Annotated in this window: 109 protein-coding genes, 3 tRNA genes, 3 pseudogenes and 4 riboswitches (2 of these 119 running past the window's edge); of the genes and pseudogenes, 65 read left to right on the top strand and 50 right to left on the bottom strand. The window is 50.8% G+C overall.

Annotated elements, in window-relative coordinates; all coding sequences use genetic code 11:
- Positions 1-431, top strand: the final stretch of a protein-coding gene (locus AC286M_RS27890; RefSeq protein ID WP_488207492.1) for an S-layer homology domain-containing protein. It extends 838 nt beyond the left edge of the window; the window shows 431 of its 1,269 coding nt (coding positions 839-1,269); its start codon lies off the left edge, out of view; its stop codon occupies positions 429-431.
- Between the two features lie 119 nt (positions 432-550).
- On the opposite strand, the gene AC286M_RS27895 is transcribed toward AC286M_RS27890, so the two are convergent.
- Positions 551-1,177, bottom strand: coding sequence for a sugar transferase (locus AC286M_RS27895; protein ID WP_488207493.1), 627 nt, complete (start codon positions 1,175-1,177; stop codon positions 551-553).
- Positions 1,178-2,218: 1,041 nt separating this feature from the next.
- Positions 2,219-2,341, bottom strand: coding sequence for a hypothetical protein (locus AC286M_RS27900; protein WP_488207494.1), 123 nt, complete (start codon positions 2,339-2,341; stop codon positions 2,219-2,221).
- Here AC286M_RS27900 and glnA point away from each other — a divergent pair.
- From glnA to AC286M_RS27920, 4 genes are all read left to right on the top strand, one after another.
- On the top strand, positions 2,340-3,761 hold the full coding sequence (glnA, locus tag AC286M_RS27905) for a type I glutamate--ammonia ligase (protein WP_488207495.1): 1,422 nt from the start codon (positions 2,340-2,342) through the stop codon (positions 3,759-3,761). The two genes, AC286M_RS27900 and glnA, sit on opposite strands and share 2 nt — an antisense overlap.
- Positions 3,762-4,012: 251 nt before the next feature.
- Positions 4,013-4,086, top strand: a tRNA-Pro gene (locus AC286M_RS27910).
- A gap of 744 nt (positions 4,087-4,830) precedes the next feature.
- Positions 4,831-5,802 (top strand): MbnP family copper-binding protein, encoded by a 972-nt coding sequence (locus AC286M_RS27915; protein WP_488207496.1) that lies wholly within the window; start codon positions 4,831-4,833, stop codon positions 5,800-5,802.
- Entirely contained in the window at positions 5,799-6,959 is a 1,161-nt protein-coding gene (locus AC286M_RS27920) for an MbnH family di-heme enzyme (protein WP_488207497.1), read from the top strand. Before AC286M_RS27915 ends, AC286M_RS27920 begins: the two co-directional genes overlap by 4 nt.
- 44 nt (positions 6,960-7,003) lie before the next feature.
- On the opposite strand, the gene AC286M_RS27925 is transcribed toward AC286M_RS27920, so the two are convergent.
- Genes AC286M_RS27925 through AC286M_RS27945 form a run of 5 tightly spaced genes read right to left on the bottom strand, consistent with a single transcriptional unit; the run spans position 7,004 to position 12,212 of the window.
- Positions 7,004-8,791 carry an ABC transporter ATP-binding protein gene (locus AC286M_RS27925; RefSeq protein WP_488207498.1) on the bottom strand — a complete coding sequence of 596 codons (1,788 nt, stop codon included), beginning with the start codon at positions 8,789-8,791 and terminating at the stop codon, positions 7,004-7,006.
- A gap of 3 nt (positions 8,792-8,794) precedes the next feature.
- Positions 8,795-9,769, bottom strand: coding sequence for an iron-siderophore ABC transporter substrate-binding protein (locus AC286M_RS27930; protein ID WP_488207499.1), 975 nt, complete (start codon positions 9,767-9,769; stop codon positions 8,795-8,797).
- Between the two features lie 54 nt (positions 9,770-9,823).
- Positions 9,824-10,585, bottom strand: a complete 762-nt coding sequence (locus AC286M_RS27935; RefSeq protein WP_488208870.1) for a TonB-dependent siderophore receptor — start codon at positions 10,583-10,585, stop codon at positions 9,824-9,826.
- A 49-nt stretch (positions 10,586-10,634) separates the two neighbouring features.
- Complete coding sequence (locus tag AC286M_RS27940) at positions 10,635-11,210, bottom strand: Uma2 family endonuclease (RefSeq protein WP_488207500.1); 576 nt, start codon at positions 11,208-11,210, stop codon at positions 10,635-10,637.
- Positions 11,211-12,212: a helix-turn-helix transcriptional regulator gene (locus AC286M_RS27945; RefSeq protein WP_488207501.1), complete on the bottom strand. Its 1,002-nt coding sequence runs from the start codon at positions 12,210-12,212 to the stop codon at positions 11,211-11,213. It abuts the gene before it with no gap.
- Positions 12,213-12,554: 342 nt separating this feature from the next.
- Here AC286M_RS27945 and AC286M_RS27950 point away from each other — a divergent pair, with 342 nt between their 5' ends.
- The 6 genes from AC286M_RS27950 (at position 12,555) to AC286M_RS27975 (ending at position 19,698) form a co-directional block, all read left to right on the top strand.
- On the top strand, positions 12,555-13,766 hold the full coding sequence (locus AC286M_RS27950; protein ID WP_488207502.1) for an urease accessory protein UreH domain-containing protein: 1,212 nt from the start codon (positions 12,555-12,557) through the stop codon (positions 13,764-13,766).
- Positions 13,747-14,445, top strand: a complete 699-nt coding sequence (locus AC286M_RS27955; protein WP_488207503.1) for a hypothetical protein — start codon at positions 13,747-13,749, stop codon at positions 14,443-14,445. The genes AC286M_RS27950 and AC286M_RS27955 overlap by 20 nt, the downstream gene beginning before the upstream one ends.
- A 126-nt stretch (positions 14,446-14,571) precedes the next feature.
- Positions 14,572-14,785: riboswitch (cobalamin riboswitch) on the top strand.
- 590 nt (positions 14,786-15,375) lie between these two features.
- Positions 15,376-15,831: a hypothetical protein gene (locus AC286M_RS27960; protein ID WP_488207504.1), complete on the top strand. Its 456-nt coding sequence runs from the start codon at positions 15,376-15,378 to the stop codon at positions 15,829-15,831.
- Between the two features lie 230 nt (positions 15,832-16,061).
- Positions 16,062-16,889, top strand: a complete 828-nt coding sequence (locus tag AC286M_RS27965; RefSeq protein ID WP_488207505.1) for an acyl-CoA desaturase — start codon at positions 16,062-16,064, stop codon at positions 16,887-16,889.
- Between the two features lie 272 nt (positions 16,890-17,161).
- Positions 17,162-18,178, top strand: coding sequence for an IS110 family RNA-guided transposase (locus tag AC286M_RS27970; RefSeq protein WP_488203685.1), 1,017 nt, complete (start codon positions 17,162-17,164; stop codon positions 18,176-18,178).
- Between the two features lie 185 nt (positions 18,179-18,363).
- A complete protein-coding gene (locus tag AC286M_RS27975; protein ID WP_488207506.1) occupies positions 18,364-19,698 on the top strand; it encodes a class I SAM-dependent methyltransferase in 1,335 nt (444 codons plus the stop codon).
- A gap of 113 nt (positions 19,699-19,811) precedes the next feature.
- Here the strand turns inward: AC286M_RS27975 and AC286M_RS27980 are convergent, their stop codons facing one another.
- Both AC286M_RS27980 and AC286M_RS27985 read right to left on the bottom strand, forming a co-directional pair.
- Positions 19,812-20,546, bottom strand: a complete 735-nt coding sequence (locus AC286M_RS27980) for a rhomboid family intramembrane serine protease (RefSeq protein ID WP_488207507.1) — start codon at positions 20,544-20,546, stop codon at positions 19,812-19,814.
- A 348-nt stretch (positions 20,547-20,894) separates the two neighbouring features.
- Positions 20,895-21,533 carry a TraX family protein gene (locus tag AC286M_RS27985; protein WP_488207508.1) on the bottom strand — a complete coding sequence of 213 codons (639 nt, stop codon included), beginning with the start codon at positions 21,531-21,533 and terminating at the stop codon, positions 20,895-20,897.
- Positions 21,534-21,885: 352 nt separating this feature from the next.
- Here AC286M_RS27985 and AC286M_RS27990 point away from each other — a divergent pair, with 352 nt between their 5' ends.
- Complete coding sequence (locus AC286M_RS27990; RefSeq protein ID WP_488207509.1) at positions 21,886-22,941, top strand: glycosyltransferase family 4 protein; 1,056 nt, start codon at positions 21,886-21,888, stop codon at positions 22,939-22,941.
- A gap of 111 nt (positions 22,942-23,052) precedes the next feature.
- Here AC286M_RS27990 and AC286M_RS27995 read toward each other — a convergent pair whose 3' ends face one another.
- Positions 23,053-23,925 carry an SPFH domain-containing protein gene (locus AC286M_RS27995; RefSeq protein ID WP_488207510.1) on the bottom strand — a complete coding sequence of 291 codons (873 nt, stop codon included), beginning with the start codon at positions 23,923-23,925 and terminating at the stop codon, positions 23,053-23,055.
- Between the two features lie 193 nt (positions 23,926-24,118).
- Between AC286M_RS27995 and AC286M_RS28000 the strand changes: the two genes are divergently transcribed.
- Positions 24,119-25,294, top strand: coding sequence for a YdcF family protein (locus tag AC286M_RS28000; RefSeq protein ID WP_488207511.1), 1,176 nt, complete (start codon positions 24,119-24,121; stop codon positions 25,292-25,294).
- 137 nt (positions 25,295-25,431) lie between these two features.
- Here AC286M_RS28000 and AC286M_RS28005 read toward each other — a convergent pair whose 3' ends face one another.
- Entirely contained in the window at positions 25,432-25,896 is a 465-nt protein-coding gene (locus AC286M_RS28005) for a PPC domain-containing protein (protein WP_488207512.1), read from the bottom strand.
- A gap of 213 nt (positions 25,897-26,109) precedes the next feature.
- On the opposite strand from AC286M_RS28005, the gene crtD reads away from it, so the two are divergent.
- The 3 genes from crtD (at position 26,110) to AC286M_RS28020 (ending at position 28,688) form a co-directional block, all read left to right on the top strand.
- Positions 26,110-27,642, top strand: coding sequence for a C-3',4' desaturase CrtD (gene crtD, locus AC286M_RS28010; RefSeq protein WP_488207513.1), 1,533 nt, complete (start codon positions 26,110-26,112; stop codon positions 27,640-27,642).
- Positions 27,643-27,780: 138 nt separating this feature from the next.
- A complete protein-coding gene (locus AC286M_RS28015) occupies positions 27,781-28,248 on the top strand; it encodes a 2TM domain-containing protein (RefSeq protein ID WP_488207514.1) in 468 nt (155 codons plus the stop codon).
- Positions 28,249-28,352: 104 nt separating this feature from the next.
- Entirely contained in the window at positions 28,353-28,688 is a 336-nt protein-coding gene (locus AC286M_RS28020; protein ID WP_488207515.1) for a (2Fe-2S) ferredoxin domain-containing protein, read from the top strand.
- Between the two features lie 6 nt (positions 28,689-28,694).
- On the opposite strand, the gene AC286M_RS28025 is transcribed toward AC286M_RS28020, so the two are convergent.
- Both AC286M_RS28025 and AC286M_RS28030 read right to left on the bottom strand, forming a co-directional pair.
- A complete protein-coding gene (locus AC286M_RS28025) occupies positions 28,695-29,009 on the bottom strand; it encodes a DUF3288 family protein (RefSeq protein WP_488207516.1) in 315 nt (104 codons plus the stop codon).
- 164 nt (positions 29,010-29,173) lie between these two features.
- Positions 29,174-30,261, bottom strand: a protein-coding gene (locus tag AC286M_RS28030; protein ID WP_488202786.1) for an ISKra4 family transposase whose coding sequence is annotated in 2 segments (ribosomal slippage) — positions 29,174-30,090 and positions 30,090-30,261 — 1,089 coding nt in all. Because the reading frame shifts where the segments join, the coding sequence is not laid out codon by codon here.
- Positions 30,262-30,431: 170 nt separating this feature from the next.
- Here AC286M_RS28030 and AC286M_RS28035 point away from each other — a divergent pair.
- Both AC286M_RS28035 and AC286M_RS28040 read left to right on the top strand, forming a co-directional pair.
- Positions 30,432-30,504, top strand: a tRNA-Phe gene (locus tag AC286M_RS28035).
- A gap of 285 nt (positions 30,505-30,789) precedes the next feature.
- Complete coding sequence (locus AC286M_RS28040) at positions 30,790-32,937, top strand: carotenoid oxygenase family protein (RefSeq protein ID WP_488207517.1); 2,148 nt, start codon at positions 30,790-30,792, stop codon at positions 32,935-32,937.
- Positions 32,938-32,945: 8 nt separating this feature from the next.
- On the opposite strand, the gene AC286M_RS28045 is transcribed toward AC286M_RS28040, so the two are convergent.
- Together AC286M_RS28045 and AC286M_RS28050 are read right to left on the bottom strand one after the other, a co-directional pair.
- Complete coding sequence (locus AC286M_RS28045) at positions 32,946-34,094, bottom strand: AI-2E family transporter (RefSeq protein ID WP_488207518.1); 1,149 nt, start codon at positions 34,092-34,094, stop codon at positions 32,946-32,948.
- A gap of 38 nt (positions 34,095-34,132) precedes the next feature.
- Positions 34,133-34,303: a hypothetical protein gene (locus AC286M_RS28050; protein ID WP_488207519.1), complete on the bottom strand. Its 171-nt coding sequence runs from the start codon at positions 34,301-34,303 to the stop codon at positions 34,133-34,135.
- Between the two features lie 12 nt (positions 34,304-34,315).
- On the opposite strand from AC286M_RS28050, the gene AC286M_RS28055 reads away from it, so the two are divergent.
- On the top strand, positions 34,316-35,857 hold the full coding sequence (locus AC286M_RS28055) for a hypothetical protein (RefSeq protein ID WP_488207520.1): 1,542 nt from the start codon (positions 34,316-34,318) through the stop codon (positions 35,855-35,857).
- Between the two features lie 7 nt (positions 35,858-35,864).
- On the top strand, positions 35,865-36,338 hold the full coding sequence (locus tag AC286M_RS28060) for a hypothetical protein (protein ID WP_488208888.1): 474 nt from the start codon (positions 35,865-35,867) through the stop codon (positions 36,336-36,338).
- On the opposite strand, the pseudogene AC286M_RS28065 reads toward AC286M_RS28060, so the two are convergent.
- A pseudogene (locus AC286M_RS28065) lies at positions 36,219-37,436 on the bottom strand (IS256 family transposase). The gene AC286M_RS28060 and the pseudogene AC286M_RS28065 overlap by 120 nt on opposite strands.
- 102 nt (positions 37,437-37,538) lie before the next feature.
- Here AC286M_RS28065 and AC286M_RS28070 point away from each other — a divergent pair.
- Complete coding sequence (locus tag AC286M_RS28070) at positions 37,539-38,333, top strand: DUF3592 domain-containing protein (RefSeq protein WP_488207521.1); 795 nt, start codon at positions 37,539-37,541, stop codon at positions 38,331-38,333.
- A 61-nt stretch (positions 38,334-38,394) separates the two neighbouring features.
- Here the strand turns inward: AC286M_RS28070 and AC286M_RS28075 are convergent, their stop codons facing one another.
- The 4 genes from AC286M_RS28075 to AC286M_RS28090 all read right to left on the bottom strand — a co-directional run bounded on the left by AC286M_RS28075 (position 38,395) and on the right by AC286M_RS28090 (position 39,475).
- Complete coding sequence (locus tag AC286M_RS28075) at positions 38,395-38,739, bottom strand: DMT family protein (protein ID WP_488207522.1); 345 nt, start codon at positions 38,737-38,739, stop codon at positions 38,395-38,397.
- A 216-nt stretch (positions 38,740-38,955) separates the two neighbouring features.
- On the bottom strand, positions 38,956-39,108 hold the full coding sequence (locus tag AC286M_RS28080; protein WP_488207523.1) for a hypothetical protein: 153 nt from the start codon (positions 39,106-39,108) through the stop codon (positions 38,956-38,958).
- Positions 39,083-39,217: a hypothetical protein gene (locus AC286M_RS28085; protein WP_488207524.1), complete on the bottom strand. Its 135-nt coding sequence runs from the start codon at positions 39,215-39,217 to the stop codon at positions 39,083-39,085. The genes AC286M_RS28080 and AC286M_RS28085 overlap by 26 nt, the downstream gene beginning before the upstream one ends.
- Positions 39,218-39,262: 45 nt before the next feature.
- Positions 39,263-39,475: a hypothetical protein gene (locus AC286M_RS28090; RefSeq protein WP_488207525.1), complete on the bottom strand. Its 213-nt coding sequence runs from the start codon at positions 39,473-39,475 to the stop codon at positions 39,263-39,265.
- A 137-nt stretch (positions 39,476-39,612) separates the two neighbouring features.
- Here AC286M_RS28090 and AC286M_RS28095 point away from each other — a divergent pair, with 137 nt between their 5' ends.
- Positions 39,613-40,419, top strand: coding sequence for a TspO-related membrane protein (locus AC286M_RS28095; protein ID WP_488207526.1), 807 nt, complete (start codon positions 39,613-39,615; stop codon positions 40,417-40,419).
- Here the strand turns inward: AC286M_RS28095 and trmB are convergent.
- From trmB to AC286M_RS28115, 4 genes are all read right to left on the bottom strand, one after another.
- Positions 40,416-41,051, bottom strand: coding sequence for a tRNA (guanosine(46)-N7)-methyltransferase TrmB (gene trmB, locus AC286M_RS28100; RefSeq protein ID WP_488207527.1), 636 nt, complete (start codon positions 41,049-41,051; stop codon positions 40,416-40,418). The genes AC286M_RS28095 and trmB overlap by 4 nt on opposite strands.
- An 82-nt stretch (positions 41,052-41,133) precedes the next feature.
- Positions 41,134-41,589: an HNH endonuclease gene (locus tag AC286M_RS28105; protein ID WP_488207528.1), complete on the bottom strand. Its 456-nt coding sequence runs from the start codon at positions 41,587-41,589 to the stop codon at positions 41,134-41,136.
- Positions 41,590-41,593: 4 nt separating this feature from the next.
- Entirely contained in the window at positions 41,594-42,019 is a 426-nt protein-coding gene (locus AC286M_RS28110) for a hypothetical protein (RefSeq protein ID WP_488207529.1), read from the bottom strand.
- 12 nt (positions 42,020-42,031) lie between these two features.
- The gene (locus AC286M_RS28115; RefSeq protein ID WP_488207530.1) at positions 42,032-42,616 is read right to left on the bottom strand and encodes a hypothetical protein; all 585 of its coding nucleotides are present in this window, start codon (positions 42,614-42,616) and stop codon (positions 42,032-42,034) included.
- A 168-nt stretch (positions 42,617-42,784) separates the two neighbouring features.
- Here AC286M_RS28115 and cysS point away from each other — a divergent pair, with 168 nt between their 5' ends.
- Positions 42,785-44,272 (top strand): cysteine--tRNA ligase, encoded by a 1,488-nt coding sequence (gene cysS, locus AC286M_RS28120; RefSeq protein WP_488207531.1) that lies wholly within the window; start codon positions 42,785-42,787, stop codon positions 44,270-44,272.
- 50 nt (positions 44,273-44,322) lie between these two features.
- Here the strand turns inward: cysS and AC286M_RS28125 are convergent, their stop codons facing one another.
- Positions 44,323-45,303 carry an IS110 family RNA-guided transposase gene (locus tag AC286M_RS28125; RefSeq protein WP_488202946.1) on the bottom strand — a complete coding sequence of 327 codons (981 nt, stop codon included), beginning with the start codon at positions 45,301-45,303 and terminating at the stop codon, positions 44,323-44,325.
- A gap of 537 nt (positions 45,304-45,840) precedes the next feature.
- Here AC286M_RS28125 and AC286M_RS28130 point away from each other — a divergent pair.
- Positions 45,841-46,422, top strand: coding sequence for an ankyrin repeat domain-containing protein (locus tag AC286M_RS28130; protein ID WP_488207532.1), 582 nt, complete (start codon positions 45,841-45,843; stop codon positions 46,420-46,422).
- On the top strand, positions 46,412-47,149 hold the full coding sequence (locus tag AC286M_RS28135) for a Crp/Fnr family transcriptional regulator (RefSeq protein WP_488207533.1): 738 nt from the start codon (positions 46,412-46,414) through the stop codon (positions 47,147-47,149). The genes AC286M_RS28130 and AC286M_RS28135 overlap by 11 nt, the downstream gene beginning before the upstream one ends.
- Before the next feature lie 272 nt (positions 47,150-47,421).
- On the opposite strand, the gene AC286M_RS28140 is transcribed toward AC286M_RS28135, so the two are convergent.
- The 4 genes from AC286M_RS28140 to AC286M_RS28155 form a co-directional block, all read right to left on the bottom strand.
- Positions 47,422-47,940: a universal stress protein gene (locus AC286M_RS28140; RefSeq protein ID WP_488207534.1), complete on the bottom strand. Its 519-nt coding sequence runs from the start codon at positions 47,938-47,940 to the stop codon at positions 47,422-47,424.
- Between the two features lie 9 nt (positions 47,941-47,949).
- Positions 47,950-48,540 carry a universal stress protein gene (locus AC286M_RS28145; protein ID WP_488207535.1) on the bottom strand — a complete coding sequence of 197 codons (591 nt, stop codon included), beginning with the start codon at positions 48,538-48,540 and terminating at the stop codon, positions 47,950-47,952.
- A 91-nt stretch (positions 48,541-48,631) separates the two neighbouring features.
- A riboswitch (cyclic di-AMP (ydaO/yuaA leader) is annotated at positions 48,632-48,803 on the bottom strand.
- A 135-nt stretch (positions 48,804-48,938) separates the two neighbouring features.
- Positions 48,939-49,526: a transposase gene (locus tag AC286M_RS28150; RefSeq protein ID WP_488203438.1), complete on the bottom strand. Its 588-nt coding sequence runs from the start codon at positions 49,524-49,526 to the stop codon at positions 48,939-48,941.
- The gene (locus AC286M_RS28155; RefSeq protein ID WP_488203439.1) at positions 49,478-49,969 is read right to left on the bottom strand and encodes a helix-turn-helix domain-containing protein; all 492 of its coding nucleotides are present in this window, start codon (positions 49,967-49,969) and stop codon (positions 49,478-49,480) included. Before AC286M_RS28155 ends, AC286M_RS28150 begins: the two co-directional genes overlap by 49 nt.
- A 280-nt stretch (positions 49,970-50,249) precedes the next feature.
- A riboswitch (cyclic di-AMP (ydaO/yuaA leader) is annotated at positions 50,250-50,414 on the top strand.
- 118 nt (positions 50,415-50,532) lie between these two features.
- Between AC286M_RS28155 and ntrB the strand changes: the two genes are divergently transcribed.
- The 3 genes from ntrB to AC286M_RS28170 all read left to right on the top strand — a co-directional run bounded on the left by ntrB (position 50,533) and on the right by AC286M_RS28170 (position 53,785).
- On the top strand, positions 50,533-51,366 hold the full coding sequence (ntrB, locus tag AC286M_RS28160) for a nitrate ABC transporter permease (protein WP_488207536.1): 834 nt from the start codon (positions 50,533-50,535) through the stop codon (positions 51,364-51,366).
- A 14-nt stretch (positions 51,367-51,380) separates the two neighbouring features.
- Entirely contained in the window at positions 51,381-52,811 is a 1,431-nt protein-coding gene (locus AC286M_RS28165; RefSeq protein ID WP_488207537.1) for a CmpA/NrtA family ABC transporter substrate-binding protein, read from the top strand.
- Between the two features lie 149 nt (positions 52,812-52,960).
- Positions 52,961-53,785 carry an ABC transporter ATP-binding protein gene (locus AC286M_RS28170; RefSeq protein ID WP_488207538.1) on the top strand — a complete coding sequence of 275 codons (825 nt, stop codon included), beginning with the start codon at positions 52,961-52,963 and terminating at the stop codon, positions 53,783-53,785.
- Between the two features lie 22 nt (positions 53,786-53,807).
- On the opposite strand, the gene AC286M_RS28175 is transcribed toward AC286M_RS28170, so the two are convergent.
- Both AC286M_RS28175 and AC286M_RS28180 read right to left on the bottom strand, forming a co-directional pair.
- Positions 53,808-55,136: a YbaY family lipoprotein gene (locus AC286M_RS28175; RefSeq protein WP_488207539.1), complete on the bottom strand. Its 1,329-nt coding sequence runs from the start codon at positions 55,134-55,136 to the stop codon at positions 53,808-53,810.
- A gap of 176 nt (positions 55,137-55,312) precedes the next feature.
- On the bottom strand, positions 55,313-56,419 hold the full coding sequence (locus tag AC286M_RS28180; protein WP_488207540.1) for a sirohydrochlorin chelatase: 1,107 nt from the start codon (positions 56,417-56,419) through the stop codon (positions 55,313-55,315).
- A 44-nt stretch (positions 56,420-56,463) separates the two neighbouring features.
- A riboswitch (adenosylcobalamin-variant (AdoCbl-variant) riboswitch) is annotated at positions 56,464-56,537 on the bottom strand.
- 430 nt (positions 56,538-56,967) lie between these two features.
- On the opposite strand from AC286M_RS28180, the gene dps reads away from it, so the two are divergent.
- Entirely contained in the window at positions 56,968-57,501 is a 534-nt protein-coding gene (gene dps / locus AC286M_RS28185; RefSeq protein WP_488207541.1) for a DNA starvation/stationary phase protection protein Dps, read from the top strand.
- Between the two features lie 63 nt (positions 57,502-57,564).
- On the opposite strand, the gene grxC is transcribed toward dps, so the two are convergent.
- Both grxC and AC286M_RS28195 read right to left on the bottom strand, forming a co-directional pair.
- The gene (gene grxC, locus AC286M_RS28190) at positions 57,565-57,834 is read right to left on the bottom strand and encodes a glutaredoxin 3 (RefSeq protein ID WP_488207542.1); all 270 of its coding nucleotides are present in this window, start codon (positions 57,832-57,834) and stop codon (positions 57,565-57,567) included.
- Positions 57,835-57,943: 109 nt separating this feature from the next.
- The gene (locus tag AC286M_RS28195; protein ID WP_488207543.1) at positions 57,944-58,288 is read right to left on the bottom strand and encodes a hypothetical protein; all 345 of its coding nucleotides are present in this window, start codon (positions 58,286-58,288) and stop codon (positions 57,944-57,946) included.
- A 209-nt stretch (positions 58,289-58,497) separates the two neighbouring features.
- Between AC286M_RS28195 and AC286M_RS28200 the strand changes: the two genes are divergently transcribed.
- Positions 58,498-58,830: a hypothetical protein gene (locus tag AC286M_RS28200; RefSeq protein ID WP_488207544.1), complete on the top strand. Its 333-nt coding sequence runs from the start codon at positions 58,498-58,500 to the stop codon at positions 58,828-58,830.
- 23 nt (positions 58,831-58,853) lie between these two features.
- Positions 58,854-59,645 (top strand): YdcF family protein, encoded by a 792-nt coding sequence (locus AC286M_RS28205; RefSeq protein ID WP_488207545.1) that lies wholly within the window; start codon positions 58,854-58,856, stop codon positions 59,643-59,645.
- Here the strand turns inward: AC286M_RS28205 and AC286M_RS28210 are convergent.
- The gene (locus AC286M_RS28210; protein WP_488207546.1) at positions 59,584-60,684 is read right to left on the bottom strand and encodes a CHAD domain-containing protein; all 1,101 of its coding nucleotides are present in this window, start codon (positions 60,682-60,684) and stop codon (positions 59,584-59,586) included. The genes AC286M_RS28205 and AC286M_RS28210 overlap by 62 nt on opposite strands.
- A gap of 497 nt (positions 60,685-61,181) precedes the next feature.
- On the opposite strand from AC286M_RS28210, the gene AC286M_RS28215 reads away from it, so the two are divergent.
- From AC286M_RS28215 to AC286M_RS28245, 7 genes are all read left to right on the top strand, one after another.
- On the top strand, positions 61,182-61,814 hold the full coding sequence (locus AC286M_RS28215) for a hypothetical protein (RefSeq protein ID WP_488207547.1): 633 nt from the start codon (positions 61,182-61,184) through the stop codon (positions 61,812-61,814).
- A gap of 85 nt (positions 61,815-61,899) precedes the next feature.
- Positions 61,900-62,592, top strand: coding sequence for a hypothetical protein (locus tag AC286M_RS28220; RefSeq protein WP_488207548.1), 693 nt, complete (start codon positions 61,900-61,902; stop codon positions 62,590-62,592).
- A gap of 55 nt (positions 62,593-62,647) precedes the next feature.
- Positions 62,648-64,270, top strand: coding sequence for an ArnT family glycosyltransferase (locus AC286M_RS28225; RefSeq protein ID WP_488207549.1), 1,623 nt, complete (start codon positions 62,648-62,650; stop codon positions 64,268-64,270).
- Positions 64,271-64,548: 278 nt separating this feature from the next.
- On the top strand, positions 64,549-65,895 hold the full coding sequence (locus tag AC286M_RS28230) for an MlaD family protein (protein WP_488207550.1): 1,347 nt from the start codon (positions 64,549-64,551) through the stop codon (positions 65,893-65,895).
- Positions 65,896-66,227: 332 nt separating this feature from the next.
- Positions 66,228-67,964, top strand: a complete 1,737-nt coding sequence (locus AC286M_RS28235) for a diflavin flavoprotein (RefSeq protein ID WP_488207551.1) — start codon at positions 66,228-66,230, stop codon at positions 67,962-67,964.
- 155 nt (positions 67,965-68,119) lie between these two features.
- On the top strand, positions 68,120-69,880 hold the full coding sequence (locus tag AC286M_RS28240; protein ID WP_488207552.1) for a flavin reductase: 1,761 nt from the start codon (positions 68,120-68,122) through the stop codon (positions 69,878-69,880).
- 63 nt (positions 69,881-69,943) lie between these two features.
- Positions 69,944-70,177: a hypothetical protein gene (locus AC286M_RS28245; RefSeq protein ID WP_488207553.1), complete on the top strand. Its 234-nt coding sequence runs from the start codon at positions 69,944-69,946 to the stop codon at positions 70,175-70,177.
- Between the two features lie 160 nt (positions 70,178-70,337).
- Here the strand turns inward: AC286M_RS28245 and AC286M_RS28250 are convergent, their stop codons facing one another.
- The 4 genes and pseudogenes from AC286M_RS28250 to AC286M_RS28265 form a co-directional block, all read right to left on the bottom strand.
- Entirely contained in the window at positions 70,338-70,466 is a 129-nt protein-coding gene (locus AC286M_RS28250; protein ID WP_488207554.1) for a hypothetical protein, read from the bottom strand.
- Positions 70,467-70,528: 62 nt separating this feature from the next.
- Positions 70,529-70,636 (bottom strand): annotated as a pseudogene (locus AC286M_RS28255) (hypothetical protein); the annotation flags it as partial.
- Between the two features lie 12 nt (positions 70,637-70,648).
- Positions 70,649-70,777 (bottom strand): leucine-rich repeat domain-containing protein, encoded by a 129-nt coding sequence (locus AC286M_RS28260; protein ID WP_488207555.1) that lies wholly within the window; start codon positions 70,775-70,777, stop codon positions 70,649-70,651.
- Between the two features lies 1 nt (position 70,778).
- Positions 70,779-71,222 (bottom strand): leucine-rich repeat domain-containing protein, encoded by a 444-nt coding sequence (locus AC286M_RS28265; protein WP_488207556.1) that lies wholly within the window; start codon positions 71,220-71,222, stop codon positions 70,779-70,781.
- Between the two features lie 913 nt (positions 71,223-72,135).
- Here AC286M_RS28265 and AC286M_RS28270 point away from each other — a divergent pair.
- From AC286M_RS28270 to AC286M_RS28290, 5 genes and pseudogenes are all read left to right on the top strand, one after another.
- Positions 72,136-72,249, top strand: a pseudogene (locus AC286M_RS28270) (photosystem II q(b) protein); the annotation flags it as partial.
- 153 nt (positions 72,250-72,402) lie between these two features.
- Entirely contained in the window at positions 72,403-73,617 is a 1,215-nt protein-coding gene (locus AC286M_RS28275) for a sodium-dependent bicarbonate transport family permease (RefSeq protein ID WP_488207557.1), read from the top strand.
- 84 nt (positions 73,618-73,701) lie between these two features.
- On the top strand, positions 73,702-74,034 hold the full coding sequence (locus AC286M_RS28280) for a P-II family nitrogen regulator (RefSeq protein WP_488207558.1): 333 nt from the start codon (positions 73,702-73,704) through the stop codon (positions 74,032-74,034).
- Positions 74,035-74,551: 517 nt separating this feature from the next.
- Entirely contained in the window at positions 74,552-75,742 is a 1,191-nt protein-coding gene (locus tag AC286M_RS28285) for a sodium-dependent bicarbonate transport family permease (protein ID WP_488207559.1), read from the top strand.
- 90 nt (positions 75,743-75,832) lie between these two features.
- On the top strand, positions 75,833-76,165 hold the full coding sequence (locus AC286M_RS28290; RefSeq protein WP_488207560.1) for a P-II family nitrogen regulator: 333 nt from the start codon (positions 75,833-75,835) through the stop codon (positions 76,163-76,165).
- Positions 76,166-76,376: 211 nt separating this feature from the next.
- Here the strand turns inward: AC286M_RS28290 and AC286M_RS28295 are convergent, their stop codons facing one another.
- The 4 genes from AC286M_RS28295 to AC286M_RS28310 all read right to left on the bottom strand — a co-directional run bounded on the left by AC286M_RS28295 (position 76,377) and on the right by AC286M_RS28310 (position 80,050).
- The gene (locus AC286M_RS28295) at positions 76,377-77,624 is read right to left on the bottom strand and encodes an EAL domain-containing protein (RefSeq protein WP_488207561.1); all 1,248 of its coding nucleotides are present in this window, start codon (positions 77,622-77,624) and stop codon (positions 76,377-76,379) included.
- Positions 77,625-77,851: 227 nt separating this feature from the next.
- Positions 77,852-78,679, bottom strand: coding sequence for a cell division ATP-binding protein FtsE (ftsE, locus tag AC286M_RS28300; protein WP_488207562.1), 828 nt, complete (start codon positions 78,677-78,679; stop codon positions 77,852-77,854).
- 335 nt (positions 78,680-79,014) lie between these two features.
- A complete protein-coding gene (locus tag AC286M_RS28305; protein ID WP_488207563.1) occupies positions 79,015-79,554 on the bottom strand; it encodes a hypothetical protein in 540 nt (179 codons plus the stop codon).
- Between the two features lie 229 nt (positions 79,555-79,783).
- Positions 79,784-80,050 carry a hypothetical protein gene (locus tag AC286M_RS28310; RefSeq protein WP_488207564.1) on the bottom strand — a complete coding sequence of 89 codons (267 nt, stop codon included), beginning with the start codon at positions 80,048-80,050 and terminating at the stop codon, positions 79,784-79,786.
- Between the two features lie 450 nt (positions 80,051-80,500).
- On the opposite strand from AC286M_RS28310, the gene AC286M_RS28315 reads away from it, so the two are divergent.
- The 4 genes from AC286M_RS28315 (at position 80,501) to AC286M_RS28330 (ending at position 84,974) form a co-directional block, all read left to right on the top strand.
- Positions 80,501-81,157: a hypothetical protein gene (locus AC286M_RS28315; protein ID WP_488207565.1), complete on the top strand. Its 657-nt coding sequence runs from the start codon at positions 80,501-80,503 to the stop codon at positions 81,155-81,157.
- 12 nt (positions 81,158-81,169) lie between these two features.
- Positions 81,170-82,525, top strand: coding sequence for a bifunctional folylpolyglutamate synthase/dihydrofolate synthase (locus tag AC286M_RS28320; protein WP_488207566.1), 1,356 nt, complete (start codon positions 81,170-81,172; stop codon positions 82,523-82,525).
- Positions 82,526-82,821: 296 nt separating this feature from the next.
- On the top strand, positions 82,822-83,883 hold the full coding sequence (locus AC286M_RS28325; protein ID WP_488207567.1) for a Gfo/Idh/MocA family oxidoreductase: 1,062 nt from the start codon (positions 82,822-82,824) through the stop codon (positions 83,881-83,883).
- A 554-nt stretch (positions 83,884-84,437) separates the two neighbouring features.
- Positions 84,438-84,974 (top strand): GIY-YIG nuclease family protein, encoded by a 537-nt coding sequence (locus tag AC286M_RS28330; RefSeq protein WP_488207568.1) that lies wholly within the window; start codon positions 84,438-84,440, stop codon positions 84,972-84,974.
- A gap of 27 nt (positions 84,975-85,001) precedes the next feature.
- On the opposite strand, the gene AC286M_RS28335 is transcribed toward AC286M_RS28330, so the two are convergent.
- From AC286M_RS28335 to AC286M_RS28350, 4 genes are all read right to left on the bottom strand, one after another.
- Positions 85,002-85,072, bottom strand: a tRNA-Gly gene (locus AC286M_RS28335).
- Positions 85,073-85,239: 167 nt separating this feature from the next.
- A complete protein-coding gene (locus AC286M_RS28340) occupies positions 85,240-86,505 on the bottom strand; it encodes an energy transducer TonB (protein WP_488207569.1) in 1,266 nt (421 codons plus the stop codon).
- Between the two features lie 701 nt (positions 86,506-87,206).
- Entirely contained in the window at positions 87,207-88,574 is a 1,368-nt protein-coding gene (gene tnpC / locus AC286M_RS28345; protein WP_488202877.1) for an IS66 family transposase, read from the bottom strand.
- A 488-nt stretch (positions 88,575-89,062) separates the two neighbouring features.
- Positions 89,063-89,809 carry a DUF4114 domain-containing protein gene (locus AC286M_RS28350; protein ID WP_488207570.1) on the bottom strand — a complete coding sequence of 249 codons (747 nt, stop codon included), beginning with the start codon at positions 89,807-89,809 and terminating at the stop codon, positions 89,063-89,065.
- Positions 89,810-90,297: 488 nt separating this feature from the next.
- Between AC286M_RS28350 and scpB the strand changes: the two genes are divergently transcribed.
- From scpB to petN, 6 genes are all read left to right on the top strand, one after another.
- On the top strand, positions 90,298-90,969 hold the full coding sequence (gene scpB, locus AC286M_RS28355) for an SMC-Scp complex subunit ScpB (protein ID WP_488207571.1): 672 nt from the start codon (positions 90,298-90,300) through the stop codon (positions 90,967-90,969).
- A gap of 170 nt (positions 90,970-91,139) precedes the next feature.
- A complete protein-coding gene (locus tag AC286M_RS28360) occupies positions 91,140-91,490 on the top strand; it encodes a DUF760 domain-containing protein (protein WP_488207572.1) in 351 nt (116 codons plus the stop codon).
- A gap of 87 nt (positions 91,491-91,577) precedes the next feature.
- Positions 91,578-92,096, top strand: coding sequence for a hypothetical protein (locus AC286M_RS28365; protein WP_488207573.1), 519 nt, complete (start codon positions 91,578-91,580; stop codon positions 92,094-92,096).
- A gap of 81 nt (positions 92,097-92,177) precedes the next feature.
- A complete protein-coding gene (locus AC286M_RS28370; RefSeq protein WP_488207574.1) occupies positions 92,178-93,236 on the top strand; it encodes a 1-acyl-sn-glycerol-3-phosphate acyltransferase in 1,059 nt (352 codons plus the stop codon).
- Between the two features lie 277 nt (positions 93,237-93,513).
- On the top strand, positions 93,514-94,242 hold the full coding sequence (locus tag AC286M_RS28375) for a hypothetical protein (RefSeq protein ID WP_488207575.1): 729 nt from the start codon (positions 93,514-93,516) through the stop codon (positions 94,240-94,242).
- Positions 94,243-94,476: 234 nt separating this feature from the next.
- Positions 94,477-94,566: a cytochrome b6-f complex subunit PetN gene (gene petN / locus AC286M_RS28380; RefSeq protein ID WP_488207576.1), complete on the top strand. Its 90-nt coding sequence runs from the start codon at positions 94,477-94,479 to the stop codon at positions 94,564-94,566.
- 59 nt (positions 94,567-94,625) lie between these two features.
- On the opposite strand, the gene AC286M_RS28385 is transcribed toward petN, so the two are convergent.
- Positions 94,626-94,751 carry a hypothetical protein gene (locus AC286M_RS28385; RefSeq protein ID WP_488207577.1) on the bottom strand — a complete coding sequence of 42 codons (126 nt, stop codon included), beginning with the start codon at positions 94,749-94,751 and terminating at the stop codon, positions 94,626-94,628.
- A gap of 435 nt (positions 94,752-95,186) precedes the next feature.
- Between AC286M_RS28385 and AC286M_RS28390 the strand changes: the two genes are divergently transcribed.
- Positions 95,187-95,645 carry an MgtC/SapB family protein gene (locus tag AC286M_RS28390; protein WP_488207578.1) on the top strand — a complete coding sequence of 153 codons (459 nt, stop codon included), beginning with the start codon at positions 95,187-95,189 and terminating at the stop codon, positions 95,643-95,645.
- 75 nt (positions 95,646-95,720) lie between these two features.
- Here the strand turns inward: AC286M_RS28390 and AC286M_RS28395 are convergent, their stop codons facing one another.
- Together AC286M_RS28395 and AC286M_RS28400 are read right to left on the bottom strand one after the other, a co-directional pair.
- Positions 95,721-96,149, bottom strand: a complete 429-nt coding sequence (locus AC286M_RS28395; RefSeq protein ID WP_488207579.1) for a DUF6335 family protein — start codon at positions 96,147-96,149, stop codon at positions 95,721-95,723.
- Positions 96,150-96,241: 92 nt separating this feature from the next.
- Positions 96,242-98,512 (bottom strand): APC family permease, encoded by a 2,271-nt coding sequence (locus tag AC286M_RS28400; RefSeq protein WP_488207580.1) that lies wholly within the window; start codon positions 98,510-98,512, stop codon positions 96,242-96,244.
- Positions 98,513-99,035: 523 nt separating this feature from the next.
- Between AC286M_RS28400 and AC286M_RS28405 the strand changes: the two genes are divergently transcribed.
- From AC286M_RS28405 to AC286M_RS28435, 7 genes are all read left to right on the top strand, one after another.
- Positions 99,036-100,160, top strand: coding sequence for a glycosyltransferase family 4 protein (locus tag AC286M_RS28405; RefSeq protein ID WP_488207581.1), 1,125 nt, complete (start codon positions 99,036-99,038; stop codon positions 100,158-100,160).
- Between the two features lie 83 nt (positions 100,161-100,243).
- Complete coding sequence (gene wbaP / locus AC286M_RS28410; RefSeq protein ID WP_488207582.1) at positions 100,244-101,686, top strand: undecaprenyl-phosphate galactose phosphotransferase WbaP; 1,443 nt, start codon at positions 100,244-100,246, stop codon at positions 101,684-101,686.
- Between the two features lie 2 nt (positions 101,687-101,688).
- Positions 101,689-103,050, top strand: a complete 1,362-nt coding sequence (locus AC286M_RS28415) for an O-antigen ligase family protein (protein WP_488207583.1) — start codon at positions 101,689-101,691, stop codon at positions 103,048-103,050.
- 441 nt (positions 103,051-103,491) lie between these two features.
- On the top strand, positions 103,492-104,160 hold the full coding sequence (locus AC286M_RS28420) for a sigma-70 family RNA polymerase sigma factor (protein ID WP_488207584.1): 669 nt from the start codon (positions 103,492-103,494) through the stop codon (positions 104,158-104,160).
- Positions 104,161-104,540: 380 nt separating this feature from the next.
- On the top strand, positions 104,541-105,140 hold the full coding sequence (locus AC286M_RS28425; protein ID WP_488207585.1) for an anti-sigma factor family protein: 600 nt from the start codon (positions 104,541-104,543) through the stop codon (positions 105,138-105,140).
- A gap of 182 nt (positions 105,141-105,322) precedes the next feature.
- Entirely contained in the window at positions 105,323-105,691 is a 369-nt protein-coding gene (locus AC286M_RS28430; protein WP_488207586.1) for a hypothetical protein, read from the top strand.
- Between the two features lie 622 nt (positions 105,692-106,313).
- Positions 106,314-107,684, top strand: a complete 1,371-nt coding sequence (locus AC286M_RS28435) for a histidine kinase dimerization/phosphoacceptor domain -containing protein (RefSeq protein ID WP_488207587.1) — start codon at positions 106,314-106,316, stop codon at positions 107,682-107,684.
- Positions 107,685-107,689: 5 nt separating this feature from the next.
- On the opposite strand, the gene AC286M_RS28440 is transcribed toward AC286M_RS28435, so the two are convergent.
- Positions 107,690-108,535, bottom strand: coding sequence for a creatininase family protein (locus AC286M_RS28440; protein ID WP_488207588.1), 846 nt, complete (start codon positions 108,533-108,535; stop codon positions 107,690-107,692).
- A 495-nt stretch (positions 108,536-109,030) separates the two neighbouring features.
- Between AC286M_RS28440 and AC286M_RS28445 the strand changes: the two genes are divergently transcribed.
- The 4 genes from AC286M_RS28445 to AC286M_RS28460 form a co-directional block, all read left to right on the top strand.
- Positions 109,031-110,611: an ATP-binding protein gene (locus tag AC286M_RS28445; RefSeq protein WP_488207589.1), complete on the top strand. Its 1,581-nt coding sequence runs from the start codon at positions 109,031-109,033 to the stop codon at positions 110,609-110,611.
- Between the two features lie 120 nt (positions 110,612-110,731).
- Positions 110,732-112,579 carry a signal peptide peptidase SppA gene (gene sppA, locus AC286M_RS28450; RefSeq protein WP_488207590.1) on the top strand — a complete coding sequence of 616 codons (1,848 nt, stop codon included), beginning with the start codon at positions 110,732-110,734 and terminating at the stop codon, positions 112,577-112,579.
- Between the two features lie 74 nt (positions 112,580-112,653).
- Positions 112,654-114,273, top strand: coding sequence for a bifunctional pantoate--beta-alanine ligase/(d)CMP kinase (locus tag AC286M_RS28455; RefSeq protein ID WP_488207591.1), 1,620 nt, complete (start codon positions 112,654-112,656; stop codon positions 114,271-114,273).
- Between the two features lie 149 nt (positions 114,274-114,422).
- Positions 114,423-115,343 carry the 5' portion of a S1 RNA-binding domain-containing protein gene (locus tag AC286M_RS28460; RefSeq protein WP_488207592.1) on the top strand. Its footprint extends 60 nt past the window's final position, so the window shows 921 of its 981 coding nt (coding positions 1-921); it begins with the start codon at positions 114,423-114,425; its stop codon lies off the right edge, out of view.

The following is a 115,343-nucleotide window of genomic DNA, read 5'->3' on the forward strand; positions in this document are numbered from 1 at the left end:
CCGACCAAAACGGTGCGCTGCTGATTCCGGTCGGTAGCCAGGTGGAAGGTGAATTGCGAATTGTGGAAGAGAATGGCGAAGAAGGTACAAAATTCTATGCCGAAACGCTAAGAGTACCTAGCACGTCCACCAATCCCAGCTATACGGTTGATCTAGAAGCCGAGTCTGAGTTGATCACCGACACGGAAACGATCACAGAAGATACAGATGTCGGTACGGTAATTCGGGATGCTGCATTGGGTGCAGCAGCAGCGGCTGCGATCGCAGAAATTACTGGCGAAATCGACGTCGAGGAAGTTCTTGGTGGAGCGGGCATCGGTACGCTGATCGGCCTCTTCTTGGATCGAGATGAAGCTGAACTGCTCGTAGTTGATCCCGATCGGGATTTGAACTTGACCTTGACTGAGTCGTTGACCGTTCAACTCAACTAGATAACTGTTAGTTAGCTAACGGTCTGTCTGGTTCTAAGCGCGTAGCGCTATACATAGCGAAAGCGGGACAGTGTTAAACACTGTCCCGCTTTCGCTTAGGCTGGGATTAATACCGGCTTTTAACAAGCTCCTTTGCGAGCTAGAACCACCCAGACTGTTTTCCAAATGAGCTGTAAATCATACAACACTGACCAGCGCTGCTGGTAGGCCAAATCCATATCAACAATGTCTTCAAAGTCCAAAACTTGGGAACGACCATTTGCCTGCCATTCGCCGGTTATACCGGGTTTAACCTCTAGTCGCTGCCAGTGGCGAGGGGTATAGTGCCGAACTTCATCAACCGTGGGTGGGCGAGTCCCAACCAAGCTCATTGAACCGACTAGAACATTCCAAAACTGGGGAAATTCGTCCAAGCTGGTTTTGCGCAGGAATTTGCCGACTTGCGTCACGCGTGGATCATCATCGTTTTTGAAAATATGGCCACTGGCCTGATTTTGAATCAGATGCTTAATTTGTTCAGCATTAGTCACCATTGAGCGAAACTTCCAAATACGGAAAGTCTGCCCGCGATGTCCACAGCGGAACTGGCTATACAAAATTGGGCCAGGGCTATCTAACTTAATTGCGATCGCAATTGGCAACCATAAAATAGCCACAACGGCTAAACCGACAAGCGCACCGACGATATCGATGAAACGCTTCAGTCCGCTGTCAACGGCGGGATGGACAGCCTGGCACTGAAACAAGCGATGATTCTCAGGGGGAAAGGATGTACTGGTTGAAATCATCAAACTGCCACTGGAAGGATAAGGTTGACAAGTGAGAACAGAACGTTTGAATTGTTCTGTGATGCTCTACAGAGTTCTAAAGAGTCAATCAAACTGTGCGATCGCATTCAGGAAAATTGGCTAATTCCCATATGTCTCTACACAAAACATCGGCTGAAGATGAAAGAACCATCAAGCTGATAGGTATAGGATTGGCTATTTGATGGCATAAATCGCAATTTTGAGCAGGTTTAATACAACCTTTAAATTGCCTATTCCGCACAGATGTTTTGGCGGAATATGCTGATATGACGACTATTTAGAAGCCGATATCAATCAATTTCAACATCCGTAAAGTCGCTGAAACCAGCACTAAAGATGCTGAACTCAATTCATGATTCAACTGGAGTTTGCAACGTTATGTCCGTGGATTTGCGCGATCGCACCGTAGCGTGAGGTCACACAACTGGAACCACTGCCTTATTATTCAGCAAAAAAATAAGGATTTTGTTTAAATGCCCAATGAATGACCAAGTTGGGAAGTCAATCAGCTCACTAAGAACCTATCCAAATACCCCAATTTGGTCACGACTCACTAGGAGTTTGAGAGGGTTTCCGGATAGGCCATCAGTAAGTGCTGTAGAGTATCCATTCCCGATCGTGATCCGTTGGCAAAACCAGCTTTATTTTTTACTGAAAGACAGATGGTGCTTGACTTTCGCCAAAAATAATTCGAGCTTATTTAGCCAATTTTTTGCGGGGATGAGGCAATCAAGCAGAAATAAATAGACGGTTGGGCAATTGCTCAAAAAGGCCAAAAACCGCGCCTAGTCAGTCGAACATTGCACATCCCGCCTTAAACCTGGCCAGCTTTCCCGAAAAAAGTATCAACCGATACAAAATATCCGAATCCCTATCTTTAGGATGAGTCAGATGTGGCAGGGCTTCGGTACGGGTCCTGCCTAGCTCCGCAGGGTTTGCATAGCTAATGTTTTAACAGCAGATCGCCGTTAAGCAGTGCTAGCTATTAGGAGTTTGTTGCGATCGCAGTTGATGGCTCATATCCACACCCCTATGTGGTGTAGCAATCTGTCCCTGTCCCGGCACTACAGATAGCCTAGAAGTTGTTAAGGAGTAGTTCATGACCCAAACGCCTCAAGACGTCTTGAATCTGATTAAAGAGCAAGACATCAAGATGATCGATCTGAAGTTTATCGATTTGCCTGGAACATGGCAGCACCTGACGGTTTTCCACGATCAGATCGATGAAAGCAGCTTTACCGATGGAGTTCCATTCGATGGCTCCAGTATCCGTGGTTGGAAAGCCATCAACGAATCGGACATGGCGATGGTACCTGATCCCAACACAGCCTGGATCGATCCGTTCATGAAGGAACCGACCCTCAGCCTGATCTGTTCTATTCAAGAACCACGAACGGGTGAACCCTATGAGCGCTGCCCCCGTGTCATCGCCCAAAAGGCCGTTGACTATCTAAATGCATCAGGGATTGGTGATACCGCGTTTTTTGGCCCAGAAGCAGAATTCTTCGTTTTTGAAGATGTGCGGTTCGACCAAACCGAAAACAAAAGCTTCTACTATGTCGATACCGTAGAAGGCCGCTGGAACTCCGGGAAAGAAGAAGAAGGTGGCAACCTGGGCTATAAGCCTCGCTATAAGGAAGGCTATTTCCCCGTTTCCCCAACAGATACGTTGCAAGACATCCGCACCGAGATGCTGCTGACAATGGCAGAACTGGGCGTTCCCATTGAAAAGCACCACCATGAGGTAGCAACGGGTGGTCAGTGCGAACTCGGCTTCCGCTTCGGTCGGCTGATTGAAGCCGCCGACTGGCTGATGATCTACAAGTACGTCATCAAAAATGTCGGGAAGAAGTACGGTAAATCCGTCACCTTTATGCCCAAACCGCTGTTTAATGACAACGGTTCTGGCATGCACACTCACCAGTCCATCTGGAAGGATGGACAGCCCCTGTTTGCTGGTGATGGCTACGCTGGTCTCAGCAAGATGGCGCTCAACTACATTGGCGGTATCTTGAAGCACGCTCCAGCCCTGCTGGCGTTCACAAACCCCACAACCAACTCCTATAAGCGGCTGGTTCCAGGGTTTGAGGCTCCGGTGAACCTGGCTTATTCCCAAGGCAACCGTTCAGCTTCTGTACGGATTCCGCTCTCTGGCGATAATCCCAAGGCAAAGCGACTAGAGTTCCGCTGTCCCGATGCGACCTCCAATCCTTACCTAGCCTTTGCGGCCATGCTCTGTGCTGGTATTGATGGCATCAAGAACGAAATCGATCCAGGCGATCCGCTGGATGTAGACATCTACGATCTGAGCCCTGAGGAATTGGCCAAGATTCCATCTACTCCGGGTTCCCTCCTCGATGCTTTAAAGGCGTTAGAAGCGGATCATGAGTTCTTGATTGCTGGTGGCGTATTCAACGAAGACTTTATTTCCAACTGGATTGAATACAAGTTGGATAACGAAGTCAACCCCATGCGTCTGCGTCCTCATCCTTACGAGTTCGCACTCTACTACGATGTCTAATACTGAATCCGCTTATACGAACTAGACTTGATTTGGAATGAGAAGTCCGCATCACGGACTTCTCATTCCAAATCAGTATTGAAGTTTGTAGGCTGAATTTTGAATAACAGACAGCTTCTCGGTTAGCCGGATGAGGTCATAACCAGATCCAAAAAGGGCATTGGTTGTCGAGGCTGATAACCAGTGCCTTTTAATTTTGGCGGAAAACAGGTTCAGAAAATGAATAAACCTGTGCTAGCCTAGATAAGCAACGGGATGTAGCGCAGCTTGGTAGCGCACTTCGTTCGGGACGAAGGGGCCGCTGGTTCGAATCCAGTCATCCCGATTTTACTCAAGCCTGCTGTAAAAATACTTTGGCTCATGTTCAAAGAACGTGCAAACCCATCTTGAAATAGACAGGTTTAGGTATCGATTTCACATTGTCTGAACATGAGCCAATACTTTTTAGCTTACGCATTAACCTTTTGATGCTTCTTATGTTGGTAGTGGTATTCAGATAATGATTTTTAGGGCACCACACACACCTCAAAATCATTACCCTTTGAGGACTGCCAAAAATTCAACATGTAGAAGATAAAGTGCAATCGCAATGAGTCAAAAGATTCATAGACGGCGGTAAACAGTTCTAGGTAATTGACCATTGGCTAGACGGAGGGCTGCACAGGTTTCATAGCTCTCTACAGTCTGTACCTATCGATGGAACGCAATATGGCACTACGCGCTGTGAATGGCTTAAGACTTACGCACTTCTAGGTAATTGACCATTGGCTAGACGGAGGGCTGCACAGGTTTCATAGCTCTCTGCAGTCTGTACCTATCGATGGAACGCAATATGGCACTACGCGCTGTGAATGGCTTAAGACTTACGCACTTCACGGTTCAAAGCGCTGGTTTTAGATGATTGTGGGGGTGCTAGGCACCCCCACAATCATCCACGTGCTTCAGTCCTGTGACTTTGCCTGGGACGAAGTATGACGCACTGTCTTTTGACAAGTCTTGATGAATCGTTTAGATTGCGGTGTTGTGCTTGCTTGAACCCGTTTAAGCAGTTAAAACGGTTCTTTGACTTATGATCCATTCCAATCTGTTTACACCGACCGCATTAGCGTTCTCCGGCGTCGTGCTGCTTGCTCAACCGATCGGCCTTGAGCAATCGGTTAGTGCTGCTGACACTCAACCCGTAACCATTCGTTTTCAAGCTAAGGTTGGCGATCAACCATTTAGCTGCGGTCAAAGCTACACGCTCGGCACAACTGCAAGCAGCGTCACTCCACTGGACTTCCGTTTTTATGTATCTGACGTTGCGCTGGTTGATGCGGATGGGAATACCGTGCCGCTGACGTTGGAGCAAGATGGTCGATGGCAGTACGAATCGGTGGCGCTGCTCGACTTTGAAGACAAGTCTGGTGGATGTGCCAATGGCACCGTGGAAACGAACGATCGGATTGTTGGCACCGTTCCCGCTGGAGACTACACGGGGCTACAGTTCACGGTCGGTGTCCCGTTTGAGTTGAATCATGCGGATGCAACCCTAGCGGCTTCGCCACTCAACCTCACCTCGCTCTGGTGGAACTGGCAGTTGGGCTATAAGTTTGCCCGAATCGACCTCAGCAACCAGATCCAAACTGGCATGCTCCCTAACGCCTCTGCTAAGCACGAAGGCAGCCATCAATCGCCCGGTGACGGACACAGCCAAGAGCAGCACTCGCCGCATGGGGAAGAATCCAGCATGCAGGCATTCTTCATCCATCTGGGCAGCACTGGCTGCGAGAGTGCAGAGGGCACTCAACGTCCACTCAGTTGCAGCAATCCGAATCGATCAACGATCACTCTGACCGGATTTGATCCCAGTCAGAATGTGGTTGTGGCGGATTTAGCATCGCTGGTTGCAGATACAGATCTCAGTATGAACCAACCGAACACGGCTCCTGGCTGCATGTCTGAACCCAATGACAGCGATTGCAGCGGCATTATGGATGCGCTTGGGTTAGCCTTTAATGGCACAGCCGCTCAGCAGCAGACCTTCTTCAACGCGGAATGATGCGTCGTTTTTCAGCTTTTGCGATCGCATGTTTCGTTTCGTTTCTAATCTCGATCGGGTTCAGCTCTGTCTTAGCTGCATCACCGTCTGAGGTAGCCAGCTATCAGTGGAATCTGCCCGATTGGACGCCTAGACCCGTCGTGCCTGAGGACAATCCCATGAGTCAGGCAAAGGTTGAGCTGGGCAGGCATTTGTTCTACGAAAAGCGTCTCTCGGTGACCGGAAATTTTTCCTGCGGTTCCTGCCATCTACAATCACGGGCGTTCACTGATGGCAAGCCCGTTGGCGTGGGGGCAACAGGAGAATCACATCCCCGCAACTCTATGAGCCTGACCAATGTGGCCTACAGCTCCGTGCTGACGTGGGCCAATCCGCGGATGACTACGCTGGAGCAGCAGGGGTTAGTGCCCTTGTTTGGTGAGCATCCAGTCGAGCTGGGCATGGTGGGCCGAGAGACTGAAATCCTGACCATGCTGCGGGATGATCCTCACTATCGGCAGATGTTTGCCGCCGCCTTTGGCGAAGGCGATCAGAATATTAATGTGAATCACTTGATGAAAGCGATCGCATCGTTTGAGCGGGCGCTCGTTTCCTTTAATTCGCCCTACGATCGCTATCGCTATAGCGGTGAGGCAAACGCGATTTCCGAGTCTGCCAAACGTGGTGAAGACCTATTTCACAGCGAACGGTTGGAGTGTTTTCACTGTCATGGTGGCCTGAACTTTAGTGACTCCATTCAGCACGAACGACTGGCCTTTCAGGAAATTGCCTTTCACAACACCGGACTCTACAACATTGACGGCAAGGGAGCCTATCCACCCAACAACCCAGGGGTGTATGAAATTACCCATGATCCAGCCGATATGGGTCGCTTCAAAGCACCGACGCTGCGAAATATTGAGCTGACCGCTCCCTACATGCACGATGGCAGCGTGGCGACGCTAGAAGATGCGATCGCACATTATCAAGCCGGTGGCAGAACGATTGATTCCGGCCCCTATGCTGGCACGGGCAGCAGCAATCCGCTCAAGAGTCAGTTTATTGCTGGGTTTGAATTAACTGAGCAAGAGAAACAAGATTTGCTAGCTTTTCTGCGCAGCTTAACGGATGAAACGTTCATTCATAATCCAGCTTTTAGCGACCCATACGATGAGTGAGATCTATTAACGGCCTGAGCAAAGTCAGCCCATATCCCTATGCCCTATGAATCAGCCAGAATTGGAGCAAGTCCGGACTGCACTTGCCACAGGTTTGCATACGTACCCTGCATAGAGAGCAGTTTCTCATGGGTACCCTGCTCGACAATTTGTCCTTGCTCCATGACATAAATGCAGTCGGCTTGACGAATCGTAGAAAGACGATGCGCGATCGCGATCGTCGTCCGATTCTGGGTAATCTTGGCCAGAGATCTCTGAATCGCCGCTTCAGTCTCGTTATCCACCGCAGATGTGGCTTCATCGAGAATCAGAATTGGCGGGTCTTTGAGGATGGCGCGGGCAATGGCTAACCGCTGTCTCTGTCCACCAGAGAGTTTTTGCCCCCGCTCTCCCACAATCGTGTCGTATCCTTCCGGTAACTCTTCAATAAATGCATGGGCCTCTGCTAGCTTTGCCGCTTGAATAATCTGTTTACGAGTCGCGTCAAAGCTGCCGTAGCGAATGTTTTCAGCCACCGTGCCGTGGAACAAAAACACATCCTGACTTACCCAGCCGATACACCGCCGCAAATCCAATAAGTTGAGTTCTCGAATATCTATGCCGTCAATTAAGATTCGTCCGCTTTGCACATCGTAGAACCGCAGCAAGAGCTTGACGAGGGTGCTTTTTCCCGACCCAGTTGCACCCACAATGCCGATGGTATGACCCGATGGAACGGATAAAGAAAGATGTTTCAAAACGGGATGACGACCGCCATAGGCAAAGGTAATGTCATCAAACAGCACGTCGCCTTGAACGGCATTGAGCGTTAACGCGCCGTTACCATGAGGGATCGCAATGGGCGTGTCTAGCAACCCCATCACTCGCCGCACCGAGGCCATCGCCCGCTGGTACTCGTCGGTGATTTCGCTCAACTCCGTGAAGGGCCACAGCAGGTCTTGCACGATGAACACCATGAAGCCGTAGGTGCCCACCGTGAGATTGCCCTGAAGCACCTCTCGCCCGCCCAGATACAGGGTGACCACAAATCCCGATAGGATAAAGACCCGCAGCAAGGGCTGAAAGGCAACGCTGAGGGCGATCGCTCGTCTATTGCTGCGGCGATAGGCATTGCTTTCTTGATAAACGCGATCGCTCTCGTAGGCTTCGGCGGTGAAACTTTTAATAGTAGCCATACCGGAGAGGTTATTGGCGAGGCGATTGCTGATGAGTCCTGCCTGGTCGCGCACCCTATCATAACGAGGCCCTAAGCGAGACTGAAAGGCAAAGGCCCCCCACAAAATGAAGGGAATCGGCAGCATCGCTAACCAGGCAATGCCTGGAGCCAGCAGTACAAAGCTGATGCCAACGGCAGACACCCGCGTGAAAAAGCCGATTAAATACAGAGCACCAAAGTTGAGGAAGCGCTCAAGCTGATTGATGTCGTCGTTGAGAATCGACAGCAGCGTTCCGGTACTACGGTCTTCAAAGTAGGCAAGTTCGAGGTCTTGCAGGTGGTTGTAGGTATCAACGCGCAGTTCGTGCTGCAGCGTTTGGCCCAGGTTTTGCCAAAGTTTTTCAGCGGCATACTGACTGAGAGATTCTAAACCCCAGACGGTGATCGTCAAAATGGACAGCACCAGCAATTGAGTTAGCGGGTTTTGAATGCCCAATCGAGCAAGCAATGAAGCTTCTCGCTCAACGACAACATCGATAGCAACGCCAATTAGGTAGGGGGGTGCGAGGTCAAGCAGGGTACGCAGGATGGAGCAGACAACTGCTCCCCAAACTTGTGCCCGATAGGGTTTGGCATAGCGAAGTAGACGCTGAAGTGGATGAATCGAATGAATCACTTTTTAGAAGGTGTTAATAAGATATTTGGACACGTCATCAAGAACCTTTTGGGCAGCAAAAAAATTCAAGCCGCGCCATACCGAAAAATCAACTAAATATACCTGATCTTTCTCTGCAGCTTTGAGCTGCGACCAAAGGGGATCTCTTCGAAGTTCATCAATAATGGCGCGATCATCTTGTTGCAAAGATGCAAGAAAAATGACATCACTATCGACCTTTGGTAGAACTTCCTCAGAAATTGTTAGATCGAGATCGTCTGCTCCTTCAAACAGTGGATTCAAAATATCAAGGTCTTTCAAGATTTCACCTGCAAAGGATTTCTCACGGGCTATGACCAACTGCCCTGTAGCCACAAACATAAATGAGGCTTTAATACCCTGCTCTTGATTGAGCTGTTGTTTCAGTTCGCTGATTCGTTGGTGATAATCATACATTTTCTGGGTGAAAATATCTGACTTCTCCAGGATTCTGGCCAGCTCTTCTGTTTGTTGTTGCCAATCACCCATGATCTCTTCCCAAGGCAAAATCACGGTCGGGGCAATATTTGGCAAATATTGATAAACGGCTTCAAATGCTGAATGAGAAATGACGATGATCAAGTCAGGGCTGAGTGCTACAAGCTTTTCCAAATTAGGTTGCCCGGTTGGGCTACGAAGAATTTCGACCTCCCTTGATTGGGTCTCAAAGTAATCGAAATCATCTTCAATCTCAGTCGTGATCCAGGTTGCAATGGGTTCAATATCCAGCGCGAGAGCTGCCGCAAAACTATTAAAGTCTAATGTCACGATTCGCTGTGGGTTGAGAGGGATACAGGCTTCTCCTCTTGCATGTTCGACCACACGACAATCGGTTTCTATCTGCTGAGACTCTGAATCTGTAGAAATCTGAGGAACGCGCTGAGTACATGCTGAAATAAGCAAAAACACCAAGGTTCCTAACAAAACCAGAGACAGAATACGGCGCACAGAACGTTTCATAAACCAGACTGATCTCAAAGTTTTAGCGGCCAACATCAATTAATGGGAGAAACATCAAAATGTCCAAGAAATAGTTCCTTGTACTGTGAACGGCGCTCCAGGAGAAACTCGCAATTGACTAAAGGCGTTCTCAAAATAGTCTACATCGAAGATGTTTTTGAAATTGAGAGCGGCACGAAACCTGTCTCGTTCATAGAAGATTGCGGCATCTGTGGTTAAGTAGCTGGGAACCTCAAACGAATTGGCAGTATCTCCGGCGCGATCGCCTACATAAAAAAGACCCAAACCAAACCCTAAACCTTGTAAATTTCCTTGCTGAATTTCATAGGTTGTCCACAAGCTTGCAGCATGGGGCGCAGTTTGTAAAACTCGATTACCGACCGGAATTGAGTTGTCTTCGGTCACACGCGCATCATTGTAGGCATAGCTAGCAAACACATTCCATCCGGGCAAAATCTCTCCAGTCAAACTTAGCTCAACCCCTTGACTGTTTTGTTCTCCAGTTTGAATGGAAAAACCAGGATTGCCGGGATCACTGGTTAAAACATTCGATTGGGTAATGTCATACAGCGCTAACGTGGCTGAAAGATTGTTAGTGATATCGGCCTTCGCACCAATTTCAAATTGAGTACCCCGAGTCGGCTCAAAATCTTCGCCACTAAAGGAAGTGCCGATCGCAGGTTCGAATGAGCGGCCATAGCTAGCATAAAGTGAAATTGCGGGAATTGGCTCATAAACAATCCCTACTCGTGGGCTAAATGCATTTCCTTGCCAATTATTCTTAATTGCAATAGACAGTAGTGTAGAAAAGTTGATTCAGGTGCGTCTATCCAAAAAACGCCAGCAATGATCCAAAAAACGCCAATCAGTCAAACACAGGAGGCCACAGCTCAGATACCTGCACCTCCCATCCCGGTAACAAATCTGGCAGAGTCAACACATCCCCATCCTTCAGCCGTATCGGTTTCTCGTTGGGTCGATAGACTTCCAGCCAGTGCTGCTCGGGATGAATCAAAATACCGATCCGGGTTCCCTGCTCTAAAAATTGATCGATTTTAGCCTGTAGCTTCTTGACGCTATCGGTGGGTGACTTCACCTCCACCATCAAATCCGGTGCCAACTCCGCAAAACGGCGAGGGCTACGGCGCAATCGTTCTGCCTGCACAAACGATACATCTGGGGCACGGGTGTCGGAATTGGGTAAGTTAAACCCCGCCCCCGCCCCCGTTACCCGTCCCAGTTGGCGTGGTTTCGTCCAATTCGCCAGTTGTCGCCCAAACTCAGTCGCCACCTCATCAGACTCATAGCCAGATGGACTCATAACCACAATATCTCCATCGACCAGCTCAACCCGGTAGTCATCTCCAAGCTGGCGTTGCACCTTCTCCAAATCTTTAATCGTCAGCGTCATGGCGACCTCCTGAGACAGAGTCAGCGACATTCAGTCTGCTTTAATCATACGTTTTCCCGTCAAGCACTGACTGGGTGTGATACCAAACTGCTGCTTAAACGCGGCGGCAAAGTTTCCCAGATGCCCGTAGCCAACCAGATTAGCCACTTCGGCCACAGTATGGTTTCTTTGACGCAGTAGTTGTTCAGCCTGTTTCAGTCGTTGCTGCTTCAAATAGCCAATCGCCGTTGTATTAAACAGCACCTTGAAGCCCCGTTGAAGGGTGCGATCGCTCAACCCTACCCGCTGCGCCAGTTCCGGCAGCGAAGGCGGGTTTTCAAACTGCAGGGTCAAAATCTCTCTAGCATGGTGCAGGCGATCGATCGTCTCTGGCTTCAACCCAGGTAGGGATTGGATTGGATTGGGCTGACCAGCAATCAGATCCAGGTGTAGAGCTAGCAGTTCAAACACCTTGGCTTGCAGGTACAGCCGTTTCGCGACACCGCGATATGGAGCATTCCACATCTGTTGAGCCAGCGATCTCATCTGTGGGGTCACTGTGGGATATACGGCTGCTTTCCACTCTTCTCCTTTAAGCAGCAGGCTGAGAACATCAGCGCCGTACTGCGGATCAGCCTGCAAGAGTGCGTTTAGACAATCCGGCTCAATTTCAATATTGACATTGGTTAAACGCTCTCCACCGCGATACTTTTCCACATACCCCGGCGAGATACCGCTACCCGAAAAGTAGCTGCGACTTCCTCCCAGGTTGGGATGCACCGCGTCAAAATAGATAAATCCTGACAGAAAGATGCCAATCTGAATCGGATGTTCATGAGCGGGTGCTCTTACTGCCATATCCTGGTGATACTCGCAGTCACTGAAGTTCAGCCACAACCCAGGCAAAAGATCCATGCCGCGACTGTATCCCCGACCGATATGCTCCGGCACACCTGTCAGTATTTCAAAACCATCCAATGCTAAATGATCGGGGCAGGTTATGGAAGCTTGTTCATGCAGTTCATCCCAGTCTGCTTGGTTGAGAGTGAGCATTATTTAGCCAAGGGTGCCGATTATGTGGATTGAGCTAAGTGACAAAAATTTTCAGTAATTTTACCACAATCGAGCAGATGCCCAACCTGTTGCCACCGTTCACAAACCAGGAAATCTTGACTTGTGCGTCTTCAAGAACCGACTGATAATCTAACGGGTGTTGCAGAAACGTTAATGATTACGCTCAAGGCCCGTGCAGTCGAAACCCAAGAGGATTATATTCAAGCTTTGACATCCCGTCTTTTGACTCACACAGGCTTCTCACTGAAAATAAACAGTGGCTAGCTCTACCTTCGAAAGGAACAAAGCCATGTTAATTCTTGCAGATCGCAGTCAGCTCGAATGCTAGACCTTCTACTGATAACTGGACTGGGATTTTTAGGCAGTTTTGGTCACTGTTTGGGCATGTGTGGCCCTATTACTGTTGCTCTTTCCCTGTCTAACGCCTCTGAATCATCCAGCCGCTGGCATCAGCTTCGCTTTCATCTGCTGCTGAATCTGGGGCGGATTGTGAGTTACGCCCTGGTGGGAGCGGGCATTGGTGCGCTGGGATCGGTGTTGGTTGCGGGCGGACAAATAGCAGGCGTCGGTAGCCCATTGCGGCGGGGGATTGCGATCGCAGCTGGCTTGTTGCTGATCTGGTTCGGCCTAGCGCAAATTAGTCCTCAACGGATTCCCAAGGTGCCATTCCTCAATCCAATGGCTCAGTCGGGACTGCACGATCGGCTTAATCGAGCTATGCAGTCTCTCTCCCTCAACCCTCAATCCTGGACACCGCTGTTGCTGGGGCTAGCTTGGGGACTGATTCCCTGTGGCTTTTTGTATGCCGCGCAGCTGAAGGCTGCCGAAACGACTAGTCTGTGGATGGGTGGAGCAACGATGCTGGCTTTTGGGCTTGGCACTCTGCCGATGATGTTGGGGGTGGGGTTGTCTACATCATTGGTCAGTGCTGACCGACGCGGACAGCTCTTTCGGCTTGGTGGCTGGATTACAGTAATTATTGGCGTACTGACGGTTGTTCGCAGCGGTGACATGGTGGATTTCACGGGTCATGCCTCGCTAATTTGCCTCATGCTGGCTTTGATTGCCCGTCCAATCAGTCGTCTATGGCCGCCGCTGTTGCGATATCGGCGCATTTTGGGAGTTGGAGCAGTCCTGCTGGCTGTGGCTCATGTTGCTCACATGCTGGCGATGGGCTGGAATCTAGCAGCACTACCGTTTTTGCTGCCCTATCTACAGGTGGGGGGCTGGGCTGGCATCCTAGCCATCGGGCTGATGCTGCCGTTGGCACTGACGAGCTTTGACCAGGCTCAAATATGGCTGGCTCATCACTGGCGACAGTTACATCTGCTCAGCATACCCGCTTTTGGGCTAGCGGTACTGCACGCAATCCTGTTGGGATCGAGCTACCTAGGCGGTTTTGAGGCTGCCACCTCGAACTATTTGGCCACGATTGGATTGAGCGGCGTAGCGATCGCAACTTTACTGATCCGGTGGCGTTTCATTTGGTCGTTATTGTCATTAGGAAAGTTGTATGCACCTTCGAAACATTAACGTCATGGTCAGGGCGGGTGGCGGAGCCTTAGCCTGGGTAGCAATCCTGATGGGACAATCGGCTCAGGCGCACAAAACAGAGGTATCAGGGGACGTAGCTGGTACGTGGCACATCGAGCCTAATCACAGCCCCAAGGCTAGCGAACCGGCCCGAGTTTGGATAGCGCTGACCCAGCAGGGTGGGCAGATAATTCCTCTTGAGCAGTGCGATTGTCAGCTCACTATCTATCGGAATAACAGCTCAAGTGCCGACCCAGCCCCCGTGCTGAAACCTTCTCTAGAGGCGGTTTCGCCGGAAAACTATCAAAGTATTCCCGGTGCTGATGTGGTCTTTCCCCAGGTGGGCGAATATCGGATAGAACTGACGGGGAGTCCCCAAGCTGGAGCAACTTTTACACCGTTTGAGCTGAGCTACACCACGGTGGTTGCCGCTGGCAAAGCACCTCAAACGACCGCATCATCGGCGGAAACTTCTCCGACAGGCGATTCTCAGGCTGAAGCTCCTGCCGATGGCTCGTCAACTGCTACGCTTCAGGCTGATGCCCCTTCTGATCGCCCATTATCAAATTCCGCTGGTTTACCTAGCTCTGGCCGGCTAATCGGCGCGGGGATTGGAGTTGCGATCGCACTCATTATTGTCGCTGCTTTCTTCCTGCGGCATCACCAGGTTTCTAAATAAAACGATGGTGGGGTTGGCTATGAATTCAACAATTCAGGCGTCTAACCTATTCGCCGAGTTTCTATCGCAAAGCCGTCGAATCACTCAACTTTTAGTTTGTAGAGCGCTCTCTGCTATCAACTGTGCTATCGTTAGCAGAGTATCGGTTCTGGTGGAAATCAGCCATCAGACGAAAGGGGGAAAGTGCAGTGCAAATCTGCCGCTGTCCCGCAGCTGTAAGCCGATTTTAGATTGCCGATTTTAGATTTTAGATTTGAGCCATTAGTCTCCATTCCAAAGTCCAAAATCCAAAATCCAAAATTGCGTAAGTCAGAATGCCCGCCGATTTGTAAACCCGTTACATAACCATCTGCGAGGTACGGATGATGTCTGTTTTAAGTTTTTCACGTTTAATTCGCTTCAGATATTTGTTATTAAATCCCAGGTTGTAGCATCCTGGCTGATCAACTCATTTCAGTCAGTAGGCAGTCAAAATCAGATGACACCGTAAGGCGTGTTAAGCGTTGGCTCAGCCTGAGCTTGCTCATGGCCGTAACGCACTGTTTTGCAAAACTTTGATGAATTAAGCTGGTGCTTTGCTGAGTCATACCCAGCGGGCTATATGCAACCTGAAATCTTACAAAATTATAGTCATCTGTTTGGTTGACCGTAATGGCCAACGCTGCAAGTCTTTAATGAGTTTGATTGTGAATTAGGTAAATTCAACTCAACTGATATATCAGTTAGGGCTGTCAGATTATGCTGCTTTTTTGTGTTTTTCCAAAATTCAGGACGCTACAGTCATGACCATTCAAACGGCAACCTTGGGATATCTTCGAATTGATAAAAATTGCGAGGTCAAGAAAGCATTAGACGAAATGATTTGATACCAACTATCACTATTTTGGGAAAACATGGTGGCAGCGACATAGACATTACGGGAGGAGGCTAATGCGATCGCAAAATGAGGTCTGGCAGGGATGCTCTGGCTACTGGCAAAACCAGTTTATTCATCAAAACATATTGTCCATTGGCTATGCGGCTTGGCGCGGTTACTTGGAGGCGGGCAGAGGCATCGTCGTCTGCCAGGTGCTTGACCCAATCTCGTCTTTGATCAATTGGCAAATCGATAACGTGGCTTTCGATTTGGTGTTTGTGCCGCAGACGCAGGTCGCAGCCTATTTGTACAGACTGGAACTGGAAGCTGAGGTAGTTGCAGCATTGTCAACTGCGATCGCAACTTATGACCCTACTCAGGCCGTCATTGTCTTGGTCGCGGGCAACGGCACCATCGATATCAATCTACTGCAACAGCTCAAGCTGTCTCCGGCTGAGTGCTACGCTCAGGTACAGCACCGCTGGCCAGAGTTCCAGCCCAACCTGATGATCGAAAGGAGATCAACATGAGTGAACCACCCAATATGCTGACCTGGCAATTTATCTGAAAGATTTGCCGATTCCCCCTTGGCAGTGTTATAAGCAAATCTGCAAAGAATGGGCAGAATTTCAATCGGAAGCGACCCAACATCATCACGAAAACGTACAACAATAATGTCGTTGAAACAATTTGATTACCTTATGCAGTCCTATATGCAATTAGATACGCAACTAAACCAGGCGCAATTACGAGGAGCTGCATGATCGATACCAATCTCTCGCTTAATAATTCACCCCGTCCGCGCTGGACGGTGATTATTTTCACGCTGGCTCTTCATCTCGGTGTATTGCTCGCCATCTTTCCGGCTAACTTCAGTTGGGCTGCGGTGGGAGTTGCCCTGTTCCTATACTGGTTGACTATTGGATTAGGCATCTCCCTTGGCTTTCATCGGTTAGCGACCCACCGCAGCTTTAAGACTCCCAAGTGGCTGGAATACTTTTTGATCCTCTGTGGCACGCTCGCCTGTCAGGGCGGTGTCAAAGGCTGGGTTGGCTACCACCGGATGCACCATCTCTATGCCGACAGTGCAGGTGATCCTCATGATTCCACACAGGGATTGTGGTGGAGTCACATCAGCTGGCTGATGCACGATGTTCCCAGCCGGACGGAATTACGCCGCTTTACCAAGGACATCGCTGATGATCCGTTTTATCGGTTTTGCCATCAGCACTATATTGCTCTACAGGTCGGTTTAGCCGTTTTGCTTTATGCGCTGGGGGGAATGCCCTTTGTGGTCTGGGGTATCTTTGTGCGTTTATTCGTCGGCTTTCACAGTACCTGCTTTGTCAATAGTGCCTGCCATAAGTTCGGCTATCGCAATTCTGAGGTAGACGATCGCTCAACCAACTGCTGGTGGGTAGCGCTGCTGACCTTCGGCGAAGGATGGCACAACAATCACCATGCCGTCCAGTCCTCCGCCCAATTTGGCTGGCGCTGGTGGGAAGTCGATCTAGTGTGGCTGACGATTCAGGTTTTAGAACGGTTAAAGTTAGCCACAAACGTCAAAACTGCAAAGATTCCGGATTAAGGTAGGGGCGGGTTTTGCCGTCAAATTTATGACACGGTACAGATTGTTCTACTAAACCCGCCCCTTGTATGTGAGGGAAGATAAAAGACAAGGAAACCCCAGACGAAGTAGTGACTCTGGACCCGCCCCTGAGCGAATAGCTCGCGAGGTAGATTATAGTAGCCTGCGATGGAGTTTTCCTTGTCTCTTCCCTGCTTATCGACGAATCTGAACCCAGTATCAAGGGGACTGTCAGTAGAACAGCCACCCCGCATTGAACAAGGACAGTATCGTTGGATGGAGGGTTAACGGTTGAGGAACGAGTGATGAATCAGACTGGCTTGCCGATTCTCGGCATTGACGTGAGCAAAGCGAAATTGCATGTGGCCCTGCAAGTGGATGGTCAGCATCGGCCTAAACGCAAAGTGGTGACCAACAATCTAGCGGGCTACCAGCAGTTGAGTGAGTGGTTGGAGCGACAAGGAATTGAGCGGGTGCATGGTTGCCTGGAAGCGACCAACACCTATGGACAGGGAGTGGCGACCTACCTGTATGAGCAAGGCCATCAAGTGAGCATCATCAACCCCCTGTGCGTCAGTGGGTTTGCCCAGAGTGAATTGCAACGCAGCAAAACCGATGGAGCTGATGCCGCTCTGATTGCTCAGTTTGGCTGGCAAAAGCGTCCGGCCCCGTGGACACCACCGCCCGCTGAACTGGAGCAGTTGCAAGCGCTGAGTCGTCGCTTAGAAGACCTGCAGCAGATGATCACTCAGGAACGCAATCGGCTCGATACGGTGCATGAGGCGCTGCGCGAGGAGATTAAGTCTCATCTGCGCTTTCTCCATCAACAGGTCGATGCCCTAAAAAAGTCTATCCAGGAGCATCTTCAGCGCCACCCAGCGCTGGCCGCTGAGGTGAAACGCTTAGAGACCATTGTAGGCATTGGGGCTCTCTCTGCAGCCTGTATTCGAGCTGAAATTGGTTCGCTTGAGCGCTTTCGTTCTGCTCGGCAACTCGCTGCTTTCAGTGGCCTTACTCCTCAAGAGCATCAGTCTGGCACCTCCGTGTGTGGCAAGGTGCGCCTCTCTAAACTGGGCAATGCTCACTTGCGCCATCACCTCTATTTCCCCGCTTTAGTTGCGATTCGTCGCTCCACAGCGATCGCACACTGGCGCTCTGAGCTTCTCGCTCGCGGTAAAACCAAGATGCAAGTCGTCGGCGCGGTCATGCACAAACTGCTTCGCATCTGTTTTGCTGTTCTCAAGTCGGGCCAATCCTTTGACCCAGCTTTGCTGGGCCAACGTTCTTGACTTCAGCTAGACAAAACAGTATCTACAGTGAAAACCTTGTTCTGCCGTAGGATGGGTTAGCGTTAGCGTAACCCATCGAAACCCTTTCCAGTGTTAGGTTTCGCTTTGCTCGATGCCAACCTACATCAGAACTTTTATCAGTCAATCAGCGGCAAATTGAAGCTTGAAATTAGGATGGTGAAACCGTGGTGAGATTTGACAAATCCAACTCCAATCCGCAGACGCAGGTCGAGTCGCCCGCCAACGACGCACCAAGCCATCATGCTGAAGCCGTTTCCTGGCGCGATCGCAGTCACGATTTGCCCAGTGGAGAGCGTTATTTGTATGAGTTGTTTAGCCTGATTGAAACCGGGGATCTAACGGTTACAAATCCAGCCGGTCAGGTCTTTCACTTTGGTCAGGTGGGGTCTGATCGGCCACTTCACTTGATTATTCACAACCCTGCAACCTGCGATCGCATTTTGGCCTTTGGCACGCTGGGGTTTTGCGAAGCCTATATGGAAGGCTGGTGGGACGAAGCCAACGATAACTTAGTCGAACTGATTGGCCTGTTTCACCGCAGCAATGTCTATGCCAAAGCGCGGCAGCGGATGACGCTAGCACTTGGAGCTAAGGTAATCACCCAGCGTCTACGCACGGTGCCCCTCTTAATTCAAAACAGCCGCCGTAACGTCCAGCATCATTACGATGTGGGCAATGACTTTTACCAGCAGTTTCTTGACCCAACCATGACCTATTCCTGCGGTTATCGCCTTCAGGAAACCGATTCCCTTGAACAAATGCAGCGTCAGAAGTACGAGCTGATCTGCCGCAAGCTGGCCTTGCAGCCGGGCGAATCGCTCATTGACACTGGCTGTGGTTGGGGCGGCATGCTCATCCACGCGGCTGAACGCTACGGCATTTCTGGAACTGGTGTGACGTTGAGCGAACCACAGGCCGAGCTGGCGCGGCAGCGCATTGAGCAAAAAGGACTCAGCGATCGCATCAGCATCCGAGTGATGGACTACCGAGATGTTCAAGGACAGTTCGATAAGTTCGTCAGCATTGGCATGTTCGAACATGTCGGTAAAGGCAACTTCGCCACCTTTATGCAAAAGGCGTTTGATTTGCTGACTCCGCAGGGGATTGGCGTACTGCACACCATTGTCACCCAAAGTAACGAGCGCATCGGCGCTTGGGTCGATAAATACATTTTTCCCGGTGGTTACGCCCCTCAACTGCATGAGATTACCCAAGAGCTATGGTCAGCCAAACTGCCAGTGGCCCACTGCGAAAATTTGAAGCCCCACTATGCCGAGACGATGAAGCGATGGGCCGCCAACTTCACGGTGAATCGCTCCCACATTGCATCCCTCGATCCCCTCTACGACGAACGATTTCTTCGCATGTGGTATCTCTATCTCCAATCGTTTGAAGCGTCGTTTCGCTACGGCGGTTTACATGTCTATCAACTGCTGTTCTTCAAAGGCAAGCAGTGGCCACTGCCCATGCCGCTTGCCTTTGATCTGACTAGTAGCTGAATAGCGTAGAGATCTGATGCAGTAGTCACATCAGTAACGTTAATAAAGTAGCGCCGCAATTTTCACAACAATTGCGGCGCTACTTTGTATTAATCACCCTATCGAGCACGCATTTAGCGTCTTAGTCGGTCTCGATATCGATCTCGATTAGAGCTAGCGGAATCCTCACGAAATAGCCCTAGCAGCGGGCCGAGAGCAAGCCCGACTAAAAAACCGCCAGCATGTGCCCAGTAGGCGATACCGCCAGTTTCGATGTTTGTGGTGGTCTGTAGGCTAGCAAAGCCGTAAAGAAACTGCTGGAAAAACCAAAATCCCAGAAAAAATACGGCAGGGATGCGAAAGGTGGTGATGAAAATGCCAATTGGCACCAGCGTCAGGATGCGAGCGTTGGGAAAACGCAGAATGTAGGCTCCCAGAATACCTGCGATCGCACCGCTGGCTCCAACCGATGGAACGCTCGACTGCATCGCTACCCCCCATTGAGCTAAGGCGGCCAACGCTCCACAGATGAGGTAGAAAAACAGATAGGGCACATGTCCCAGCTTTTCTTCAATATTGTTGCCAAACACCCAGAGAAACAGCATGTTGCCGCCCAGATGCAGAAAACCGCCGTGCAGAAATTGAGAGGTGATCAGGGGGAGCGACTCAGCGCCAATTTGGGGCAAGCTACCGCTCTGCAAACTAGCCGTCAGCTGCTCCGGTACGACTGCAAACGCTTGCAGCAGCGCGTCTAGCTGTACTGGCGACAGCATCAGCTCATAAACAAAAACCAAGATATTGGCGGCAATCAGTCCATAGGTAATCCAGGGAGTAATTCTAATCGGGTTGTCGTCGTTAAGAGGAACCACGGCAGTTGTCCTAAGGGTGTCCATGATACGGGTTGTATAGCAGTAGTCACACGGGTTGGGATGTTGGGAAACTCTGAAAACGTCAAACGTTGAAACGCTGGATTTCGTAGGTTTCTCGACCAAAGTGGCGACAGCTATACATACCAGTTTGACTTATAGAATTATTAACTGCTTGTAATACTGAGTCATCAACCCTTAATCCTCAACCTGTTCGGCTGATAGAGCGATGTCCAAAGCTAGTTAATCGGTTATGGACTTTATTGGCAGTAAAGTTTTTGGGGTTGGAAATTGTTTTGTAGCGCGGCGGAGCCGCGCTACAAAACAATTTCCGATAAAGTCTTATGGAGATCATAAGTTAGTGATCCAGCGATACAGCAGCCATAACAACAGTAGATGCAGCGGGTAGAACAGGTAAAACCATCTCGCTTTGGGGCCACGCTGGTGATTGGCGGCGTATAGCAGGAGTGGAGCAAAGATGGCAGGAAACTGGAAGGCTGCCAGTCCTGGCGCGATTAGCAAATAGCCAAGGTGAAGTCCAATCCAGCCAGCCCACCAGATTGAACGAGGTTGAAAATAGCGAATCAGCGCAATGAGTCCTATGCCATATGCGCCATATTCTAAGTCGAGGAATTGTGCGATCGCAGCTCCTGCCATCCAAATCACAAGTTGCCACTTTGGCAAGAGCCTGACCAATCGCAAGCACAATAGCCCTAACAACAGCAGGAAGAGAATATTGCGCTGCGTCGATTCAAATAAGAGTTGATAGATGGGCTGTGAAACCAGACCGAGCAGCAAAAGCCGGAGGCCATACTGCTTAGCATTGTGAGTATGTTTTTCGCCATCCACCAGCAGCACGACGAACAGGGGAAAGCTGATCCGCCCAATAATGCGCAAAATAGCAATGCCGGGAAAGAAGACTGCGCCAATGTGATCAATCAGCATGGTGATCGCTGCCAACAGCTTGATTTCGTAGTTGTTCAGCGACATGGAGCGATTAACCTTGGATTGAACGTTTCTAGGTTAGCTAGAGGGTGGAGGGATTGCCCATTACCCGATTGGCTCAACCTGCAACCTGAGCATGGTTCGCAACTGGTGCTTAATCGTTGAATGATCGCGGTTTTCAGGTAATGAATTTTGGGGTGTGGGCACCGCTCATACAGCCCAGATTCACCGCTTTTTGGAGGACTACCGAATGATCAACCCGTTGAGGATACAAGAAATACTGTGATGAGTTGCTATAATCAGGCGTCGAACGGAATTAGAGCTTTCTAAATTTGACTCAGAATGAGAAAGCTGCTGGTTCGAATTCAAGCATCCCACTTAAATTAATCATTGCAGTATGCGGCTTCTGTTTGTTTCAACCCCCGTTGGCCCATTGGGATCAGGATTAGGCGGCGGAGTTGAGTTGACCCTGCGGGTGATTGGGCAGGATTTAATCCGGCGTGGCCATCAGGTTACAGTGGTTGCACCTGCTACCTCCGAACTTACAGGGATAGAGGTAATTGAAATTCCAGGGCAGTTTCAAACCGCCGCCCAAACTCAGACTCGTGATGTGCCAATCACGCTGCCGGGTAATGCCGTGCTAGCCAACATGTGGAGCTATGCGCAAACCGTGCAGCAGGACTATGATTTGCTGGTTAATTTCGCTTACGACTGGCTACCGTTTTATCTGACACCGTTTTTCGAAACTGCGATCGCGCATTTCATCAGTATGGGTTCGCTGTCTGAGGCGCTGGATCAAGTTGCCAATCAGGTTATTCAAGCTTTTCCAGGCACAATTGGCGTTTATACCCGCACTCAAGCCGAGACGTTTCCCTTTGCCGACCAGTGCCGCTGTTTAGGCAGTGGGATTGATTTGTCCCAGTACGAATTCAATGCCGCTCCTGAGTCAGCATTGGCTTGGCTAGGGCGGATTTCACCGGAAAAAGGGTTAGAAGATGCGGTGGCGGCGGCACAGGCAACTCAGATACCCCTAAAAATCATGGGGAAAGTTGAAGATCAAGCCTATTGGCGGCGCATTCAAGCGACCTATCCGTCTGCACCAATTGAATATCTAGGGTTTCTCAGCACCGACAAGCTGCAGGCGATTTTGCGTCAGTGTCGGGCGTTAGTTATGACGCCGCGCTGGGTTGAGGCGTTTGGGATTGTCGCCATTGAAGCCCTGGCCTGCGGTGTACCAGTGATTGCCTATCAGCGGGGAGGCCCAGCCGAAATTGTGCAGTCTGGTCAAACCGGCTGGCTGGTCGAACCGGATAGCGTTGATGGACTGATTGACGCGATTGGAGACATTGACCAGCTCAATCGTCACTACTGTCGGCAGCAGGCGGAACAGCTCTACTCGCTGGACGCATTTAGTCAGCGGTTTGAGCAGTGGTTCCAAGACATTCTCAGTTAACTTATAGTAGGTCGGCATAAATAAACGCATCTAAAAAACCGGGGGAGCGCCCCGGTTTTTTAGATATATGCAGCTACTTACCAGATTTGTAATTTATCAGCCCGAACGACATTAACCCGAACTGCCCCCATTGGCACCATTTGGATCAGAGGAACCGGATTGAGAACGATTGGCTCTGGGAGAACGGCGAGGAGACGGCCCGCCATTCTGATCGCCGTTTTCGTAGCCCAGCAAATCCGTAATCGCTTCGTCTAGCGAACCGGGATCCATAAACAAGATCTTGGTGTTTTCGCTCTCGCCCAGCTTTTGATTCGCTTCCACATAGCGTTGGGCAATGAGATAGCGCAAAATATCAGCGCTGCTGCTACCGTGGCTCTCAAACGCCTTAGAAAGCATCTGCATTGATTCCACAGTACCCTGAGCTTCTGCGATCGCAGCTCGCTTTTTAATCTCAGCCGCCTGCTGTTTTTCCATCGATTCCAACACAGCTTTAGAGGGTTCAATACGCTGCACTTCAACCCGAGTGACCTTCACGCCCCAAGGTGCCGTCACCTCATCCAGGTGATTCAGTAGCGCCTGGTTAATGGTGGCGCGGGATGAAAACGTATCTTCAAACGCCATTTGACCAATTTCCGATCGCAGCGTGGTGAGAACGAGATTACGAATCGCGGTTTCAATATCGTCAATTTCGTAATACATGCGCTCCAGATCGAGGATGCGCCAGAATACGACGGCATCGACCTGCAACGAAACGTTGTCGCGGGTGATCGCAGCTTGGGGATCGATGTCTAACACCTGCTCACGGGTTGTGTCTTCCAGCACGATGTTATCGAGGAAGGGCACGATGAAGTTGAGTCCTGGGCCTAACTTACGGTGATAGCGACCGAGACGCTCAACAAGAGCTTGGTTGCTTTGGTTGATAATCCGAACCGAGGCAACCATGTAGCCAATGATGACCAGCGCGAATACAGCAAGAGCATACATGGGTTGATAATCCAACTTGGATTGGGTTAAGTCGTTCTGTGCTTTGATTATGTCTTGCTTCTGGAAAAATGTGTGGTGTTGTCTGCTTTATCACAAATTCCGTCATGAAGTGATAGCGAAATGGATGGATTTGCTATAAAACAGTGTGGATGATCTGCATCAGCAGATTGAATAAACCTGCGAGAAAGACGCCATGCTACTGGTACTGTTGAGCCGAATTTTGCTCTGGGCACTCATCGGCTGGCTCATTTGGTACATTCTGGTCAAGTTTATTCCCAGAGCCTACCTGACCTGGTTTGGCGGTTTTGTCATCTTGGCTTTGCTGTTTTTTGTGTTTGTTGAACCCAATGATGATGATGCATCTGTAGCGTGGCAAATTCTATCGCTACCGTTACGCCCGCTGGGCTTAGTCATTATTTTGCTGCTGTATTCCATGCGGGACGGTTGGAAAAAGGTAAAAAACCAGCAAATCTGGTGGGCGACAGCTTTATTGATTGTATTCAGCATGCCGCTGATTAGTGCATTCTTAATTGGTAATCTAGAGCGGGCTGTTTTTGAATCGGCGCTGAAACAACATGCACTCTGTGCTGAGCTGTGTCCGGTTCAACTGGCTCCGGCACATGAAACGATTGATGCCATTGTGGTCTTCACCGAAGGGATTCAGCACATCGACACGTGGGTTGATCCCTTGGCGCAAATTTACCAGTCCAGCAACGGTCTATTGGTGATGTCGCAGGTTGCAAGTCTAGCCTATGCGGCTCAGCTCTATCAGGATCAGGTGGCGTTCCAAGGCCATCGTCCCCTGGTTTATGTCACTGGTGGGCCACCCATCGATCAGCGATTTCCCCAGACGATTGACGAGGCTGATCGCATCGTTGACTTTTTAGCTCGGCATGGGGTTGATCCGGTGCAGGTGCAGGTGGGGTCAACGGGTCTACAGGTGCGGGCATCTGTGCTGCGGGTGCGGGAGCTGCTCCGCTATCCCAAAGCGAATAATTGGCCTCGGGTAATTGCGATCGCACCTGCCCACATGATGCAGCGAGTGGGCCTAGCGTTCTATCGCAAAAATATTCGTGCGGTTGCGCGTCCGACTGAATATTACGAATTTGCTGTCCCGAATCCTAACGGCTTCTTACAAAAGCTAGCGACGTTTATTCCCAGTGCAGAAGCTCTAGCGGTTTCGACTCATGCCACTGATGAATATCTGGCGCTAATGTATTATTTTTTGCGCGACTGGATTCCGGGCTTCTACGTCACCTGGCAGGGCGTCGTCGAAGTGGATAAGCATCAGCTTGAGCATCTCAATCGTGACAATGGCTCCAACAATGACTGGTGGCCATTTGACAACTGTGATGACGGATCGTGCTAGTTCTTAACGGTTTACCCATAGTTCAGAGCCCAAGGTTAGCAGCGCTAGCCTTGGGCTCTGAAATTTAGATATTAAATCTTATTCTGCGACTTTATAACCAGCTTTGGTATCACCCTTTTAGCCAATCAGGCTTTCCCTTACTCAACTGGACGTAAACGCGTAACCTTCAGCGTAAACGGGCCAATGCCGTCACCGGCATAGGAACGTACACGCACAGTGTACTTGCCGCCTTGGGTAATGCGAGCAAACAAGAGTGAATTAGTTGTACCATCTGGCCCATCATCGTTTTCGCCCAATGTTGAACCATCGGGAGCAATCAGCGACACCAGCGTATCGAATTCATCTGACGTCAGGTCAATCGCGACCTGATCGCCTTCTGTCAGATCTAGCGTATAGTCGCGTGAATATCCGCCGAATCCGGTCGGAATATCGCTACTCGACAACACATCGTCAACGGGCTGGTTGGACTGGATAGGAATAGGAACATACATAGTGCTTTGGGCTTTGACGGTGGCTGCGTTAAAGCCGAGTGCTAACGTTGCCAGAGGCAAAACCGTTAATGGAGCAAATTTGGTAGCAAACTTGGAAACCAACTTCATCATAGATTTTGAGTTCAAGACACAGACTGTTGAGCAATTATGTTCCATTTTCCCCACGACCTGCGGGAAAGCCGGAGAAATCTCAACCGGACTTTATATCTTTCTGAGTGTTCCCATGCCCACACCCAGTTAAGCAACGGAATTGCAGGGAATTAGGCCGATTCTCTATGATAGAAGAGTTAAGAAATGTAAAACGCGAGTGAAACGCGATCGCACATGCCGACTCCTTCTCCGGTTTCAACTTCTGATCCATCCTTATCCTCGGGTAACCGCATTATTGTCGTGGGTGCCGGAATCGGTGGCCTCACCGCCGCTGCCCTCCTAGCCCATCGCGGCTATGACGTGACGGTATTCGATCAGGCAATTGTACCGGGCGGCTGTGCATCGACGTTTAAGCGGCGCGGTTTCACGTTTGATGTTGGTGCCACTCAGGTCGCAGGTTTAGAACCCGGCGGCATTCATCACCGCATCTTTAAAGAACTAGAGATTGACCCACCGGAGGCGCGACCTTGCGATCCGGCCTGTGCCGTCTACCTACCCGGAGAAACCGAACCGATTCGCGTCTGGCGTGACCCCGAGCAGTGGCGAGCCGAACGACAGCGGCAGTTTCCCGGCAGCGAACCCTTTTGGCAACTGATGGAGCGCCTATTTCGCTATAGCTGGCGCTTTCAGTCTCGCGATCCGGTTCTGCCGCCCCGCAGTCCCTGGGATCTGTGGCAACTGGTCAAAGCCGTGCGTCCTGACACGTTGCTAACACTGCCCTATACGTTGTCAACTGTGGGCCAAGTGCTGCGCGGCTGCGGGTTACAGAACGACCATCGCCTGAAAACCTTTTTGGATTTGCAATTAAAGCTCTATTCCCAAGTAGACGCCGACGAAACTGCTCTGCTCTATGCGGCAACGGCTTTGGGTGTATCTCAGGAACCCCAAGGCTTATTTCACCTAGAAGGCAGTATGCAGTCCCTCAGCACCGTCCTCGTCAAAGCGCTGAAACGAGATGGCGGTCGCCTCCACATGCGCCATTCAGTTGAACAGATCCACGTTGACCAAGACCAGGTACGAGGCGTCACCGTCCGCAATACTAAAACCGACGAAACCTGGATGGAACCTGCCGATCATGTGATTGCCAATGTCACCGTGCAAAGTTTAGTCAAGCTGTTGGGGGAAGCCGCTCCCTCCGGCTATCGGCAGCGGGTCGATAAGCTACCGCCCGCCTCCGGGGCCTTTGTCATCTATCTCGGCGTCGATCAGGCCGCCATTCCTACCGACTGCCCGCCCCATCTCCAGTTTTTGTACGATGCCGATGGCCCCATTGGCGAAAACAACTCCCTCTTTGTCTCCGTCAGCCAACCCGGCGACGGTCGCGCTCCCGCTGGTCAAGCCACCGTCATTGCCTCATCCTTTACCGATCCCGATCAATGGTGGAAATATGCCGATTATGAAGCGCTGAAGCAGGAATATGCTGAAGGTGCGATCGCAAAACTCAGCCAATATTTCCATCTAACCGACGAAACCATTCTTTACCAAGAAGCCGCCACACCCCGGACTTTCGCTAACTTCACTGCCCGCGATCGCGGCGAAGTCGGCGGCATCGGCCAGCGAGTCCCCACCTTTGGCCCTTTCGGCTTCGCTAATCGCACCCCCATCAACCGCCTCTGGCTGGTCGGCGACTGCACCCACCCCGGCGAAGGCACCGCAGGCGTCAGCTATTCGGCCCTCACCACTGTGCGGCAGATTGAAGCGTTGTAGTTTTGCGAACAGCAGCTGCCGCAATGCGGCAGTTGCTGTTCGCCTGGATTTTGGTGGGCAATCCACACCTCTAGAGAGTAGTTAGCCGCAGCAATTGTTTTCTATAACTAAAGGGTAGGTGGTTCCAGTTGATGCATCATGGCCGAGCTTTACCATTCCGACGACATCCAAGAAATCCTCTGTCGTGCGATCGCACGACAAGCTCAAACAGACGAGCTGACTGAGCGGCAAATGCTTGAAATTGCTGAGGAGTTGGGTATTTCCCCTGCCAATCTCCGACTGGCAGAGCAAGAATGGTTTACCCACAAAGGTGAACTGCAAGAGCGCCAAGTCTTTGATATACAGCAGCGGCGAGAATTCAAAAATCATGCCGTCAAATACGGCATCGTCAACGGATTTCTGCTCGCTATCGGCATCACCGCTTTCGACAATATCTCTGGGGCCTTATTCATTGCCCTCCTTTGGGGATTAGGCCTCTCTCTACACGCCTGGAAAGTCTACCACTCCGAAAGCCCCACCTATGAAGCCGCCTTCCAACGCTGGCGTCGCCGCCGCCAAATTACCCGCTCGGTCAACCGCGTCCTCAATCGCTGGCTCGGTGTATAGATTAAGGTTTGTGTCCCCAATATTCTCGTAATTTTGACGACGGCAAATGCGCCGCAGATCGTTAGGATAAGGTCACTCTTTGGTCGTCTCATCCCGGTTCGCCTGTGACTTCTAATCCAATTAAACCCCGCCGCTGCTGCGTCATGGTCTGTCAACATCGCTCCTGCCAGCGAAACGGATCGGCTGAAGTACTAGCTACGTTTCGCCAAGCCGATAAACCCAAGGGCGTGATGATTGCCGAAAGCGACTGTATGGGGCAGTGTGGTTCCGGGCCAACCGTGCGGGTAATGCCAGATGACGTGTGGTACTGCCGCGTCACCACAGCCGACGTGCCCCGCATCATCGAGCAGCATTTGAAGAACGGCAATCCCGTCAAGGAGCGATTGCATCCCCGCTTTCATACCGAACTCGATGCCTATTCCTTCAATTCCCCAAGCTAATTGACTCTATTCCTCTGCCATATCCGCCCAACTGCCCTCCCGTCGAGAAGCACTTCGCCCTTGGCAAACATACACAGGTGTCCCCGCATGAATCTGGCGGGTTTTCTCAAATAAAGCGTCTTCGGTCAAATTCCAGTTTTGCAGCACCGTATCCAGATCTTGCTGAATGTCTCGTGCTCCTGGAAAGCCCTGATAACGAATACGGAGCCGTGCAGCCTCCGCTAAATTCATATCGGTAGGCTGTCCATTCAGTAAAGTATTAACAATCTGGCGATCCTGATTCCAAAGGGGATGCTGCTGATCCAGGGTACTAACAGCCATAAGCTTATCCTATTTGCATCGCAATCATGCTATCCGAGATAGCGGAAGTATCGGCTAGCTTAGCGTAAAACCTGAAGAGTGAGGTTTCGGATTTTGGCAGTTTGGGCAGATATGAGATCGGCGTTGCTGTCTTGTAGAAAATCGCACAGGGAGTAGGTCACCTTCTACAGAGAAAAACATCTCTGAGGTGAGAGCCTGCCGTTGAGGTAAGCACAACGATGCGCTAAAACCTGCGGCACCCGCTCAGCGTTCCAGGCAGCGCCAGGGATCTTCGTGCGTTGGTTAATTTGCTTCACCCAGGACTCAACATCCCCCGAGCCAATCGGCCACCCTTCTTCTTGGTAGTAACGATAATTGGGGATGCGGTCACGATGCCGCTCTAGATAGCCACAGAAGCGACGTGCTGCTTCCGACTCGCTCACCTCAAACACATTCATAGCAGCGTCTACTTGTCCCTGCCAAAGAAAGCTGCGAGCGGTTTCGAGTGCTTCTGGAGTGGCTTGGACTTGATGCAAATTTTCCATCAGGTGAAACCAATCGAGGATTTCGTGACGTTGGTGGTCGTTGCCAATCTGGGCATAGATGCCCCAAACCCCATCATGACCATCGCCCAGGCAGTCCACTATCGGGGCTAAGGGGAGGTCATTTGCCCACTCAATCAGGTGTTCGTTGTCTTTGAACCAGGCCATGCCCTGATGCTGCTCACCCAAATTCAAGGCTTTATATTCGCGCCACTCAGCCGCTTCCCCCAGCGGCGTGCGCAAGCGAATCATGCCGCCATCCAGGCTCATTTGCTCAACCGGGACCTCACTCGTGGGCAGCTCGAAGTCATGGCGCGCCTCCAACCGCTGCTGCGTTTTCGCACTCACCCGTCGTCCCGTTTGCACCTCTACTTCAATCGCCGCTTGGGCATAAGAAACAATTGCGCTTTGGCGCAGACAGCACAGCTCTAAATAAGGGCTGACCTGTTGTCGGGGACGGACACCGAGTTGTTTGGCCTGTTCACTACTGAGGGATAACCGGCCCAGAATGCTCTCTAGTTGGCGGGGATATCCTTCGTCGGTGCCGGTAACGGTTTGGCAAAAAACTCCCCAATGACTGGCGTGACGTGTTCTTGCACTTGAGCGCGCACCGTTGATTCGATGGCTCCCAAATTTGCCATCGGCTGGTTTTGCTCACAGGCTTCCTGGTACAGTAGTTCCGCGATGCGTTGACTGCACTGTAAGAGTTCTTGGTGTTCCGCTGGCGTCATTAGAGCACCCTCAAAATATCGCTACAGTCTTACTCTAATTTTTCTCTCAAGAAAGTGACCTGCTCCCATCGCACATCTCCCCGCCTCACCAACTGCCTCAGATTTTTTTCAAAACATCTTGCATCCTTTCGTTAAGTTTGTTACTTTAATAAAGCGTTAATCAATCGTGCGCCGGGATAGCTCAGCCGGTAGAGCAGAGGACTGAAAATCCTCGTGTCGGCGGTTCAAGTCCGCCTCCTGGCATTCTGTACATTCGCATATTAAATGTCGCGATTCACAGATCAGTGTCGTTTTACGGCACTTTTTTGTTTTGTGCCTGACGGTAGTCTGTCTTTTCCAGAAGCTAAAGACAAGTCAAGGTAGAACCATAGTCATCTAACCTCTTGCGTATTCTAAATCGGTAGGCAATCCTATTCAGATAGTGATTTTTGTGGCAATAGCCGATACAGCAAAAAGTCATTATTTTTTGAGGATCGCCCATCAATCCATCAATATAGGATCTGTGTTGGTTCTGCTTCTGGATGAATTATGACCCAATCAATGTCTGCCAACTGGCCACCGTTTCCGCTTGCAATGATGCAGGCTCGTGATGCGGAACTGAGTGATCTGCAACTGAACGTGGTGGCAGGGGCGTTGCCTACCGATATAAGTGGTCACGCATTCATTGTTGCGCCCGTTGGCTCTGTCACGTCAAATGGATTGCCCAACCCTAGCGGTACCCATATTTGGAATGGCAACGGCTTGATTTACCGACTAGATTTTGACCAGCCTGGACAGGTCAATTTAACGACACGATTAGCGAAATCACCCTGCTACTATGCCGATGTCGCGACTCGCCCTGGTAGCCGCTTTGAGCATTACCAGTTTCAAGATCACGGCATGGCCAGGTTTTCGCCCAAGTTAGGGATGCGGGACGAGCTGAATACGGCGTTTGTGCCAATGCAGTTTGGGGGGAATCAATCAACGCGATTAGCGATCACATTTGATGGTGGACGTCCCTATGAGATTGATCCGGTTTCGTTAGCAGTTGTCACGCCAGTGGGGTCTAATCAGGAATGGCGACCAGGCGCTAAACTGGGCGTTCCGTTTGCTCCCGTGTTGAGTACGGCTCATCCAGCGTTTGATGGTGTAACGGGCCAGTTTTTTACGGTTAATTATGGTCGCTCGCTGACTAATTTTATTGAAACGATTCCCGCCATCTATGACCTAGACGTGCTGCCGCATGAGCTAGAGGAACTGCTGCGGCAAATTGCAGCGTTTTTCAACGATCAGTGGATTGTGCAGATATTGTTCAGTCCGTTGATGGCTTTGGGGCAATGGGTGATTGATGGTATACAAGCTGTTTTTGCACAGCTACTGGGGGTGGAGGACTTTGTCTATTTGATTCGCTGGGATGGAGAGGGCGATGTAGAACGTTGGCGACTGATATTACCGGATGGTTGTCCGGTGCGGATTGAGCAGACCATGCACCAAATCGCTGTCAGCCGCGATTATGTAGTGATTATGGATACCTGTCTCAAGTTTGGCTTGGAGCAGATCCTCAATAATCCGCTACCTGATAGTCTGCCGACCGAACGCCTGTTGCGATCGCTACTAACTCGGCCTCAATCGCCCAACACCAAACTGTACATTGTGCATCGCAATCAGCTCACGATGGGACAGCATCCCGCCAGGCAGGAGGCGGAAGTTAAGGTAGTTGCTTATCCGCTAGAGATACCGCTGGAAACGGCTCATTTTCTGGCGGATTATGATAATGCCAAGGGGCAGCTCACGCTGCACATGGCCCATGAATGCGCCACCGATGTATCAGAATGGGTGCGCCGCTACGATCAGTCGGCCTATGATCCGAGCCAGCCGCTCAATGCGGCCCTGGAAGGGATGATTGCCGTTGGGGCAATGGATGTCGGTCGCCTGGGACGGTACATCATCGATATGTCTCAGATCAAACCGCGTTTAATTGAATCCAAGGTGGTGCATGACGCTCGCCATCTGTGGGGGATGGGGCTGTATGCTAATCGCGATAGCCAACCGGATGGCCAACCTGTGCAGCAAATTCGTCATTTATTTTGGCAATCCTTTGGCTTTTGGCCAGAACTACTGTCGGAATTTATATTGGAGCGCTATCGCGACTATCCATACCGCATGGTTCCGGTTGAACAGGTGTTGGCAGCGTCTGAAACTACCATCGAGCGACCGTCATCCCTATTGCGGGTGGATACCGCCACGATGGAAATTGCGGATGTGTATGAGTTTCCGTTGCGATCGCAACCCAATGGCTCTATAGCCAATGGGTCTATGGCCAATGATTCCGTTTGGCATACCCATATTGTCAGTTCTCCCCAGTTTATTCCCCGCACGCCGCCCAATCCTGAATGCGATCCACAACTTGATGGCTATATCCTCTGTACGGTTGTGTCTCAAACGGCAAAGGAACTCTGGCTGTTTGACGCCGCAGCCCTCCATCAAGGCCCAATCTGCCGCCTCAGCCACCCCGACTTGGACTTTGGCTACACGATTCATACAGCTTGGTTACCCCAAATTCAGCCCCGTACGGCAGCGTACTGTATTTCTGTGCAAGCGGATTACGATCCGATGCTGAAAGGCCAGCCAGCCGATATTCGCCGCATTTTTGAACAGCATATCTATCCGCATTTTTCGTCTACGCGGCATGGCTGATTTTGGCGCTATACAGGAGTTGATTTGGGTGGATTGGCTGGAGTATTCATCCGCTTCGACAGCCCGTCCTCCAAGGATTTGGCCTGCTTTTCAGCCATGAGCTTAGGCTGAAGATAGAGATTATCTAATAGTACTGCCGCGCCTGCTACCCAAGGCGGGACAATTAGTGCGCCAATAATTCCCAGTACCTGGGTGCCGCCGAGTACGGCTAGAAGCTGGTAAAGCGGGTGAACACCAACTGATGAGCCGACCAGTAGTGGATCCAGGACGTAGGTTTCTAAATTCTGAATAATCACATAGAGCAGCAGCACCCAGAGAAATGTCCACCAGCTTTGGGATACGGCCACGATTAAGGCTGGAATCGCGCCTAACACAGGTCCCAAAAAGGGAATCAAGTTAGTAACACCTGCGATCGCACCTAAGCCCAGAGCAAAATCTGATAGCCCTAAAAAGCTCAGTGTGGTTGTGATAACAACACCCAGAATGCCCGAAACCAGTACTCGGCCACGAATATAGCTGCCAATTCGATAGCTCATTGGCGCAATCTGAGCGGCCAGCCGATCTTCCCAAGGCTGGGGGAGCAGGCGCACTAAATTACGGGTCAGCGTACGGCTATCGGCCAGCATGTAACCGGAAATAAACAGCGATAACACCAAGCTGACTACACCGCCGACGATGCCTGTGGTGACGCTGTAGGAGCGGGCCAAGAGCTGCTGACTGGAGCGAAAGGCCCAGCTGGTCAGCGCCTGCACGTCTAGGAATCGATCAAAAACCTGGTTGACCAGTTCGGGATTGGTATCGCTGAAGCCAATGGCCCACTCTTCGGCAGCGTTAAACAGTCGCCGCAAATAGACAGGCTGCTGCCGAATCAAGCGCTCAATTTGCTCGAAGACGGTCGGGCCAATCAGCAGAATCACCCCAATCAGGCCAGAGATCAGGGTAACGTACACTAGCACGACGGACAGCCAGCGCGGGATTCGCCAGCGCGCCGCCCAATCCACAATGGGGGCAATGGAGCAGGCTAAGACGACTGAAATCATCACGACCAAAATGAGGCTCCGGATCTGCCAAATTATAATCAGCACCGGAATGGCCGCAAAAATTAGCAGCAGTGATTGAAAAGATATGGAAATGCGCTGGTCAGAAGGACTACTCAATCCAAACACCTTAGAGCGAAACCTACTGGAAAGTCTAACTATTGTAAATCTGCGATCGCAACTTTCCAGCGGTCAATCAGTGCGACCATAATGACACTGCACCACATGCCGCTACAATAATTTTCTATCGTCACCACTAAATCGTTGCGACTCTTCATAGGGGGCGATGTGTAGAGGTACCAACCCAGCAGCAGCAACAGACCAGCCAAAGGAGGCTCACGGTGCGGCGCGATGTCTTCATTATGAATGATTCGGGTGGGTTCAGTGTGCTGGCGGCCTCGGCAGCCTCAGCCATTATCAATGAACGCTTGGAAGAGCTGGACTACGTGATGGCTCACCAAGTGCTTCTGCTGGAGCTGTACGGTGATGATTCGATACCCGTGCGTTTGGTCGTGAATGAACCGCTGCTGCCTGAAGAAGAAGCCCAGTGGCTAGCTCATGTATCCGGGCGCATTGAAACCCCCGATGGGCGGTTGCTGGTCATGGGTGGGTTTGATCCGGATGTGCTGGCCTGGTGGCAGGAGGATCACGCCCCAGATGAGGATGGAGACAGCGTGGCCGTGGTGCAAGCCTCCCCCGGTAGTTGGCGGGTGGATGTTTATGCCCACGTTGGCTCCATGAATGGTCGCCAGATTCTCAGTCGAGCCAGCGAGAAACCGGGCGCATTCTTTCGGCGCTGCTACCCGGAACGAGCCTTCCCCGTCTGGCTGGCCAAAATGCTGGAATACTCCGGAGAAGACGATCCAGGGCATGAAGATCTGTGGCACAACGTTGCGGCTAGCGTTCGAGAAGGTCGCCTCAGTCTTGATCTCAATGCGGCCAGCGCGATTGGCTTCTTGATTCACATCACGCCGTTTTCTGGAGCTGTCCCTGAATCGCCGCCAGAGGGGTGGTTTGACTATGATGCAGGGCAGCGAATGCCTGATCTGTTTCCGCTGGGGCTGACTGCAACCGTGCCAGATCCAGAGCTGGAATCGTTTCTAGATCGCATCCTGTCGCGGCCTCAACCTATCGTGGAACCGCCCGTTGCGACGGAGCTAATTGAGATTATCGAAACCTGGAGCGGAGACCTGTTACAGCCGCTAATTGGAGGCCAGCGGCAACTCGCACCGACGAGTGCATCTTATATCTACTGGATGACGGCACTCTGCGCGGATTCCCCCCCTCGCTTTGAGCTGTGGATAACAGCCGATGAGTCCTGGGCTCCACCCAAACCTTCACCAGAATGTGCCGTTGTTCACAAAGGTGTAAATCAAGGATCAGTGACCTGGGCACTCGGGCCACCTCCGAATACGGGCGGTTGGTTCACCTGGAATGCAGCCCAAATCGCTGCGTCCGGTTTAACCCATATCCCGGATGGTTCAATGCTAATTCTGGCCATGACACCAGACTTAGATGACGATGATGTTAATCCGGCTGTGGGGCGGGCGCTGTATAGCGGCCAGGTACAAGACGGCATCTGGCAAATCACCGAGGCATCGCCTGCCCTGAGTCTTGAAACGCTGAATGTAGCGCTGGCCTTTGTGGCGGAACTGATTGAGCATCAGCGCATTTTAGTTTGTGGAGCAGCAGAGAAACGGGTGCTGGATGCAACAGCAGCCATGTACTTAGACCAAAAAGATCGGCTGGTGTGGGATGGTGATGCAGTCAGTCTGGCAGAACCAGATCAGCGACTGCTGCTGCTCCTAGCGGAACCTGTGTTTCGAACCCGTTTTGCCGCTCAATGGCCCTGTGATCCAATCGATGCGGACGAGGAGTGGTGAGGCTGAGATGTCAAACGCAACCAGTGAGTTTTTGGGCGCGGACTACAGGTGGTACAACACTGTCGTCTCGCTAGAGGATGTGCAGGCGCTGCATGGTGGCGTCAGACTAGAAGTAAAAGGTAGCAGATGGGCAACGGTGACGCGAATTGAGCCAAAGCAGCGACAGCAGAAGTATTGGTTTTCACTCAACTCTGATGAAACCAATGAACTGAAACAACTGCTCATTGACCATGATTTTTTGACAATTCAGCCCGATGAGCGAGCTGGTCTGCCGGACGAAAGTCAACCCGTCATTACCCTAAAAAATGCGTCTGGACAAACCCACAGGGTATGTCAAATAGATTGTGTCAAAGGTAAAAACTCAAGTTGGAAAGCGATCGCTGAATTCAATCGCGAAGCGGTTGAGAGCGGGTTTCCAGTCGCGAATGGGCATGGTTCACTTTTTGGCAATATTTTGAATTGCCAAGTAGATAACTTTTAGGGCAGATTCATCGGTTGGAAAAGCTCGGTGGTTTTTAATCACCTTTCTAAGAGTCATATTCATCGATTCAATCGCATTGGTCGTATAGATTGCTTTACGAATCTCCGGTGAAAAAGCAAAGAAGGGAATAATCCGCTGCCAATGATGAAGCCAAGACCTGCTAATGGTTGGATATTGCTGGTCCCACTGCTCGGCAAACTCAACTAAGCGCTGCTCTGCTTCAGTCTCAGTGCTGGCCGTGTAAATCAGCTTGAGGTCTGCTGCAACCGCCTTACGGTCTTTGTAGGACACATAGCGGAGTGAATTTCGTACCATGTGAACAATGCACAACTGCACCTGGGTTTGAGCAAAGACCGCTTCAATGGCATCGGGAAAGCCAGTGAGGCCATCACAGCAAGCGATGAAGATGTCTTTGAGACCCCTATTTTGCAGCTCTGTGAGCACTTGAAGCCAAAATTTGGCAGACTCGTTCTGGGTCATCCACATCCCCAAGAGTTCTTTGGTGCCAGACAAGTTAACCCCAAGCGCCAAGTGAATCGCTTTGTTGATCACCCGCCCGTCTTGTCTGACTTTGACCACGATGGCATCAAAATAGACGATGGGATAAACCGGGTCGAGCGCGCGATTTTGCCAAATTTTACGCTCCGTTTCAACCGCATCCGTGACGTTCGAGATCAGCCCGGCTGAGACCTCAACGCCATACAGGTCTTGCAGTTGAGCCTGAATGTCACGGGTACTCATGCCCCTGGCATAGAGGGACAAGATCTTGTCATCAAAGCCCTCGAAGCGGGTCTGCCCCTTCTTGACGATGATGGGTTCAAACTCACTGTTGCGGTCACGGGGAACATTGATTTGAGCTTCTCCAAACTCCCCTTTGATGGTCTTCTTGCTGTGGCCGTTGCGGCGGTTACGAGTTGGCTTGACGTCGCTTTCAGGCTCCGCCTGTTGCTCGTCCAGATGGGTTTTCATTTCCGCATTCAAGCAGCGTTCCACCAAAGCCGCCGTGAGCTGCTTAAGAATCCCTCCATCCCCCAGCAGGTCTTCGGGATTCTGATAGCCTTTAAGCAATTCATCCAGGAGTTCAGGTCGAAAAGTCATAGTACGAGTCTCTTAGGTTCAATAGTTCATTAGATCTCATCTCTGACCTTTGACACAATCTAATTTACAATCCCAACCCACAGCGTTGCCAAATGGGCCGGAGTGAAAGATGAGCGCTTTGATGCCATTTATCAGGCACTGCAAGCTATTGCTCAACAAACGAAAGATCGCAAACCGCTGACGCCACCGGAACCCCGCTGGCTTGCGATCGCAAAAATAATGGGCAGTATTCTAGTTGCGATCGCAGTTATCATCCTGTCCCGTATGGCTGCGATTCAAACCCTGGCTCAGGCTGACATGCAGGATTTCAGATCTCTGATGGTACTCCTGCTATCACTAACGGCTCTCGTTCCGCTTCTGTGGGGAATTTCAGTCTTTTTCGAGTGGCTGGTCGTCCGGCAAAAGAGTTTCTTCTCTCGTCCTGTCTCATTGCTTTTAATCGGCATCGGTATGCTGTACGTCATGATCTGTTTCTTGGTCATTCCCTTTACCGTCGAGGCAGGTATGGCGCAGTGGGGTGAACCGACCACAGCCACAGTGCAAGACAAATTCACCAGTCTGAGCTATGAGTCCGAAAGCGGCATCGTGAACACGAACTATTACCTGCGCTATCGCTATCAAGCGCCAACGGGCAAAACGTATACGAAACGAGCCTCGGTTAAGGCCAGGTACTACGCCAGCATTCAAGAAGGCGACACCGTCACGGTCTATTACCTGCCGCGTTTTCCATCCTGGGCAACTCTAGAAGCCGCTCAATCGGCTACTAGCAGAACGACCTTCATCCTCACGGCGTTACTCACGCTAATTGGCTGGTTACTGGCACTAGATTTGATTAGTTATGTTGGACTACCACTTGTCCGCCGAATAGAAACCGGGTTTCTCAAGCAGGGTAGCTAATCGTAAACACCTAGCCCGAGAAATAGCCCAGGAAACTCGGTTTCTGAATCAGTCGCACAGCTCACGATGGGGCTTTTTCACTGAAAATCAGGTAGGCAGCTCCGGCCAGCAGCATGGCGGCCAAAAAGTAATTGCGCGTCAGCGGCACTTTCATATAGGACACGCTGAACCCCGCAAAGATCAGCATCGTAATAATTTCCTGCATCACCTTGAGCTGCGGCAAACTGAAAAACTCGGCCCCGAGCCGATTGGCTGGCACTTGAAAGCAATATTCAAAAAACGCAATCAACCAGCTCGATGCGATCGCAACTAGCAGCGGCGCACTGCTCATGTTTTTCAAATGCCCATACCAGGCAAACGTCATAAAGACATTAGAAATCGTCAGCAGGATAATGGGCTTCAACATGTATTTCGCCCTTTGGCAAATTGAGGGATCAATACCCCAGAATAATGCTTGAACAGCAGGTATTACATGCTGCCCAAGCACTAATATCAAATCTGTGTATAAGAAACCGATTTATTTTTTGTGAAACGTTTGCTCCGCAAACATTTCACAAAAAATAAATTATGGGTTTTCAACCCGACTTGATATAAAACTAGTTTTCGTCGATTGATTCAGCCGCTAATTGCCACCGAAATAGCTGGGAGGAACAGAATCGACAAAATCCGCTTCCGCTGGAGCCAAGCCAATCACGCCAAAGTGAGGTCGAATCGGTACCTGCACCCCTTCCAACACATCATAGTTCTGCTCAACCGTGCAGCGATGCGTCGTCATTGGCATGGTGGGTTAGGGTTTCCACAGTCATCACGTCACCGGAATTAATCACCAAGCGTGGCTCTAGGGACTGGCTGAAATACCCCCAGTGAACATTAGCGGCATTCACAGGTAAGTAATGCTTGGGGTTCAGCCGCCATCGTCGTACACTCGGTTACGTCGGCTGCGATCGCACGTCCGGCCAGCAAGCAGATTGTGCCAACCGATGAAACGGAAACTGAGATCGCGCATAGTCACCCATCTCGATGACTCCACTGAACCCCAAGACGATCAGATTGCCGCCTAAATTTTCGTGCCTACGGAATAGGAAATCAGTCAAAGGAGAACGATAAAATTCAGACGTAGGTAAAGTAATGAGTGAATTCAAAACTAAACACTCAAAACTAAACCTCAAAATGAAAAGGCTCCCTTTCTCCCACCCTCCCACTCTCTTACCCCCTCACTCATCTCTTCAAAAAGCTCTGAACATAAAGCCCACTCTCTATACTCATTCCTATTCAAACGATGACCTCTGATTCTTCTCATTCTTCGACTTCTGATCTATCCCCAGCTCTGCAATGGGGTACCCTAGCAGCCATTGTCGGCACCCTCATCGTCAATACCTGGTCGAACCTCGCCCCACCCCAAGGCCGAACGGTAGGAGACCTAGCCAACACCGTTTTTCGCGATGTGCTGATTATTCCCGCCAACTACGCCTTTGCCATTTGGGGACTCATCTACCTCGGACTAGTCGCCTACGGCATCTACCAGCTCCGCGTCACGCAGCGAGATCGACCGATTCTTCGAACGGTTGACTACAGCTTAATTGTGGCCTGCATTGCTCAAATTGCCTGGATTTTCCTCTTCCTTTACGAGCAGTTTTGGCTGTCGGTGATCGCCATGCTGGCAATCCTAGTGCCGCTGATTGTGGCTTACCTGCAAATTCGACCTAATCAGCGGCGCTTCACCCGCACCGAGAAATGGTGCGTCCAGCGACCCTTCAGCCTTTACTTGGGCTGGATTTCCGTCGCCACCATCGTCAATGTTGCGATCGCACTTTTTACTATCAACTGGAACGGCTGGGGACTCGCACCGGAAACCTGGACGATTATCATGATGGCAATTGCCACAGTTATTGGTGCGATCCTAGCCGTTCAATATCTCGACACCGTATTTACAGGCGTCATCATCTGGGCACTAATTGCCATCGCCGTTGCCCAAAGTGCAGCGACCGCAAGCGTCAGCATTACTGCCTATGTGCTGGCCGCCATATTATTAATCATCTGGGCTGTGGCTCTATTCCGCGATCGCAGTAAGCGACCGTCTCACTAGGCAACCTTTGTAAAAATGGCCCGATACACCGCATCTCCCCGCGACAGGGTCAAATCTTCCCGCTCCGTTGAAACACCCAGGGGATTGTCCGGCAACCAGTCCTCAGATGAGCGCTGAAATGCCGGATGCTCCGAAAAGCGATCGCACATTTCCTGCGCCACTTCCTCAACGTCGGACTGTAAGAACACAATGCCGTCAGGCACCAAATACTCCGCTAAATCCGCCACCAGTTCCGGCTGCACCACTCGCCGCTTCTGGTGGCGTTTCTTAAACCACGGATCAGGAAACTGAATCGACACCCGATCCACCCGCTGTGTCGGCCAAGTTTGAGCAATCTGACCCAGCGATACATTGGCATTACAAAACAGAAAATACAGGTTGGTCAGTCCCAGCGCCTGCCGAAAGTCATTGGCCTGATGCACCAGCGGCTCCCGAATTTCCAGCCCCAAAAAGTTCCAGTCCGGCTGCTGCTGAGCGATGTCCAGCAAAAACTGGCCCCGCGCACAGCCAATATCGACGTGCAGCGGACGATCCGGTTTCTCATACAAAACCGACCAATCCGGCAACTCAATCGGTCGCTGATAGGCGGCGCTCAGGGGATTAACATGCTGACGAACTCGAACAGGTGCCAAGGGGAAATCTGCCTCTTCTCAATAAACCGCAGTCCTTTATTGTGCCATTTTATTTACGATGCGGGTGGTGCGATCGCGCTTTCTATTTCTTAGATCTCAGTTCTTTAATTAAGTGAGTTGGCCGATAAAGGCAAATATCTCGATAGCGCTCAGGGTAGTTAACAAAAACATAATGCTCATACTCGTACCAGTGCATCTCGCCTTTTTCTCGATTGCAGGCCCGGCAGATTACCCACAGATTTCTGAAGTCTAGCGAAAGCCATGGATACTGAGAACGAGGCAGCTTATGATCAATTGTTCGACCACCCACATCGCTAAATCGTGCAGCGCAAATTGGACAGTTCCAGTCTGAATTATCTTTGGCCCAATCTTTGCTTTCCTGCGTCGTGCCACACTCCATATCGCCATTGACGTAGCGCCAATGGTCAAACTTGCGATAGTCCGCCAAGTCCTGGCGAGTGAGTCGGTTATATCGCTTGTTGCCAATCTTGTCCGCTAGCTTAAATAGGTCTTCTAGATCTTTGTCGGGTCGCGTCATAAGCTTACCGGCGGTTCTTCTTCCGCTGATTCTTGATGGGAGAACGGGCAGATTTACTGTAATCTACTATCTCAATTTCTGTTTCCGGAAACTGTTGATCGATTAAATCCGATATGGCGCTGACCTCAGTTTGCATTTGCTGATTAAAGGCGGCAATTTCTGCAGATGTTTGATACGTTTGACCAATCTGATCGGCTTTCAGAAATAGTTCTTCTAAACTCAAATCGTCGTCGTTCGATTGAGCAAATAGCTCATTGATTTTTTGGTAGAGCCGAATAACATTATCCCAGCCGACATTCTTAAAATCATGCGCTTTGAGCCAAGCCTGATCAGCCTTGGGCAGTTGATCGCGGCGAACTGAATTGGAACGCTGTACTTCACGATAGTTCATGCCGCTGAATGTACGGCGTTGGCGTTTTTGACTAGCCATAGCAGTTACTCTCTATCCTAGAGTCCAGCGGAAGAGCCGAATCAACGCTTTGCGAATTTCGCTGTCTTCATATTCCAGCAGCATTTTGGTGTCTCTCGCCAACCGCAAGCGAATTTGGTCAACAATATTTTTCAAGTCTTTGTTATCTTTCTTCAGCTTTTCGTTGGCATCAATCAGCTCATCATTTTGCGTCGTAAGATTTTGTACCCTGCCCGACAATGCTCGATTTTGCGTGGTTAACTGCTGAATTTGAGCTTCTAGTTGTTGCTGCTCTTGCGATAACTCACCACGACGGTTGCCCAGTGACGCATTGGTCTTTTCTAAAGCTGCGATCGCACTTTCCAATTTCTCATGTTCAACCTGTAGATCTTTCAGCTTTTGCTCGGCTCGACTGCGCTGTTGACCAAAGTTACGGTTATTGCGGCTCAGTTCTTCATTCTTGGCAATGAAGGATTCAACTAGCTTTTGGGCGCTCGGCTGATTCTGCAATAGCAGCAGCATGGCTTCGCAATCCTCTGTAGACAAGGATTGGCTGATGTTCTTGTTAATGCCATATTTTTCTTTCAGAATCGTTTGCAGATCCCTCTTCACTGGCATGCCTCTTCTCCTTCAGAAGCCGTCGATGCTTCGTCGATGTCTACTAATCTCTAAGTCTGCGACAGTCACTATCATCAGAATAGCGCTTGCCATTAGACTTAAAGCCACTATTGGGTATTCGCGCCAGATATGAGTAAAAATAGAACACGTTCTCCCTGACTGTGCATCATGGCTCTGACGATATACAACACGCTTACCCGTCGCGAAGAACCCTTTGAGACCCTGGAACCGGGCAAAGTGCAGATCTACTGCTGCGGCGTCACCGTGTACGACTATTCACACTTGGGTCATGCCCGCTGCTACATTGTGTGGGACACCGTGCGGCGCTATCTGATGTGGCGTGGCTATGACGTGCATTACGTGCAGAACTTCACCGATATCGACGACAAAATTCTCAATCGGGCACAGCAGGAAGGCTCCACCATGCAGGAGGTGGCGGAGCGCTACACCGCAGCTTATCTAGAAGATATGGCGCGACTCAACGTCCTCGAAGCGGACGAATATCCCCGCGCCACTCATACGCTCAATGGCATTCAGCGGCTCATTCACGAGCTAGAGCAAAAAGGCTATGCCTACGCTTCAGCCGGAGATGTTTACTATTCCGTGCGTAAGTTTGACCCTTACGGGAAGCTTTCAGGTCGCAAGCTGGATGACATGCAGGCCGGAGCCAGTGGTCGGGTGTCAGATGATCCAGATGCGCCCAAAAAACAAGACCCGTTTGACTTTGCCCTCTGGAAAGGCGCAAAACCCGGCGAGCCTTCCTGGGAATCGCCTTGGGGTGCGGGTCGTCCTGGTTGGCACATTGAATGCTCCGCCATGATCCGCGATCGCATCGGCGACACCGTAGACATTCACATGGGCGGCGGCGATTTAGTCTTTCCTCACCACGAAAACGAAATCGCTCAGTCAGAGGCGGCAACCGGGCATTCCCTCGCGACCTACTGGATGCACAACGGCATGGTCAACGTCGGCGGCGAAAAGATGTCCAAATCTTTGGGCAATTTCACCACGATTCGGGATTTACTGGATGCGCCCAATGGCCCTGATCCAATGGCCGTGCGCCTATTTGTCTTGCAAGGCAACTACCGCAAGCCAATTGACTTTACCGAAGAGTCAATGACCTCTGCCCAAAATAGTTGGGAAACGCTGCAAGACGGACTGCTGTTTGGCTATGAGTTTGGTGAAAAGCTGGGCTGGCCGGATGTGCAGGATACTGCCTTTGGTGATCCGGCAGCGATGCGAATTGACCGCGACAGCGACTATGTACAGCGGTTCCAATCTGCAATGGACAGCGACTTCAACACGCCGGGAGGCTTAGCCGTTCTGTTTGAACTGGCCAAAGAACTGCGTCGTCAAGGCAACGTGATTACCCACCAAGGCCAAGCCGATGGTGATCCGGATACGCTGCGGCAGCACTGGCAAACGTTAGTTTGTTTAGCAGAGGTACTTGGATTAAAGGCTGACCCCAATACGCGATCGCAATCTACATCCACCTCCGATCTGAGCGATGCCGATATTGACGCCCTGATTCAACAGCGCACGGAAGCACGCAAGGCGAAGAACTTTGCCGAAAGCGATCGCATTCGCGACGAACTACAAGCTCAGGGAATTACGCTGATTGATAAACCCGGTGGAGTGACGGAGTGGCATCGGTAGAGAGTGAGGCGAGAGCGATTATCTTAAAAGTCAAGTCGAAAGGAGGTCAATTACGTCATAGCAGCCTCCGGTGGTTGCCAGTGCGTGCCGTGCTTGAGCATGGCATTGAGGATCGTCAGCAGCTTGTGCATAGCGGCAATGCGGGCGACTTTGGCTAACTTGCCACGCTGTTGCAGCCGCTCATAAAAGGCTTTGATGACAGGGTTGTAACGAACTGCAACTAGAGTGGCCATGTAGAGCATCTGCCGAACGGGTTTGCGGCCACCAAAGATCGAGCGCTGCCCTCGCTTTTGCCCACTATCGCGATTGAGCGGAGCCACCCCAACGAGAGCGGCAATTTGACGGTGTGAGAGCGTTCCTAGCTCCGGCAGCAGAGCCAACAGGGTGTTGGCAACCACCTGACCGACACCTGGAACAGAGGTCAGTTGAGCCTGGTGCTGCTGCCACTGTTGGTTGTGTTCCACTTGCTCATCAATCGCTTGGTCAAGGTCGCTGATGCGGTCTTTGAGCCAGTCGATATGGGCTTGAACGTCTTCCTGAGCGGGACCTCGCAGTCCAGCTAAACGGTTGCGCTCCATGGTGAGCATCTCCACTAATTGGCGGCGACGGGTCACCGCATCCTGTAACTGTTGGTGAGCCTCACTGGCCAACGGTCGTAGCGGAGGCTGCATCGCTTCGCCAAACCAGGCGAGGATCGCCGCATCGATTCGGTCGGTCTTAGCCAGTTGATTGGCAGCTCTGGCAAAGTTGCGAGCTTGCTTGGCGTTGATCACCGCTAGTGCATAGCCCTGCTGCTGTGCTGCAAGCGCGATGTGTCGCTCATAGCCACCTGTGGCTTCAACGATGATGCGACCCACCTGCGACGGCTTGGCCAACCGACGGGTTAAATCCTCAATTCCCTCACTGCTGTTGCTCACTCGGAAGTTCTCTCCAGACGGTCTAACATAAACATCCAGCCACCGTTTACACACATCAATGCCGACCCACTGCTTGACGGCTGATGACCTTGAGTCGGTTGATTGCGCGCACATAGTACTCTCCTTGTAGCGAATTCTAGATGGACGATACACACAACTCAGCCTTGCGTCATTCGGGATCTCTTTGTCCCTGCCGATGATCCGAGTTTGGGGTATCAAGTTGAGAGGCGACCCTGGCTCTCGCACGATGTCTCGCATCTCAGGAGGGTCGGTCTACCTCTCTTCTCTCAACATACAAGGAGTGAGGAGTGAGGGGGTGTAAAGGGTTTTGAGGCTGTGTAGAGGGAGTGAGGGAGTTTGGGTATCAGGAGCAGGGGAGCAGGGGAGAAAAGGAGAGGGGGAGCAGGGGAGAAAGGGGAAATTGAATCAGTGTTGTTGAAACATGGAAGAGGGTTGCTGCGTCAACTGGGGTAACACTGATCTCTCGGTCGAGACTATGAGTAAAAAAGCTCCCTTGCCCCCCTGCTCCTGATACCCAAACTCTAATCGTGGCTACAGGTAAAGCTCCCTAGTCCCTACTCCCCTCCCCCTCAGATCGGTACATTAACAACAAACAGTACCCGTTCCCTACCCTCACCTGACCAAAATCTTATGACTGTCAAAAAATCCCTGTTGATTGCGATCGCACTAATTAGCTCCGTCACATTTCTGTCCGGTTGCGATCGCACATCCCAGTCCACAACCGAAAGCGCTGATGAGATACCTGTATCAGCGGCCAATAAATCATTGCCGGAGTCGGATAGTGGTTCCCGAGCTGCGAGTCCGGATCAAATGCTGCATGATGCGGTGATTGATAATGAACTGAAGCAGGTACAGAATTTAGTTGAGCAGAAAGGGGTTAATCCCAATCAGGTCTTTGATCCGGTTTTTAATGATAGTATGCTCGTCACTGCCATTACGCTGGGGCATCAAGAAATAGCGACATATCTAATGGGCAAGGCGGACGTTGCGACGCTCAATGAGGCGCTGGTGGTTACAGCCTGCTATGGGCTACCCGACTATACTCAACTCCTGATCACGGCTGGGGCAGATGTGAACTCAACGACGCAAGATGGAGCCACGGCCTTGAGTGAGGCGCAGGACGAAGAATGCCGCAGCTTAAACGCAGCATCTGATCCAGAGGTGAATCACGATGCGGTGGTAGATATGTTAAAAGAAGCGGGTGCAGGTTAGAGTACAGATTTTCATGAGCGTCAGCGATCGCATTCAAGCCGTCCAAGCATTCCTCCAGCAAACGCCGCTGTTTCAGGGAATTGAGCCTGAACAGTTGCTCTCTTTAGCCAATATCGCCATTCCCCAAACCTACGGCAAAGGCGACACGCTGTTTTGGCAAGGGGATGAAGGAACGGGTCTATTTGTCATCCAATCGGGACGGGTAAAAGTCTTTAAACTCGCCCCCAATGGCAAAGAGCAAATTTTGCACATCTTCAGCGAAAACGAATATTTTGCCGAAGTGCCCGCCCTTGATGGCGGCTGCTTTCCCGCTTCGGCTGCGGCACTGGAACCGACACAGGTGCTATTTTTACCCCGCGCCGCATTTTTGATGGTCTTGGAACAGCAGCCTAAACTTGCGATCGCACTGTTGAGCAACTTTGCCCGTCACCTGCGTCGCTTAGCCAGTTTAGTCGATACCCTTTCGTTTACCGAAGTGCCCCAGCGCTTAGCGCAGTATCTGCTTGATTTATGCGATCACACAGATGACGCCAACGGATTTTCAACTCCGGTAGACACCATTCAGCTTGATTTACCCAAAGGCCAACTGGCCGCCCTTCTGGGCACCATTCCCGAAACCCTGTCCCGCACGTTTTACAAACTCAGTCAGGCGGGCTTGATTGAAGTTGAAGGAACAACAGTTAAAGTGTGCGATCGCAAAGGACTCATGCAGCTAGCCAATCCGTAAGTGTGTCTTGCCCTCACCCTAAAGCCCTCTCCCGTAGGAGAAGGATTACCGATCCAGCTCCTCTTTTCCTGTGGAAAAAGGGGTTGGGGGATGAGGGCATCATACGCCTAACGCTAAGGAACATGAATTTAATAAGGTGAAATCTTTGGGGTAGGGACACGGCAATGCCGTGTCCCTACAGATGGAATGATTGACAGGCTATTTAATTCACGATCCTAAGCACATCCGCTGCTACACAACGAACAACTCACTACTCCGGGTCTAACGCCAAATCACTCCGTCGCCTCCCCGGGCGAATACTCAATCGGTGAACTGCCATCCCAAGGCACCACGATAGTCAAGCAGGGGGCATGTTTGACCACGTGGTTGCTAACGCTGCCCAGCATGAGCCGCTTTAAGCCTTTCTTGCCGCTATTGCCAACGACCATCACATCAGCGTTCCAGTCTTGTGCCACGCGACAAATCAATCGGCCTGGATCGTCAACTTCGCAGACAAAATCTGCCGCAACGCCCTGAGTCACAGCTCTATCGCGCAGGTCTTCCAGCCACGGCTGGGCCGCCTGAACCTGTTCTAGCTGATCCGCCTCATTTTCCTCCAGCACCTCAGAGCGCGATCGCAGTCCCGCTCCCGCATCCATCATCGACCCCAGGTTTTTGTAAATATCCAAGCTCAGGCAGTGCACTAGCTTCAGATGACTTTCGCCGGGTTGCACTAAGCTCAGGGCGTGGTTAAATACCACCTGATCCTGCTCCGGATCATTGAGAGCAACCAGAATTTTTTGAAATTTCATCATCCCCTCCTAATGCGGCAAGCCCAGCACAGAGCAGGGGGTTTGAGCGGCCAACTTCTTCACCAAAGCATGGTTCGAGGTGTAACAGCCCAATAGCAACACATCCGCCTCCATTTCCTCCGCAACGAGGCTGAGTTCCGTCGCCACATGCCCCACCCGCAAATGGGCATGCAGCGAACCGCGCCACTCACTAGCTAAACAGCGAGCCTGCCAAAGAATGCGATCGGCATTCGCAATCGTTTTCGGACGCGTTTGATCCACCACGTACACCACATGCACCACCACTGGATCAGGCTTGACCAGACGAGTCTGGTGCGCGATGCACAGCGCCAAATCAAGCGCTGCTTGGCTATGAGCGGAACCGCTGTAACCGACCACTAAGTTTGTGACTTTGGTTTTTGAAAAAAGCTGAATAGGCGCTTTGGGTGGCCTGGACAATAAAATCAGACTTTCATCCAAATTGCGACGACCTAAAGCCGTTTCTAACCGCATAATCATCGGTTTTAGCGAAGATTGGCCGTCGCCAGTTGACGGAATATTGGCTACAGAAATAACCTGCCCCTTTTGGGCAGGAGTATGAGCATGTGATTTAAGCTGCATGAGACCCTCCTAGAGCCTAGACATGAACAGCGAACGAGTCGTAAAAATACGACTTAGGACACTGAAACAGTCATGCAAAAATGCTGACGATTCAATCTCCTCCCAATGCCGACGAGGTTAGCTGACGGGCTAGGACTGAGAGATGTCCCTTTCTGATTACCCTCATTTGGGTATCAAGAAATCAGAAATACGCCCCTTCAATGGTTCCCCCGTTCTAACAGCAATGCACAAGGCCGTGCAGTTAGATTAGGCTGACTTGTTCGATATCTAAAGCTTAGATTTAAATAAATAAAAGTGTCAATATGTAATTTACGCTACATTAATTGCTATTTCAATCTGTAGTTTTGCATAATTAATTTGGCCTATTTTGAGTCAGCAAACACCTACATACAGCAATCTCAAACAGGACATGAACAGTAACCATACATGAAGGCTTTCTCAAAGATGAAGGTTTGCAGATGAGTCGCCAGATAAAAGAGGAGTTTGACCGAGCGAAAGGAGTGGCACAAGCGGGCAAATTTACGACTAAATCGCTTGGCCTGTAACCAAACATCTTCGACCGGATTTTGCTCGGGTGCATTAGGCGCAAGCTGAATGCAAGTGAGTTTCCAGTGCTGCTCTCGAGTACCATGATTCTGTTGACTCAGGTAGTTGCGAACCACCTTGGAACGGTGGTAGCTGGCTCCATCCCAGATGATGAAAAAGCGAGTGGACTCATCATACTGAGATTGAAGATACTTCAGAAAGGCCACGGTATTGTGCTGATTGCCTGCCTCATACTCATGAATAACAAAGCTCTTGCTCAAATAGTCCAAGGCTCCATAGTAGGTCTGCCGCTCTCGAATGGAGGCAATGGGGATGTCCACTCGCTGATTGCGCCGACTCCATCCATATCCACGGAGGTCTCCCCAGAGCAGATGGCACTCATCGAGAAACATCACTCGCACCTGCCCACTGGCGATCTCGGCTCGCCACTGAACCAGCAACTGTTGAATCTCGGCTTTTTTGCCTCGACTTTGGCCTCCTCTTGGCCCGGATGCACCGAGTGGGATTTCTTCCAGCTAAACCCTGCGTCTTTGAGCAGTTGGGTATAGCTTTGGGCTGAGCGATAGAGCACTCCATAGCGCTCTTCAATCTGCTCAACAAGCTCCTCTAGTGTCCACCAGTTTTTCTGCTGCAACCACTCAAAGATGTCCTGTTTCTGCTCGGCGCTTAAATAGCCTTGGGTGCCCCAGTAGTGGGATTTCAGTCCCTCGACTCCTCGCTCTTCATAGCGCTGGTGACTCGCACTAATAAATCCCAGAGAAACCTGTAGGATATCTCGGATCGCCCGATAGCTTTGACCTCTCTGGTGCAGTTGCACGGCCAAGGCGCGTTTCAGTTCTTGGGCAGAGGGATTACTTTGGATAAATTCTTCCAGGGAGGTCATGGCTGATTTACTTCGGTGAGGATAACTCTTTATTCTATTCTCCCTCGTTCATTACCTATTTGTGATTGCTGTAAATCTACCGTTTGATTGATGCAAATTTCAAAAATAAGCGGTTTCTAATTTTTTATGACATTGAGAAACGCTAAAAACGTTCAAACGTTCGAATGTTTAAACGTTAGTTCTCATACCTAATCTCATCCCAAGCAACACGGCAGGATCTTTGTTGACAGTTTTAGAAAAGTAGTGCTACAAATTTTGGAATACCGAGTAAGTCAGCCTAGTTTTCGCTGTGCTTATCTAATCCTATCGGATACAGCAGCAGCGAAAAGCGGGGGAACCAAGCTCTTAGGAGCACCGGGGCGTATTTTCAGCGTGACATTCTGAAAAAGGGCATCTCTCAGCCCTAGCCCGTCAGCTAACCTCGTCGGCATTGGGGGAAGACTGTGATACGGCAATCTGTCAGGCAAATCGCCGAACGATTTGGGCAGATCATGCCGATTAAACAGGATTCTTATTTGGACTCTCAGGTATAAAGTCCAATTCAAAATAAGGTGCAACCAATCATGATTTTGATGAGTTTGGCGATGAACGCCAACCGCTCTGTCATGCGGCTGTTTCGTGGCTTCTTAAAGCCGGAAATTCTGTTACCAACCGTTGGGTTTGTCGGCGTAATTGTTGTCTGGTGGATTATTGCGTTGTTCCGGCGCGAAATGATGCCCACTCCACCCGAAGCACTGGCGAAAAACCTAGATTTCATCTTGCACCCGTTCTATCATCGTGGCCCTGGCGATTTGGGCTTGGGCTGGTTACTGCTGGCTAGTTTACGCCGCGTTTGCATTGGCTTTTTGCTGGGCGCAATCGTCGCGATTCCGGTTGGAGTCTGGATTGGCTTATCTCACAATGCTTGGTTAGCTCTCAACCCAATTATTCAAGTATTCAAGCCCGTTTCCCCGCTCGTTTGGTTGCCCATTGCGCTGGCCATCTTCAACTCAGCGGAACCGTCGGCTATTTTCGTCATTTTTATCACCTCCCTCTGGTCAACCATTATCAATACCGCTGAAGGCGTCAGCAATGTGCCGAAAGACTATCTAGAAGTCGCCCAGGTGCTAGAAATGCCGCGCTGGAAGCAGCTTGTCAAGGTGATCTTGCCTGCTAGTTTGCCGTATATCTTTACTGGATTACGCATTAGTTTGGGCATTGCTTGGCTCGTCATTGTGGCCGTTGAAATGCTCACAGGCGGCATTGGCATTGGCTTTTTCGTCTGGGACGAATGGAACCGTTTAAACGTGAGTTCTGTATTTTTAGCGGTCTTTGTCATTGGCATTACTGGACTGATTCTGGACTATGCCCTTGCGAGTTTGCAGACCGCAGTTACTCACCGTCCATCCCGCTCTTAGGCTTGGAGGAAACCATGAATACGCTATGGACTCGGCGTTCCTTCCTGCAAGGAATGGGCGCAACGACGACTGCGATCGCATTTTCAGCCTGTGGTAAAACCCAAACTCGCAATCCAATCGGTCTACCCCAAGCCGCTCTAGCAATGGAGCCTGTAATCGATCCGGCGAGTTTAGAAAAACCCAATATCACCGTCGGTTTTGTTCCGGTTAACGACTGTGCCCCCTTTGCCGTTGCCTGGGAAAAAGGCTTCTTCCGCAAATACGGCCTCAACGTCACCCTCAGCCGCGAAGCCAGTTGGGGCAACTCCCGCGACGGCATCATCTTTGGCCGTTTGGATGCCTCACCTGTCGTTTCTGGAGCCGTCACCAATGCGCGTACCGGAGCCGAAGGAGCACGGCAGTTTCCCCTCTGCGCCGCTATGACGATCCACCGTCACGGCAATGCCCTCACCATGAATCGGCAACTCTGGGAGGGCGGCGTTAGACCCTGGCACACCTACGCCGGAGACCTAGAGGCATTTGGTCGCGACCTGCGCACCTACTGGGAAAGCACTCCTCTAGATAGCCGAGTGTGGGCTGTCGTCCTGAGTTCCTCCATTTATGAATACTTTGTCCGCTACCTAATCGCCGCTGTGGGTATCAACCCCATGAGCGACCTGCGGCTGATTATTACCCCGTCGCCCCAGATGGTGAGCAACACCCGCATTGGGGCGATGCAAGCCTACATGGTGGCAGAACCCTGGAACACCCGCGCCATCTCCGGCAACGAAGGCATTGGCTTTACCTTTGTACAGGGACGAGAAATTTGGCGCGGCCACCCCGATCGCCTGCTTGCAGTCCGCGAATCGTTCATCCAGGACTATCCCAAAACCTATCGGTCACTGGTTAAAGCCATGATCGAAGCCTGCCAGTACTGTAGCGATCCAGCCAACCGCGAAGAAGTCGCCACCATCATCTCACAACGCTCATTTACCGGAGCTGCCGTCAAATATACCCAACCCGGCATCGTCGGCAATTACAACTACGGCGGCTTTGACGGGAAATCTCGGATCAAAAACAGTCCAGACACAACCCTGTTTTTCGACATGCCGGATTCCGTCTCCACTGTGGCTAACGACCATTCTACATTCCTCTGGCAGTCCGAAAGCCTATGGCTGATGACCCAAGCGGCCCGCTGGGGACAAATTCCAGACCTGCCGAAAAATGCCGATCAGATTGCTCGTCAAGCCTGGAAAACAGACCTCTATCGCGAAATTGCAGCCGAAATGGACATTGCCTGTCCAGCAGAGGATTACAAAGTGGAACCAGGGGAAGCATTTATCGATGGCAAATCCTTTGATCCAAGCGATCCAGCGGGCTACCTCAAGAGTTTTGACATTCGCGCCAACGCACCCCAAACCTTTTTCCTGAGCCAAACGCAAGTAGTCCCAAAAATTATGAGCTGAGGACTCTGTCGAGACAGCCACGAGATTCCACGTTCAGACGTTTAAACGTTCCAACGTTCCAACGTCCCCCAATGTCCTAACCAACCTGCCTTACCGCAATACCACCCCGAAGCGAAACGACTTAACCCTTACACCTGGGAGAATTTGTCATGTCCTTTATGCGATCAGTCGCGCCAAACGGCGCTTACCCTAACCAAACCGCACCCTTTCTCGCCATTGAAAACGTAGTCAAGTCTTTTCGTAAGCCAGATGGCAGCCAGTTTGTTGTCCTGGACGGCATCAACCTGACTATTGGCGCACAGGAATATGTCTCTGTGATTGGGCACTCTGGCTGTGGCAAATCAACTCTGATGCGGATTGTGGCTGGCCTAGAAAAACCAACCGCTGGCGCAGCAATTCTGGAAGGTCGAACCATTCGTAAACCGGGCTCAGAGCGGATGATGGTATTTCAGGGCTATGCTCTCTTGCCCTGGCTGACGGTGCGAGAAAATATTCGCATGGCCGTCGATGAAGTGTTTAAGACCACCAGTCGAGCTGACAAAGTTTCAATTGTGAATGAGCATATTGAGATGGTGAAGCTCACCGCTGCTGCCGACAAACATCCCCATGAGCTATCAGGCGGCATGAAGCAGCGGGTGGGAGTCGCACGGGCTTTGGCGACTCGGCCCAAGATGCTGCTGCTAGATGAACCCTTTGGCGCACTGGATGCCTTGACTCGGCCCAAGCTTCAGCAAGACGTTCTGGAGATTTGGGGACAGCATCCCCAGGCCGTCATGATGATTACCCATGATGTAGACGAGGCTATCTTTATGTCCGATCGCGTGGTGATGATGACTAACGGCCCTGGCGCTAAAATCGGCCAGATACTCAATATTCCTCTGCCCCGTCCCCGTAATAGTCATGAGCTGCGCGAGTCTAGAGAGTACTACGAACTGCGCAATGAGGCATTGGACTTCTTAGAGCGGTATCAATAAAATCTCGCAATTTTAGGAATAGCTATCGATTCCCAGCACTCGTCACTGGCTCAACGATAATATCTACTTGATGGGGATTGCCGTTGGTAATCACTGGGTAGCTAGTGGTACTGGTAAACCGGAGCTGATCATCCACGTAGATGCTGGCCCGCACCGCATAGGTATGACGGGGACTAATCTCATCGGCATCATAGGAGAGGGAAAACGGAATCGGCACTTGGCGACCGTCAGATTCAATCGTTTCGCTGGCCAAGATAACAGCCTCTGCATCCTGCAAACTCACATCCTGAAGCTGAACCTCAATAATCGCAGTGGGAGGTAGCGCAATCCGCTGCCGATAGGCGACCGTGCCCGTGATGGTGGCTAAATCGCTGCTGGTCTGATCATCCGGCTGAACATCGCCATTAATCACCAAACTATCCTTGCCATACGCTGAATCAAATACCCGCACCGTTAGCTCGCCTTCGTATAGATAACTCGTTCCCTCCGGCGTTTCCTCCACCGTTACGGGCACACCGTTCAGGTCTAATCCCTGACTAGCCTTGTTATACAAGTCAATCTTAGTTTGTTCGTCTTCTTGATACACGCGAACGATGTAGTCATTCGTGTCTAGCTGAATCAGAATTTCACCCTCTACTTTGTCTGGAAACTCATCGGTTTCCGACCGATCCGGCAGCGGCCCCGGCAGCGTCATGGGTGCCAGCAAATCACCGCTTACCTGCACCAGCGCCGGCTGCACCTGATACACCTGCGTGACTTCTAACGTCGGACAGCAAAGCGGATCATCTGCATCCTGCGTCACTATATTCAGTGTGACCTGTCCGTCATCGATACCCACGGCATTGACTCGAATGCGATCGCCCAGAAATACCGTACCCAATGGCTGAGGATCAGTTGCAACATCCAGAACTGGCGCAAGATAAACAAACTGCCCCGAACCACCTGAATTCACTAATAAAAGTGCGATCGCATCATCCGCTGTTCCCTCCCCATCCAAATCACCGAAGTCAATCAGTCCGGCCTGATTAATTAAGCTAACTTGCCAGCGCTGCTCCCTATTTTCATAAAAGCCATCCGTCAAGGAAACAGCGCCATAGTAGGGAACCGTATACTCCAAGCCCTGCATCGTGCGGAGCAGATCGCACCATGCCTGCTTGTCAGGACTCCAGACTTCACGAGTCAGGCAGTTATACCAAGTTGGCTCGTCGTCTGGTGCAGCAATTTGAGTAGTTGGAGCTTTATCTGAGTTTTGATCTAGAGATTCATCGAGCGACGTTTGCGCCACTGCCAAATGGCTCAATCCTGACCAACCCAATCCAGCGCCGAGGGCTAACGCAACGATTGTTTTCATGTTCTTTCACTCTTCACCAACGTTTTAACTCTATCGCTGGTTGATGATGCTGAATATTGCAGTTACCGATTTAGCAACTAAATTTGACTCCTTCCACTTCAAGATCTGCAAAAGATCCCAAAATGAGCAGTGGCTGCCGCGATGCGGCAGCCACTGCTCGTTTGAGGTTGGTAAAGTTAGGGAACTTGCCAAACTCGGTCGTGATAATCGGCAGGTTTGGCATAGGGATCGACAGCTTCGTGGCTGTGATCATGCCCATGCCCGTGGCTGTGACCATGATTGTGGCCATGACTGTGATCATGATGTGAATGCCCATGATTATGGCCGTGAGAGTGGCCGTGATCATCGCCGGACTTGGCCGCTAATCGGAACTTGCACATTTCACAGTTCATTTGCACTTCGCCCATCTGCGTTTCCAGCTCACGGCGGCGCAGAATCGCTAGCAGTTGGGGATGGATATTCATCTCCGGCAGGCAAGATAGGTGTATATGGGGAAACTGAGCCTGCTGCTGCGCGGTGATATCAAAAATTTTCTTGACCAGCACGCCCGTAAACATGAAGTAAGGCAGCACTACAATCCGCTTAGGTCGATACAGCCGCGCCCGCTCAAAACCCTCCTCCAACCGGGGATGCGTAATCCCAATAAAGCAGGTTTCAACCGTGTGATAGCCGCTGCCTTCCCACACCATACGCGCTAGCTTGGCCACATCACCATTGGCATCCGGATCGCTCGAACCGCGTCCGACAAAGAGTAAAACCGTCTCGCTGCGCTCAATTCCATAGGGATTATGCTCCGGCGTATCCAGTAGCGCCAAGCGATCGCGCCATAGATCTAAAATTTCAGGCGTAATCCCAAAGTGGCGACCGTAGTGAAACGTGAGCTGGGGGTGACGCTGACGGGCGCGATCCAGCTCGTTTGTCACATCAAACTTATTGTGGCGCGCCGCAAATAGCAGAATCGGCAGCACTGAAAGCTCTGTATACCCCTGCTCTACGCACTGATCAACGCCGTCTTGAATCGACGGTTCTGTCAGCTCGAGAAAGCAGGGCAAAACGGGTCGGGTCGGATCTAAAGATTGGTAAATATGGGCGAAATCCAGCAAGCGCTGACGACCATCGGCATCGCGGCTACCGTGCCCCACCATCAGGAGAGGTCGCTTGATGGGAAGCGGAGGTAACTCTAGCTGCGCGATCGCAGTTGCCTCTTGAGCCAGCAGATCAGCCTGAAACGCCTCAATCGACGCAACAGTTAAACGACTCGAATTGAGCGGTGTAGTAGACATGACAATCAGTTTCCTGTGCAACGCAGGAGAATAAACATCAGCATCAGCTAGTAGGCATTCTGGCTTTCACAGCTGCGGCACAGCACCGGACTTACACCGGATTTTCCCTACCTTGCCGACAAACTTGGCCGATTGGCGCTCTGTAATCTTAGCCCATTGGCAGAATCCAAACTCAAACGAGTCATGTACCTTAGGATCTTCTACTAATTTTTTTGCGGAATTTTAAAGAAGGGGTTGTCAAGTCGAAGTCATTATGAGTACACTTTAGGAGTAGCAATCGTGAGACTGATGTAATTTAGGTTTAACAATCCGATTCAACGGTATGCAGAGGTACGATGCGTCTTCACAGTTGCGGTAGTCTACAGTTGAATTCCTTTCGGCTGATCGCTCAGTTGGAATCGATGATTGAAGTTAATCTTGATTGCAGACTGGAAAACTTGCGCTATCACCGAAAAGTCAACTGCTTGAATTGCAGCTTCCCCTTATTTACCGTTTTTCCAACTAGCCTAAGTTTTTCGCATTACTCACACTAGGAGAGTCTTAAATTTATGACAGCCACAACATCTCGTCCATCCAAATCAAATCGCCGCTTCTATCCCACTCGGATCGATTTGCCGCAGGATGTGCGATCGCAGGTTACTGAAATCCTCAACCAAACCCTAGCCGCCACGTTAGATCTCAAAACCCAGACCAAGCAGGCTCACTGGAACGTCAAAGGCATGGACTTTTACCAACTGCATGAGCTGTTTGATGAAATGGCAGGTGAACTAGAAGAGTACGTTGACATGGTGGCCGAGCGCGTCACTGCCCTGGGTGGCACCGCAATGGGCACTGCCCGCCTCGCTGCGGCTGAATCGATTCTGCCCGAGTACGACCTAGAAGCCGTCACGGGTGAAGAGCACGTAACAGCTCTGGCTGAGCGCTTTGCCGCTTATGCTAAGCACGTCCGGGAAGCGATTGATACTACCGATGATCTGGGCGATGCCGATACGGCTGACCTCTACACGGAAGTATCCCGCACCGTTGACAAGCGTCTCTGGTTCCTCGAAGCGCACCTGGTCAAGAAAGGCGACGCGAAGTAGTTAATACTTGCTAAACAAGAATCCCCCTGCCGCGATGCGGCAGGGGGATTCTCGTTTAAACAACTAGGCTGCGCCGCCCTGTAAAATTTGGTCAAGTTTGCCCTGGGCATCAAGCTGATGAATGCCCTGACAATCCCCAACATAGTGATCATTCACAAAAATCTGGGGCACTGAACGTGGCCCACCCGTTCGCTTCGCCATTTTCGACCGAGCTGCTTCATCACCATCAATTTGGTGTTCCGTGTAGTCAACACCTTTTTTATCCAAAAGCGCCTTCGCCCGAATACAAAACGGGCAGCTACTCCAGGTATAGATTTCAATATTTGCCGCCATGCCGACCTCCAACTCATCCTGTTACAAAATATTACTTCTTATTCTAGGGGCTTGACATGACACCGTTGGGGGATCTGTCCAATATCGATTTGGAGAAAACTGGCGGAAATTAGAGAAAAACCAGATCAGACTGCCGCACCCAGCCCCGCACGACACCACTATCGACGTAATACATCGTCATCGTGCTCGAAACGCCGATCGCATCAAACACCTGTACAGCCGTGCCGCTGGGAATTGAACCGACAATGTTTGCAGAACTCAAATTGGGTGAAGCATAAACAGTCGCATTGGTCGTAGCGCGAGCCGTTGCGTTACTAGCCGCAGGCGGACGCGACGTACCGGGACGATCCGCCAACATAGGCGATGCGGTAATCATCAAGCTACTCATAAGAGTTAAAGTTGCGATCGCACCAAACCCCAAGACATTCCTTAACGTCTTCAATCGAATAGTCATAACTCACTTACTCCAAGCACACCGAAAAACACTGCTTAAGACTTAAACTGGCTGATAAAGTTAGCACAGCGCTCCCAATTCCGATCAAAAAGTCAACCACTGTTAGTATTTTTTTACAGACCTCACGCCTCACGCCTCACGCTCACTCCTCACCCCGATTGCTGTATAACAGAAATGCTTGAGTTCTGGAGGTATACCTGAACAAGATTATGAGCGACCAAGGGATTACGATTGGCTTACAGCTCTGGCTGTTTTTTCTCGTCTGCTTTGTTTTGCTGGATTATCCGATTCCCCTCAGCCTATGCCTAGGAGCAGCAGCAGGGATTGCGGCCAGTCTGATTATTACCTGGTGGCAAGCGCCAACTTCGCCCAATCAAGCTGAAGCCATACCTGAAACAGCCATCAGTCGCCTACGCAGTCGGATCTCGCTCTGGCGCAGCGCCCGTCAGGGTAATCGCAATCGCTGGTTTCGGCCTAGCTCATCGGTGTATCAGCGTCGTCGCTCTCGGGGTGAGTCTCGGATTGACTCGCGCAATGAGTAATCAAAAGCAGCCTGCCAACCACCATGTTTTTATTTCTATCAAAACTGTTGCCCCTATTCGTCTATCCGTTGGGACTGGGCTGCTTGTTGATTGCGCTGGCCTGGTTCCTGCTTTGGAAACGACCCCGTGCGGCGGCGAGTTTGCTGTTAGGTGCGATCGCAGTTTTATGGCTGGGCAGCAACGCCTGGGTCGCCACCGGGTTGACGCAGTCCTTGGAATGGCAAAACCTGCCGCCTGCCAATTTACCGAACGCTGACGCCATTGTTGTACTGGGTGGTGCCACGCGCTCCCAGATTGCGCCCCGCCCCTGGGTAGACGTAATGGAAGCGGGCGATCGCATTCTGCACGGTGCCCGTCTGTATAACGCAGGCAAAGCGCCCTGGCTGATCCTCAGCGGTGGCCGAATTGACTGGAAAGATGGCGGTGCGTCTGAGTCGGCAGATATGGCTCAAATTGCTGTCGAAATGGGCGTTGCCCCCAACGCGATTCTGCAAGATCCGGAGTCCTTAAATACCTACCAAAACGCCATCAACGTCAAGCAGATTCTAGAGCAGCGGGATCTCGATCAGGTGCTGCTCGTCACCTCTGCGCTACATATGCCGCGCTCGTTGGCGATCTTTGAGAAACAGGGTATAACTGCGATCGCAGCTCCGACCGATTTTATGGTGTCGGAACAGAGCTACGACGAGCTGACCAGCAGTCTGGAAGGTCGCATCTTAGGTATTTTGCCTAGCGCCGAAAATCTGGCGCAGACTACTCGGATTCTGAAGGAGTATCTGGGGCTGGTGATTTATCGGCTGCGGGGCTGGCTGTAAGTGCAGCACCAGGCGTCAACACCAACTGGCGCAACTGCTGCCGGAATTCAGCGGTCAGATACTTCGCTTGAATTGGCTGCCACTGTCGCCAAATGTCAATTTGCTCCTGCTGGAGCTGCTGGTGTAAATCCGGTAGCTGCTTGGGCCAATCGGCATCGAGTTCATCCGCTAAAAACTCGCTCAAAATCGCCCCATCCTGGAGCTGACCGAGCAAATCCTGAATCACTCGAAACTCCTCTGTTTGAGCCTGGTAGCTATCGCCATAAAACTCGGTAAAAAACTCAGTCTGATAGCGTACCCGCTTCATTTGTTTACGCAGGTCATGTAGATCGTCGCTATCTTGCTTTAGCACCTGATGAATTTGTGTTTGGTTCAGTCGCTTAGTCGGCTGAATCCCCTTCTGTTTTGTGCTGCTAGTCGCCACCAACCAACCCGGATGCAGCAGTAGTTCGCTAATCAGCGGCAGCAGCAAGTCGGGTAAAACCTGCTCCAGCGGCAATTCGGCCACTGGCGTATACTTTGGCTGCTCTAGCCAAGTCTGGAAACCCTGCTCAAACGCGGCGTACTGCTTCCCTTTCAGTACCTTCCGCAGCCGCTTGCGGCACTTCTTGCGCTTCTTCTGCACCCGCTCCATCACAGGTGCCAGCGCCCCAATCACTTTAGGATCAGCTTTTTCTAGATAAGACTGCAACCACTCCAGCATCACGTCTAAATCCCGCACGTTGCCCAGTGCTTTAGCCAGCTTGCCAATTTTCTTAATACTTAGCCCAGACGGCAGCACAACGACTCCTTCAAAGACCTGTAGCGCTGTCCGCAGCCGCCGCATGCCAACCCGCATCTGATGCACATCTTCTGGATCGCGATCGCACAGTACATCATCCAGATACTTGGTCGATTTCTTGAAATGCTTGCGAATCGCCTCATGGGCATACTGATGCAGCGGTGTGAGTGACGATGTCTTGCCCGTCGAGGTCTGTTTTGAGGTTCCGTTTTTAGGGGTGGAGTCCTGTTCAGGAGTCGATTGGCTAGCAGTCTTCATTGGCGTTTAGTGCGAGATAGATACGTATTCGATGATCTGGCTTCGGTTGTTTAAGCCTAATTTAAGCTTAGCGCAGCAAAATTCAGCCGAGTTTGAACAAAAATTGAGCGCATCAGCAACACATCACCACTGAGGTTTATAGCGCTTCTTGCGCTGATAAAGGGGAGGTTATTTTTTTGAAAGCCGCGCTCCGCGCGGCTTTCAAAAAAATAACTTATACCTCAGTAGATCAGGAAAGGCTATAAACAGTTGATTGGGATGACGTTCTGTTCCATCTACTCAGCGATATTAACGCCATTGCAGCCCCGTTCAACCTGAGTCAAGACACAGCCTGCCCTATTCAAAACTGAACCTAAAGAAGTAATTTTGCTGTCGCAATGCGGCGGCAAAATTACTTCTTTGAATTTGGGTACAAGCTGTGAGTTAACAAATTGTTGAAGATGTTCGTTTTATCGTTGAGATGGTCATAATGAGGAGCGGAGTTGGAGGAAAGGAATATGGGTCAGCACAGGAACAATCAACGATTGGGGCGGCAAGGGAGAAAAATCGGAGGTGCGATCGCACTTTTACTCCTGGGTTACACCGCGACTGAAACGCTAACCAGCCAGCCAGCCGCAGCCCTACCCGGACAAAAAGCCGACGATGTTGCCGCCTGGATTCAAGCCCACCCCACCTTACAACCTGAACTCGGCGAACGCCTGCGCGTACAGCGTACCGACACCGCCGCTCAGCGATTTCTATTTGAAGCCTCGCGCCTGTCGCCTGGACGTCCTCTAGAACCCGGAGTCGTCGGCGAAATCCGCTCCGAAAAAATTGAGCTATTCGACATCATCAACGGCGTCACCCGTGAACGCCTCGAAGAAACGCTGCGGGTGATTTATGGCGCTGATCTCTATCGCGACTATATGGAAGCCGAACCCGTCTATACCTATCCCAATGCCGACACGTTCCGCCAGTCCCGCAATTCACCGCTATTAACATTTCTGGAAGGTGAACTGCGTCAGGGCGATCGCTACGCCTACTGGGTTGAAGTTGCGCGCAATCCGGCTGGCGTCAACTACAGCGGACGGATGATCGTTTTGCTGCCGGAAGATGTAGCGGGTTTAGAAGCTCAACTGCGCGATCGCTAGTTCAAGCCTTAAAGAACTTCATCGTTTTAGTCACTTCGGCAAGACTCGTGGCAAAATGTTCGGTGTTTCTGTGAGGGCGAATCGAATGGAACAGCGGCAGAGTCAGAGTCAAATCACGCCATCTCGTCGAGCTGTGCGGCGATATGTGCGGCATCAGGGACTACGCTTCCTGCTGAGTGGGCTGAGTTTAATCGGCACAGTCTGCCTTGGCTACTCGGCTCAAGCTCAAGAATTTCCGCCCTGCCAGCCGCCCAATACCAATGAGTACCTACTGCTGGTAATTGGCGAAACGCCAGAGCAGCGGCAGCAGGTGCAAACCCTCGTACCTGACGGCACAACGATCGCAGTTTGTGATTACTTTGGCGATCCAGTCGTCCGCATTGGTGGCTTTACCAATCTGGAAACCGCCAGCGCTTGGGCCCAGTACTTGGGTGGTGAGGTTAACGATATTCAGACCTTCGTCGCCCGTCCACCTACGGCTGTTCTGCCTGCCACGAACCCCAGCACCTATCAGCCGCGACCGCTCGGCGTCGGCTACGCCGTCCTAGTGGACTACGAAAATCGACCTGAAGTGGCTCTAGACGTACAGCAAGCCATTTCCCGCGAAGTTGGCGTAGCCGCTTATCGGCAAGATCCCTATTTACTGGCTCTCTACACGCCCGATATTCAATCCGCCAGCGCTCTGCTCAAAATCCTTAGCGATCGCAACTTTGCCGCCATGATTGTCGATAGCCGTCAGGTAATGCTGCTGCGGGCAGGTGTGACGGTGGGGGAGTGAGGGAAGTGAGGCGAGAGGCGAGAGGAGTGAAGAGTGAGGAGTGGGGGGTGGATGGGTGGATGAGTGGGAGCGACAGGGGCGGTATTGGGGTTGGGTGTTTAACCTGATTGTGCCGCTGGCGTTTGTGGTGCTGGCCTATCGCTGGACTGCGATCGCAGATGTGTTTCAGTTTGATCCGGATGAGGGGATTGAGCTGACCAAGGCGGATTTGTATCTGCGCGGCTTTCAGCTCTACAGCGAAATTTGGAGCGACCAGCCACCGCTGCCGACGGTGCTGTGGGCAGCGTGGCTACAGCTGTTTGGACATTCTGTCTTGGCTGCACGGTTATTAACGCTCGGCTTTGCCACGGTTCTGGTCTGGGCACTGGGGCACTGCATGTGGCTCACCGTCGGTGCGCCTGCGGCGCTGATTGGCGTCGTATTGCTCGTGATATCGAACCATTTTGTGCAGTTTAGTGCAGCGGTAATGATGGGGATTCCCTCGCTGTCTCTGGCTGTGCTGGCAATGTATACCCTGCTGGTTTACGAGCGCACGGCTTGGATTGGCTGGCTCTTGCTCTCCGGCATCTGGCTAGCGCTGTCGGTGCAAATCAAAGCCTACACGCTGTTTCTGCTGCCCGTGCTGCTGCTGGGTCTGCTTCTTACACCAACCAGCAACAGGGCCGCTACCGGGAAACTTCAGCCAGCGTTCCGACGCGGCGCAGTTTGGTCACTCGGGTTCGGCATCGCAACCGCGATCGCACTTTTTCTCCTTCCCTCCCAAAGCCTCGAACAGTCCACCCTCAGCCACTTTGACACCAACATCCGCACCGCCGTCGAGTGGCAAAATAGCTGGGGCGGCTACCTCAACTTTTTGGTGAAAGACCCAGACTACTGGATTTTGGCAGGTTTGGGCCTATGGGGATTATGGGCTGAGAAGGTGCGATCGCACTTTCTCAGCACCCTCCGATCAGGACTCAGCATTCCCCTCCTCTGGCTGCTAGCCAGCTTAACGGTACTCGCCTGGCACCGCCCCATCTGGTATCACTACTACCTGCTGATTTCACTTCCCCTCACCTGGCTCGCCGCCTATGGTGCGCAGCCAGCACTCACCGTTTGGCACCAACAACTGCACCGCTTCCTCCCCTCATCCCCCACCCATCTACCCTCCCCCTCATCCCCCACCCATCTACCCTCCCACTCATCCACCCATCCACCCTCCCACTCATCCACCCCCCACTCCTCACTCCTCACCATCGCCACAGCCAGCCTCCTTGCCCTCTCCCTCCTCGTCGGACTCCCCATCAAGCTAGCGCTGCTCAACCATACGACACAGCGCTTTCTGGATAAATCTCAGGCTCCGTTTGCCATGCTGGAACATATGCAGCCCTACAATAGTCAAACGGAATGGCTGTTTACCGACACCCTGATTTTTGGGTTCTATAGCGATCTAAAAATTCCGCCGGAGATTGCGGTCTTTTCGACGAAGCGCTTTCTGTCCGGTAGCCTCACGCCGTCTCAACTGCAAACCATTTTGAGCGATTATGCGCCTGAGCAGGTGGTTCTAGGTCGATTTGAGACAGTTCGACCAGCGCTGCAGCCCGAACTGGAGGCGAACTACATTAAAACTAGCCAACTTGACGATATCAGCCACTTTTACCGACAAGATGCGGAATTAAGCAAAATCGAGCAAAGCTGAGGTGGTCACAAATGGCCGATTTGAACACCGTCTTGCAAGATTGATGCTGGTTGGACTAGCAGCATAGAGGAATCTAAATTTGCGATCGCGAAACAAGGCTATCCTGGGTAAGATCATCAACGTTGGCTTCAGCCCAGCTTATTACTAGTCCGGTTGAAAACCCATGATTTATTTTTGCGAAATGCTTGTGGCGCAAGCATTTCACAAAAATAGATTGGGTTCTTATACATGAACCTGTATATCATCAGCATTAGGAACGCCAGTGGAGAACAGCGGTTATGCGAGCACGCACCATTCGAGAGGGATCGGTTGGGTTACTTATCCTATTTGGTTTAGGACTCATTGGATTCCTGATTATGTGGATTCAAGGAATAGACTTTAACGACCGTAGCTATCGATTTTGGGTGCTGTTTGAAGATACCGTTGGCATGCAAGAAGGTGCGCCGGTTCGCTATCGTGGCGTTCCCGTTGGAAAAGTAACCGCCATCCAGCCCCAGTCCAACCGAGTGGAAGTTCAAATCGAAATCGAAGATCCTCAGCTCCACATCCCTGATGATGTGTCCATTCAGGCCAATCAGGCTGGTTTTCTGGGTGAAACCTCTATCGACATCTATCCGCGCATGGGGGCATCGCTGACCGATACGGAGATCGCGCTGAATAATCCACTGGATGAAGACTGCAATAGCGACGTGCTGGTTTGTGCAGGCGATGTTCAACCGGGCGATCCGGGCGTCAACTTCAATGAGCTGATTCGCTCCACGATTGCGCTATCTAATCAGTTTACCGATCCAGAACTGTTTGCTAACATCCAGGATCTCACCCGCAACTCCTCCAACGCCGCCGAAGAAGTCGCCCAACTGACCGAAGAAGTCACCACCCTGGTCAAATTGTTTCAGGCCGAACTCGGCCCATTGTCTAACTCGGCCATCACGGTTGCCAACTCGGTGAGCCGTGCTGCCGACGAAATCAGCACGACCGCCAATCGCACTAATGCGCTACTGGATGCCAATGAAGCAGCATTAACTAGCACGCTGAACAATATCAGCGCCACCAGCACCCAAGTCCGGATTCTGCTAGAGGGATTTGAACCGCTAGCAACCAGTCAAGGAGAGCTTGTGCAGAACTTAGAAGTGCTAACGGCCAATGCGGCAGCTACAGCTGAAAACCTGGAAGATCTGACCAGTGCCCTCAGCGACCCCACGACAATCCTCATGCTGCAGCAGACGCTCGATTCTGCTCGCGCCACTTTCCAGAATATGCAAAAAATCACGGCGGATCTGGACGAACTAACGGGTGATCCGGAACTGCGGGATAACATCCGCGACTTAATCTACGGATTTAGCAATTTAGTATCGTCCACTGAACAGCTTGAGCAGCAGATGCAGCTCGCTCAGCAGGAAATGGACGGCTCTCCCACCGAGTCTCCAGTCTCATTCACGCAACCATCCAGCTCATCGGATAAAAGCGAGATCGAGAAACTGAATCTGTCTATTCTCGATGATGCGGATTCCTCAATGACCTTTCACTCAATGCCCATTACCAATTCAATTGGTGAGCGGGTACAGGTTGCTTTTCCGCTGATTCGTCCAGCCGAAGAAAGCTCAGCTACTTCACGGATCGAATAGCCTGATACACCATTTCCAAACCGCAAAAGAGAGTAGCCAACCGAGACTCTCTTCTGCGGTTTTAGACTGACTCCATTTAAGAGTGAGAAAACGAGAGAGGAGAGTGCCTCAAAATGAGGCACTCTCCTCTCTCGTTCTTATCTAGAACCGCTATATTTACGTGAATTATTCAACACCATCCATTGAGAATAACCTGGACTAATCAAAAAACAACTAAATATATCAATAGTTTATGAATTAATTTCAGAATTGACATTTTACTTTGGTTGGTATGCAGTTCACCATAAAAACAGATTCAATTAACGATTCCGTTGTTTAGTGAGGCTGTTTTCATGGTTGTACTGGTTGATTCCCCTACTCAATCACCGCGTCCAACCGGACGCCTGACGCTGCAAACCGCTGCGATCGCATCTGATACTTTGGCCATTCGCTGTCTCGATTGGGATCGCGATCGCTTTGATATTGAATTTGAGCTACAGAATGGCACGACCTATAACTCATTTCTGATTCGCGGTGAGAAAACGGCGCTGGTAGACACGTCCCACCGCAAGTTTCAGGATCTCTATCTCAGTTGTTTGACCGAACAAGTCAATTTGGCCGAGCTGGATTACCTGATTGTGAATCACACGGAGCCGGATCACAGCGGGTTAGTGCGAGAGATTTTAGAACAAGCTCCCCAAATTACGGTGGTTGGCTCGAAAGTCGCCATTCAGTTTTTAGAAAACATGGTGCATCAGCCCTTTACCTCGTTAGTGGTGAAGAGCGGCATGTCGCTCGATTTGGGCAATGGGCACAAGCTAGAGTTTGTTTCTGCCCCCAATTTGCACTGGCCAGACACAATTTTCACCTACGACACCGGGACGCAGGTGCTATTTACCTGCGATGTGTTTGGTATGCACTACTGCGATGATTGTCTGTTTGATGAAATGCCGCATCTGCTAGAGACGGACTTTCAGTATTACTATGACTGCCTGATGGGGCCAAACGCCCGCTCGGTGCTGATGGCGCTGAAGCGGATTGACCCGTTTACCGTAGATTTGATTGCCACTGGGCACGGGCCGCTTTTGCAGCATCATCGCACTGACTGGGTGGAGCGCTACCGCACCTGGAGCCAAAACCAGGCACAGGCCGAAACCTTTGTGGCGCTGTTCTACACCGATGAGTATGGCTATAGCGATCGCATTGTGCGGGCGGTAGCGGACGGCATTGCTAAAACAGGGATTGCGGTTGAACTGGTGGATTTATCCGTGGCCGATCCGCACGAAATTCGCGAACTCGTCAACTGTGCGGCGGGCATTGTGATGGGGATGCCGCCCCAAACCTCACAAACCTCTACCCATGCGGGTTTGGGAACTATACTAGCCACCGTGTCGAATAAACAGACATTCGGCCTATTTGAAACAGGGGGTGGCCAGGATGAACCGATCTATCCGCTGCGGGCACAGCTTCAGGAGCTGGGCTTGCGGGAAGCCTTTCCGCCGATTCTAATTAAGTCAGTCCCTAACGAAGTCACCGATCAGCTCTGTGATGAAGCCGGAATCGATTTAGGGCAGTACCTCAACCGCGATCAAACGATTAAGCAAAGCAAATCGCTGGCTTCCAATCTCGACCGCGCCTTGGGCCGAATCAGCAGCGGCTTATATCTGATTACGGCTAAAAAGGGCGATGTGTCGAGCGCCATGCTGGCCTCCTGGGTGATTCAAGCCAGCTTTGAACCGCTCGGAGTTGCGATCGCAGTTTCCAAAGATCGAGCTATTGAATCCCTGCTGCACATCGGCGACAGCTTCGTGCTGAACGTGCTGGAAGAAAGCAACTATCAGCCGCTGATGAAGCATTTCCTCAAGCGATTTCCACCCGGAGCCAATCGGTTCGACGGCGTTGCCACCTATGCCGCGCAAAACGGATCGCCAATTCTCGCTCAGGCCCTAGCCTATATGGAATGCCACATCACCAGTCGGCTCGACTGCGGCGATCACTGGGTCATCTACGCCACTGTCCAAACCGGACGCGTCGCCAAACGCGACGGCCTCACCGCCGTCCACCACCGCAAGGTTGGTAATCATTATTAGCTACAAATCTCCAAGTTCATCATGGCGTAGGAGCAATTCACTGCAATCGTGCCAATCTCATTTCGGTTCTATATCGCCCCTACTCTCCTACTCTCCCACCCTCCTACCTCTTACCCTCCCACCCAACCCAGCAAACCCAATTACAGTCACAGATCATGACCCAAAGCTACTCTCCTCCAAATCAACTACCACTCGCTGAATCTCGTCCTCGCGATGTGCAGATTGCAGAGCTTGGATCAAACATCACTGTTTTGCGATCGCGCACGTGGGAGCGGCTCAAGTTTGAAGTTGAATACAACCGCCGCCAAGGAACGACAGCAAACTCGTATTTGATTCGTTGCGATCGCACGGCGCTGATCGATCCACCGGGCGAATCATTTACTCAGATTTACCTAGAAGCCCTACAGCCCTATTTAGCAGAAACGACGCTTGATTATGTGGTTGTTAGCCACGTCAACCCCAATCGGATGGCGACATTGGCGGCCTTAGTGGAACGAGTACCGACAGTTGCGATTGTCTGTTCCCGACCAGCGGCTCAAGCTCTAAAAGCGGCTTTTCCAGACTGGAGCGATCGGCTATATATCATCTGCCCGCCCCAAGGCTATTTGGATCTGGGACAGGGTCGCCAACTCCAGTTGCTGCCCGTCCCGACTCCCCGCTGGCCCGATGGGCTTTGCACCTACGACCCAGTCAGCCAAATTCTCTTTAGCGATAAGCTGTTCGGGGCACATGTCTGTGGCGATGCCGTGTTTGATGAAGAATGGCGACGATTAGAGGTGGATCGCCGCTACTATTTCGACTGTTTACACGCCTCGCAAACCAAGCAAGTCGAAGCGGCACTAGATCAGATTGCACCTTTACCCGTGAAATGTCTCGCTCCGGGACATGGCCCTCTTGTCCGTTACAGCCTCAGCCGCTTGCAGAAGGACTATCGCCAGTGGTGCCAGCAGCAGGCGCAGCAGACCTTACGAGTGGCGCTGATCTATGCCTCGGCTTATGGAAATACCGCTACTCTAGCGAATGCGATCGCACAGGGGTTAATTCAATCTGGTATTGCAGTTGATGCCCTGAACTGCGAGCTAACCGAGCCAGAAGAACTGGCAGAGGCCGTGGTGGCCAGCGATGGCTTCATCATTGGTTCCCCGACCTTGGGCGGCCATGCGCCCGTTCAAATTCAGACCGCGCTTGGAATTGTGCTCTCCTCAGCAATCCAAACAAAGCTGGCAGGCGTATTTGGCTCCTATGGCTGGAGCGGAGAAGCGATTGATTTAATTGAGGACAAGCTGCGGATCAACAACTATCGGCTTGGGTTTGACACAATTCGAGTTCAGTTTAGTCCTGACCAAGCCAAGTTGGCAATGTGTCAACAGGCTGGTGCCATCTTTGCCCAGCAGTTGAGAAAACAAAAGAAGCGCCGCTTACCGCGTCAAGCCGCGACTGAAACTCACACTGACCGAACGGAACAAGCGGTTGGCCGGATCATTGGCTCTATCGGTGTGATCACGACTCGGCAAGGCGATCACCATAGCGGCACACTAACCTCATGGGTTTCCCAAGCTTCATTTAGCCCACCTGGACTGATGATTGCGATCGCAGCTGATTCGGCGGCCAGCCATTTACTGCATCCGAATGCAACGTTTGTGCTCAATCTGCTCAAGGAAGGGCGCACCATCCGGCGGCATTTTTCCTATCAACCCCAGCCGGGCGATCAGCCCTTTGCTCACGTTGCCCATCGAGAGGCTGAAAACGGCTGTCTGATTATCGAAGAGGCGCTTGCCTATCTCGAATGTACGGTGCAAGGCTGGATACAGTGTGGCGATCACTGGCTGATTTATACCGCAGTCAACGATGGCAATGTGCTTGATCCCTCAGGTGTAACTGCCATTCAACATCGCAAGTCCGGCAGCCAGTATTGATTTTGAGGTCGTTACTAACGGTGATGCTTATAGTTTTCGCTAACGCCTAAAGGAGTATGAATCATGAAAAAACAAGCAGAGCCCATCGTCGATGAAGGTTGGATTGTGCATGTTTATGGGCGCAATCGTCGATTGCTGTGTGCCTTGGAACCCTCTCATGGCTGGAGTTTCTTGCTGGGCTGTGGGTTTGGGTTAATTTTAGCCATTGCTTTATTCAATTTGTTTCCGCCCTCATCTACTGAGCGCCAGATTCGCTCAACTCCAACCACTGAAACTCCTTTGTTAGGAGTCGATTAATCGCGACTCCGACTAGAAAGAGCCCGAATTATCTTTTGTGAACATTAGCTCTAGCTATATTATGGCCTTTCCTGATCTACTGAGGTACAAGTTATTTTTTGAAAGCCTCGCGGAGCGCGGCTTTCAAAAAATAACCTCCCCTTTATCAGCGCAAGAAGCGCTATATTTTTGCGGGTTCTAAATTCATTGAATCGAGCGGAGAAAACAGACAAACTGTTGCAGGCTGCACCGGACAAGTGCGATCGCGGATTTCGGTGCCGCGCAAATCTAATCGCGCCAGTTGCGGCAACGTCGAGAGCTTCTCGGCGTCCGTTACCGGAGCTTGATATAAGTCTAGCCAGGATAGCTGAGTCAGCTGCTGGAGAGGCGCAACGGTTGTGAGCGGCCCAAAGCTAGGTACTGGAGCTGTTCCAATCCGCTCAGCGGTGATATATCCTGAATTTGATTGTCAAACAGCGATAGGTTGACGAGCTAGTTAAGGCTGGCTGGCAATATATCCTCAATCTGATTGTCGAAGAGGGAGAGCTGCTGGAGGTTAGACAGCCGAGCTAAGGGCGCAATATCGCTAATCTCATCATCATAGAGCGATAAAGTTTTCAAGTTACTTAATCGTATTACTTAATCGTAACAGTGGGCGCAGATTAGAAATTTGGTTGGTATCGAGAAATAAATGCTCCAGGTTAGCTAGCGATCGCAGCGGCGACACATCCTCAATTTGATTAACGCTAAGCGAAAGCCACTGCAGTTGATCCAGCGTAGCTAGAGGGCTAATATCTTTGAGCTGTAGTCGTTCTAGCACGAGAGCTGTCTCCTGATTCAGCAACGCCTCGGCTTCAGTACAGTCGCTCGTACCCGCTACAGCCAGCAACTGCTGCACCGTGTGGGCCGCATCAGGAGAAATCTGCTCTTGATGCGGCCCACACGGTGCAGCAAAGGTTTGAAACGGAGGACTTGAGCGCCCATTCTCGAATGCTAACGCACCCAATACGCTCAAACTGCCCATTAACGAGGCCAGAACCCATATCCATCGGGTTAATACAGCCATGTCTAATCCTCCCAATCAATAGACTTTATTGGAAATACTCACATCTTGCACTCAAACCCGAAGAGGTGATTTTGCCGCCGCGACGCGGCGGCAAAATCACCCTTCTGGGTCTTTGGTTTGCAAGGTGCAAGATGTGAGAAATAAAGTTTTTGGGGTTGGAAATTGTTTGGTAGCGCGGCGGAGCCGCGCTACCAAACAATTTCCGATAAAGTCTAATGCCATCTACGAGGTGAACGAGGTGAAATATCCAATGAAATATAAAAGAGCGTATTTCTTTAGCTATTGGGCAGATATTGGGCTTCCATGACTGAGAGCGATCAGATTAAGTGGATAGCCTTCATCCTTCAGACTGAAAGCCTTACATCGCGAGGTTTTTAGTCGAAACGGTGAATTTCATTCCACTGACTTAGCGTTATAAAACATTGAGTGGAATCTTTGGTCACAATTGATCATTAGCCCTAAAAATAACAAAACTACAAAGTCAAAAGTTTTGCTTATATCTGGAATTTAACAATCCATTCGTACTTTGCCCTACAAAGGGTTCAATTCCAGGATTTTTTAAGATAGACTTAAGCACATGTAGAAACGGTTCTACATAGAGTCGAATCTATGGACTCGTACATGGATCAAATGCGATCGCAGATCCTTCTGTTCGGAAGCGGATACTCCGAACAGCCTATTGGTTAAGAGCTCTCTCAAAACCTGTGTTTTGTGGGGGTGATTCATTCACCCCTGCTTTTTTCACTGGTTTTTACTGGCTCATAAAAGTTTGTTCACCTACAAAAATAAGTTGACCGTTCCTCTTGATTGGGGGTCGGAAGGAGGTACTTATGGCAAATTTCTCTTGCATAACTTGTCGGAACTTTCTGTACATTGCAGGGGCTTTCGCAGTCAGCCCCATCTTCGTCTCTCGTTGGCCGTGTTTCCCGCAGTCTGCATCTGGTTTGCAGCTCTGGGAGTGAATGCGATGGCGTTTAACCTGAATGGCTTCAACGTTAATCGCTCGGTGCTGGATACTTCGGGTCGTCCATTCAGCCCATGACGCACCGGAATGCAGATGCAATAGAGTGGCGGTTTAACTCGCTGCTCACCCGGATGCGCAGAGCCGCTACTCAGGATTCGAGGCCATACTTAGCTGCCGTCCTGACCCCTAACATCCAAATTAAGGAGGAATTACAACGTGGATTTCTTGTCAGATTTCTTAACAAAATTCGGGGCGCAGTTGCAGTCCCCAACGCTTGGGTTTCTGATGGGCGGTATCATTATTGCCGCCCTCGGTAGCCAACTGGCCATTCCCGATGCGATCTATAAGTTTATCGTCTTCATGCTGCTCATCAAAGTTGGCCTGAGCGGCGGCATTGCGATTCGCAATGCCAACCTAACGGAAATGTTGCTGCCCGCGCTGTTCGCTGTGATAACGGGGATCCTGATTGTATTCGTTGCCAGCTATACGCTAGCCAAGCTACGGGGTATTAGAACCGTAGATGCCCTGGCGACCGGGGGCCTGTTCGGGGCCGTGAGTGGCTCTACCCTCGCCGCTGGCATCACGGTACTGGAAGGGCAAGGCGTTCAATACGAGGCCTGGGCTGGCGCACTTTATCCCTTCATGGACATTCCAGCACTCGTGACTGCGATTGTCTTGGCCAGCATTTATACCAGCAAGCAGAAGCGCAACAAATATAAAAATGATGCCTATATCAGCAAGGATGAGTATCTCGGCAAGCAGCCCGTTCCCGCAGTTCCTGCAGTCGGGACTCCCATCGACCAGCCCGTTCCCGCAGTTCCCACAGGCGCATATTCCATTGACCAGGGCGGTACTGTAGGCGGATATTCCGGCGGCGGCGGTAGCTCAGGCGGATATTCCAGCGAACCAGGCGGTTCCGCAGGTGGGCGAGTCAAGATCTGGCCCATCGTTCAGGAAAGCCTTCAGGGATCTGCTTTATCGGCACTGCTGCTCGGTCTTGCCCTGGGCATCCTCACCCGGCCTGAAAGCGTTTTTGAAAGCTTCTACGAGCCTCTCTTTCGCGGTTTGCTTTCAATTCTGATGTTGGTTATGGGAATGGAAGCCTGGGCACGACTCAATGAGTTGCGCAAGGTGGCCCAGTGGTACGCTCTGTATGCCTTTTTCGCACCCTTTCTGCATGGGTTTATCGCTTTCGGTCTCGGCATGATTGCCCACTACGCTACGGGGTTCACCCCTGGCGGCGTCGCGCTCCTGGCCATCATTGCCGCCTCCAGTTCAGACATCTCAGGGCCGCCCACGTTACGGGCTGGTATCCCCTCGGCCAATCCCTCCGCCTATATCGGCGCATCCACAGCTGTCGGCACACCAGTTGCTATTGCCCTGTGCATACCGCTCTTCGTTGGGCTAGCCCAGGCGATGACGGGTGGCTAATCCCAGACGGCTCCGGTCTGCCGGTGCTCCTCTAGCTCGGCGACCAAATGGTTCAATAAATATATACGTAAGGAGGTAAACTACATGGCCAAGCCAGCCAAAAAGCTCGTTATCATCACAGAGAAATTGCTGCTGAAAAAGGTTGCTAAGATCATCGACGAGGCCGGAGCGACCGGTTATACGGTATTAGAAACCGGCGGTAAAGGTAGTCGTAATATACGCTCATCAGGACAGCCCAGCGTTTCCGACACCACCGCGAATATAAAGTTCGAGGTGCTCACCGACAGTCGGGATATGGCCGAGAAGATTTCGGATCGGGTCGCAATAGAGTTTTTCAACGATTATTCGGGCATTGCCTATATCTGTGACGCGGAGGTGCTGTACGGGCACAGTTTCTGTGGGCCAGATGGCTGTTGATAAATCGAGACGACACAGACTTAAAAAGCCGGGGGCATGCCCCCGGCTTTTTAGTGGCCATATTTCTTGTCCACGAGACATTGACACAGATAGCACAAGGAACCTCATGAACAATATCAGGCAGGAGTGTGGATCTGCGATCGCAAACTCGCAACCTCACATCAGCCCAAAATATGCTGAAAACCAAAGAACAAAAGAAGAACTTATGATTTAGATTTGACATTTTATTTCAAATCTGTGCTAACAGGGCGCAAGAACTATCACTTCGGATGATAGACTTAAGCACATGAAGTCACAGATCTTAATAGATCTAAGTCTATACAAGGTGATGCAGAACAGCGATCGCCTTCAATACCGTTCGGAGAACAGCTATCTCTGAGCAAAACCTGTCAACAGGTTCTCGCGTAACACCTGTGCTTTAGGGGTGAAGCCTTTCTCCCTTGTTTTCTTCAGGTCTTCAAAGTTCAGCTAATTACTAATAATCACCCTTCATTAAAGGAGGTGGAAGGAGGTTTCTGTGGATTTCTTGTCCGATTTTTTGACCCGCTTCGGGGCGCAGTTGCAGTCCCCAACACTTGGCTTTTTACTGGGTGGTATCGTCATTGCCGCCCTTGGTAGCCGACTGGTAATTCCAGATGCGATTTATAAGTTCATCGTCTTCATGCTGCTCATCAAAGTTGGCCTGAAGGGAGGTATTGCAATCCGTGAGGCCAATCTGGCCGATATGCTGTTGCCTGCAATATTCGCCGTGGCAATCGGAATCCTGATCGTGTTCATCGCGCACAACACGCTGGCCAGACTGCCAGGCGTCAGAACCGTAGATGCCATTGCGACCGGGGGCTTGTTTGGGGCCGTGAGTGGCTCTACCCTCGCCGCTGGCATAACGGTACTGGAAGCACAAGGCATCGAATATGAGGCCTGGTCCGCTGCGCTTTATCCCTTCATGGATATTCCAGCACTCGTAACTGCGATCGTCCTGGCCAGCATTTATCTCGGCAAGCAAAAGCGCAACAAATATCTCAAAAATGAGGATTATCTCCGCAAGGAGACGGTTACCTCAGGCAGGTATTCCAGCGAGCAGTCCATTCCTGCAGGTGGGCATTCTACCCGCGACCAGCGCAGTTCTGCAGGCGGATATGCTGGTGCGCCGGGCGGTGGCGCAGGCAGATCTTCTAGCGAGTCGGGCGATACCCCAAGCAAGCGAGTCAAGATTTGGCCCATCATCAAGGAAAGTCTTGAGGGTCCTGCCCTATCGGCACTGCTGCTCGGTCTCGCTCTAGGCTTGCTAACCCGACCAGAAAGTGTTTATGAGAGCTTCTATGAACCTCTCTTTCGCGGCCTACTTTCGATCCTGATGCTGATCCTGGGTATGGAGGCTTGGGCAAGACTTAATGAGCTGCGCAAGGTAGCCCAGTGGTACGCCCTATATGCCTTTGTTGCGCCACTGATGCATGGGTTTATCGCCTTCGGTCTCGGCTACATTGCCCACATCACCACAGGATTCAGCGCTGGCGGTGTTGTGCTCCTGTCCGTCATTGCCGCCTCCAGTTCAGATATTTCAGGCCCTCCTACTTTGCGAGGTGGTATCCCATCGGCCAATCCCTCTGCCTACATCGGTGCGTCCACAGCCATCGGCACGCCGATTGCGATCGCAATTGGAATCCCGCTCTATATCGGGCTTGCCCAGGTGCTAATAGGCAGCGGCTAATTCCAAACGAGTTACGGTCCGCCGGTGCTTTCGTGGCTCGGCGACCCGTTAAAGCAGTTGAATGAATACACTCGCAGAGAGGTCAACACTATGGCCAAGCCAGCCAAAAAGCTCGTTATCGTCACGGAAAAGATGCTGCTGAAAAAGATTGCCAAAATCATCGACGAAGCCGGGGCGACTGGTTATACGGTCGTGGAAGCTGGTGGTAAAGGCAGCCGCAACGTGCGCTCGTCAGGACAACCCAGCGTTTCCGACACCCAGGCAAATATAAAGATTGAGGTGCTCACCGAAGATCGGGATATGGCTCTGCAAATTTCGGATCGGCTCGCAGCGGAGTTTTTCGGCGATTATTCGGGCATTACCTATATCTGTGACACGGAAGTACTGTACGCGCACCAGTTCTGTGGGCCAGATGGCTGTTGAATTGAGACAGCATCGATCTAAAAAGCCGGGGCATGACCCCGGCTTTTTAGTGTTAAGTAGGTACGGGCTGAAACCTGCATCTGTGTAACTGAATGTAAACAAAAGGCAAACCGATTGATGGCTATAGCCTTCGAGTTGTTTGCAAATCTCAATATGGCGTAGTTTTTCTACCCCAACCTACTTAGTAGAGCTATAAAACGTAGAAAAGATGTCACAGCGGTCGTTGCAAAGACAGCGGTTGTTCCATCTGTTGCAGATACGGCTTAAGCAGTTCATGGGGCAAAGCTTTTGAAAAGAGATAGCCTTGACCATACGTGCAGTTCAATTGAGTCAGCCACTGTTGCTGAGCTTCGGTTTCAACGCCTTCGGCAACAACCGTCATATTTAATGTATGAGCGAGCTGAATAATCACCTGACAGAGTCCCTGACTTCGCGTGTTGTCGCACAGGTCTTGCACAAAGGTTTTGTCGATTTTGAGCGTATTAAACTGATAAAGCTTCAAATATTCCAGACTGGAGTACCCCGTGCCAAAATCATCAAGTGCGATCGCAAATCCATCCGCCTGGCACTCCTCAATCCAGGCAATAGCTTCGTCACTATCGACCAGGCTGCGTTCTAGAATCTCCAGCTTGATTTGCTTAGGCTGTAGCTGATATCGATCCACCACTTTCCGCAAAAAGGGAATAAAGTTGGGGTCTTGAATCTGCTGACTCGCAATATTGAAACTGATAAACAGGGGATAGGATACACAGCGCTGCAAGTCCTGCAGCACCCGGCACCCTTCTGCAATCACCCATTCCCCAAGCGGCAAAATCAGCGACGTGACTTCAGCCAGCGGCATAAACCGATCGGGCCGCACAAATCCACGAGTCGGGCTCTGCCAGCGAATCAAGGCTTCAAATCCGCTCACCTGCCCTGTTGCCAGTTGCACAATCGGTTGATAATGCAGTTGAAACTGCTGCTGCTCAATCGCCGATCGCAGTTCACATTCCAAGCGAATCAAATCAACAGCGGCTAGCAGCCGAGCTTCTATCGTCTCAACGACCGGATCTGCCACATTGGGAATAACGGCATCAGCGGTCAGCGAGCCCTGCGTCATGCGGCGAGTTGCTTCCGAGCGGAAATAGCGAGTCACGCTCAGCAACAGCATTTGTAAAACCGGATCAGCCGACAGCAACCGTCGTTCAACCTGCTCCGGCGTGATGACAGTCAGCAAACAATCTGTACGTGCGATCGCAGTTGCCGAACGGGGACGACCATCAATCAGCGCTAATTCACCAAATAAAACGCCCGTTTCGAGTCGGTTCAACGTGTGCTTTTTGCCATGAATATTGGCAATAATGTCGATCTCACCCTCTTCCAAAATATAAGCAAAATCACCCTGTTCCCCTTCTTGAAACAAGGTATCACCAGATAAGAGATGAATTCGCTGTAGAGAGTGAGTAAAAAGATGAGCCACGACAAAACCGAAGCTAGACAATCGAAACCCGTCGCGTTGCCTGAACTAACCACCCGCATATACAGGAGATTCCTACACACTAATCTAGCTCTAGACCAATCCAAAATGATTTGTCTATTTGCTCATCATTTCTTGATGAATGAACTAAAAATCAGGAAATACTTGTTACTGCCTAGTAATAAAAGATACTTCTTTGTTTAAGTGCGTTCAGGTGCGCTGACCATGGCTTAGCGCCGCACTTGTAACAAATGGCCGTGTCGTAACTGCATTACAGGCTGATTCGATAAGCGCACCAAATGTTCATCATGGGTTGTCACAATCACCGTGATACCGATTGAATTGAGCTTCTTGAGAATTTTCATAATCTGCCAAGAATTATCGGGATCTAAATTCCCGGTTGGCTCATCCGCTAGCAGTAAAGGTGGCGTTCCAACCACCGCTCTGGCGATACTAACCCGCTGCTGTTCGCCTCCCGATAGCTCATCTGGGAAACATTTAGCCTTATGATACAAACCCACCATTTTTAACGTTGGCTCTAAGCGGCGCTGAATTTCTTTGCGCGTAAATCCCTGTGCCCACAGTACAAACGCGACGTTTTCCATTACCGTGCGGCGCGGAATTAGTTTGTAATCTTGAAACACAATCCCAATCCGACGACGTAATTGAGCCAGTTGATGCCCCCGCAGATTTTTCAGATCGTAATTCTGTACTTTAATTTCGCCGCTGGTGGCTCGCTCTTGACCATACATCAGCTTGAGTAGCGTCGATTTGCCCGAACCGGATGGCCCAGTGATAAACAAGAAATCTCCTTGTCGAACCTGTAAGTTGATGTTTTCTAACGCTTGGGTCTGATTGCGATAGGTTTTGCTCACCTGATCAAACTGGACAATGAAGCCCTTCTGGTGCGATCGCGAATTAGCCTGCGTTGAATTAGTGGGTGTTGAATGTGTCTGAGAGGAAGATGGTTGAGCTGGAGTGGAGGCATCAACCTGCTGCGGTTCCGCAGTGGGCGCAGCAGCAGAAACTTGGGGCGACCGACGAGTGGTGGAAGTCATAGAGCAAACCTTTCACTGACCGTTTCAGGACCTTTCACAGAGCCACATTGTACTGTCAGACCCATTCATTAAAACGTTCTGTTAGCTTGTTTTACAGTTTTGTTGGATCTTGCCGTGTTGCACATAGCGCTGTGCGCTTAGAAGCAGACAACTGTTTTTTGAGAAGCCGGGCGGAGCGCAGCTTCTCAAAAAACAGTTGTCTTAACCTGATAACGTAAAGCTACAATGCTGTATTTCCTAATCAAGAAGGGTCATGTTAGTGCGACATGCAGCAACATAACCCTTTCAGGCGTTTAGCAACCAATCAACAATTGAGCGAAATATTGAGCGAGAATTTAGCGTTGCGATCGCAGAAATTGACCTGCAACGGAGAGCGCATCGCCCATATCCACATCGCCATCCCGATCGGAGTCTAAGAAGGCATTTAGCACTGAATTTGAGCCACCAGTTCCTCGGGCACTGGGCTGTTTGGCTGAACCAGACTGCAAGAACTGGAGCACGATCGGAATCAACATCGGCAGCAAAGACTGAATGGTTTGAGCATTTAAGCCGGTAGCCCGTGCGGAATCTTCTACCGTCCGCTGCTCTTGTTCAGGATTAAAGATCGATGGGACTGCTGATGGATTGGCTCCAGTGCCGCTGTATTGATTCACCAAATCTTCTACTTGACTGGCCCCCTGAGTGGTGCGCTTTTCCTGTAAGGCCGAACGCACATGCTTGCCCACCACTGAAAGCAAGGTCTGAGACGTTGCAGCATCCATGCCTTGTCCATTCATCACCTGCTGCACTGTGTCCAAGATGCCACTCAACTGGCCTGGGTTTGCTTGTTGATTTGGATTATTTAAAGCACTAACGACTTGATCAAAAAGACCCATATTCTTCTCCTTTTGCATCTATTGTTATGAATCAGGCTTAAACTGCCATGCTTGGTCTAAACGTGATTTGCCAAAATGCAATCAGCTTTCATCCAAGTTTCACTGCGTGCTCTGAACTAGTGCGCCAATAGAATTAAAACTGATATGAAGCTTTAGTGTATGGATATCTAGACTGATGATGCTAACTCCTGTGGGCAGAGATGTTCATGAAGATAGCGTAGTCAGCACATCAAGATTCAGCTTCAAAGGTATCCTTCGCTTCTTCTTGCAGCAGTTTGTCTTTGGAATCATCCCAATAAGCGCTATAAGTCCATACTTCTTGGCTGCCCTTGGGTTCAACCTTCCAGCGGTAAATCGCAACATTGGGATCAACACCCACCTCAACCAATTTTGCCCGCATGTAGTATTCCATCTGAGTTTTAGTGCGCTGCTTAAAAAACTCAGACTGGTTAGCACTGACGGTTTTAGGTAGATGGGCTTGAGTCGGTTTAGTCATAACGAGTCCTACATCGAAAGATACAAAAGATACAAGAGTCCAGACCGCAAGCGCCCCAAACGATCATGGCGTCTGTCATAATCATGATCTGAACAAATGCTCTCATGTAAAGTTGTGTTTCATACAGTTTGCACATTGCCAAACTAGCATCCGGTATCGGTATTTCGTCGCTGCAATCAGGCAGCCGAATAAGTTCCTGAGTTTTGTGCAAGACGTGAGCCAACACCATGATTTTATTTGTCAGTATCGGGAACGATTGCAGCCGGGATGGATTCTTGTTGTACAGAGTTACAGCATAGAACACGGCTCCAAACTGGGGTACGAGGAATGAAAAGGGAACGCATGGCCAGGTTGGTATCACTGGGTTTAACAATTAGTTTGGTAAGCTTAACAGCTTGTGATGGTTGGATACAGGATCGAAATTCGGGAGATTCAGCCACTGATTCAGCATTGCCAACATCACCGACCGAATCGGATTCAAGTACAGATACTGGAGAGGATAATTCGGAGGAGCCATCCTCTAGTGATGCAGGTGATGGCTCAGAAAATTCAGACAATAATTCAGGCGATAATTCAGCTCCACAGCGACCTGAGTTTTCATCGGAGCAAATTGAGATTGAGGGGCAGCCAACTGAACTGACGCTGAAGCTGTTTACCGAGCCAGAATTGCCCTACTCGACCTATGTGCCCATTGATGAATTTGTCACGGATATTCAAGAAACCGACCAAGTCACGGTTGTCACACACTATGCCAATTTTGGCGGTACGCTCAATGAAAATGCCTATATTCGCATGGTCTTACCTAAACGTCCTACAACTGTAGAAGCACTGCAGGAACAGATTCTGGGAGAGGAAGGCTTGCTGGCGAGCCAAAGCTGGCAGATCACCGATCGCACAGATGTCGTGGTGTGGCCTTGGGCGCGAGAATATATTCACTATCTGAGCAGTGACGCAGATGAAAATAGTGCTGGGGAAATCTTGATTGGGGAGCACGAAGGACAGGGCTTTTACATCTTGAGCCACTATCCGATTGAATATACGGAAGGGTTTGAGCCGCGCGCGATGGTCCTGATTAACGAGTTGCAGTTTAAGAATAGTCAAGGATAGCAATCTACTACTATGACTAGTCCGCTGTCTGATTCGGCTCAGTCGGTTCCGTTAACGCCTGCCGAAATACTTCAGCAGTATGGCCGCTTTGGAGTTCACCTGGGCTTAGAGCGGATTGAACGGCTTTTGGCCGATTTGGGCAATCCGCACCACCAGGTGCCGATTGTGCATGTGGCGGGAACCAATGGAAAAGGTTCCGTTTGTGCCTACTTGTCATCGGTCTTAACTCAAGCGGGCTATCGCGTTGGTCGCTACACATCGCCGCATTTGATCAACTGGAATGAGCGTATTTGTCTGAATGAACAGCCAATTTTAACCGACCAGTTGCGATCGCATCTCCTCCAAGTTGAAGCCGCTATTGATCCAGACCAACCGACGCCGACGCAGTTCGAGGTCTTTACAGCCGCCGCTTGGCTCTACTTTGCCGAGATGCAGGTGGATATTGCGGTGATCGAAGTGGGACTGGGGGGACGACTGGACGCGACCAACGTTTGCGATCGCCCTTTGGTCAGCGTGATCACCTCGCTCAGCCGTGAACACTGGCAGCGACTGGGGCCAACCCTGGCGGACATTGCGCGGGAAAAAGCCGGAATTTTGAAATCGAGCCGTCCAGCCGTGATTGGCCCGTTACCGGATGAAGCCAAGCAGGTGGTGGAACGGCGGTTGGCTGAGCTGAATTGCCCAAACGTTTGGATCGAGCCTGCTGAGGAAATTGAGCCAGGACTGCTGCAATATGTACCCGATCGAGCTAAAACCCATCACATATCGTTAGCCTCCTGCCCACCCGTCCAGTATTCGCTGTCGCTCCTGGGTGAACATCAGCGCACCAATTCTGCGATCTCAGTTGCGGCTCTACAACTGCTGCAGCTACAGGGATGGCAAATTCCAACTCACGCCATTGAACAGGGCATGGCCCAAGCTCACTGGCCAGGACGACTCCAGATTGCCCACTGGCGCAACCAGCCAATTTTGGTAGACGGTGCCCACAATCCCGCCGCTGCCAAGGTTTTGGGACAGTATGTGAAGTGCGATCGCAAGCGCCATGCCGCCCGGTCGGTAACCTGGGTTGTCGGAATTTTAGACACCAAAGATCACGCAGACATGCTCAAAGAGTGGCTGCAATCCGGTGATCGGCTGTACCTGGTTCCCGTACCTGATCACCAGTCGGCTGATCCCGCACATCTGGCAGAACTGGCTAACTCAATTTGTCCTACCTTGGCCTGTTGCCAAACCTATGCGGATTTACAATCTGCCTTGGACGCCGCAATTGAAACTCCTAATGCCGATCAACATCTAACGGTACTGTGTGGCTCTCTGTACTTGGTGGGATATTTTTTGGGCTTAAGCCCAGCGAACTCAGCCCAGTAGACGGCTGTTGAAGTGCCACACGAACGAGTTCGACAAGCAGATCGTCCTTCACAATACTCAATAGATCGGGGTGGATAGGCTGGCGGGCTAAGTGCGATCGCGCTCAAATCCAAATCAGCTTACTCATAAGCCTGAGTAACAACCTGTTCAGCTCAGGTCGAAGATTCTTTGAGATTCTTTATATATCTAACTGTTGTGATACTATCTGGTTGGATTTGCCGTCCAGTATAAGTATATTTCACTACTTACTGTCCCTACCGAATTAGTCATCACAAGACGCAACTAGGAGTGCAAGTATGTCTGCCTCAGAGACTCAGACCTATCGCAATTCACCAGAACCCATCCGCATTGGCGTGATTGGGGTGGGCAATATGGGCCAGCACCATACTCGCGTCTTGAGTTTGCTCAAAGATGTTGAACTGATTGGGGTTTCGGATATCAACGTCGAACGGGGCTTGGATACGGCTAGCAAATACCGAGTTCGCTTCTTTGAGGATTACCACGATCTGCTGGAGCATGTCGATGCGGTGTGTATTGCGGTTCCGACTCGTTTGCATCACTCCGTCGGCATGACCTGTCTGCAAGCGGGCAAGCATGTTTTGATTGAGAAGCCCATTGCCGCCAGCATTGCCGAGGCCGAATCGCTAGTCAATCTCGCGGCTGAGTCTCAGTGCATCCTCCAAGTCGGTCACATTGAGCGCTTTAACCCCGCCTTTCAGGAACTCAGCAAAGTGCTAAAGACCGAGGAGCTGCTGGCCCTAGAAGCACACCGCATGAGTCCCTACTCTCAGCGAGCTAATGATGTCTCGGTTGTGCTGGATTTGATGATTCACGATATTGACCTGCTGCTGGAATTGGCAGGCAGTCCTGTTGTGCGGCTCACGGCCAGCGGCAGTCGGGCCTCAGATTCTGGCTATTTAGACTACGTGACAGCCACGTTGGGTTTTGCCAACGGCATCGTCGCGACGCTAACCGCCAGCAAAGTCACCCACCGCAAAATTCGCAGCATTGCCGCCCACTGCAAAAATTCACTGACGGAAGCAGATTTTCTCAACAACGAAATTTTGATCAATCGGCAAACAACAGCCAATTATCGGACAGACTACGGCCAAGTCCTCTATCGCCAAGACGGCCTGATCGAAAAGGTCTACACCAGCAATATTGAACCCCTTCACGCCGAACTAGAGCACTTTGTGAACTGTGTACGCGGCGGCGTTCAGCCCTCCGTTGGTGGTGAGCAGGCTCTGAAAGCACTGCGGCTAGCTAGCTTAATTGAAGAAATGGCGCTGGATGGTCAAGTCTGGAATCAGCCCAATCAATCGATTGAGACACCGCAGTCAGTGGTCGTTAATCTCTAGCAAGCATCAAAATTCCTAAAGGCACTACTATCAGCGTATTATAGCGGTTCTAGATAAGAACGAGAGAGGAGAGTGCCTCATCCTGAGGCACTCTCCTCTCTCGTTTTCTCACTCCTAACTGGAATCACTATATGACTCTAAATAATCTGTGCAGACTGCAAGCCAAAAATCACTAAGCGGATTAAATTCGCGACAATAAACGTTAGCAGCAGCAAACTAATCACGATGCTCAGGGTCTTTTTCAACGATTCCAGCATGAGTTGCAGTCCTTTTCGCGATTCAAACTATCGGTATTGCATAATATTGCTTACTGTAACATCACTCACAACCTGTCCCCCAAAGCAGAAGGCGCATTTTTTGCCGTTCGGCAGTAGCAAAAGTAGTGGCGGTTGTGTTTCATACCAGAGCTTTCATGTAGAAGTGGCGTCACAATTCAGTTTGTGAACTAATGCATCTGTTTGTAGCTACGCCCTGACAGAGCTTACGGTTCTCGGTAGGCTGATGAGGTAATTGTGTTAACCCTATTGCTCTCAACCGGCTCTGTTTCGACTTCTATGACTTCTCCAACGACTATTCCAGTGCTGAGCGAACTCGAATTTATTCCTTATCTACAAGATGGCCAGATTCCGACTGACTTTGATCGCAAAGTGGGAGTTTATGCCATCTTTGATGAGGCAAAAACGCTCCGGTATATCGGCTATTCCCGCAATGTCTATCTCAGCCTAAAGCAGCATCTTGTGCGCCAGCCTGATGCTTGCTACTGGATTAAGGTGTGCTGCATTGAACGCCCTAGCCGCACAGCACTCGAAGAAATTCAATCGGCTTGGATAGAGGAAAATGGTGAACTACCGGATGGCAATGATGCGATCGCACATTTGTGGAATCAGCCTATTGATGCCAAACAAACGCTTACCGCAACTGACAAAGCCCAATTTGAACAGCTCGACGACCTGGGAAAAATCAAGTTCCTTAAGCAAACAGCCCGTCGCGTAGAAGCCAAAGTTTTGGAAAAGCTTCAGACTAGAGGAGTCAAAATGGATCTTCGCTTCAACCCCAAGCTCAAAGAGGACGGGTTACTTGATTTGAAATAAACCGATATTTTTTAAGTGGGCTTAAAAAGCGGGCGGCGGGAATCGAACCCGCATCATCAGCTTGGAAGGCTGAGGTTTTACCACTAAACTACGCCCGCAAGGCGTTTGACTTAAGCTAGATTAGCACAGTTTACTCTAAACAAGGTAATTCATCCGAAATAATATTCATCTCAAGGCAGCGTATAGGAACCCGATTTATTGTGTGAAACCCTTGCTCAGCAAGTTTTTCCACATAGCCTGTCCTGCGATGTTAAGTGCAACTGAGCTAAGTGCGACTGAGCGTTACTTCAATCCTCAAATTATCAGATGGTACAGGTTGACCGGCCATTGTAGCAGGTGCGAACTGCCAGTGCTGTTCTACGAGGCAAAGGGCAAACTGATCATAATCTGCATTACCAGTGCCTTGCTGGGTACCAGAAATAATTTCGGCTTGGCCAGAAATATCAACAACTACCTGGGCAGAAACAGATCGTCCCATCACTTGCCAAGCTGCCGGATCGCTTAGGGTGCAAGAAGACTCAACATCACTTAACAGAAAGGTGTTTTGAGATTGAATAGGCGCGGCATAGGTATCGAGAATATCTCGCGATGTATCGGTAATTGGCGTGGGAGTGCTGCTAATGCTAGCGACCACTTCACTAGGCGCAGCTTCAGGTTGTACGGGGATTGAATTTAAGGGCAGTTCTGGCGCAGTGTTGAAACCTTGGGACGTGTCGTAGGTCGTTGGGACATCTGGTAGGCGCTCAGGCTGAGATGGCGCAGGATCTGGCGCGGGTTGAATCGGCGTTGAGGGCGTGGGAATTGATGGTGAGAGGGAGGGTAATGGAGATGCTGATGGACTCGGCTCATCCAGCCCGCTGGTGTCTTCGCTCGTTAAATCTTCGTCCGGCGACACTGCCTCTGGAGTTGATACGGGTAAGGATGTGGCTGGTGGTGTTGTCGGTGGCAGGGGGGATGCGGCAGGGGAGGGCGTCGGCGTCGGAGAAATAGGCGCTGTAGGGGCTGCCGGAACAGGTTGCCCTTGGCTGGGTAAAGGACTGTTGGGGTTGAGTTCAGAATCGGGTTCAGGTGCTTTGGGAAAGGGTGACAGGACAGGCGGTGGCGCAGGAGCCGTAATCGGACGCTCTTGTATTTGTGTCGGACTTGGTTTGGCGATCGCAGATGGAGTTGGAGTTGGCTTGGCAGGTTGCTCCGGCAGAATAACTGTTTGAGGTGTGGTTGTAGACGGAACGGATTTCGCGATCGCAACTTTTTCGTCCCCAGTTTCTGCTGCTGGTGCTGCTTGGCTGGATGCAGTTGATGAATCCGCTGGCAACGAAGCGGCATCTATCAGCTGAATAGCGGCAATATCCGACTCAGATTGGGGAACAGGTGCGATCGCAGTCTGTATCATCCAAGGGCGCAGCACAACGATTAGCGCAAGATGAGCCAAAACCGATCCAGACGCCAGCCACAGCCAGAGATAAGGATGCTCTTGGTGATGTCGCCGCGAACACCTAAACAATTCAATTTGGGCCGGGGAAGACAGCATGAGGCCTACAAATAATCTGCACTAGTTCGTCTTGATTCTAGTGTTTGAGGAAGATGAACCGTCAACACGCCACTAGATGTTAACAAAACCTAGATCGTAGTTCCCGGTAAAATTGTTCCGCTCATTGTGCCAGTAACATCGCAGCCGGAAGGTTAGTCAGGATCTTGGCTATTTTGCACCTCGTGGCGCGAGATGCAAAATAGCCACCACTCAAACCATCTCGTTTGCAGCAATAATTTGCGATCGCACCATATCACTGGCAAAGTATCAGAGCTCATCATGCCATCGAACAATTGGTGGCTTCATGCAAGCGAGCGAAGCGTCTTGCTACTTCTGTCCTACTTCTGTCCTAAACCAAATCCAGGTTGAAAAGTAGAGTTTTCCCTGAGGGAAAACTCTACTTTTCAACCCTGTTGGGGTTTATTACTTTCATGAAAATAGTTTCAGAGGCTGATGCGTGAAACATAGCACTGATGGAATGCAGGTGCAATGAAGGGAAAGAGAGCCGTTTCTTTGAGTAACGTTGGATCCTGCAACATCGGGTATTGGCAGCTCTAGAAAGGGAGCCACATATCGCAGGTATCTTACACTCTTACACGAGAACTCGACTCAGAATTCTGCGATCGCGCAATGTCCCTTAAGCACTCTTTTCTTGCTTAGGGTAGTTGGATTGAGGAAAGATGACGTACCATTGTAATTGCTCAACCCAGTAGCCAATCGGACTGCTGAGAGGTAAGGGCACGAGAAATGGCATCAAAGGCAGACATGCCCTGACGTTGTGCAGTATTGATCAGAGATCGCACCTGAGCGAACAACTCGGCTCCCCAGTCGGATCGAAATCCGTTAGTCACCTTGCGAAAGACCACACTCCAGCGCAACGCTTGCTCACTCGCATTATTGGTCGGCGGGATGGTCTCATCGGTCAAAAACAGCAACAGATGAGAACGAATCTTTCGATAACGTTTGAGCAACCGCTGCCCCTCAAGCGATTGAGGGTTGAGATTCAAAATCTCCCGCAGTGAACCGCGAAATCGAGCGCCATACTGCTCGACGGTCGAGGCCGCCAGAGTGTGTCGTCGTCGTTGCAGAGCAATGGCTTTGAGCAACAGCCGTTTCATCCGAGGAGCAAATAGGTCATCGCCAGCATCGATGGCATACTGACAATCACGCAGTTGATGGGCCAAACACACTTGCCACTCGTTTGCCGGATGGGCTGTCTGAGCACTGAACAAATCCGAGACCCACACCTGAGGCCGATGACCGTCCATCACCTCGTCAATGACAGCTTTTCCTCGGCTCGGACGAATCACATGCAAACAGACCTGCTCGTTTTGAAACACCCACTCCCACTGGTTGACTCCATTTACCCGTGCCCCCGTCTCATCACTGCCGACTAGACGAGCACTGCGTAAGCGCTCCACAATCTGGGCCACCGGGGATTGAAGTTGAGCCTGCACTCGTTTCAGTAGATTGGCAATGGCTCCTTCCGACAAGCTCAGACCCCAGAGGTCGCTCATCAACTGGCTCAGCCGCTGATAGCTGATGGCATGACGGTAGCGCAGATAGGTGACTAGACTTGCCACACTCGTGCCAAAGGGAGAACCGGGTTCCAACCCAACTGGAACGGGAGCCTCATACGTCTTTTGACAACACGGACACACCCCGCCATAGCGTTCCACCCGCGTGATGTCAGGGGTGAGCTGAGGCAATTCAATCCGCTCGTAAATCCCGCTCAAGCGCTGCGCCGAACGGTCAACCTCAGCTCCACAGTGGGGACAGCTCTTGGCTTGTGCCACCACCACTTGATTGGGCTGTTGACTTAATTCTCGCCCACCGTCACGGTGGCTTCCCGTTTCTTCCGATGGACTAGCCATGGGTTCACAGCGGCTCTGATTGGGTTTGAAGCCCTTGGAGGGAGGCAAACTCGAATTGCGCGACGTTTTCTTTACCCGCTTTTGCTTCAGTTGTTCGACTTCTGCTCGCAACCGTTGCAGCTCCTGCCACAGCCCTTGAATCAGGGCATCTTTTTCGGCGGGGCTTAATCCATCGAGTGGGGGCAGTTCTGTCATGGCAAAAGCTTATCATCTTCTCTCAAAGCCGTGCTTGGGTCAACCGAGTTGAGCAATTACGTACCATTTACCCGTTTTAGGATCACGATGGGTCGTGAACGGGTTAGGGCGGAGGGGTTTTTGGCAGGGCTTAGGCATCATGAAACTTTTACAGCAATGACGTGGCGTGGGTATTTCTTATTGTTTCGAATCTTAGGCGAAATAACCGTGATGAGTTTTGGGATCAGTTGTGATCTCCATCAAGTTCGGAAGTAATTGAAATCACAGGATGCGATATAAACAATTGCCTGCGAACCTGTAATACAAACGTACGGTGCTAACGATAAAAGGCCAGCGCTATTAAAGAAACGCTGGCCTTAGCTTGGTATTAATTTGAGAGGTTTGATCCTAAATTTGCTGGAGCACTTTATAGAAAATATGCTCTAAGAAATATGCCTAATCTAGGAGGGCTTAGCTACCCAACTATGGCTGCAAATTAAAGTTTAGACTTACGCGTCCTGATCGGCTTGACGCTTACGGCGAGCTAGCAAGGTACCGACAACACCCAGTCCAACCAGTGAAGCTGTGCTGGCCGGTTCGGGTACATCAGCAGTGGATGTATCAACCAAACCACGAACAGCGATGACAACATCGTTGTAGTCGCGATCGCCACCGCCTGTGATGTCCTCATAAGCCAGAACGAGCAGGTCGCCAGCTTGATAAGTCGTTAGGTGTACCAGTTTGTCGATATTGTCTTCTGCGATCGCACCGAAGAGATCGCCTTGAGGATTGCGCAAGAAGAAGTCCAGCCGAGTATTGCCGTCAAAATCGCCCAGCACGTGGCGCTCACCCAGGGAGAGAGGCCCACCATTGGCGAGGATGCTGTACTCGGAAGAGGCATCTTCCCAGATGGTTTGCAGATCGTTGCGGCCTTCGGTGGAGTAGTAGAACTTGTTGTGATAGCCAGCGCCCTCGTTGATGAAGAAGACTTCAACGTCTTTAACGCCAGCTTGCCAGGTCAACTTAGAGGTATCGAGTTGTACGAGCTGACCGTTGTTCAGCGCTTGTCCTTCGCCATTGATTCCGTCGTTGATTAAGTTCCAGGTTTCGTAGCTCAAACCGCTCTTGCTGCCGAGCTGGCTGTAGTACTGAGTTGAGCTTAAGCTAGCAGCCTCAGCAGCACCAATTGACAAACCCATTGTTGCTATCGTTGCAGCGCCAGTAAAAACAGCGGCGCAAATGGAACTCCGTTTCATAATTCTTTTCCTAGTTAATAGGTGAATGAACAGCCCGTTTGTTGACTAAACAAACAGCCAAGGGAAAATATCTCTACATCTAGGATTGGCAATATGAGCAGGAAAACCAAACAGTGAAAGCTCTGAATTTGGTTATTGTTGATACTTTAAGTTAGGTTCTATATCCGTAATCACCGTGTGAAGATCTGGCTGTTAAAGCGTTTTGCAGCCTAAGCATATTCAACGATACGGCAAATATAAAATCTAGTCTGGAAAGAATTTGAGTGAGTTCGCTCAGCTACTGACCCGTTACTTAGTTAACTACTTGTAACGTATAGCGATCAAACTTAGCTCGAACTTAGATAACTGTCACTGCCCCGGTGCAATCGCAGTTACACTCGGTACGCTGCTTCTGATTTTTGATTCAAATTGCTCTTCCAAATTATCCGTTGAGGCATGGAACAAGAAAGGGCTGATCTATACTTTAGAACGGCCAATTTCTGTGAGTTATGGAAGATTACGATTCAGAACCCGTCCGCACTCAAGCCGCGTCTCGTTCATCGGAGCCATCAGCCGAGGATGCTGATATACAGGATGAGCAGGTTCAGCCAGCTTGGGAAGCGGATGAAGATGAACTAGAAGATGAGCAGGAGCTTGCACATGTTCCCCGAATTGCCCCTCAACTGACAGATGTGCCGCCATCGCTGACCAACATCGTCGAAGCGATTCTGTATCTCAAAGGGCGGCCACTGACGATTGCCAGGATTGCAGAGTATGCTCAGTGCGATCGCGATGATATAGAAGAGGCGCTGATTGAACTGATGACCGACTACGCCCACCGCGACAGCGCATTAGAAATTGTCGAAACCTCAGAGGGCTACGCGCTACAGCTACGAGAAGCGTTTCAGTATCTGGTTCATTATCTAATTCCGCTGGATCTGGGCGTGGGGGCGCTGCGGACGCTAGCTGCGATCGCACTGCGGGGGCCGCTCAGCCAAACGGATTTGGTAGACCTGAGAGGTTCAGGGGCGTATCAGCACGTTCATGAGCTGGTCAGTCTTGGTTTTGTGCAGAAGCGGCGACTGTCCAAGCAGCGCACTTATTCGCTCCAGGTGACGGACAAGTTTCACCAGTATTTCGAAATCGAAAAGCTGCCACAGCCCTACGGTACGTCTTCCTGATCTTTTGGGGAATCTTAAACATTAGTGCCAAAATCTGGCTCAGCCTTTAGATGACGGGAAAATTCCGACCTTCAGTACAAGTTAGGGTTAAATATGACTTGTTACAATATGAATCAAAGGCGACATGCCACAATGGGTAAAATGTACAGTAAGCAGGTTTAAGAATCTTTATGGTCTTTCGCCCTGACAATTCAGATTTTTTCAATAGTGACGAGCACGACGACGATCAGGGAAATCCGCTGCTAAAGTATCTGCAAAATCAACCGCCCGAAGTGCTGACTCGGGTTGCTCAATCTGTCAGTCCAGATATTAAGCAGATTGTGTCTCAAAATGTTCAAGGCTTAGTGGGCATGTTGCCGTCAGAGGCATTCAACGTTCATGTCACTACCGATCGCGATAATTTGGCTGGCCTCTTGGCCTCAGCCATGATGACGGGCTACTTCCTGCGCCGCATGGAGCAGCGCATGGAACTGGAAGGTCACATTTTTGATTCTATTCCGTCTCAGGACAGCGACGATTAGCGTCTGAGCGGTTGGTTATGAATTCCTTGGGCAGACGGGCACACTAGGAACAGATATTATTCTGTTCCTGCACACCGTTTTGTCACCATGAGAATCGTTGAGCAATCGTCTTCTCAGCTCAAAGTTGTGCATCGCCCAGTGCTAATTTGGGGGCTTTGCGCTCTGATGATAGCTCTGAGCTTTTTTCCGGATGGTGAAACGCAGTCGGAAAAATTGTTATTCAGCGGATTCTTATTCATCGGCTCGTTGATTGCACTGTACGCTACAGGTGGCATCGAGATTACGACCTTTGATAGACAGCGAGGGCAGGTCACGAAACAGACGCTGCGGCTGATTGGTCGTCAAACTGTTCAATTTCCCCTCCGAGAGATTTCGGGTGTGCTGGTTCGGCAACAGCGGAATCGCCGTAACGGCATTTACACCTACCGATTAGAGTTAGAGCGTTTCAACCATCAAACAATCCGTCTTTCTCTGTATGGTGTTTATTCACGAGCATCTGTAAGTGCGATCGCACATGCCATTTGCCAGTTTTTGCAGTTACCGACGTATCAATTTATCGAGTCCCGGCATCACTCGGTCTTTTCTTGGCTAACGGGCTACAAGTAACGTTGCCAACAACGTTGCCAACAACGTTCCCAACATTGTGCGCCACACTAGAGAGGAACGCGACTTAAAATTGCCCCGTCTATGACTAGTCAGATCGCATCTCAGCCTTCTCAGCAGACTGGTTCCTATCCCTTCGGCTGGTTTGATCGATTTTGCCTCTGGTATCCACCCGCTTGGCTGATTTTCTTTAATCGCCACTGGCAGCACTATCATGACGATCCAGATGGCTGGCGCTGGTTTGAATACGCGCTGTTTCTGATTCCACTGGGGTTTTACGTGGCGGTTCTGATTCGCTGGCTGCGGTTGGGCTGTCGGTTGCCAAAGTTACAGGTCAAACCAGAATTTGATCCGGTTTACCAAACCGCCTTTCGGGATGAAGTGCTGGCTCCCATCGTGCAGCGCTACTTTCAAGCCGAGCTGCATCAGGTCAAAAATTTACCTGCTCAAGGGCCGCTAATTATCGCCATGAATCACGCAGGTATGTGCTTTCCCTGGGATTTTATGAGCTTGGCCTATTTGCTGGGGCGCGAGCAAAACTGGGCGCTGCATCCCTTGGCGGGAGTGTCCCTATTTGAACATCCGTGGGTGATCTGGTGGTTGCCGCCTAGTTGGTCGCAGGTGTTGGGCGGTATTCGAGCCGAAGCGGATGATTTTGAAGCTGCGATCGCAGATCGGATGATTTTGCTCTACGCGCCGGAGGGACTGCGGGGGCCACAAAAAGGCTGGCGACAGCGCTATCAACTGCAAACGTTTCACCCCAGCTTTGTTGAACTGAGCCAGCGCTACGATATTCCTATTTTGCCGATTACCTGCGTGGGTAATGAAACGTTACATCCAGTTGCGTATAACCTTAAGTCCGTACAGCGACTGCTGAATATGCCGTTTTTGCCCATTTCGCCTCTGATGCCCCTGTTTCTGCTCTTTCCGTCGATGGGCGTTTGGGCCGCGAAAAGTCGGTTGCAATATTTTGTCCAGTCAGTACAATGCTGCTCAACGGATGCTGCACCTCAAGCTGCTGATCCAGATGTGAAAGTTGCCCAATCGCTGATGCGGCGGGCTGCCTATCAACAGGCGCAACATCTGCGATCGCAACTGCAAACAGAAATTAATCGGCTTTTAAACAAACCTGCAAATATCTGAGGTAGAATTTGGCGTCCGCTTTACTGGCTCTTCGTAGTTGTAGGTTGGGTTGAGCAATGCGAAACCCAACAGGTAGAGGTTTGTTGAATCTTCCGAATTTGCAATTAACTTACAAAATAAACAAACCACCTATTGATGTTGGGTTTCCTTCGTCAACCCAACCTACAGGATCAACTACAGGATCAACGAGCCAACTCGTACATCTGTGCCCAAATTAAGTTCAATCTCTGTTTATTCATAGTACAATTGAACTTAATTTATTGAGGGCGGAATCTCAATGGATACCTACCAAATGTCTCAAGTTATCCAACTCATGCTGAATTCTGCCCTGATGATTGTGGCCTGCGCCTTGTTGTGGCTGGGGCTGGTCTACACCCGTCCGAGTCATCTAGCCCGAATTCGGCAAACGTATCACCGCTATCGACAAGCGCTCCAGCAGCCGCATATACCGCGATTCTACGTGGGTCGGCTGAAGTATGAACTGCGGTTTGCCAAACGGATTTACTGGGGAGTAAAAGCGGGGCGCTTCTGTTTTTCCAGCGCGATTCTGTTGTTTAGCGGCAGTATTGTTATTCTGGCGCTGTCAGCTTTAACCGCTCAGGCTTGGATGGTGAAGCCCTCGCTCACGCTGTTTTTGTTTGGTACTGGGCTATTGGTGAGCGGCATTTTGATGGGTGCGATCGCAAACAGCCTGCCGCTGTTACTAGCTGCCCAACAGCGTAAGCGCCAAGAGCTAGCCTCACAAATGATGCTGTATCAGTATCAGCCTGCTCATGTCTATCAGCCGCTAGTGCCGCCCCATAAATCTCTTTTACTAGCCGTTGAGCGAAATCGCATTCAGATGCCGCAGCGACGCAGCTCGTCTGTTCCAGTTACCCGTTCCAAACCCGTTACTCAGCATCTGCTTCCCCCCTCCCAAGCACTAAAGACCGCTTTCCAACGTGATTATTATCCCCATGTTCAGCGGATTCACGCCATGCGCCCAATGCCAAAAGACAAAGTATAATTTCGCGCTTGGCGTATTGCTAATCAATTACCGCTTTACGGTTAGAGCAAAATGCATAGCTGTAGCAAGCTAAGTTGGGACACAGACATGTGGTGGCGACGTTGCGCCACCACAATGTCCTAGCGAATATGGCTATCGCTATAAATGACAAGTTAGAACAAATTGGGGCACGCGTCCTTTATCATAAGGGTTGTATTCATCCTGAATTGCAACTCGTATAGAACCCGTATAAATATGGACATTTTGACTCTTGGCTGGATTTCACTGTTGGTAATGTTCACCTTTTCCATCTCTCTCGTTGTCTGGGCACGAAATGGCTTTTAGTTTCGATTAGCAATATGGGCTTTGAAACAACTGCGTACAGTGTTCTCGTTGTGATAGCGCTAGGACTGCTCGTAACCGTCACGGGCGGGGCCGCTTATCTGACGGCTGCCGAATGGCGCGATCGCCGTCGTCAAGAACGCGATCGCAAAGGCAAATAGCGTTTCATACAGCTTTAACTTTGCCAAACGAAAACCCGAGGTGGGTATTTTGCTACTGTCCGGCGGCAGCAAAATATCTGCCTCGGGTTTAGTGCTATAGGGAAGCTTTCAAAGTATTCTTATGTGACTATTTGGGTGAAAGCTATCTTATTTCTCAAAATTGGAGCTACTCACATCTTGCATCTTGCACTTTGAGAACCCGAAGAAGTTATTTTGCCGCCGCGATGCAGCGGCAAAATAACCCTTCTGGTTTTTGGTGCAAGACGTGAGGGCTACACATTATTCTCAGCGCTGAAAGGTGAGGAGTAACGAGTATAGAGTATAGAGAGGGCTATAAAGGCTGCAAAGACTAAGTATCTAATCCCCTGCCTCAGTACCTAAAACCTAAAATCCAGTACTCAGCACTCAATCTTCGGCACTGACTAGATATGTCGCCCTACTGATCGAACTGGTATTGATCCGTTGAACAATCTTGATTTAATAAACCCGGTTGGTCTTTGGCATTTGATTGGTCGTCTGGTCATGGCATTAGCTGTTGGTGCGCTATTGGGCTATAACCGAGAATCCCATGATAAACCGGCTGGTCTAAGAACCTATATGTTAGTTAGTCTGGGCACTGCGTTTTTTGTCCTTGTCCCCATTCAACTGGGGATTGCACAAAATAATCCAGGTGATTTTGTGCGGGTAATTCAAGGATTAGTAGCCGGAGTGGGATTCATTGGCGGCGGCATCATTTGGTATAACGAGCACAAAGATAAACCTTCAGTGCGAGGCGTGACCACTGCAGCGGGAATTTGGGTTTCTTCTGCACTTGGGCTGGCCGCTGGTTGCGGACTTTCACGCATGGTACTCGTCGGTACACTACTTGCTTGGTTTACCCTCAGCGTGTTGAGAACGCTGGAGCACAAGTTCATCAGATAAGTTAAAGCACCCAAATACTAAAAGCGGGTTGGCAATGCTAACCCGCTTTTAGTATTTAGATTCTTATCAATTGTTTCAATGGTCAGCAGCAGAGTCAGGATCGAGTTGCCAGCGGTTTTGGTCGCGGCGCTCTAGGTCATCGCGGGTTTGGATCGGTTTGCGATCGCGGACTTCAATCCCAGCTGCTTCAGCCAGTGCTTCGGTGCTGTCTTGATCCGGTGTAGGTGTCGTGCCGCCAACAGCTTCCTCACCGACGACTTGAGCCTGATAGGCATTTGCATCAATATCGCCAGCAGTTGGAACGCTACCTGTCGCTCTGGTTTTGGTCGTGCGATTCACTCGCTCACCCGCGCCAATGTTGCGATCGCTCAGTTCAGACCGAGAAACAGGACGATCACTATCTGCAACCTCTATTTCTTGATCAAGAAGTTCATCTTGAGCTGTGTGAGTAGAATCATCTAAACGATTAGGCTGATTGACCATAAATACCTTAGGTGAATACATGCTTGCTTTCACCTTACGGATTAGTGACGCATGACTCATCAACAGCAAGACGGAAAGTGTGCAGTTCCCCCTACGCCCAAAGACAGGCACGTTTATCCATCTTTTTGCAAGATTTCAGAGAAGGCAACGTTTTGTCCAGCTAGCACCAATACGGTTGTTGGTAGATCGGCTGTGCGCTGCTGAACTTGCTGATAGTAATGGCAATAGTTTTCTGACTGCCCTAGGTCATCCTGCGGCGTCGCCATTCCCAAGAACACGAGGTCAGCATTCTGCGAGGATTCTTGGAGAATTTCATCGAACGTGCGGCCTTCTGCCACAAGAACTTTCGAGGTGGCCTCGACCCGCAGGCTTTTTGCCATTGATTCGAGGTTGGTTTCCGCTGCCTCTGCGGCCATTGAGTTCGGTGCGACCAGCTTGAGCTGAATCTCGGCTCCGCGCCATTTCCAACTGGTGCGCAACAGGTCAGCCAAAATGACCATCAGTCCGCCGTTGTGCTGCAAACCGCCCCACCACACGTCAATCCGCCGATTGCGACCCGGCTTGTCATTATCCAAGGGCGCGTCAGGGTTTTCGCGAAAGATCACCACGTTGCGCTGGGCACGGTGGAAACTGGTGATCATCTGGCAATAGCGATCGCGACTGGCTTCGTTTTCGGTATCGCCCAGCAGAATAGTGTTAGGCACCAGCGGGCCAAAACCGTAGGTTTCTACCAGTTGCTCTGCACCCTTAAAGGGTTCGGGGGCGGTAATTAGTCGTACGAGTGCTTGAATGCCGCGTCGGTTGAGATAATCGCGAATCGTTGATTCCAGCTTGGCCTGCTGCGAAACATTGCGGGAACCGCTGGGTAAAACGCTGGAAACGGTCACTAAACCGCGATTATGAGTCAGAAAATCAGCCAGTTGAATCAAGTGCCAGCGCTTGGTCGGCGCACCGGATAAAACCAGAATATTGGGCCGCCAGTTACGTGGATCAGGAGAATTATCGAGCTGTAAAATGCCCGCCCGCACCAGCGTCATCCACAAACCCCGACGCACATCGCCCCAGGTGCTTTCCAGTTCTCGTCGCTCCAGCCAGATGTAGATCCCCAGGACAATCACTGCCGCAATCACGGTTGCCACTGGATTAATCAAAAACATGACGGCAACGCAACCGATTGCCCCTAGCAGTGACAAGGCCCAGTGGACTTTGAACGCGGGTCGGAAGGAGGGGCTTTGGAGAAAGCTTTCTACGCCTGCTGTCACGTTCAACACCAGGTAGGTGGTGAGAAAGAACATGGTCAGAACGGGCGCAATTAGGTTCAAGTCACCAATTGTCACCACGGCCAGCGCAATACCGAGCGTGAAGAACGTCCCCAGTCGGGGTTCATCACCAGGGCCGTGTCCCTGTCCCAGCCAGCGCAGCGGTCTGGGCAGAATGCCGTCCCGCGCTAGAGCCTGCAAAACCCTCGGTGCTCCTAGGATTGAACCGATAGCGCTAGATAGAGTTGCGCCCCATACGCCAAGCAGAATCGCGTCACCCCAGAGCGCCATTTCTCGCATAATCAGCGGGTTTTCAATTAGCGTAATCGCATCCGCTCGACTAGCCAGGATGATGGGCAGCACCATATAAATGATGTAGCCTGTACCAACTGCCGCCAAGGTGCCCCAAGGGAGTGACTTGGTGGGATCTTTCAAATCCCCAGACATGTTGACACCCGCCATAATGCCCGTCACGGCGGGGAAAAAGACGGCGAACACTTTCCAAAACCCTTCTGATCGGGCTGGAGCTGCACCAAAAGGTTCAATCGTCGAAGGCTCAATCGCATGGCCAAAGATCAGCGATAGCAACGAGATTACGATCGCAGCCATGATGAAATATTGGGCCTTAATCGCAATATTGGCCGACTGAATTGCCAGCGCCGCGACTAACACCGTGGTAATCAGCGCCACAACCGTTAGGTTCAGAACCGGAAACGTTTCCTTCAGGCTTTCGGCAAAACCGAGCGTGTAGAGTGCCACGGAAAATGCCTGAGCTAGATACAGCGGAATGCCGACTGCGCCTCCGGTTTCGATACCCAGAGAGCGGCTAATCATGTAATAAGCTCCTCCGGCTCGCACCACCTGATCAGTTGCGATCGCAGATACGGAGAGAGCGGTCAAAAAAGTAATCGCTGTTGACAGCGTGACGATCGCTAAAGTGCCGAACAACCCCACATTGCCTACAACCCAGCCAAAGCGCAGGTACATAATCACGCCCAGGATGGTCAAGATAGAAGGGGTATATACTCCACCAAAGGTGCCCAGCTTTGAGCTATTTTCGGTCGAACCCGATTCTCCTGAGTTGGCAGCAGGCCGTATCAGTTGCTTGAAGGAAAACTTTGGCATTTTACAATTATTAGAAGGCGGAACAGCTTGATTCGCACATCACACATCCAAATTTGGTTGAAAACCATAGCGATGTTTGCGAATGGTTTGCATTACAGACCATTCGTAAATAATCATGGGGTTCTTACACACCAATTGGGTATAACATGCAATTCAGCACAAAAATCCTAGAATCGTTTTTGTAAAAGTACGGGCTGTATGCTGGTGCGTTCACGAAAACGAAAACTGGTTCTGATTAATTTTGATTAATAGATTCAATGTTATCCAGCTAGAGCATAAAGCGAAATCATCATAAATGCCAAAGTACAGGCCGCAAGTTCAAATGAATTTGCCTTTCTTCATTTATATGGGTGAATTTCAGATGCAACACTGATGAAGCACATTGCGGGGAAACCACCTCTGTCCTTGTATCTCGTTCGGCAAAATTTGGCTATTATCCCCTAGAGGGATATCTAACGGATATTCCGTCGCGTTTTATGAGCTTTATGATTTGATGGCAGTCGTCCTGGAATCTTGAACACCTGTGAAAGTCGCGGTTGTGCATGAATGGTTAGTGACTCATGCTGGGTCGGAGAAAGTCGTGGAGCAAATCCTGACGCTGTTTCCCGATGCTGACCTGTTCAGCTTAGTGGATTTTCTAGATCCAGATCAGCGTGGCTTTATTCAGCACAAACCAGTCACAACCTCGTTTATTCAGCACTTACCATTTGCCCGACGGCACTTTCGTCAGTATTTGCTTTTAATGCCGTTTGCGGTTGAGCAGTTTGATCTATCTGACTATGACCTGATTATTTCCAGCAGCCACGCTGTAGCGAAAGGCGTGATTACCCGACCCGATCAGCTGCACATCAGCTATATTCATACTCCCATGCGCTATGCCTGGGAATTTCAGCATCAGTATCTCCAGCAGTCTAAACTCGGCTGGGGATTGAAGGGGATGATCGCTCGCTTAACATTGCACTATCTGCGGCTGTGGGATTTAGCCAGTGCGAATCGAGCCGATGTGCTAGTGGCGAATTCTCATTACATTGCCCGCCGCATTCAGAAAACTTACCGGCGTTCAGCAAGCGTAATCTACCCACCCGTGAACGTGCAGCGATTTCGAGCCGATGAGCCTCGCGAAGATTTTTATTTAGCGATCGCACGATTTGTGCCCTATAAACGGGTTGATTTAATTATTGAAGCCTTTGCCCAATTGGGATATCCCCTCGTCGTAATTGGTGATGGGACAGATTGCGATCGCATGCGTCGCCTCGCTACGCCTAACATCACGCTACTGGGTCATCAAGCCGATGCAGTGGTGACCGACTATCTCCAGCGCTGTAAAGCCTTGATCTTTGCAGCAGAGGAAGACTTTGGTATCACTCCCGTTGAGGCCCAAGCCGCAGGCGCTCCAGTGATTGCCTATGGCAGAGGTGGCGCAGTCGAAACAGTCATTCCTGACAAAACAGGACTTTTCTTTCCCGCACAGACTGTAAAGAGCCTAATTATTGCTGTAAAAGAATTTGAGGCGCTTCCAAACTTGCTGCCTGCTGCTGCTATTAAACAGCAGGCCGAACGGTTTTCTGACGATCAATTTCGCAGTAACTTTTTGCAACTTGTCCAGCAAACTTGGTCGGAATTCGCCGTTCAAAGCCGTAAAGAGTAGACGTAGTGAGCAGAGTCCTGTAACCTCTCAGGAGGAGAAATATTGCAGTCTATCTTTGCTTTTTCGTCGTCCATGTAGCATCTATGCAGCTCCAGCGTACTCTGCGGCCCGCCATTACTGCTCTAAAAGTGACAACTCGTCCCTGGCCGACGATTGCATGTCTCGCTGGCACTGATTTGGCAATGCTGTCAGCTGCGGGATACATCAGCGTCATGGTGCGGCTTTGGTTCAATGGACAGTATGAACCAGAGCTTTATTGGCAGCTCTGGCCAATCTTAGGCTTATTTCTGTTGGCCTACGCTACGGTTGGGCTATATCCCGGTATTGGCATGAGTCCCGTCGAGGAACTACGGCGCACGACTATGACCACTACACTGACTTATCTGGCTTTAGCTGCCGTAATTTTCCTGTTTCGGGAGGGCGAAGTATACTCTCGGGGCGTGTTTCTGATGGTTTGGCCCCTTTCAATCCTGCTGGTGCTCATGGGGCGCGTCGTTCTGCGACATTTTTTGGCACAACAAGGTTGGTGGGGCTATCCCGTGATGGTCTTGGGTGCAGGAAAAACGGGTGAAATGGTGGTTCGTACCCTCAAGCGTAATCCCAGTTTGGGGCTTAAGCCAATTCTGATTTTGGACGACGATCCCAATAAACAGCGCTCAGTTGAAGGTGTTCCAGTTGTCGGTAACTTGTCCCTAGCGCCCAGTTTAGCCCGACGACTGCAAATTCCCTATGCCATTGTGGCGATGCCAGGAGTACCTCGCCATCGATTGCTGGAGCTGCTTGAACGATACGGACAAACCTTTGCACATCTATTTATCATTCCGGATTTGTTTGGCTTTTCTAGTTTGTGGGTCGGAGCCAAAGATCTAGGCGGGGTGCTTGGGCTAGAAGTGCGGCAGCAGCTTTTGCTGCCAGGGCCACGGGCTACTAAGTTTTTGCTGGAATTTGTTTTGACGGTCGGTTTAGGATTGCTGGTATTGCCGCTGATTGGGCTAATCACGCTGCTGATTAAGCTAGACTCGCCGGGGCCAGTGTTATATGCCCAAACTCGGATTGGTCGCGATGGTCACTACTTCAAAGCCTGGAAATTCCGCACGATGCAGCAAAATGCTGAGCAAATTTTGGCTCACTATCTGCAACTGCATCCGGAGCTAAAGTCCAGTTGGGAGCAGGATCATAAGCTGAAGGATGATCCTCGGATCACCCGTGTCGGTAGGATTTTGCGCCGTACTAGCTTAGACGAACTGCCTCAGCTGTGGAACGTGCTGCGGGGCGAAATGAGCATGGTAGGACCGCGACCAATTGTGGATGAAGAGGTTTGGCGATACGCAGAACGATTTAAGCTGTATTTAAAGGTGTCACCCGGCATTACCGGACTGTGGCAGGTTTCGGGTCGAAATGATACGACCTACGAAGAACGGGTGAATCTGGACGCCTACTATGTGCGTAACTGGTCGGTGTGGCTTGACATCTACATCATGGCGCGCACAATTTGGGTGGTCATTGTTGGGGATGGAGCCTATTAGGTGTGTCTCTTGCCAAGTGTCTAAAAACTCAGTCTCCGCTATGGACATTGCTGCAAGCGGGCTTCATTGTTATGCCCTACGTCAGCTATGTCGGATTTATGGGAGTTTTTGTCGTTCTCGTTACACGTGTTTGGCAGTTGGGCTGGCGCTTATTCCAGCCACCGATGGTCAGGGGATTAAGCGCGATCGCAATTGGCCTAATTTTCAACGCCAGCATTGCCTTCTATCGCCCAGAGGCCTTTCTGCAACTGACGAATTTTATTCCGTTTTTCCTGCTGTTTGCGGTGCTGATTCAAACCTTAGGTAGCCCTAAACAGCTTTACCAGTTGGCTTATCTTCTGGTTGTCACCTCAATTCCCATGAACCTGGTGGCGGTTTTCGAGTACTGGCTGAAAAGTTCCGCGATCGCAACTTCATCTCTAGCCGACTGGTCAATCCTGAACTGGTTTTATCGCAACGACTACGGGCACCGCGCCAACTCATTTTTTGGTCATCCCAATACCTACGTGAGTTATCTGGTGGTGATTTTTGGTTTGGGACTTGGGCTGCTGCTGCTGGATACCTGCGATCGCAACCGCTCTGTTCGGCAACAGTACGTTGAGCACGTTGAGCCGACGATTACCGCTCAAGCCGACGATAGCGCCGAGCGTCACCCAACCGATCGCCATCCAAGTGATCAAATTCATCAGATTCAGCCCTATTCTGGGCGGCTGTTATATCTGGCGATCGCGCTGATTGGTGTTGGCATTTTCTGTGCTGGATCGCGCAATGGACTATCCATTGGGCTGTGTCAACTGGCGCTTTTCATCTGGCTGGGGCGGCGGCAGCGCCTGATTTTCTGGGCCGGACTAGCTGGCATATTTGCGCTGAGTCTAGGCGCACTGATTGGTGGCATTGGTGGCCGTTATATCACGCTCCAGAGCGTCCTGACTGGCTTCGGTCGCGACCCCCGTTCCAGCGTTTGGCGGATTGCGTGGGATCTGACAGTTGAACGCCCCTGGTTTGGCTGGGGATTGGGCAACTTCAAATTTCTGTATCCGCCCCGCAGCACACATGAACTGTATTCCCATGTCTTTCATACCCACAATTTTGTACTGTTGATGCTCACAGAAGCGGGAGTTGTGTTGACACTTGGCTTGCTCCTTGCCATTGGCTATGTTTGCTATCGCGGGGTACACACCTGTTTACAGCAGCGTCGGGACAATCCGCATCGAATGGTGCTGACTGGCTATTTGTTAGCCACTGGCGGATTTATCCTATTTTCCATGCTAGACCTGCCGTTTTACGACGCTCGGATCAATGCGCTGAACTGGTTGATGCTGGCTGGGGTATATGTTCTTTCACTGCGATCGCAAATCCTATAAGCAGGAGTCACATTAGTTAGGACGCTGGAAAACTCTGAAAACGTTCCATCAGTGTGAGAAATCGAAATCGCTGGCAAATTGAAATCGCTGTAGGATGGGGAATGCAGAATTGTTCCTGGATTATGTTCACTCACCGCGTAATTAGTAATACTTACTGTCTTGCACCCTCAAATTGAAACCCCAAAGCGATTGTTTTGCTGCCGCAATGCGGGGGTAAGATAACCCTCCTAGGTTTTAGTGCAAGATGTGAGAATACTCACAGCCGTTGAGCTAGGATGAAGCTGCTTTATCCAGTTTTGATTTTTGGATTCGGTGGGAACTTTGGTGGAACCTGCCCCGTCTCTGAGACTAGCGACACGAATTTAGTGAAGCCCGCACTTAAAAAGCGGGTTCTCATGAATTCCCTTCCCTAGTGACGAGACGTTCAGGCAAGTTGTGCTAATGACTCATTCTCTACCCGCATCCTGGTCAACGGTGCAAAATACCGTTCCTCAGGCAACTGTGCAACCCGAAAAGCTCTCCAACTACGACCTCATTTTGCAGTGTCAGGCCGGCCTCCGTCCTGACAAAGCGGCATTTGCGGAACTGCTGCGTCGGCATCAATCCCATGTTGACAAGGTTCTCTACCACCTAGCACCTGACTGGTCAGATCGGGCCGATCTGGCTCAAGAAGTCTGGATTCGGGTATACCGCAATATCCGCAAGCTGAATGATCCGGTTAAGTTTCGGGGATGGCTCAGTCGGATTACGACCAATTTGTTTTATGACGAACTGCGCAAGCGCAAGCGGGTTCGGCGACCTCTTTCCCTGGATGCGCCTCGCCGCTTAGACGATGGTGAAATGGAGTGGGATGTAGCTGCTGATACGCCTGGCCCCGATGAGGATTTGGCAACTCGCGAGTTCTATGACCGCCTCCATGATGCGATCGCAGATTTACCGGAAGTATTCCGTACAACCATCGTGCTGCGCGAAATTGAGGGCATGGCCTACGAAGAAATTGCCGAAATCACCAATGTCTCTCTGGGTACGGTGAAATCTCGGATTGCCCGCGCCCGTCAGCGCCTCCAAAGCCAGCTTCAGAAGTACCTAGATGGAGGTTCTTTTCTGTAGCAGTTGCATAGTGATTGAGTCAGCAGGTTACCTTATCGGTTTATTGACCTCGCGTCTATTACGATCAAGTTAGCGAGCAGCAAACCCGGATAGAATCGTTAGCACACTCAGTCAAACATACGCTCCACTTTCGCCAAAATTTCCAGCCACCCTTTGGAAAGAGGTGATTGGTTTAAATTCAAACAAAAGTGCCTCAAAAGGTGAGTTGTGTTCTAGAGTAGTTCGGATATGATTTTGAAATAACTTAATCTGCTTTGACACGATTTAACTCAGCTTGACGGTATCTGCTTTTAGTTATCGTTAGAATCACTAAGATCACGATGCCAGCGCTTGTTTCGTATTTGGTCTAAACGATTAATTCTCCATATATCATTTTTGAGATGACCCCTGATTTTCCTTCAAACCGTAATAGCGACCAATCGGCTCCAGGCTGGGCGTCTGGAGATCAGGATGACTGCCGTTCGTGGGAGGCTCTGGACGTTATGAAACGCGATCGCTTCGAATTACTCAGTGCTTATCTTGATGGCGAAGTCACAGCCGATGAGCGCCGTCAGGTTGAAACTTGGCTGGATAACGATGCCACGGTGCAAAAGCTTTATCAGCGGCTGCTGCTATTGCGTCAGGGATTTCAGTCTATCCAGGTTCCTGTCGCTGAGACATCGATTGATATTGATGCAATGGTTGATCAGGTGGTGCGTCGCGCGAATCGGCCATCTCGCCGCCTTGTGCTAACAGGGGGTGCGATCGCAGCCGTCGTGGTGGGTACAGTATCCGCGTTTGTCTTTGGGTCTCCGACCCGCACACCTCAATTTGCAGAGCGATCCGGCCCGGACAGCGAAATCGCCACCGATGCTGAGTTTGGCGTTTCGACAGAAGGACTACAAATCGCCTTAGACAAGCCGATCATCGAAATTCCCAAAGCACCAACGGCTGATTCCAACTCTCCGTCGCTGTATCAGCCCAATACCAATGTGCGCTAGGATTGCGCATGCACTGAGATCGCAGGTACATGAAGCGTAAATCCTAAAATCGCACACCTTGGATAAAAGCGCGAGGCAGAGTTGGAACGAATCCGTTTCAACTCTGTTCTGCTATGGGTGAACAATGAATGAGTGGGCTGGGGCCTAATTGAACGAGTTCTTGCTTTATGTAGGAGGTTGCTATGCGCTATCGCTGTGTGTTTGCTAATCCATTGTCGCTTGCTGTACTCTTCTCTGGCAGTCTAGTCGCTGGTCTGATGATGTCCTGGATAAATCATCCGGTATTCGCTCAAACGACGCCTGGAGGATTGGGACGCGATCGCAGTTTGCCGTCCCAGACCTTCTTTGAAGATGGCTTAGATCAGCTGGAGCAAGAAATCCGCATTCTACAGCAGGAAGATTCTGACACGGCCATTTTGACGATTCAGCAAGATGTACAGCTCTCACCGTATGAAATCGAGCGCTTGACAGACGATGACGATGTCGAAATCCAGTCCGGCTCCGAAGAGACAGAGAGCACGGATGCGCCGACTGATGCTGAGTCTCATTAGGAACGTGAATAGTATCAGTAGGGGTTTAGTAGTTGCTAAGCCCCTACTGTGTTAAAAAACATCAATATTAGACTTTATTGGAAATAAAGTTTTTGGGGTTGGAAATTGTTTTGTAGCGCGGCTCCGCCACGCTACAAAACAATTTCCGACAAGGTCTGTTGACTGTATACAGGATCTATCCCCTTATTTTGCACTTTACAAACCGAAAATTCGGAGTGAGCATTTTGCCGTCGCAGTGAGGCCGCGAAATGCTCACTTCGGGTTTGGGTGCAAGACGAGAGCGTACATAAACTTGTGTATCAAGTTCGGGATTTGTCGCAGACAAGTTTCGATGTGAAATGTATATATTGTCACATCGAAACTTGTCTGCATATTCAAATACGTATAGCCCCAAAACCTGCTCTAGGTTTCCATTCCTTGCATCTGGCACTCAACCCACCCAGGATATTTTGCGATCGCAGTGCGTTGGCAAAATGCCGACTTTGGGCGTTAGCTTTCCTATGGAAAACGAGATCACGATCAGTCATAGTGCATGATCACTCGTCATGAAATCGCTGGTATGTGATTTGCCCCAACATTTTTGGCTAATGATGTCGAACTTAGATCGAAAGGATTGCTGTAGATGCTGCTTGTTAATCCAGACTGTTCCCTGTCTGTTCTGAACGCTCAACTGTATCAAGCTGGAACCACTTATGCCGTGGTTGTTGATGCTCAACAGCAGTGTTTAGGATTGGTTACACCTCAGACCTGGACAGCTGCGATCGCACAACAAGTCGATCTAGATCGAACTCCTGTCGCGGAATATATGCAACCTGTCATGACGACTTTAACCGTAGAGGAAGCGGCGGATTTAGCGACCTGTCGGACTCGCTTCCGGCAGGCACAAGCTGACTGTTTGCCCGTATTAGATGCAGATGGACGGGTGATTCGAGTCCTAACAGTGGCGGATTGTTTGGCCAATATTTCGCTAGGCTCTGCGTTAGAAAATTACAATCGATTAATCTTTGAGCGAGCCGCAGTGGGGATAAGCCTGGTTGATGCACAAACAGGCCGATTTCTGGATGTTAATCCAGCCCTTTGTTCAATTCTGGGCTATTCTGCGGCAGAACTGATGAACCTATCCTACGAAGAGGTGACTCATCCAGATGATGTGCGGCAATATACGGTTGAATTCCGCCAGTTTTTGCTGAATCAAGTCGATAATTGCGCCATTGAAAAACGGGTCGTCTGCAAAGATGGTCGGGTTTTACACACGCGGTTGACGATTTCGTTGGTGCGGACAGAGACGGGAGATCCGGACTATTTTGTATCGGTCATTGAAGATATTACAGCTCAAAAAATCGCGGATCAACAGCTCCGAGATTCGCTACACGAAAAGGAAGTCTTACTGCAAGAAATCAATCATCGAGTCAAAAACAATCTGCAAGTTATTACCAGCTTGCTCGATCTGCAATCTCGCCGAACTGCCGATGGTTCGGCCCGTTCGGCTTTGGAAATGACTCGCGATCGCATTTCATCCATGCTGCTGGTGCATGAACAGTTGCACCGTTCTCCCAATTTACAGCAGGTTGATTTTGCCTCCTATGCCCGCACTTTGGCCGAAAACTTAATTTACACCTATATGCTTAACCCCGAGCGGATTGAGCTGGAACTTAATGTTTCCGCCATGCTGCAGTTAAATCAGGCCGTGGCCTGCGGCTTGATTTTGAATGAGTTGGTGACAAACGCCATTAAGCATGGGCTTCGATCTCACGCTACTGGTCATTTGCAGATCTCTCTTTTGCCTGTGCCGACCGATGCAAGTCCTGAGCAGGAGTTTTTAGGCCTAGTGGTTGCCAACGATGGTACGCCGCTGCCCGAGAATTTTGATCGCGATCGCAGTTCGTCAATGGGCTTGAGATTAGTCACGCTACTGGCTCAAGAGCTCAAGGGGACGGTTGAGGTTGAACGTTCGCCCAGAACGCAGTTCCGTATTGTTTTTCCTCACCAGTAAGATGCTCAGGGATGCGCTTGCACAAAGGTTTCCCCTGGATAGGAGCGTTCCCAGGCGTGGGGCTGCTGGAACTGATGCACGTCTTTAATCACCTCGACCCAGCCGTCAGAAACCGATTCCATCAGCTGATCGCCCTTTTCCTTCGTCGCCACAGTTGGATCACCCAAGACACCACTGCGGCTTAAGTCGCGCGTAACCCAGGCAAACGGCAGTTTCCCCTCCATGCTGAGTAAACTGTCTTCCGGTAAGCCATGGGGATATTCCGCCGCCGCCGCTTCCATGCGGACGGTATCGGGCAAGATAGACAGCATCACGCTGGTTTCTGCATCGCCTGCGTGAATGCCCAATTCTTTTTCCTTAGGGCTGAGCAGTTGGCTACCAATATGTGGCACACGCCAAGTAAACAGCGGAAAAACAAGGAAATCAGCATATTTTTGGTGTAAATCACGAGCCGCAATTTCCAAAACCTGGGGCTGTCCCCCATGAGAATTCAGCAAGATGAGCTTGCGAAAACCGCTGCGATAGAGGCTTTCCGCCACTTCTGTAATCACTGCCAATAAGGTTTGAGCACTCAGCGTAATCGTGCCAGGGAAATGCCAATGCTCGTTCGATTTGCCGTAGCACAGGGGCGGCAACGCATAGGCCGGAATATGCGACGGCAGCTTTTCTAAAGCCTTACCCAGTACCGCCGTTCCGATTGCAGAATCAACCACAATGGGTAAATGAGGCCCATGCTGTTCAATGGAGCCAATAGGTTGCACAATCACCACGTTTGCCTTATCGGGCATAGCCTGAATATCTGTCCAAGCAAGATAGGGCAAAAAGCGATGGGGGGGAATGAAACCGTGCATAAGCTCCTCTAGAATCTGCTACTGTCATAGGCGTCCCTGTTGCTGACGCTTTCGTTTACTATGGCGCAATTCACTAAGTTTTGTGTCATCGAACTGAGCAGATTGACGGCCCAATCCGAATGGTTCAATCGGATGCCAAACCATGCTTGAGCATCTCTTTTAAAATTTTGCGAGATCGCCGTGGGCTGGGTTCAAATGTTTGATTGGCCTGTTTTTCACCTATTTTTCTTTGACCTGAGCGTAAATTAAATATAGGGATTCAATTGGCATGATCGCTGGACGCTCGCGTTGCGATCGCACACAAATCGGTCAGACAAAAACAGATTTTTCGTCAGAAGTTGGCGAATAATCGTGGTGATGATTAAACAAAATTCTATAATTTGCTTCAGGAATGGTGAAAGTGCCTGTTTGATTGTTGATTAGAGTTGGCTCAATCTAGAACGGTTTGAACTGATGTATTGTTGCTCTATTGCCCCATGAGTGTCTCTTGACCCCATGAGTTCCTCGTCCTCTTCCCCCGTTTCTCTCTATCAGCTTGCTTTGAATGTTGAGCAAGTGCCCAGTTCACTTCAGCTCAGCCCGAGAACCTTTCGGGGAGTGCTACAAAGTGTGCTCAATTTCTTGAGCCAGCGCCAAATCTCGGCCAGTATCTGGCTGAAAATTCCCCATCGTTCCTCCTGGCAAGAGCTGATTAATCAAAGCATTTATCAGTCTGGGTTGGCCCATGTGGTGTACCGGGTAGAGCGGGAAAAATATTATCAGCAAAAAATGGGCACAGCGATGACGGCTGAACCCGGTGGATCGCCAACCCCATCGTCATCCGCTCAACCTGCGATCGCAGGTTGGGCTCATGAGCTGGCTCAGGATCAGTATGAAACCATTGCCGATCCGTTTTTTGATGACGAGTTTTCCCTGATTGGCGACAGCGGCATGATCTCAGTGACGACCGATCAGCAAGCGCAAGAGATTGTCGTACCGTTAATTGATCCCAATCACCTCAATCAAGAATATTTTCTGATGGTGGTTTCGGAGTCATTCTCCGGTCTGTTTCTGGCCCATCGGCCCCGTTCTGTGGCGACTGGTGAGCGGCGATCGCGCTTACTCGCACTTTGTTCCTTTGAGGCCGAAGTGTTGCAACAGGCTCTGGGCGGGCTGTATCAGGTTCTTGAAACTGGGCAGAAGCGGTATCCCCAAGACAGAAATCTGACCGCCGCCTCAACCCACTGGCAGGAGCAAGTCAAAATTTGTGGTGCGCCCCAGACCAATACCATGTCCCTCAGCTATCTGATTACCCAGCAGATTGCTCAGCAGGAGCGGATGGTGCAGCAAATTGAGCGCTATCGGCAGCAGGAACAGGAAACGGAAAATCTCCATACTGTTCACGAAACCCTGACCCGCACGCTGGAAGCTAAAGACGACTTTCTCAACCGTATCGGTCAGGAGCTGAAGCCGCCCGTAACCAATATGAAGACAGCGCTCACCCTGCTCAATTCGCCCAGCATCGGTGATGCTCAGCGGCAGCGCTACATGGATATGCTGCATCAAGCTTGCGATCGCCAGAATACGATGATCCAAGGCATTCTCGATTTGCTTCAGGTTGAACAGGCCACTCAAGATTCGCATCCGCTCAAGCTACACGATGTTATTCCCGGCGTCGTCAGCACTTATCAGCCCCTAGCCATTGAGAAAGGGATTTTACTGGCTTATCGCGTCCCCGATGATTTACCCGCCATCTCTTGTCCCCAGGCCTGGCTGCGGCAAATTTTGATTAACCTGCTCCACAACAGCATTAAATTCACTGATAGCGGCGGGCGCATTTGGGTACTGGTTTCCCAAGAAGGTGACGATATCATGCTGGAAGTACAGGATTCAGGCGTGGGCATCAGCTCAACAGACTTGCCGCGCATCTACGATGCCTTCTACCGGGGAAAACATGTGCCTACTCAAGAAAGCGAAGGAGCCGGTTTAGGCTTAACTGTCGTGCAGCAGTTGCTGATTCGCTGTGGTGGCTCCATTGCAGTGAACAGTCAACTCGCTCAGGGGACAAGCTTCAAAATTCGTTTACCCATTCAGTAACTCAGCCTGCAAATCTGTGAAAACATTACAAGTTCAGCCGGATTTCCAGCTAGCCTGCTATGACATCGTTTAGGATGGGGCTGCAATGCCTCTAGTTGAGTTAGGCTGGGAGCCATTTCGATGCGCGATTTCCTAAAGTACACCCTGGCTAGTTTGGTCGGGTCAATCCTATTTTTTATTTTGTTTATCACGCTATCAGCACTGGGTGCGCTGGGGTTGATTGGCGTGCTGATTGCCAGCTTTAGCGATGGGGAAGAGACGCGACTGGTCAAGAAAGACTCCGTGCTGGTCTATGACCTTTCAACCTTGATTAGTGATGCGGAGTACGAGCTGTCTCCGACCGAGGCATTGCTAGGCGGTATTGAAAGCCAGTTAACCCTGCGGGATGCAATTAACGGCATTGAAGCTGCCGCTGAAGATGACAACATTGTGGCCCTGTATTTAGCCGGGGATGATCTAGGCGTGGGGGTTGGTGCAGCCGCGCTCAAGGAACTGCGGGAAGCTATCAAACAGTTTCGGACGGCAGGCAAACCAGTTATTGCCTATGACGTGTCGTGGACAGAAGCGGAATACTATCTGGCTTCAGTGGCGGACACCATTGCCATGAATCCCTTTGGCGATGTGGAAATGAACGGGCTGTACTCAGAAGTGCGCTACCAGGCGGAAACGTTTAACAAGCTGGGGATTGGCATTCAGGTTACGCGAGTGGGCAGATACAAATCGGCAGTCGAACCGCTGATCCGCAACGATATGAGCCCAGAGGAGCGGGAGCAAACCCAGCGCCTGCTCAGTGATCTGTGGGGACACATCATCTACAGCGCAGCTGAATTTCGGGATATTGAGGCACCCCAACTGCAAGCGATCGCAAATGGCAACGGTTTCCTGTTTGGCGAAGAGGCCCAGACGCAGGGACTGGTCGATAAGGTCGCTTATTTGGACGAAGTGATTCAAGATCTGCGGCAGCTAACGGGTGAGGGCGAGGAATCTGAGGATGCAGAATGGTCAGAAGATGAAGCCAGCTTTCGACAGATTAGCCTGAGTGAATACGCCAGCGGCACCGATGATCCGCTAGAGGTCAAGCGATCGGACAATCAGATTGCGCTGGTCTATGCCGAAGGCCCGATTGTAGACGGAGAGGGCGAAGGACTATCACAGGTGATTGCAGGCGATAAGCTGGCCCGGCATCTGCGCCAACTGCGGTTGGATGATGATGTGAAGGCCATCGTCCTACGGGTGAATAGTCCGGGCGGCAGTGCGATCGCATCTGAAGTGATTCTCCGCGAAGTGCAGCTCTGCCAGGAAGCGGGCAAGCCCGTGATCGTCTCAATGGGCAACGTCGCCGCATCTGGTGGCTACTGGATTGCCGCCTCAGCCGATCAGATTTTTGCGGAACCAACCACGATTACAGGCTCGATTGGCGTATTTGGCTTTTTCCCCAATCTGGAAGATCTGGGCGAGAAAATTGGCGTCAACTGGGAAGTGGTGAAAACAGGCGACACTGCCGATATTTTCACAATCACTCGACCCAAAACGCCCAAAGAGCTGAATATTTTGCAAACCAGCGTCGATAGCATTTATGACGAATTCCTAGAGCGGGTGGCTCAGGGGCGCGATTTGCCGCTAGAACGAGTGGCGGAACTGGCTCAGGGACGGGTCTGGTCTGGCTCGTCGGCTAAGGATCTGGGCTTAGTCGATGAACTGGGGGGTCTGGATGCTGCGATCTCAGCGGCAGCCACAGCGGCAGATTTGGGCGACGACTGGAATATTCGGAAATATCCAGAAAGCGAAGGGTGGCAGCGGTTTTTTGAGCAGTTCTTTGGCTCGGATACCGTTGATGCCGCAGCACGTCCAACCGATCCACTGACAGCGCAGCTTGGCCAGTTCCAGGCTGAAATCCAAATGTTACGCACCCTGAACGATCCGCGTCATATCTATGCGCGGATGCCGATCGATATTGACATCGATTAGGAGTAGCAAAACGGGGTCAAGATTCGCTACAGTAGACCGTTGGTGGTCAACAATTTGGCAGCAGGGGGAAAGTGGTGCGGCTACTCAAAACTGTGGTTGGACTCAACTGCTACCTCGACGATATTCGTTGCGGTCATTTCCCCGTCGAATTATGTGCGCAAGGGCGCAGTGCATCCCAGGCAGGTGGACAACCTGTGATTGGTTTCGTGCCAACGATGGGGGCGCTCCATGCCGGACACCTGAGTCTGATTCAGCGATCGCGCCAAGAATGCGACATCGTAGTGGTCAGCATTTTTGTGAATCCACTCCAGTTTGGGCCAAATGAAGACTTTGAGCAATATCCGCGTACCCTAGAAGCCGATGCCGCTCTGTGCAAGCAGGCTGGGGTCGATGCGATTTTTGCTCCGTCTGCCCAAGAACTGTACGGTTCATCCCTAGCCGCAGCGGCGCAAACCCAAGTGATTCCGCCCCAATCGATGATGGCCAACCTATGTGGGAAAATCCGACCCGGCCATTTTGAAGGAGTCGCTACAATTGTGACGAAGCTGCTGAATATTGTGCGGCCCCATCGCGCTTACTTTGGTCAAAAAGATGCCCAGCAGGTGGCAATTTTGCAGCGGCTAGTGGACGACCTGAATCTGCCCGTTAAGCTGGTTGTTTGCCCGATTGTGCGGGAGCCAAGTGGGTTAGCCTACAGCTCTCGTAACCAGTATTTAACGGCTGAGCAGCGGGTAGAAGCGATGGTGCTCTCCCAAAGCCTGCAGCAGGCGAAACACCGGTTCGATCAGGGCTGCGAGGATGCAGCAATCCTAATCGAAACGGTGAAAGAGCATATTAAAACAAACTCTAATTTCAAGATCGATTACATCGATCTGGTGCATCCTGATACGATAGAACATTTGGAATGGGTAAAGGAGGCTGGACTGTTGGCTGTTGCCGCTTACTTGGGAAATACGCGCTTAATTGACAATCTTGTGCTGCGCAATCGCAAACCGATTATCGCGATTGATGGGCCAGCCGGAGCTGGCAAATCAACCGTAGCGCGGCGAGTGGCACACGAGCTAGATTTGCTCTATCTCGATACGGGAGCCATGTACCGAGCAGTCACCTGGCTAGTCATGCAGTCCAGCATTGCCTTGGACGACAGACCTGCGATCGCAGAATTGGTCAATCAGTGCCAAATTCAGCTTCAGCCTGGTATTGCGGAAGACGGCAGCGACAAGATTCCTCTCTCCCGCGTTTGGGTGAACGGTGAAGAAGTGACGCAGGTAATTCGCTCGGCTGATGTGACGCGAAACGTATCTGCGATCGCAGCTCAGCCCGTTGTTCGACAAGAACTCACCCAGCGCCAGCAGTCCTATGGTCGCGAAGGTGGCGTGGTGATGGAAGGTCGCGATATCGGCACCCACGTCTTTCCTGATGCGGAATTGAAGATTTTCCTCACTGCATCGGTGCAGGAACGCGCTCGCCGCCGTCAGCAAGATCTGAAAGACCAAAATCAGCCTGTCGTTGATCTCGATGAGCTAGAGCGGATGATTTACGAACGCGATCGCAAGGACAGCACCCGCGCCACCGCCCCCCTCCGCCAAGCCGAAGACGCGGTTGAAATTCAAACCGATGATTTGACGATTGATCAGGTGATTGAACAAATTGTCACTCACTATCGCCAACTGCCCAAAGCAGTCGAAAATTAATTCAAAACCCCAAAAGCAAAAGAGGACGTACTTGGTATGTTCTCTTTTGCTTTTTAAACCTTTGAACTTGCTCTGAGGTCAACTGGTCTGTGAATGCTAGATTGAAGCCAACTGCCAGCGAAGTAGGGTGATGTTAAACCCGTTAAGCTATGAGCGTTCCGTTAGTTCCGTTAGGTGAATTTCAACCAGACGATATCGTTACGGGAAAAATTGTGGCGCTAGAACCAACAGGTGCTCTGGTTGACTTTGATATCGCTCAACTCGTTCACGTTCCACTATCAGAGCTATCACTCAGTAAAATCCAAAGCGCAGACGAGGCTTTGCGAGTAGGTGAAATCCGAGAGTTCTTAGTTGTCGGCAATTATGACGGTCATGGTGAGATTTTCTTCTCCAATTGTTCACCTGAAACACTCATTGGCAGCGATCGCTTACTTAAGAACGCACAAATAAACGCATCGCTTCAGTTTGGTTATTCTCTAGAACAAGTTCACGCTGGCTATCTCGTTAATCCAGAAGATATAGTTCTGCATACTCAAATCACTGAAGTTAGAACAGATGGAAAACGCCCTGGAGTAGCAGCAAGGCTCAAATGGTTCCTATGCTCTGAAGACCACCCGCCAACTGTTTCTTTTTCGATTCGTCAGCTACAGGTCAAAATAGCCTGCGAACGGTTACGGCAATTGCAGGCCGAGAATGTAGTCATACATGCCACAGTGCTTAAACAATACTCACGGAGTGCAGCAGTCAGAGTTGAAGGCTTACGTGGCGCTTTTCCGTTACGCGCTAACGAATACAAGGAAGAGTCTCTGGAAGGGAAAGAATTGCCACTCATCGTTTTGGAAGTCACAGAGGAAGATGCGTGCTTAAAGCTACTTCATTATCCTGTTTGGCTCAGACTTCAACAGTTACAGGTTGGTCAGATTGTCAGCGGCACAGTGCGAGCTGTCAAACATTACGGAATTATAGTTGACCTTGGAGATGTACGCGCCCTGCTCCCTGCTGCAAACATTCACAGCTCATCTGCTAAGCAACCCAGTCAAACCTTCGAAGTTGGTGCTTCTTTAGAAGTC

The organism is Thainema salinarum CENA647, assembly GCF_057732415.1.

Coding starts and splice junctions, on each gene's coding strand:
- AC286M_RS28130 (WP_488207532.1), top strand. CDS start 45,841: ATGACTGTCAAAAAATCCCTGTTGATTGCGATCGCACTAATTAGCTCC.
- AC286M_RS28170 (WP_488207538.1), top strand. CDS start 52,961: ATGTCCTTTATGCGATCAGTCGCGCCAAACGGCGCTTACCCTAACCAA.
- AC286M_RS28040 (WP_488207517.1), top strand. CDS start 30,790: ATGACCCAATCAATGTCTGCCAACTGGCCACCGTTTCCGCTTGCAATG.
- AC286M_RS28370 (WP_488207574.1), top strand. CDS start 92,178: ATGACTAGTCAGATCGCATCTCAGCCTTCTCAGCAGACTGGTTCCTAT.
- AC286M_RS28220 (WP_488207548.1), top strand. CDS start 61,900: ATGGAACAGCGGCAGAGTCAGAGTCAAATCACGCCATCTCGTCGAGCT.
- AC286M_RS28230 (WP_488207550.1), top strand. CDS start 64,549: ATGCGAGCACGCACCATTCGAGAGGGATCGGTTGGGTTACTTATCCTA.
- AC286M_RS28175 (WP_488207539.1), bottom strand. CDS start 55,136: ATGAAAACAATCGTTGCGTTAGCCCTCGGCGCTGGATTGGGTTGGTCA.
- AC286M_RS28075 (WP_488207522.1), bottom strand. CDS start 38,739: ATGTTGAAGCCCATTATCCTGCTGACGATTTCTAATGTCTTTATGACG.
- AC286M_RS28005 (WP_488207512.1), bottom strand. CDS start 25,896: ATGATGAAGTTGGTTTCCAAGTTTGCTACCAAATTTGCTCCATTAACG.
- AC286M_RS27960 (WP_488207504.1), top strand. CDS start 15,376: ATGCGATCGCAAAATGAGGTCTGGCAGGGATGCTCTGGCTACTGGCAA.
- AC286M_RS27920 (WP_488207497.1), top strand. CDS start 5,799: ATGATGCGTCGTTTTTCAGCTTTTGCGATCGCATGTTTCGTTTCGTTT.
- AC286M_RS28265 (WP_488207556.1), bottom strand. CDS start 71,222: ATGGCTGTATTAACCCGATGGATATGGGTTCTGGCCTCGTTAATGGGC.
- AC286M_RS28375 (WP_488207575.1), top strand. CDS start 93,514: ATGGATACCTACCAAATGTCTCAAGTTATCCAACTCATGCTGAATTCT.
- AC286M_RS28165 (WP_488207537.1), top strand. CDS start 51,381: ATGAATACGCTATGGACTCGGCGTTCCTTCCTGCAAGGAATGGGCGCA.
- ntrB (WP_488207536.1), top strand. CDS start 50,533: ATGATTTTGATGAGTTTGGCGATGAACGCCAACCGCTCTGTCATGCGG.
- AC286M_RS28400 (WP_488207580.1), bottom strand. CDS start 98,512: ATGCCAAAGTTTTCCTTCAAGCAACTGATACGGCCTGCTGCCAACTCA.
- AC286M_RS28155 (WP_488203439.1), bottom strand. CDS start 49,969: ATGACCTCCCTGGAAGAATTTATCCAAAGTAATCCCTCTGCCCAAGAA.
- wbaP (WP_488207582.1), top strand. CDS start 100,244: ATGCAGCTCCAGCGTACTCTGCGGCCCGCCATTACTGCTCTAAAAGTG.
- AC286M_RS28305 (WP_488207563.1), bottom strand. CDS start 79,554: ATGGGTCTTTTTGATCAAGTCGTTAGTGCTTTAAATAATCCAAATCAA.
- AC286M_RS28425 (WP_488207585.1), top strand. CDS start 104,541: ATGACCCCTGATTTTCCTTCAAACCGTAATAGCGACCAATCGGCTCCA.
- AC286M_RS28360 (WP_488207572.1), top strand. CDS start 91,140: ATGGTCTTTCGCCCTGACAATTCAGATTTTTTCAATAGTGACGAGCAC.
- AC286M_RS28365 (WP_488207573.1), top strand. CDS start 91,578: ATGAGAATCGTTGAGCAATCGTCTTCTCAGCTCAAAGTTGTGCATCGC.
- AC286M_RS28330 (WP_488207568.1), top strand. CDS start 84,438: ATGACTTCTCCAACGACTATTCCAGTGCTGAGCGAACTCGAATTTATT.
- sppA (WP_488207590.1), top strand. CDS start 110,732: ATGCGCGATTTCCTAAAGTACACCCTGGCTAGTTTGGTCGGGTCAATC.
- AC286M_RS28025 (WP_488207516.1), bottom strand. CDS start 29,009: ATGGCTGTTAGTACCCTGGATCAGCAGCATCCCCTTTGGAATCAGGAT.
- AC286M_RS28280 (WP_488207558.1), top strand. CDS start 73,702: ATGGCCAAGCCAGCCAAAAAGCTCGTTATCATCACAGAGAAATTGCTG.
- AC286M_RS27985 (WP_488207508.1), bottom strand. CDS start 21,533: ATGTCGCTGAACAACTACGAAATCAAGCTGTTGGCAGCGATCACCATG.
- AC286M_RS27990 (WP_488207509.1), top strand. CDS start 21,886: ATGCGGCTTCTGTTTGTTTCAACCCCCGTTGGCCCATTGGGATCAGGA.
- crtD (WP_488207513.1), top strand. CDS start 26,110: ATGCCGACTCCTTCTCCGGTTTCAACTTCTGATCCATCCTTATCCTCG.
- AC286M_RS28435 (WP_488207587.1), top strand. CDS start 106,314: ATGCTGCTTGTTAATCCAGACTGTTCCCTGTCTGTTCTGAACGCTCAA.
- grxC (WP_488207542.1), bottom strand. CDS start 57,834: ATGGCGGCAAATATTGAAATCTATACCTGGAGTAGCTGCCCGTTTTGT.
- tnpC (WP_488202877.1), bottom strand. CDS start 88,574: ATGACAGAACTGCCCCCACTCGATGGATTAAGCCCCGCCGAAAAAGAT.
- AC286M_RS28060 (WP_488208888.1), top strand. CDS start 35,865: ATGTCAAACGCAACCAGTGAGTTTTTGGGCGCGGACTACAGGTGGTAC.
- AC286M_RS28395 (WP_488207579.1), bottom strand. CDS start 96,149: ATGTATTCACCTAAGGTATTTATGGTCAATCAGCCTAATCGTTTAGAT.
- AC286M_RS28235 (WP_488207551.1), top strand. CDS start 66,228: ATGGTTGTACTGGTTGATTCCCCTACTCAATCACCGCGTCCAACCGGA.
- AC286M_RS28205 (WP_488207545.1), top strand. CDS start 58,854: ATGTTTTTATTTCTATCAAAACTGTTGCCCCTATTCGTCTATCCGTTG.
- AC286M_RS28290 (WP_488207560.1), top strand. CDS start 75,833: ATGGCCAAGCCAGCCAAAAAGCTCGTTATCGTCACGGAAAAGATGCTG.
- ftsE (WP_488207562.1), bottom strand. CDS start 78,679: ATGACTTCCACCACTCGTCGGTCGCCCCAAGTTTCTGCTGCTGCGCCC.
- AC286M_RS28095 (WP_488207526.1), top strand. CDS start 39,613: ATGACCTCTGATTCTTCTCATTCTTCGACTTCTGATCTATCCCCAGCT.
- AC286M_RS28140 (WP_488207534.1), bottom strand. CDS start 47,940: ATGAAATTTCAAAAAATTCTGGTTGCTCTCAATGATCCGGAGCAGGAT.
- AC286M_RS28445 (WP_488207589.1), top strand. CDS start 109,031: ATGAGTTCCTCGTCCTCTTCCCCCGTTTCTCTCTATCAGCTTGCTTTG.
- AC286M_RS27965 (WP_488207505.1), top strand. CDS start 16,062: ATGATCGATACCAATCTCTCGCTTAATAATTCACCCCGTCCGCGCTGG.
- AC286M_RS28340 (WP_488207569.1), bottom strand. CDS start 86,505: ATGCTGTCTTCCCCGGCCCAAATTGAATTGTTTAGGTGTTCGCGGCGA.
- AC286M_RS27900 (WP_488207494.1), bottom strand. CDS start 2,341: ATGAACTACTCCTTAACAACTTCTAGGCTATCTGTAGTGCCGGGACAG.
- AC286M_RS28430 (WP_488207586.1), top strand. CDS start 105,323: ATGCGCTATCGCTGTGTGTTTGCTAATCCATTGTCGCTTGCTGTACTC.
- AC286M_RS28195 (WP_488207543.1), bottom strand. CDS start 58,288: ATGACTATTCGATTGAAGACGTTAAGGAATGTCTTGGGGTTTGGTGCG.
- AC286M_RS28325 (WP_488207567.1), top strand. CDS start 82,822: ATGTCTGCCTCAGAGACTCAGACCTATCGCAATTCACCAGAACCCATC.
- AC286M_RS28440 (WP_488207588.1), bottom strand. CDS start 108,535: ATGCACGGTTTCATTCCCCCCCATCGCTTTTTGCCCTATCTTGCTTGG.
- glnA (WP_488207495.1), top strand. CDS start 2,340: ATGACCCAAACGCCTCAAGACGTCTTGAATCTGATTAAAGAGCAAGAC.
- AC286M_RS28105 (WP_488207528.1), bottom strand. CDS start 41,589: ATGACGCGACCCGACAAAGATCTAGAAGACCTATTTAAGCTAGCGGAC.
- AC286M_RS27945 (WP_488207501.1), bottom strand. CDS start 12,212: ATGCTCACTCTCAACCAAGCAGACTGGGATGAACTGCATGAACAAGCT.
- AC286M_RS28080 (WP_488207523.1), bottom strand. CDS start 39,108: ATGACGACGCATCGCTGCACGGTTGAGCAGAACTATGATGTGTTGGAA.
- AC286M_RS28245 (WP_488207553.1), top strand. CDS start 69,944: ATGAAAAAACAAGCAGAGCCCATCGTCGATGAAGGTTGGATTGTGCAT.
- AC286M_RS28200 (WP_488207544.1), top strand. CDS start 58,498: ATGAGCGACCAAGGGATTACGATTGGCTTACAGCTCTGGCTGTTTTTT.
- petN (WP_488207576.1), top strand. CDS start 94,477: ATGGACATTTTGACTCTTGGCTGGATTTCACTGTTGGTAATGTTCACC.
- AC286M_RS27915 (WP_488207496.1), top strand. CDS start 4,831: ATGATCCATTCCAATCTGTTTACACCGACCGCATTAGCGTTCTCCGGC.
- AC286M_RS28125 (WP_488202946.1), bottom strand. CDS start 45,303: ATGTGCGCGCAATCAACCGACTCAAGGTCATCAGCCGTCAAGCAGTGG.
- AC286M_RS28115 (WP_488207530.1), bottom strand. CDS start 42,616: ATGCCAGTGAAGAGGGATCTGCAAACGATTCTGAAAGAAAAATATGGC.
- scpB (WP_488207571.1), top strand. CDS start 90,298: ATGGAAGATTACGATTCAGAACCCGTCCGCACTCAAGCCGCGTCTCGT.
- AC286M_RS28110 (WP_488207529.1), bottom strand. CDS start 42,019: ATGGCTAGTCAAAAACGCCAACGCCGTACATTCAGCGGCATGAACTAT.
- cysS (WP_488207531.1), top strand. CDS start 42,785: ATGGCTCTGACGATATACAACACGCTTACCCGTCGCGAAGAACCCTTT.
- dps (WP_488207541.1), top strand. CDS start 56,968: ATGACAGCCACAACATCTCGTCCATCCAAATCAAATCGCCGCTTCTAT.
- AC286M_RS28180 (WP_488207540.1), bottom strand. CDS start 56,419: ATGTCTACTACACCGCTCAATTCGAGTCGTTTAACTGTTGCGTCGATT.
- AC286M_RS28420 (WP_488207584.1), top strand. CDS start 103,492: ATGACTCATTCTCTACCCGCATCCTGGTCAACGGTGCAAAATACCGTT.
- AC286M_RS28310 (WP_488207564.1), bottom strand. CDS start 80,050: ATGACTAAACCGACTCAAGCCCATCTACCTAAAACCGTCAGTGCTAAC.
- AC286M_RS28145 (WP_488207535.1), bottom strand. CDS start 48,540: ATGCAGCTTAAATCACATGCTCATACTCCTGCCCAAAAGGGGCAGGTT.
- AC286M_RS28320 (WP_488207566.1), top strand. CDS start 81,170: ATGACTAGTCCGCTGTCTGATTCGGCTCAGTCGGTTCCGTTAACGCCT.
- AC286M_RS28215 (WP_488207547.1), top strand. CDS start 61,182: ATGGGTCAGCACAGGAACAATCAACGATTGGGGCGGCAAGGGAGAAAA.
- AC286M_RS28210 (WP_488207546.1), bottom strand. CDS start 60,684: ATGAAGACTGCTAGCCAATCGACTCCTGAACAGGACTCCACCCCTAAA.
- AC286M_RS27940 (WP_488207500.1), bottom strand. CDS start 11,210: ATGTCGCTGACTCTGTCTCAGGAGGTCGCCATGACGCTGACGATTAAA.
- AC286M_RS28000 (WP_488207511.1), top strand. CDS start 24,119: ATGCTACTGGTACTGTTGAGCCGAATTTTGCTCTGGGCACTCATCGGC.
- AC286M_RS27930 (WP_488207499.1), bottom strand. CDS start 9,769: ATGAAACGTTCTGTGCGCCGTATTCTGTCTCTGGTTTTGTTAGGAACC.
- AC286M_RS27995 (WP_488207510.1), bottom strand. CDS start 23,925: ATGTATGCTCTTGCTGTATTCGCGCTGGTCATCATTGGCTACATGGTT.
- AC286M_RS28350 (WP_488207570.1), bottom strand. CDS start 89,809: ATGAAACGGAGTTCCATTTGCGCCGCTGTTTTTACTGGCGCTGCAACG.
- AC286M_RS27955 (WP_488207503.1), top strand. CDS start 13,747: ATGCACCTTCGAAACATTAACGTCATGGTCAGGGCGGGTGGCGGAGCC.
- AC286M_RS27950 (WP_488207502.1), top strand. CDS start 12,555: ATGCTAGACCTTCTACTGATAACTGGACTGGGATTTTTAGGCAGTTTT.
- AC286M_RS28240 (WP_488207552.1), top strand. CDS start 68,120: ATGACCCAAAGCTACTCTCCTCCAAATCAACTACCACTCGCTGAATCT.
- AC286M_RS28015 (WP_488207514.1), top strand. CDS start 27,781: ATGGCCGAGCTTTACCATTCCGACGACATCCAAGAAATCCTCTGTCGT.